The organism is bacterium, from assembly GCA_030693425.1.
GTDB lineage: Bacteria > Patescibacteriota > Minisyncoccia > Minisyncoccales > GWA2-46-15 > GWA2-46-15.
The window spans coordinates 336,302-451,644 of record JAUYAM010000002.1 but is presented as its reverse complement, the minus strand read 5'-3'; the positions used below and the strand labels follow the sequence as shown (position 1 = coordinate 451,644).

Sequence of the window (115,343 nt, the reverse complement as noted above, 5' to 3'; positions counted from 1 at the left end):
GAGACATTATTCTCAAGGATTTAGAGAAAATCAGGGATTTAGCTTCTAAGAACTCGGGCGCCCTTCCAAAAACAGGAGGGAAAATCACGCCTTTTGATCCGCTGGAAGATTATTTAAATTGCGTCACCAAAAAGATCAAACTGGCTCGGCCTTTGAAAATCATGGTTGACTCGGGCAACGGCGCCATGGGCTATTTGCCGCAAAAGGCGTTTGAGAAATTGGGCTGCCGGGTCAAAACTCTTTACGGGGAGTTCGACGGTTCTTTCCCGCATCATTTGCCAGATCCTTACGAAAGGAAGAACCGTTTGGCCGCCGAAAGAGAGGTTTTGAGAAACAAGTTTGACCTGGGTTTTGTCTATGACGGCGACGGCGACCGGGTGGCAGCCATTGATAACCGGGGCAGGTCTGTTGCCGGCGACTTCTGTTTTTCAATGCTCGCCCGGCAGGCTTTGGCAAAACACAAAGGACCGATTGTCCATGACATGAGAGTTTCCAAAGCCTTCCTCGACGAAATGAAAAAAAGAAAGGTCAAGACCTACTTTTCTGTTTCCCACCACACCGCCGTTATAAAAAAGATAGTCAAGACTAAAGCTGTTTTCGGGGGAGAGGTGACTTTGCATTTTCTTTTCCCTAAAGACTATTATCTTTGTGACGAAGCCCTTTTCGCTTCATTAAAAATGGCCGAGATCGCTTCCGAGCAGAAAGACTTTGCCGCATATATCGACAGCCTGCCGAGATATTGCGCCAGCCCGGAGGTTTTTATTCCCTGCGCCGACGACAAAAAGTTTGAAATCATAAAAAACCTCCAGAGATTTCTGCGCCAGAACAAATACAAATTTGTTGATATTGACGGCGCCAGGATCCAGTTTCTCAATGGTTGGGCTTTGGCTCGGGCCGCCAACACCACTCCTTTCATCAAATGCCGTTTCGAAGGCAAAACCGAGAAAGACCTTAAAAACATTGAGTTAAAGTCCTTGGAGATTTTTAAAGCAGCAGGCGTCCCCGTTGCCGAGGAAACTCGCAAAGACCTCGGCCTGGAATAAAAAATAGATGGTTTCCAGAACTATTCGATAAACCTACGATAAACCTACGATCGTAGCTTTATCGATATATCAAGAAATAACGGACTAGATAACTTTGAAGATTTTTCTGAGATGAAGATCGTTATCAATTAATTCCAAAACGCCGTATCTGACGTATTTCCGCAGATTAAAAAATTCAATTAGGAATTCAATTTCGTCATGGCATTCAAACGGAAAAACCAAGACACTTTTCTGAAGCTCGTAAAAACCGAGATTTTTTAGTTTTTCCCGCAAAGCGTCTCGCCCCCTTCTTAGTTTTTCGGGAATATCAAAAACAACTATCCGCCATTTTTCATCCCAGACGCCAGGGTTGATTTTCATTTTGTCAAAATTGTAACCAAGTGCTTTTAATTTGCCCTTCTCTGTCAATTTCAAAATCAAAGTTCCATCGGAGTTTTCTTGTATATCGACTAATTTTGACTGATAAAGCTTTCTTATTTCTTGATTCAGTGTTTTCTCCTCGATGTTTTTCCACTCTTTAGAAAAGTGTTTTATGATTTTCAAGTGTCTTCTTGGAGAATAGGTGAGACCGATAGCTAGTCCGGAGAATGCCAAGAGAAGAATTTTTTGCTTTGTGGGCGACAAATTTTTTGACATATTGTTTAAATCTACGATCGTAGGTTTATCGATAAAGCTACGATCGTGAGTTTATTGAATGTTATTTAATTTAAATAATAAGCTAGGCGCAAAAGACTAAACAAGACCGGTTTTTTCCCTGACTTCTTTCATAGTTGACTGGGCAATGTTTTTTGCTTTCTTGGCTCCCTGGTCGAGGATTTCTTTGACGTAGACTTTTCTGGAGAGGAGTTCTTTTCTTTTTCTCCGAAGAGGCTCTAATTTCTCAATCAAGAGATCCGCCAGTTTTTCCTTGAACTTGGCATACCCCTGGCCCTTGAATCTTTTCTCCAGGTCTTTGATCGGCTTTTCCGAGAACAAGCTGTAGATCGTCAGGAGATTGGAAACGCCGGGTTTTTTGGCCAGGTCGTACTTTATTTCCTTGCCGAGATCGGTGACCGCAGCCATAATTTTCTTTTTGATTGTTTCCGGCTCATCAAAGAGGTAAAGGCATGACGAAGGGACTGACTTTGACATCTTCTTTTTTGGGTCAGTTAAGGACATAATTCTCGCTCCAGCTCCCGGCAGTTTCAGCTTTGGCTCGGGAAAGGTCTGGCCGAATCTTTGGTTGAATTTTCTGGCGATAGTCCTCGCCAGTTCCACGTGCTGACTCTGGTCGTGGCCAACCGGCACCATTTCTGTTTTATAAATTAAAATATCAGCCGCCATCAGAATGGGATAATTCAAGAGTCCGGCATTGATATTGTCTTTGAATTGCCGGGCCTTTTCTTTGTACTGGGTCATGCGCAGCAAGTCGCCGGCCGGAGTGACGCAATTCAAAACCCAGCTTAATTCCGTGTGTTCCGGAACTTGTGATTGGACAAAGAGAATTGATTTTTCCGGATCAATACCCGAAGCGATATAGGCGACGGCCGCGTCTAAAACATTATTGGGCATTTCTTCGGTTTTATACGGCGCCGCCATCGCGTGAAGGTCAACAATGCTGAAAACGCATTCATTCTTAGCCTGAAGCTCGACGAATTGCCTTATCGCGCCCAGATAATTTCCGATGTGGATGGCGCCGGTCGGCTGGATCCCTGAAAAGATTCTCATATCAATGGTTTGTTTATTAATTATACTAAAATCAATGGTTTTTTCAACTATTATTCGATACGGTCAACTTTTACCGGTGATAATTTCGGCCGGAACTTACCCTGGGAGCTTTTGCCCAGATTACCTAACATTCTTTCAAAATCTCGGAACTTTAGACTGATGAGCATTTTTTCCTCCGGCCAAACGGATTTACTCTGGAATTTTCCTTGATAATCGCGGTCATAGTAATCGATAAAATTGAGATGGGTTTTGCCGTTTGCTAGCGGCGCAAACAGAGAGATGCAGCTCGGCTGGTTTGGTAGGATTTCCAGCGGGTTGTATTGGTCAAAATTCAAAAGACCGAGAATGCGACTGGCTTGGCCGGGATTAATCAAAAGAACGACGATTGCCGGCTTATCCCTTGTCTGGAGCGGTTTGATGACAATAACCCCTTTTTTCAGGAAGAATGGCGGTTGCGGAATGGCTGCGAGAAACTTTTTACAGATATTTTTGTTTTTAAACACCCGTTCTTTTTTAACATATACTTTTGCGATCTCTTCGGTTTTTATTCCCGCCATCCCGAAAAAATAGTCTGCTCCCGGGCAGAGTTGAGGATGATTCTTTAAACCAAAGAAAGTTGTTTTTCTGTTCAAAAAGGCTCGGGCTAAAGCCGTGCAGGCTGTATCGCGATAATGTTTGGTTTTAGCGGGCGCCGTTTTTTGCACAAACACGCCCAAGATCTCGCTTCCGATTTTCAGCGCTTTCTTAAATTGCATAATTGTTGTTTTCATGTCTTTCTGAATTTAATTTTTAATCGGGACCAGGAAATAAGGCAGGAGCAAGCGGTGGTTTCTTGCTCCTGCTTTTTCATCTTTTCTTGAGCAGGCCGCAGCCGGAATTGCCCTGGAGCGGGCAGTTATCACATTGGGCGATCGCTGACCCTGGACCAGACATCGGCGGATACTCACGGGGTGTCATTCTGTATGGGTCACGGCGAATCTCAGCGGGAATGTGCCAGCAGCTTGGGCAAGAGGCGCGAGGGCAACCAAAGGTCAGAGTCGCTTCTCCCCGGCAGCCGCCGCGGCAGACCGAATAATACTGACAACTGCGACAAGGGCCGACAATCCATTCGTCTTGGTTCTTGAAAACCTCCATTCCCTGATTGGCCAAGATTTCGGCTAGTGATTGTTGTCGCAGGTCGCCATGCCTGACCGTCTGGGCGCAGCACGAGTATACTCCCGAATAATCGTCATTACCGAAATTTTTGACGTGTAATCCCGTGATGGTCATTGTGCATTTGGTGCCGTAGGCCGGCGGCGTGAGGATTTTGTCGGTCAGTTCTGGTGCGTGCTTTTCGTCCCATTTCTGGAGTTGCTGGAAAAGAGAGGCGACTTTTTCCGGCGAGGCGGAAAGGTCATTTGGCCGACCGTCGTTGCCGCGGCGATTCAGCTCAATGAAAGGGATATAGTCGTTTTGGCGGCACCACTGGTGAAACCGGAGCAGGTAAGGGAGAAAAGGTTTGATAACCACGGCTTCAGCAACAATGGTGATTCCCTTTGAGCGCAAAGTATCCAGGTTTTTGTAAGCGGCTCGGAGTTTTTCGGTGTAACCCGATATGCCTACATGCCGGTCCATTCCTTGTTCTGGTAGCGGCACCAAACCGTGCAGAACAATTGTGGTATTAGGCAGGGCTATTTGTTCGCAGTAATGCTTATCTGCCAGGCGCCAACCGTTGGTGCAAACAATGGGCGTTAGCCCTTGCTCGAGAACCCAATTGACGAACTTTGGCAGAGACGGATGGAGCGTGGGCTCGCCACCGATGAGAACGATTTCGGCAAAGCCGGCCTCTTTAGCTTCGCCGATCATTCTTTCGACGAATTCGTTGGGCATCAATCCCATCCTTTTCGGGTGCGGTCGGCGGTAGCAATTACCGCATTGTAAATTGCAGCCGGCCGCAATTTCCAGAGCAAAGCTTTGAAATTTACCTTGGCCATGTTCTCGGAAAGGATTGCCGCCGTAAAAACCTTTACTGTTCATTTTTGACTCCTTTTCTAATGTGCTTTTTGTCTGTGAAAGACAGCGACCACCTCGTTGTCTTTTTTCAAACAAAAAACCGTCTTGGCAAGACCAAGGCGGTTTGAAAACCAGTATATTACTTAATCAAAACTTGGCCTTGCCGAAAAGGGTAGGGCCCAAGACCAATTGTTTGTTATTCGTATTATTAAATACTTCATATTTGTTTAAACCTTCCTTTTTTTATCTCGTTTGATCCCCGAGTGATAGTGCCTACGCCTACTTTTAATTTTTCGGCAATCTGGTATTGGGGGATACGGCGTTTGAGCATTTTGACAATCTGTAATCGAGTAGGAATTTCTTGCAGCTCTTTGGGCGTCAAAATGCCCATCAAGAAATCTTTTGTGTCTTTTCGCGTTTTGAGGCGAAGTAGGCATTCTATTAATTCATCGACATAAGTCCAGTTCATAATCCTGTTTTATCGTTATATTACTAGACACTAGTATACTAGTATGATATAGCAAAGACAATAGGCTGTCAAGTGTTCGACGAAAAACAACGAGAAAAATTGGAGTTAAACTTCAATCACGACTGGCAAAATCATCGGCCTTCTCTGGGTCTGCTGGTACAAAAAGTCGCCAACTTTGTTCTTGATTTCTTCTTTGACGTAGGTCCAGTTGACCGCTCCTCCGGATCCGGCCGTCCTGTTGATAATGCCGATAACCTTTTTCCTGGTGTCTCTTAAAAGCTCTTTTGATTCTCTTAGGTAGACAAAGCCTCTGGAGATGATGTCGGGAGAGCCTTGGACCTGGCCGGTTTTCCTGTCGATGGTGGCGATGATGACAAACATGCCGTCTTTGGCCAGAACCTGCCGGTCCCTCAAAACCACTTCGCCGACGTCTCCTATCCCCAGGCCGTCGACCATGATGTAGTCAGAAGGCACTTCTTTTTTCTCGAGCCAGATTTCCCGCGAAGTCAGGCCGATCACTTTGCCGGTTTCGGCCATCAAGGAATTCTTTTCTGCAATACCCATTTCTCTGGCCAGTTCCAAGTGGGAAACCAGCATTGAGACTTGGCCGTGAATCGGCAAAAAGAATCTTGGGTTCATAATTCTGATCATTTCTTTGAGCTCTTCCTGCTGGGCATGGCCGCCGGCGTGGATGTCCATCATGCCGTAGTGGAAAACTTTAGCTCCCTGGCGGAAGAATTCGTCCTTGAGGTTCTGGACCTGGCGTTCGTTGCCTGGCACTGTTGAAGAAGAAAAAATAACTCCGTCTCCTTTCTTGATTCTCAGGGACTTATGCTCTTTATTAGCAATCCTCATTAAGACCGCCGATCCTTCTCCCTGGCTGCCGGTGCAAAGAATGGTGATTTTGTCGTCAGGGTAACTGTCAACGTCTTTGGCTTTTATAACGGTGCCCTTTTTCGTCTTGATGTATCCCAGGGCTTTGGCGATCTCTAAATTGGTCCTCATTGAGTAACCCTCGATAATGACTTTTCTTCCGTATTTTTCTGAAATAGTGATCAGCTGCTGGAGCCGGTTGATCAAAGAGGCAAAGGTGGCGGCAATAATTCTGCCCTTGGCCATTTTGAAGATTTCTTCTAGGTTTTTGAAGATCTCTTTTTCCGAAAGTGAATGGCCCGGTTCTTCAGCGCCGGTAGAGTCTGAAAGCAGAAGGAGAATCCTCCTTGAGCCGATTTCCCTGAGCCTTTTGAAGCTGGTCGGCTTGGCGTAGATGGGGTCGGAATCGAACTTGAAGTCAGAGGTGTAAAAGAGATTGCCGACGGGGGTTGAGATAAAAATCGCCAGGCTGTCAGGAATGTTATGATTCATCATCACGAATTCAATCTTAAAGGGGCCCAAAACAATTCTTGAGCCGTCTCTGACTTCGGTAATGTCCAGCTTTTGGCTGTCAGGAAACTCTCCCTGCCTTTTGATGATAATGCCTTTGGTCAATGGACTGGCAAAGAGCGGCAGGCGGGGGTTGATGACCCTGACCAGATAGGGGACGGCGCCGATGTGATCGTAGTGGCCGTGGGTAAAGACCGCGCCGACAACGTTCTTGGTTTTGTCTTTGAGGTACTCGATATTGGGAATGATGTAGTCGACCCCGGGCATGGTTTCTTCGGGGAACCTCAATCCCATATCAATGATTAAGATCTTTTCTCCGTATTCCAGGAGCATCATATTTCTGCCGACTTCGCCCAATCCCCCTAAAGGAATGAGGCGCAGAGCTTGCTCTCTAGAGGCGGGCGATGTCTGGCGCGTGTAATAATGTTTTTCCATAACGTTAAACTGTCTTAATTAAAACTTATTATAACGAAAACAATAGATTAGAGTTAGTAAAGTGGGCGAGAAGGAAGCCCCAAATCTCTACCTTCGGCAGAGCTACGGGGCAGGCCTCTAGATTTTTTGTGCCCAGGGCGGGATTCGAACCCGCATGCTTTTTAGGCACTAGCTCCTGAAGCTAGCGTGTCTTCCGGTTTCACCACCTGGGCGAACTACGCACTTGCCCCGTAGTCACGAATGTCCTTCGGGGTCTGCTAAGTTTCGCCATGCCCGCGTTTAACAGTTTAGAAAATCAAGGTTTTTGGGAAATGATTTCAAAGGCTTTTTCTCTTTTAGCTTGGGAACTCTTTTGTAGTTTTTGTTCTTTTTCCAGCCGGAGAGAGTGCAATAGTAGCAAAAGCCCTTGAGCCTTTTGATATTATGGTAGTCGCTTTCGGAAACGTCTTCAATCCAGGTGCCGATTTTCAAAATCTTTCCCGAGGTATTAATAGTGGTATGGGAATAACCCCTGGGCGAGATTATGGCCTGGCCCTTTTTGGCCCTGATAAAATAGGCGTCTTTGACCTTATTTCCTTGATCGTTTTGGAGAAGAAAGATTGCTTGCCCCTGCAGAACTTCGATCAGTTCTACGTATTCTTTGGGATGCTCGTGGCCTTTGGTTTTCGGATATTCCTTCCCCAAGAGCTTTGGGAAAATAACGGTTTGGTCGTATCTCAAACCGTCTTTTCTGTATTTCATTCCTCGGCTGACCTGATAGACTTTGAAATCTTTGGCCGATTTGGCCCAGTCTTTGTCAAAAAGAATATCTTTAAGATCTTTGACCAGGCGGATTTCCCTTGATTTTGTCTTCATTTCCATGCCCTTTTTATCTTTATATGCCAATTTTCAACGTCGACAAACCTTTTTGAGGGATCGGCGATTATGCCTGCTTTGATTCCGTTGATTTTTGGCAAAGCTATGTAAAGAAAATCCGGCTGGTAAAGGAAGACGGCGGGCGCGTCTTTGAGCAGGATTTCCTGGAATTCTTCCAGTTTTTGTTTTCTCAAATCTTCGTCAAAAGTCTGGCGGGCCTGCTCGAGAAGTTTGTCAGCGCCCTGGTTTTTGTAAAGGGCAAGGTTCAAACCGGGGTCTTTTTCCTGGGAAGAATGCCAAAAAGGGAAAAGGTCAAGAGTCAGCCCGAGGACCTCGCCGAACAAAAGGCTGTTATAATTCCTTGATTTCAAGAATTCGGAACTCAGCTGGGAAAAACTGAAGCTTTTTATATCCAGGCTGATTCCGGCTTTGGCCCATTGGTTTTTAAGAATTTCCGCAGCTTTCAGAAGAGTCGGGTCGTCAACGGTCAGCAAAGAGAATTTCAGCTGGAGAGTTTCCTGGCTCGGGCCGAAACACCAGTCATTCAGCTTTTTCCGCGTCACCAAGCCGACTTCACCGTTGCCGTTTTCAAGATTGGAAGGGGCAAGAACCTCCTGACGGTATTTTTCCTGGAACTTGATGACAGCCTGCTTGGTTTTGTCGCCAAAGACGCCGGTAACTTCTCCTTCAGGGTAAACTTCAGAGTCCCGGGCCAGGCATTTTTGGAGCTCTTTGACTTCGACGCCCTGAGATCCCTTGGAAAGGTTGCTTTTGAACTGGAAAGAGGGTTTTCTGTCGACTGTTTTCTGGCGGATCTGGGTTTGAGGATCCAATTTGAAACCGGTTTTGTCCAGGATGTCGTTGGCTTTCTTGAGGCTGAACTTGAAAATGGTCTTCGGTTCGGCAAAATTGAAAAGAGCTGGCAGAAGGGGCGAATCGGTAATCCGGCCGTTGCCGAACAAAACTTCATTGATTATCTCTCTTTTGTTGGTGGCGTAATTCAGGGCCGTCCTGATGTTTTTGTCTGCGAGGGGCGGGAAGCTCTTCTGATTAAAGAAAACAGCAAAGTATCTCGGCAGGCTGAAAGCATGGCTTAAAAACCCTTTTTTCTCCAGAAGGTCCTTGTCTTTCAGAGAAGGAAGGATGAAAGCCTGGATTTCTTTGCTTTTGGCCGCTTTCGCCAAGTCTTTTTCCTCCTCAAAGAAAACAAAAATAATCTCTTTAATATTCGGGATTTTGCCGTAATATTTGGGATTGACGTCTAGAGCTAATGATTTGATCCGGCCGGTTTCGCTCTTTTCCTGGAGAATTTCGGCGACCCGGTATGGCCCGGAACCGACTGGTTTTAGATTGAAGATCGCCAAAGGGAAGTTATCCGGAGAAATCCCTTCCCAGACCTTTTTCGGCATGATTTTTAGAGTCAGGGTTTCCAGGAAAGCAGGGTAGCTGTTTTTCAGCTTGAAGCGGATTCTTAAGTCGGAAATCCTTTCCACTTCAATGCCCAGCCAGTTCGCCCTCAAAGGGCTTTTGTAGTCAGGGTTTTGGATGGTTTTGATGGTGAAAATGACGTCGTCTGCGGTCAGAGAGGAGCCGTCCTGGAAAACTAAATCTTTTTTCAAAGTCAGATCCCAGATTTTATCGTTCTCCCTTATTTCATAAGTTTCAACCAAGTCGGGAACTATTTCTCCTTGGGAAGAATATTTCATCAGTCCGGCAAAAACCAGTTCTGTCAGGTCGCGATCAACGTCATTGACTGCCGCCAGGATCGGGTTGATGAACCTCGGCTGGCCTAAGACCCCTTCGGAAAAAGTGCCGCCGAAAGCGGGCTTGATTTCGGTGCCCTTAAAGTAAAAATCAAGAGACAAGAAAACTAGAGAGGCTGCAAACAAAACCAAAAAAGCCAGAAAATATTTTTTTTCCTCTTTGCTCAAGACTTCAAAAAACTTTTGGCATTGCCTCCTAGAAGGAAGATTTTCGAGAAACCTTTTTAATCTCCCTTTCGCAGAGGAAAGTAGGAGAGACATTAAACGACAAGATTTAGCAAGGCGAGCAGGATGAAAATGACGCCGAGAACAATAGTGAACCAAAATATGCTTTTTGAAGCTCCCCGCAATTTTCCAACAGTGGCAAAGCTCTGGCCGAAAGCAGATCCCAAAGCTTCCCCTCTTGGCTGAAGCAGGATCAGGATAATCAAAAGCAGGGCGACGACAATCTGCGCCGCCGGCAGATAAGGTTTAAGTTGGGAAATTAATCCGAGGATGTTTGAGAGATCCATGAGATTTTATTTGTCCGGCACTGGGTAGTAGAAACTCGAAAAAATCTTTGATCCCGTCCCGCTTCCAGCGGGACGGGTCGCGCGGCGAAATCGCAGCGACCATTCGAGTTTTCACTCCCCGGGCAGCCACTTTTGCAAGACGTAGTTCACCAGCCAGACAATGGCTGTTGTCCAAAAAAGAGGAATCAGGCCGGTAATGACCAGTTCGGTGAAGGCGATGTCAACCAGCCAGACCAGAACCATATTGATTATCAGGCTAAAAAGGCCGAGGGTCAATATTTTCAGGGGCAGGGCGATAGCATTCAGTAAAGGCTTTAAAAAGAAATTGACCGCGCCCAGGACGGCGCCAATAATCAAAAGAGTTTTCCAGTCGCCTGAAACCTGAACTCCGTTAATATATCTGTCGGCTAACCAGATGCCGGCAGTGGATCCGGCTACTCTCAAAATTAGGTTCCACATTGCTTAATAATAGCAAGAAAATAGTCGGCGGTCAATGTTAAATACTCAAGAATTTCTTTCGCCTCAATTTCAAGTGGTAGTTTCGGGCAAAGCGGTGGGCTTCGTCTCTTAACTGCAAGACCAGATTGAAAATCGGCCTGGGTAGGCTTTTGAGCAGAAGGACTGATTTCCGGCCCTCAATAAAGAGTTCGTTTTTCCTCTTGGCTAATGCAATTATTCTAATGTCTTTGGCATTCAGGATTTCTGATTTAGAAGCTATCGCCGCGTTGAGCTGGGGTTTTCCGCCGTCGATTAAGATTAAATCTGGATAAGGCCACTCGGGATGATTCAGCCTTCTTTTCAAGACCTCTTTGATCATGGCAACGTCGTTTGGCCCTCCGGAAATCTTTATCTTAAATCTTCGGTAAAAACTTTTGTCTGGTTTTCCGTCGGCAAAGCTGACCATCGAACCGGTTGCTTCCTGGCCCTGGATATTGGAGATATCGTAGGCTTCGATCTTGGAGATAGGTTTTTTAGATTTTAAGATTTTCTGAAGGATCTTTGAGGCGTCTGGTTGTGGAGCGGCGAGGGTTTTACTATGAGCAAAGATCGTTTCCAAGGCCATAATTTGATCCCTGATCCTGGCCGCTTTTTCAAAGTTTTGGATTTCGGCCGCCTCAACCATCCCTTTTTTTAAGTCCTTAAGGATCTTGGCTCCTTTTCCCTTAAGGACTGCGGCCAGGTTTCTGATATTCTTGCGGTATTCTCTGACATCAGGATTCGGCCCCGGGCAGAGCCCGATAAGGCAGCCTTGGCAAGGCTTTGAAGCGTGTTTTCCGGAGACATAATAGGGAAAAACCCGGCGCAAAAGTCGTAGGGCGATTTTGAGAGATTTACCGTCTATAAATGGTCCAATAAGTTTTAAGTTTTGAGCTGTGGCTTTGCGCTTTGCGTTTTGAGTTTTGAGCTTGCTGGCGGTCGCGTCTGGCTGGTGCGTTATAAAAATTCTTGGCAGTTCTTCTTTGGCAAAGCCGACATAAAGATAGTTTTTGCCGTCGCGCCACATGACGTTGTATTTCGGCAAATATCTTTTGATCAAATTTGCCTCCAAAATCAAAGCTTCGATTTCCGAGCCAGTTTGAAAGTAGCCGACCTTTTCTGTCAGATCGGCCAAGAGCTTGTCTTTGAGATTGGCTTTGCGGAAGTGGTCGCGGACTCTTCTTTTGAGGTTGACGGCCTTGCCGATGTATAAAATTTCGTTCTCGCTTGAGCGGAATTGATAAACGCCAGAGCTTTTTGGCAAGGTTTTTATTCTCGCGGGTTTAAGGAAAAGAAATCTTGTCATTTTAAACCCATTTCAGCTTTAGGTTTTACCTTTTCCCAGGATGTTTTTAACCCGCGCCTTATAGGCAATTGACAATCGCTTTTTGAATCGGGCTTTGGTCGCCTCTACCGGAGCTGTAAACTCTCCAGTAAAGCGTTTGGCCGCAGCGATATTGGTCCCAGCGCGCTTGGGGGCTATCGTGAGTAAGAGGGGATTTTTCGCCCCAGGTAAAGTCTAGGTAGGTGCCCCAGGACATATCCGGCAGTATTGACATATCAATTCGGTATAGGCTTGATGTTTCCGAGAAACTGAAATTGAAAGATGCTTTATCAGAAGAAAGGTCGGCAGAAAGATTGGAAAACACCGGGCTTTCTACTACCTCAAAACCTATGCCGAAGACGTTATTATTTTCATTGGGTTCCTTTAATTGATTTGAGGGATCCAGCTTAACCTCTATTTGTTTCATGCCGGGAGTCGGGAATTTAAAAACATATGCCGCCAAACATCCTTCTCCCGGTTGTAAGACGGTTGAATTGGTGCAGGTATTAGATTGATGGATGCTGCTGAATCCGTCCGCCTGTTTAGTATACATGTACACTGCCGGCGAAGCTGTGGCTTCACCCTGATTTATCATCTTGAAAGTGATAAGGATTTCTTGATTCACCAAGCGGCGGTCGGGCGTAACGGTCAGACCGGCTGGCGCCGCGAGATCGGGAAACTTAACCGCTTGTTTGCAAACGCCGTCCTGGCAACCAAAAGGGCATTGATAACCGGAGGAGGCTAATTTCCCATCCGCGTTGCAATACCCTTCGTTTAGTTGGTTTGACGTCGCGCTGTCAAAGCAATGATCGTAGTATATGCTGTAGTTTAACGTTTCATCGCGCCGGGAACTGGCTTTGTTGGGATCCTCGCCAAAAATCCAACCAGTTTGGACTGAACTAGCATATAGACCGGTAGCTTTTGCTCTTGTGTAATAGTTTTCTCCGCCGTCTGAATCAGTACAGGCGATAGAAGAAACAATGCTAAAGGGGGCGTTGCTGTCGTCAACCATATCAAATCCGGTCTGGGGATCTTGGACGTCTAGATTGACCCTTATAAAGTAGTTATCGCTGGGAGGGATTGATGAAGGGATAATCCATGTTTCCATGCCGTCGTTCGGCTGGCCCAAGTTTCCGATCTGCGCCACGTAATTGTAGTCCAGGTCGCCAGGAATTTTATTGCTTCTGTAAAGGAAAATATTAACAACGCTGTTACGGTAATTAATATTTTGCCACTTGATTGTCATCGGCGATCCGATGTTGAATTCCTCCCCGCCATTGGGGGAAAGGACGGTGATGGAAGGCTTGGCTATTGCCGCAGTAATGCTGAAATAATTGTCGCTCAAATCAGAATAGCACGCCCCAGCAGATTTACAGCCCTCAACTTTAATTTTGTAGGAACCGGCTGTGAAATTAGACGGGATCGCCCAATAATATAATCCTAAATTACCCGCGATATTATAAGCAATGTGGAATTCTTGCCCTGCAGAACTTACGGCAGAAATTAAAATATTATCAGAAGGTGTTAGGCCCGACGATTCCCAAATGATTGAATAGGTATTTCCCACTCTCCACTGTTCCCCTCCGTTGGGAGAAAGAACGGTGATGGAAGGAGTGGGAGAAGAAACAATGCTGAACGGCGCGTCGCTGAAGTCTATCAGAGACGGCGCTGGGCCAGTCATCCAAATAAGATACTTGCCGTCAGGAACATCAGAAGGAATTGTCCAATCATAACTCCCGGCCGACATCGGCATAGAAGTGACAATAACTTTTACTATTTGATCTGGACTTTCAGCTTTTCGAAGCTGAATCTGGGCCCAGGCGCCTGAAGCAAAACCGCTTGATGACCATTTAATGGTGTAAGACACCCCTTTTATAAAAGTTTCCCCGCCGTTTGGTGAGATAACAGTAACGAAAGGCTGAACATTACTTCCCACAGTTACATTGAACGTGTGATTAGCGCTTCCGCCTCGGCAGTCATTTACTGTTGCCTTCACCGTGTATGTTCCCGCGTTTGCCCAGGCATGAGACGCTTTGAAAGTCCAGCCTTGTTTGTTTTGCGGATTGGGCAACACGCATACTTCTGCTATTCCGGTTCCGTCTCCCCACGAGACTGACCAGGAAAGATTGTCGCCATCAGCATCGGTCGCGCTCCAACTGAACGAGACGGATTGGCCGACTTTGATATCTGAGGGTATGGCAGGGATTCCGCTGATAACAGGGGGATTATTTGCACCCGTGCTTACAATCTTGAAGTAGCTATTGCTTGAGTCGCAGATTGTAGAATTGATTTGACAAACCTGAATGGTGTATGAGCCGTCGGGAGCAGTATTGTTTGTGTCCAAAACCTTGCCCACCGGCCAGCTATATAAAGAACCGGATACGCTCTTTGCAATCGTATACGACGGCGCAACCACATTCATGGGGCAAATAGTCTCGGTGCACGGCGGATAGTAGGTGAATAACTTAATGTCATAGTATTTTGGCGCGGGAGACACGCAAGACGCTCCAGCTCCAGTTGCGCATAACGAAATTGGCGTGTTGTCCTGCCACTTGATCGCCTGTGTCGTTCCTTTTATCCATTTCTCTCCGCCGTTGGGGGAGAGAACGGTAATACTTGCTTCATTTCCGATAATAGTCATCACGCTTCCAACAGCGCTGCCACTTTTTTGAACAGCGGAGTTGGAGCTTAGGCCGGTGGCAGACAAAGCTTCGCTATTTATCACTAGCTTAAAAGCGGTGGTAGTGCTGTTTAAAGATGCTTCGGCTTTGACCGTCAGTATTTTTGACGCATTCTTAGAAATAACCCAATTGAGATTAGTAACCGCAACATATCCAGACGAGTTTGGCGAATACCAAGGAAGGCCGATTTGGACTGCGCCGTCGTAAAGTTTGAACTTGACGACATCCCCGACCGGCACTGGGCGACTCTCTGACGCCAGAAACGGATAAATATCAAAACCATTGATTCTTATATCCTCAACGTTGCTGGCAGTGAATTTTGCTTTTAACAAAGTGGTGCTGACTCCTTTTATAATCTTCTGCGCAGGCGGCGTATCAGGAGAAGTAGAAAGGTAGAGAGAACCTGTAGCTGTTGAAACAATGCTGAAATAATTATCGCTCAAATCAGAATAGCATTCTCCAGTGGGCTTACAGGCATCAAGTTTAATTTTGTAGGAACCGGCTGCAAAATTAGACGGAATCGCCCAATAATATAACCCTAAGTTGCCTGGGATATTGTAGGCAATGTGGCCTTCCCACCCCGTAGAACTTACGGCAGAGATTAAAATTTTATCAGAGGGTGTTAGACCTGACGATTCCCAAACGATTGAGTAGGTTTTGCCTATCACCCAATTCTCCCCGCCGTTGGGAGAGAGAATGGTAATAGAAGGACCGGCGGTAGCAACTACAGAATGATATAGCCTATTAGACATACTTCCCGCGACGGTCACCCAGGAAATCCAGGTGCCGGTTTGAGTGTTGTTTGGGATAACTTCCGTGATAGTTTGCTTGAAGTTGCCGTTGGCGTCAGTAGAAAATCGTGAACCACCGCAACCTTCTCCAACCGAACAGCCCGGCGGCCAGTCAAATAAACCATTATATTCCATTGTCCCGTCTGGTCTTTGAAGGTAAAAGAGTATCTGCGAATTCGGCTTCCCATTAGAGATTTTCCCGACAAAAGTGTATTTTGTGCCGCGCGTCAATGTCTTACTCCAATCTCCCATCTCATTAAATACCTCCACTTGATATAAAGGTCTCGTTGTTGGCGGGAGAATACAGCCATAAAGCTTGTTCAGTTTTTCTCTGGTTGCCTTGCCGACAAAGCCAGTGCCGTATTTCAACCCCAAAGGCGTCAATATTTCTGAAGAGTATTTTACCTGAAAGCCAACCACAGCTGAAGCGGTGTATTCGCCAAATACGTTATTGGCAAATTCGTCTTCATTGATGTCGAACCCTTGTTTTTCCAGAGCAACATGAAGAGCATCAACTTCCGTACCGCCAGCATCACCATATTTTAAATTAGTATTAAAATCGTGGCACCAAACCGCAGTTGTGCCTGGCAATTGCTGTAATTGCTGCTGCAAAGCAACAATTTGGGCTTGAAGTTGTGCTATTTGATCTAAAATCTCTTGGCTTGTAATTGCCCGTGCCAAAGAGGGGCTTACAGCTAAACTAAAAACCCCCGAGATTATTAGGATAAAAACGATTTTTGAGATTCGTTTTGCCATATTTTAAGCTTAATTTATTATGCTCTTCTGCCCTCAATATACCCCCCCGGCCAATAATGTCAATTACGGGTATTAAGGAGAAGGTTTTGGCTATTGAGAAATATTATTGTAATCGGCGATATATTTCCACCAGTTGTTGAGCTTGCCCGAGCTGGTTCCGGAGGCGCGGGGCAGGTGGCTTAGCCACCACTTGTGGTAACTGCGAGAATCGCAGTTCCAAGCCGAGCAATTAATGTTTTGCCTTGCGCCAATCAAGTTGGGGTAATTATACCAGTCGCCGCAGTAAGAATCGACATAACCGGCATTGCTCCAATCGTAATCCGATTGGCTATTCGGGGCGTAATGGACGTTGCCGCAGCGAGCCTGGCCCGGCGTAGTTTTATCGTAATGAGTATAAATATTCCAGGCGTGGTCAGACAGGGTGTTATTCCACGAGCCGTAGACGTGCCACATTGTTGATTCTGTTCGGTGGCCGAGGTCCTCGAGCATTTCCGACACTCCTCTTTCGTAATTAAAGCCCATAATCGGCAGGAGCTTATTGCAGGTAGTGCCGGTCAGGGGCGGGGAGTTGTACCAAAAAGCTCCTGGTCCGGCTAATCTAGACTCGTAGTATCCGAACCACGGTCCGCCGAAAAGCCAGAGTTCGTCAATAAGGCCGCTGTTCAGTTTTTCACAGATGTTATAAGTACTGAGAATTAAATTGTAGTCAACTTCCCAAGGAGTATGGCAAGTAGAGTTGTTGTTCAGGCACTGAAGATAAGACTCGTCGGTATACTGATAGCCGTCTTTGAGGCGGAAAATGGCATCTGCTTCCAGCCTTTCGGAAATCTGGTAGTTGGCAAGATTGGCAGAAGCTTGTTTGACGTCCTGGATATACTGTTGGCTTAATTGGTCAGGGTCGTTCCAACCCTTAAAAACAGTCAGCTTTTTATTCCCCTCAGATTCAATGACGGGGTTAAAAATCAAAAGATAGACTTTTGGGCTGACCGGGGTGGGTTGGGGTAGAACATTGATAGTGACCGAGTCCGACGCCTGACCGGCAGTAGAAGAGCAGGTGAGGGTGTATGTTTTTGAGTTGGTTAGGGCGCCGGTGTTTTCTGACCCTTGAATTGCTTTAGTTCCCGACCAGCCGCCCGAGGCAGTGCAGCTGGTAACACCGGTTGAAGCCCAGGAAAGATTGGCGCTAGCGTTGTAGGAAATGGTGATCGGGCCGTCAGAACTGTTTGCCTTCAGATCAATGGCGGGAGCGGGCAGGGTGCTGAAAGTCTGCTTTTGGCCGTAGGCAGTGCCGCCGGCAGTAGTGCGGATTGCCGCCCTAAAATGGTAGGTGGTGCCGGGAATCAGGTTAGCAATTGTTTCAGAAAAAGAGGCCGGACTCGTTATCTCTTTCCAGACGGTGGCATTGCCGTAAGCGATCGTTGGCCCCCATTCGAACCAGATCCAAGCCGGGCTAGTTCCCCCAAAAGAAACAATGTTCCCGTTTAACTGAGCCTGGCTGATCTGGACGCTGCTTGCTTCGTTGGTCGTTGCCTGGGGAGCGGAAATAGCGGTGGTGACGGTTAAAGAAAAAACGGCACTTCTCGTTAAGTTATTGGCGGTTCCAATAATAGAAATAGGATAAGCGCCGGCTGGCGTTGAAGAAGAGGTGGAAATCGATAAAACCGAGGAACAATTCAAGTAGCAGCTGATTGAAGAGAAAGAAGAGGTGACATTGTTCGGCAAACCGGTGACGGAAAAAGAAACCGGATAGCTGTGGCCGGTGTTGGAAACCGCATAAACATTGGTTGTTGTCTGTGTTCCCTGGCTGGCAGAGTATGAGGGCGGACTGACAGATAAATCAAAGTTAAAGACAGTTGGCGAGGGCGACGGCGACAATGACGGGCTGGGAGAAGGCGACGCTGACGGCGATGGCGAAACCGAAGGGCTGGGAGAAGGCGAGGGAGATGGGCTAGGCGAAGGAGTCAAAGGGTTTTTTGCCGTTGAAACTAAAAGCGAATTTAGCTTTGCCTGGGTGGCTTTGTCGACTATGCCCGATCCTTTTGCCTGGCCGGTGAGGTTCAGGATTTCTGAAGCGTATTTTTCCTGAAAAGCCTTGACCGCTGTTTCGGTCCAGTAGCCGAAATAGCCGGTGGTCTGACATTTCTGGCAGAAAAAACCTTCTTTTTTAAGGATTGTCTGGAGGTGCTTGACTTCATCGCTGTAGTCTTGGGATTTCAAATCTTTGCTAAAAGCAAAGCCGGCCGGCACGTTCTCGTAAGAAGGGATTTTTCCCTGAAGCTGGATGAGCTGGACCTGGAGCCTGGCAATCTGGGCTTTTAAGTCAATTATCTGCTCCAAAAGCCTTTTGATATTTTCCGGATATTCAGCTTGAGCCCAAGGCAGGCCGCCGGCAAAAACAAGAGAGATTAAGGCTGCCAAGAGGATGATTTTAAGCGGTTTTTTCATATTCTTATATTATAGCGAATAGGATTCGATATATCGAGCATACTGCTTGCTATAGCGCAATTTCCGGCTGGAAAAACTCATTAATCTTTATCTTAGTTGGGGAGACTTTTTTAATCTTTTTGTCCTGGATAGTGACTTCGAGAATTTCTCCTTCAAGAGTTTCTTCAGAAAAACCCTGGTCAAAGACAAAATTCCCTAAACTGTAAAAGATATAACGGCCATTGTATGTTTCCGAGCTTTGGATGACGTGAGGGTGGGAGCCGACAACCAGGTCTGCTCCGGCGTCAATGACTGTTTTTGCCAGATCCTTTTGATGCTGGCTGGGCTCTTTGGCATATTCTTCTCCCCAGTGGAAAGAGACAATGACCAGGTCTGCCAATTCTTTTGCCAGCTTGATATCTTGTTTTATCCTTTCGAGATTTTCTTTTGAGATTGAGGCGATACCAAAGCTCTCACCTTTGGCTTTCCAAGAAGACGGGCTTTCGTCTGCGTAGGCAAAAAAGGCAAATTTGGTTTTATCGACTGTTTTGATTGTCGGGGAAAAAGCCTGGCTTTCGGTTCCAGCCCCGAGCGGAGAAATCCCGACGTCAATCAGTCGGTTCAGGCTGTCTTGAAGAGCCTCTTTACCGTAGTCAAAACTGTGGTTGTTGGCCAGAGACAAAATGTCAAAGCCGGACAGCTTTAACCCTTCAATGGCTCCAGGCTCTGCCCGGAAAGAATAAATAGAGCCTTGTTTTTCGCCTTTGTCTGAAATTTGGCTTTCAAGGTTGGCAATAGCCAGATCGGCTTGCCTGGTTCTTTCTGAAATTTTCAGAAAAGGGAAAGAAAAATCGTTTTCTCCGTATTTTCCGACCATGTATTCCACGCCTCGGTCGAGCATGATGTCACCGGCGAATAAAAGGATAATCGGTTTTTCCGGCTCCGGCGCGGGAGTTGTTGATGCCCGGAAATCAAAAACAGCCGGTTTTAAAACAAAAAACATTCCAATTAAAATCAGGGTTAAGCAAACAAGAAAAGCGAAGATTTTGGCAAAAGTTAGCCGAGTCATTTCTTAATCAATTATATCACTTAAGGTAAGCGCCGCCGAGTGTTTGTGCGAAGCCGGGCTTCGCACAAGATCAATTTCGCATCATTTTCAACTCTGTTTATCATTTGAGTTACTTGACCGGAGTTGCCTAGAGTTGCTTAACCGGGTTAAGCAACTATTAAGCAACTACTGTTGGTTTACTTGGAGTTGCTTAGCCGGGTTAAGCAACTACCAGGTAACAGCTCGGATCGCCAAAGTGTATCATATGTCATGAACCAGTACATAATATTGAAAAGCTTTTAAAATTAAGGTATAATGCGCCTATTGCCTTGCCCCGTAGGAAATCATAGGGGTTTTCGTGGTCAACAGAATGAGCGGGATATTTTCTCTTCAAAAACCCTTTCTTCATTTCTAAGCCTGGTTATCTGGAATCGTCAGGCAATCAATCTGAGTACGGAAAATATCCCATTTCCTACGGGGCTTGACTTAAACTCATCAATAAATGCCGGAAAACTTCATTAAAATTCGCGGGGCGAGGGTGCATAACTTGCAGAATATTGACGTTGATATTCCCAAGAATAAATTGGTGGTCATTACCGGACTTTCCGGCTCCGGAAAAAGCTCTCTGGCTTTCGACACTCTTTACGCCGAGGGGCAAAGAAGGTATTTAGAATCTCTGTCTGCCTATGCCAGACAGTTTTTGGGTGTTTTGCAAAAGCCCGACGTTGACAAGATTGAAGGGATTTCCCCGGCTATTGCTATTGACCAGAGAAAAGCAAGCCATAACCCGAGATCTACTGTCGGCACCATCACCGAGATATATGATTATTTGAGGCTTTTATTCGCCAGAGCCGGAGAGCCTCATTGCCCAAAGTGCGGCAAAAAAGTAGGCAGGCAGACGATTGACCAGATAGCTTTACAAGTTTACCGGCTGCCTAAAAGAACAGAGATCATGATTTTGGGGCCGGTCATCAGGAGCAAAAAAGGCGAGCACTCAGGCGTTTTGGAAGAAATTAAAAGAGCCGGTTTTGTCAGGGTCAGGATTGACGGCATTGTTTACAGGATCGAAGAAGCTTTGGGAAAAGCCCTTGACGGGAAAAGAAAGCATGACATTGAAGTTGTTGTTGACAGATTGGTGATTGACAAAAGTTTAGACAAATCCAGGCTGGTGGATTCTTTGGAAACGGCCTTAAAGCTCGGAAAAGGGGTAGCGATTGTTAGCGTAAAGCGCAAACCGCAAAGTGCAAAATCCGAAAATGAGGACCTGATTTTCAGCGAGCACTTTGCCTGCGAGGAATGCGGAGTATCGTTGCCTGAAATCGAGCCTCGTCTTTTCTCCTTCAATTCTCCTTACGGCGCCTGTCCGGCTTGCCAGGGTTTGGGGGAAAGGCTTGAGGTAGATCCGAAACTGGTCATTCCTAATCCAAATCTGACTCTGGGAGAAGGGGCGATTTTTCCCTGGGCCCACGCTTCACATAAAACCGGCAGGCAGGGGTTTTTCTGGCGGCGGCTTCAAAATCTCTCGGAAAAGCACAAAGTTCCTTTAGATATACCCGTGAAAGAACTCTCAAAAGAGGCAGTCAAGAGCATTCTTTACGGAGACAAGAACATGGAAGGAGTTATTCCTTGGCTGGAGAGAAGGTATCATCAGACCGATTCAGACTACGCTCGAGCTGAAATCGGACAGTATATGGCGGAAAGGCTTTGCGAAGAATGTCAGGAAAAAAGACTGAAACCAGAAGCTCTGGCTGTCACGGTTTCGGGCCTTTCAATTGACAAGGCCGTGGACATGAGCATTGCCGACTGCCGGAAGCTTTTTGAAAACCTTCTTTTAAAGAAATCGTTGACTTTGCGGCAGAAAAAAGTTTCCCAGCCGATTTTAAAAGAAATCTTGAACAGACTCCAGTTTCTCATTGACGTTGGCCTTGATTATCTGTCTTTGTCCAGAAAGGCTTCTACCCTGGCCGGGGGAGAAGAGCAGAGGATAAGATTGGCAACCCAGCTGGGCAGCCAGCTGACAGGCGTTCTCTACATTCTTGACGAGCCTTCGGTTGGCTTGCACGTCAGAGACCAGCAAAGACTTATCCGGGCCCTGAAAAAATTAAGGGATTTAGGAAACACTATCATAATAGTAGAGCACAGCAAACAAGCAATTGAGGCAGCAGATTGGATAATTGATATTGGCCCTGGAGCCGGCAAGCACGGCGGTAAGGTTGTTTTTTCGGGCACGCCAAAACAGCTTTTAAAAAGCAAAACCTTAACCGGGGACTATTTGGCTGGCAGGAAAACAGTTGAGATTTCAAAATGTTTAACCTCAGGGGTTAAACAAGTTAAACAAGAACAAAAAAATTTGGTGATAAAAGGTGCAAAAGAGCACAACCTGAAAAGCATTGATGTGAAAATTCCTTTAGGGAGATTTGTTTGCATTACTGGCGTTTCTGGTTCTGGGAAAAGCTCTTTGATGAACGATATTTTAGCTAAAGCTTTGATGAAAAAGTTTTACCGAGCCAAGGAAGAACCGGGGAAGCACCAGATAATTTTGGGATTGGAGCATCTCGATAAAGTGGTTCTGGTTGACCAGTCGCCGATAGGCCGGACTCCCAGATCCAATCCGGCAACCTATAGCGGAGCCTTTTCCCATATCAGGGATCTTTTTTCCAAAACTAGAGAAGCCAGAATAAAGGGTTATCGGCCGGGCAGGTTCAGCTTTAACGTCAAAGGGGGGAGGTGCGAGGCTTGCGAAGGCCAAGGCGAGATCAAAATCGAGATGTACTTTTTGCCGGACGTTTATCAGGAATGCCAGGAATGTAAGGGTAAAAGGTTTAATCAGGAAACCCTGGCGGTAGAATATATTCCTGCCGGCGAGGCTCGCGGCAAGAACATCGCTCAAGTCTTGGAAATGACAATCGAGGAAGCCCTAGGCTTTTTCAAGAACATTCCGGCATTGGTTCAGAAGCTGAAGACCCTGAATAATGTCGGTTTGGGCTATATTGAATTGGGCCAGCCGGCAGTTTCTCTTTCTGGCGGAGAGGCCCAGCGGGTAAAATTAGCAGCTGAACTTTCCAAAAAAGCTACCGGCAAGAGCCTATATATTTTAGATGAACCAACTACCGGTCTCCACCCCGATGACATCAAAAAACTCTTATATGTTTTAAAAGAATTGGTTAATCGAGGCAATACCGTGATTTGTATAGAACATGAATTAGACGTAGTGAAAAATGCAGATTATGTGATAGATTTAGGACCAGAAGGAGGAGACGAGGGAGGATATATAGTAGCCGAAGGAACGCCCTTAGAGATTATCAAAAGCAAAAGGAGCTATACCGGAGAGTATTTAAAAAACGTTCTTGGAAAATGAAACCGACCCTGCGCTAAGAACGCAGGGTATTCGGCGGGATATAATAAAACTCGCCTCTGGCCGTTGACCTTACTGGTCTTTGGCCGAGGCAAGTTTTCGACGTTGTGTTCTGTCTAATGAGCAATTGCGATTATCACCTTGGTCGTTTCGACCTTGGTGACGCCTTCAATTCTGCGGAGGGCCTCGTGAAACTCTGGGCGCAGGACCGGCCATCGGCCGTCCTCCGTGATGAAGAATGTTTTCTGGTGCGTTTCATCGGCTACCAGTACTAGCCCGAGGGATCGCACGGCTTCATCGAGGCCAGCAATGTACTTTACGTTTTTTATTTTGATCACGGTAGCTTGTCTCATTTTTACCATCCTTTCTGGTGGTTTGGGTTTAACCAATTTAAAGCATTCATTCCTATTTTTGTCAACCCCTTGACACGTTCTTTTTCCTTCCATAGAATCTATAATGATGAAATTAGCAATCAAAACCATTAACTGCTAATCACTTATTCACTTAACCACTTAATTACTATGACTATCAAGCCATTGTCAGACCGCGTTTTAATCGAACCTCTTCCTTATGAGGAGAAAACCAAGGCCGGGATCATTTTGCCCGAGTCTGCCGAAAAAGAAAGGCCGGAACAAGGCAAAATTATTGCCGTCGGCCCGGGCCGGACTGTCGCTTCAGGCAAGGTCATTCCCCTTCACGTCAAAGTCGGCGACAAGGTTTTGTTCACCAAATACGGCCCCAATGAATTTAAGATTGAAGGGAAGGAATATCTCATCGCCAAAGAGGAGGACATACTGGCGATAATAGAATAAAATCGCGAAATTTCTAATTAACCTAATTATTCTAATTTCTAAACTATGTCTAAGCAAATTTTTTATCAGGAAACCGCGCGCAAAAAACTCAAAGCCGGCGTGGACAAACTTGCCGACGCCGTCAAAATCACTTTGGGCCCCAAAGGCAGAAACGTGGTTTTGGATAAAGGTTTTGGCGTTCCAACCATTACCAACGACGGGGTGACCGTTGCCAAAGAAGTTGAGCTTGAAGATAGGACAGAAAACTTAGGGGCCGAGATAGTCAAGGAAGTGGCGGAAAAAACCAATGATATTGCCGGCGACGGTACCACCACCGCTGTTGTTTTGGCTCAAGCAATTATTGCCGCCGGTTTGAAAAACGTCGCTGCCGGCGCAGACCCCATGGCTTTAAAGCGGGGCATTGAAAAAGCTAAAGACAAAGTCATTGAGTCCTTAAAACAAATGGCAAAACCGATTTCCGGCAAAAACGAGATCGCCCAGGTGGCGACGATTTCTGCCGCAGACGAAGAAATCGGAAACCTAATTGCTCAAGTAATTGACGAAGTCGGCAAAGACGGCGTCGTCACGGTTGAGGAATCGCAAAAGTTGGGTTTGGAAAAAGAAGTAGTCAAAGGCCTGCAGTTTGACAAGGGCTATGTTTCCGCTTACATGGTTACCAACTTAGAGCGCATGAAAGCGGAACTGGAAGACCCTTATATTTTAGTGACCGAAAAGAAAATCTCGTCTTTGCAGGAAATCCTGCCGGTGATGGAAAAAGTCGCCCAGACCGGCAAAAAAGATCTGGTCATTATTGCCGAAGAGATTGAAGGTGACGCTTTGGCCACCATGGTGGTTAATAAATTAAGGGGCACTTTCAATTGTTTGGCGGTTAAAGCTCCGGGTTTTGGCGACAGAAGAAAGGAACAGCTTTTGGATATTGCCGCGGTAGTCGGCGGCCAGATGATTTCCGAGGAACTGGGATTGAAGCTGGAAAATATTGATTTGAAAATGTTAGGCAGCGCCCGTAAGGTTGTGGCTGACAAGGAAAATACGACTATTATCGAAGGCAAGGGCAAAAAAGAAGAAATTGACTCGAGAATCCAGCAGATTAGGAATGAATTAAAAACCACTACTTCCGACTTTGACAAAGAAAAACTACAAGAGCGTTTGGCAAAGCTGGCCGGCGGGGTGGCCGTAATCAAGGTTGGGGCGGCGACCGAGGTCGAGCAAAAATCCAAGCAGCACAAGACCGAAGACGCTTTAAATGCCACCAGGGCGGCTATTGAAGAGGGTGTTGTACCCGGAGGCGGCGTGGCTTTGCTTAGATGCTTGCCGGCTTTGGCAGAAATAAAACTTAGCGGCGACGAAAAGACGGGGGCAGATATCTTAAAGCGGGCCTTAGAAGAACCGATCCGCCAGATTGTCCAGAACGCGGGCTTAGACGGCGCGGTCGTTTGCGAAGAAGTGAAAAAGAGACAAGACGGTTTTGGCTTTGACGCCGCGGCCATGGAATACAAGGACTTGATAGAAGCTGGCATTATTGATCCGACCAAAGTGGTCAGGACCGCTTTGGAAAACGCGGTCTCTGCCGCGAGCATGTTGCTCACGACCGAGGCGGTAATTGCCGAAAAACCCGAAGATAAAAAACAGCACGGAATGTCGGGTGGAATGGGCGGCATGGGCATGGGAGAAGACTACTAATGACCGACCAATAACCGATAACCAATAACCTATAACTGATAACCGGAAGACGGAGGAGACCGGGTCTCCTCCGTCTTCATTTTCAGCGACTTTCAGTTGCCAAGCCGGTTTTTTCTGGTAAGATGAAAGAGAAAAGTCGACTCTTTAGCATTAACAACTTAAACTTTTAAATATGTTTCCTTTACAAATCGCTTTGTTAGTTTTAGCCGTTCTGGTAATCTGGCTGGTTTTCGCCTACAACAAATTGGTCGTTTTGAGGCAGAGAGTCAAAGAAGCCTGGTCTGACATCGAAGTCCAGCTAAAAAGAAGGTATGACCTGATTCCCAATTTAGTGGAAACGGTCAAAGGATACGCCGCCCACGAATCCGGAGTCTTTGAAAAAGTCACCCAGGCCAGGACCGCAGCCATGGGAGCCAAGACCATGAAAGAGCACGCTGAAGCCGAAAACATGCTTTCCCAGACCTTAAAATCTTTGTTTGCCGTGGCAGAAAACTATCCGCAATTAAGAGCGGTTGAAAGTTTTACCAAGCTTCAGAGCGAATTAACCGACACCGAAGACAAAATCCAGGCTTCGAGGAGGTTTTACAACGCCAATATTCGGGACATGAGTATTGCCGTCCAGACATTCCCGAGTAATTTGGTCGCTGGAGCTTTCGGTTTCAAGGCTCCCGAGTTCTTTGAAACCGCTTCTGAGGCCGAAAAACAGCCAGTCAGCGTCAAGTTTTAAAGTCGTATGACTACTTATACTTTTGCCGGCGCGAATGTCCGCAAAACCTGGATTCTGCTGGGATCGTTTTTGGTTCTAATAATCGCTCTGGGCTGGTTTTTCAGCTATTATTACGGCAATCAAAGCATCTTGTATTTTGCGGTGGGGTTTAGTGTTTTGCAGAGTATTTTGAGCTACTGGTATTCTGACAAAATTATTCTGGCCATAACTCGGGCAAAGCCAGTCAGCCATCAGGAAAACCCGGAGCTGTACCATATACTGGAAAACCTGACTATTGCTTCCGGCCTACCTCTTCCCAAGTTTTATCTGCTTGAAGAAAGCCAGCCCAATGCTTTTGCCACGGGCAGAGATCCTAAACACGCGGCAATAGTGGTTACTAGGGGACTTTTGGAAAAGTTGGATAAACCGGAATTAGAGGGCGTCCTAGCGCACGAGTTGTCGCATATTGGCAACCGCGATTCTTTGGTGATGACCGTGACCGTGATTTTGGTCGGCATTATTTCTATGCTGGCAAATATGTTTTTCAGAATAGGTCGTTTTGGCGGCGGGAAGAGGGATAACAACAACCGTGCTGGCGGCATCTTGGCGCTAATTGGTTTTGTCGCCGTCATTCTCGCTCCGATTGCCGCCGCCTTGATTCAGTTGGCGATTTCCAGAAAAAGGGAGTTTTTGGCCGACGCCTCCGGAGTTTTGCTCACCCGTTATCCCGAAGGTCTTGCCAGCGCTTTGGAAAAGATCAGCCGGGATCAGTCGCCTTTGCGGGTTGCCAGCGACTCAACCGCCCATCTTTTTATTGCCAGTCCGTTTCGCGGCAAACAGACAACAAGCTGGCTGGTGAAATTGTTTTCTACGCACCCGCCAATCGAGGAAAGAATCAGAGCCTTGAGTCAGATGAGCGTTTAAATATGAAACAACCTTTAATCCGAACAATTTATCTTTATCTTTTTGCCCTAATCGGTTTGGTATTAATAACCATAGGCGCGGTAAAGCTGACAAACCTTGCCTTAAAAGCTTTTATTTTTACCAAGGCAGACCAGGAATTAAACTATAATCTCAAGCCGCCGGTGATTTCTTTCTTACCTGATGGCAAGACAATGACAGAAGAAAATTTGGTTTCGACAATTGAAAAATGCCAGGATAAATGCGATCTGACTTTGGAGCAAAAACAAGAGATTGCCGATTGGCTGAAAGACTATAAAAACTGGCAGGAGCAAGAAAGCAAATTTGATTATTTAGCCCAGCAAAGGCAAAGAGAGATTTCTCAGTCTTTGGCGATGATCTTGGTTGGCCTGCCGCTTTACCTGTACCATTGGTTGATTATAAAAAAGGAAACAAAAGAAGAAGTTTAAATCTAGGAAGGGTGCCAGAGCGGTCAAATGGAATGGTTTGGAGAACCATGCTCCTCACGGGGTCCGTGGGTTCGAATCCCACCCCTTCCGCATTGACAACTTTTTATCGGCATGACCCGAGTGATCGCGAGTGGTCAGCGACCCGAGTGGTTCGAATTTTGTTCGGGACAGACAGCGCATAGACGAGTTTTTATTTTGGCTTGACAGTCGGCATAGATTGATTTATCTTTAAAATAGGTAAACCAAAATGTCGAAAAATTTAAAATTTAACTCTTTAATTAAATATGATTAGGAAAAAACTTTTTATCACATTATTCTCACTGGTAATAATAATCAGCTTGGTTCTTACTGTTAACATAATGGCGTTTTCTGATTTTTCAACCGGCAAAGCGAATAACGATAACCAAGCTAAGTATGCTCCAGATAGAGTGATTGTTAAATTTAAGGCAGACAAAGAACCTTTCAGAGTGATTGCGGTACCTGAAGGAAAGGTTATGGAGAAAGTTAAAGAATATCAAACAAGACCCGATGTGGTCTATGTTGAACCAGATTATTACGTTTATCCTTTAGGTTCAAATGACACTGCTTATACTAATCAGTGGGCATTAAATAATATTGCTCAAACGATTTATAAGGGTTCAGGAAATCCAGATTCACCAATTAATTCAAGTAAATTAATAGGAGCTGGTACTAATGATGCTGATGTTGATTGGGATGAAGCTTGGAGTGAATTTTCTAACTATAATTGGGCTACTACAGTTATTGCCATTGTTGATTCAGGCATTGATGAAACTCACCTAGATTTAAAAAGTAAAATCTGGATAAATGAACTTGAAATTGCCGGCAATAAAAAAGATGACGATGGGAATGGTTTTATTGATGATACTTGGGGTTGGAATTTTGCTAAAAGAAATAATAAGCCTCACGACGGATACGGCCATGGCACTCATGTTTCAGGAATTGCCGCTGCCGTTACTAATAATGGCAAAGGGATAGCTGGAGTTGCTTTTCCCGATAATATCAAAATTATGGTGGTTAAAGTTTTAAGCGATTCGGGAATAGGTTTTACCTCCGATGAAGCCAAGGGAATTAGATATGCGGTAGATAACGGGGCTAAAGTAATCAATTTAAGTTTAGGTAGCGGTGATTCTCAGACTATAAGAGATGCAGTCAATTATGCTTGGGGGAAAGGAGTACTGATAGTCGCCGCCGCTGGAAATAACAATGGCGGCGCAGTGATCTATCCTGCTGCCTATGAAAACGTCATCGCAGTTTCGGCTACTAATTATAAGGATGATATCGCCAGCTTTAGCAGCGTAGGTCCTCAAGTAGATGTGGCGGCTCCTGGAGAGAATATTTTTTCTACCTTCCCCAGCTATAAATTCTATATTGGAACCGTAAATGGTCGTGCTCGCCATTATGATGTTGGTTCAGGCACTTCGATGGCTGCTCCTCAAGTTGCTGGTTTGGCTGGATTGCTTTTCGCTCAAGATGCTACTCGCGATAAAAATGCGGTAAGAAATATTATTGAAGCCACGGCCAGTGATTTAGGAACTCTGGGCCAAGATAACTACTTTGGTTACGGCCGAATTAATGTTTATAACGCCCTCCTTTATCCAACTCCCTAACTAACCGTTACCAGGTTCGCAGACAACATTTTTTTATCGGCGCGGTCTGATTAGCCGTGAGCGAGTGGCGACCCGACTGCTTTGATAAAAGATTAAAACAGAAAGAGCGATTTATATCGCTCTTTCTGTTTTCCTTATTCCTCAATCAGGGTAATTTTTTTATCCTTGTAATTCAACCTACTCCGTAAATTCGCCAGTAATTCGCGTTTGTCTGATACGCTGCCTTCTTTTAGCAGGTGCTATAATTTTAAAGTCGCCAGAAAGGCGCTTTTTTGATAAAATGAATATATGAACAAAAGCGAATTAGAAAAAATTGTGTGTTATTTAGTTGAACAGGGTTTGTCTGCTATTAAGAACAATACCGATGAAAAGGAAGCGGTTATTGATTACGTCGCAATCTTTTCCAAAGACGAAAACGAGTACAAGGATTTGGAGCTTGCCGCTGAGAGCATAGGCGAGGAAGTGGATAAAGAGACTATTAGGACAGGCAGAACATTTCTATTGAAGGAACCGATAAAAACGCCAGCGGGAATTTTATCGCTGATAAAAATCAGGAAACCAGACGCAACGAGGCCGCAAAGGGGCGCCCCGGATTTTAAAATCAAGGATTACCAGCAGTTTAAAGAAAAATACTTGCGGAGTAGCGGTAATTTTACGTTAATACTTAAAAAGGATTACGAAATGATCGAAATCAAAGGCGTGGATGCGCTGGTATATATTCCCGATAGAACGCTGGGCGAGAGAATGGAAGGAATAAAAACTTTCTGAGAGCTGTCTTCAGAAAAGTTTAAAATCGATCTAGATGAGATTTTTTCATGAACTTTTTTCGTTATAAAAACACTTCTAGGGGGCAATTTGTATGCGAGATTGATTTGTCGCAGATATACCAAAAAGATGACTTGAAGAAATTCTGGAATCGTTATAACGAGTTTTTTAAGGCAGATCGCTTTTTGGGAAAAGTTATAGAAAGGAAACAAGACAAACTGGTTTATTTGCACAAATCGTGGATTCCAAAATTATCTGACCATAAACCCAAAATCTTATTTTTATTCGGCAATCCCGCTCCTCATAGCGTATTGGCCGATATATATTTTGCTTTCGAGGGAAATGGCAGAGAACATCGGTTCTGGAAAGTCATGAGGGAACTTGGAATTATTAATATATCTCCACGGGGAGGCGATGATAATGATTTATTCAAATCTAATTTTTTCAATCTAAAATACGACTCTCTTTTTGTTGTGGGGATGGAAGTATTTTTTACGTTTCCTAGTCCTGCCAGCGATCCAAAATGGTCAGGGGTCATGGGGCTGCGGCGTTTGTTCGGCAAAAAAGCATTTGACCAATTAGCCAGCGCAGAGAGACAACGGGTGCGAAAAGTCATAGAACGATTTATCAAACAAAAAGGAAGTATTATCGCGTTCCAGAAAGATGCGTACAACGGGCTATTGGAGAAGGACAATAGGCCATATAATTTAAAAAGGGCCTTGCAAGGAAAATTATTCGCTAATTATACGAACACAATACTTTTAGTAGGCGTACCGCCTACTCGTTGGATGCATACCTTAAAATTCAAAAAGGTTTTGAAGAAGGTAATGGCTTTATTGATTGAGGGCTAAACCATATATGTGAGGTTTAGCACGGCGCAACTTGTTTCGAGATGATGAGACATTACCAAAAATCCTGTTTCTGTGTCTCATTTGTCTCATTTTTGCTTAAAATAGTCCCGACCGAGATAAAAATGTGGGAGGTCCGACCTCCCACAATTGAAAATTTACAGAGGTCTGACCTCTGTAAAAACCTCTGTAAAAAACCTTTATGGAAAAAATAATAAGACCCCATAAGCCAAAAGAAGATAAGTATATCTTTACCGAAGGAGTTAATTATTTTGAAACGGCTAAAACTTCAATTTGGGGAACTGGCGATAAAGATACCATGGAACTCTTGGGGAAGATTGAAATTCATGGCAAATGGTTAAATCTCGCCGCTGGCGATGGTCGCTATAATTTGAATCTATTAAAAAAAGCCGATTTTGTTGTCGTTACCGATATTGATGAAAGTGCCCTTAGTAAATTGTGGCACAATACTCCAAAGGAATATAGGAAAAAATTAAATACGAAAGCTTTCGATATGACCAAGAAATTTCCATTCGAAGACGGTCTATTTGATGGCATTTTTTGCACGGGTACCTTACATCTTTTTCCAAAAGAAGTTTTACGACAAATAATTTTTGAAATTGATAGGATTCTTAAACCAAACGGAAGAGTAATAATTGATTTTGCAACAGACATAAAAAGAACTTCTCTAAATGGAAAATTAATTATATTTGGCAAAGAACCCCTTTATACTTTAAATGATGCAAAAAGGGTTCTAAAAAACCTTTTTCGAAATTATCAAGCACAAATGTATGAATCAGAAGTTATAGAGGATTTTGAAGCAGCAAATCCTCCATATACATTAAATTGTAAATTTGTTATTTTAATAGCAGATAAAGAATAAAGAATTTGCCGCCCCATCCTTTGTAAAAACTACGGAGGGCAAAGCAAACCCCGCACCAGAATGAATTCGGTACGGGGCAGGGAAAGACTTGCCTGTCCGCCGAAACTTTAGTGAAGGTGGAAAATCGTCCCCCGAAGTAGAAGTACAGGGTAAAGATTTTTTCGAACGCACACCACACTTTGATCGCTATTCTATAATATGGTATGATTTAATGGCGTGAAAACTGCATTGACCTCAAAAACTCTACGGTATGCATTGATAGTTATTCTGATCGTAACATTTTTTTCCATTGGTAATAAAATACTGCAACAGCACACAATCAGACAGTTCAATACTGGCATAAATTCCAAGATTTATCTTATAGATGGATGGCTGGATATCGCTAAACAGTCAGTTATCAAGAGCGCATTAACACAACCAACAATAGATGAGAATAGGTTTGTCGTATCCGAACGAATATTTTCCAGAGATGGTCAGCATCAGGCTATAGTGACTGCAGACAGAAAAGTCTTGGGCTATAAGGGTGTATTGCCAGATCCGAAACTCATTGTAAGCGACTCGCAAGGCAACATCAGTAAGACATTTCTTTTAAGGTATGAAGATACTCAAAAAAATGTTCCCGGCTATGTCATAAGTTTTTCTAAAAATGGAGAACAGATTGCACTTTTATCCCAACAAAACATAGAGGTTATTAACACGCACGATGACACTACAACTCACGTAGATCTCGCATCCAACATTCAGGAAATTTGTAAAATCGGTGGTCGTCCTAAGAGCGAGTGTGATGATTTTTCTTTCTATCATTGGAAACACAGAAGTGTTTTAGATTGGCTTGATGAAAACAATGTGCTTATTAGAATTTACGGATTTTTGTATAAGTTGAATGTTTCTTCAAAAGAAATTCTTCGATTGCAAGGATTAGACTATGTAGATAGATTCCAGGTGCTTAATAGCGAAACAATTGCGTATATCTATATTCCAAATTGGAATACTCAATCAGGACGGGATGTGATTCGAATTTATAACATAAACAAAAAGGAAATAATACAAACATATCCGAAGAAACAAAAATTTGGTATCGATGCGCTTGCAGCATCTCCAGATGGTAAATATCTCTTATTAGGAGATACGAGTTGTCTGCCATGGGATATAGATTGTGGAGGTCCGTACCGAATTACGGTTGAATTGCTTGATATGGCTACGGGAAACAGGGCAAGAATCTTAAGTAACTATAATTATAAACAAAATAGTCCTGTAGATATATATTGGATCACCGATTAATACACACAGTTCTCAACGTAAAATAGGTTATAACACTGTAAATAGTTCTCCGCCACGTAAGAACGTCGATTTTGCTTTGCAAAATCTTACGTTCAACGTGGCTGGAACGTAAAATTGCGTAGCAATTTGTACGTTTCATAGTCAGCATTTTTTATCGAGAGGCCGAGACTCATCAAATATTTAATCTATTCTCCATGGTCAACCCCTCACCCGAAGGTTAAAAGTTAAAAGGGGACGTTAAAAGGGGACGTTTCTCTTTTGGCGTTAAAAGGGGACGTTTCTCTTTTGAATAAGAAGTTAGTCATTTTAGTTAATCCATGTTAGAATTAAACAATGCCAAGGCTACCTCGTTTTCTTTTATTTCAATCTTGCTATCATATAATAACAAGAGGAAACAATAAAAATGTAATCTTTAGAGAAAAAGAAGATTATTTGTATTTTCTAAACTTGATTAAAAAATATAAAAAAGAACATCCTTTTGATCTTTATCATTATTGTTTAATGCCAAATCACGTCCATCTTCTAATCCAAACCAATAAATCTACAGATTTTTCTGTTTTAATGAAAAAACTAAATCTTTCCTATTATCATTATTTTAGGAAAAAGTATGGCTGGACAGGACACTTTTGGCAAAACAGATTTAAAAACAAGCCAGTAGGAAAAGATGAATATTTTATTCAATGTGGAAAATATATTGAATTAAATCCAGTAAGAGCCAATATCACAAAAAAACCTCAAGAATATCCTTATTCAAGCTATGGTTATTATGCCCAAGGAAAAGAAAACGAACTTTTAACAGATGATTCCTTTTATCAAGGATTAGGAAAAGACAAGAAAGAAAGGCAGATAAACTATCAAAAACTAACTATCTCTCAGATAATTAAAAAAACATATAGTGAGGAGATATGGGGAAGCAATAGTCAAAAATATATGGAGAAAAGAAAGATAGAAAGGAAATTAAGCCAACACATTAAAAATGACTAAAACTCTGTTTAAAAGTGAAACGTCCCCCGTCCACAAAAGGGTTCTAAAAAACCTTTTTCGAAATTATCAAGCACAAATGTATGAATCAGAAGTTATAGAGGATTTTGAAGCAGCAAATCCTCCATATACATTAAATTGTAAATTTGTTATTTTAATAGCAGATAAAAGATAGGAAATTTGCCGCCAAACCGAGCAAAGCTCGGAGTTCCGCTAAAAGCGGAACGAAAAACTTGAAATCGTTCTTTCCGCTTCCGCTTCCCGCCTACGCACTGCTTCGGTCGGGCAGGCAAGGCGAGGCGGGTCCCGCACAAATCCCTTCGGGATTATGCGGGGTAAACTCCAGGGGGCTAGGGGGAATTTTTACCCCGCACTTCGAGCGAAGCGAGATAGTTGCGGGGCCGCCCGCCGACCTGCCCGCCGAAGTTGCCTCCTTCGCCGACCCGCGCTCCGCCGAAGGCTCTGGCGAGGCGAGAGTGGCTACGAAGGCCGAGTCAACGCAGGCGGGGCCCAGCCAGTTCGGTTCGGATATTTTCAAATACACACCGCCCCAAAATATGTATGTATAAAGTTATATTATTTGATCTCTGGAATACGATTGCTTTTCTTGAAGACATAGAGAACGTTGGAAAACGTTTAGAAGAAAAGCTCGGATCAGAACGATTCAAAAAACTAAAAGAACTTTTTGTCCGGTGGCATACCGAAGATTCCTCTTTGGATAAATTTCTCGTACGTGTAGATAAGGAAATATTTACAACAGAAGAAGAGCTAACATCTATCAAGGACTGGCTTATCAACTCTAGCTCTAAACTGTATCCAGAGACAAAAGATGTCTTAGGCTACTTAAAAGAAAAAGGCAAAAAATTAGTCTTGATAACCAATTCCCCACCAATAACAAGAGAGCAGGTGAGAAGGTTGGATTTAAGACATTATTTCGATAGAGAAATTTTCTCCTTCGAAGCAGGGTTTATGAAGCCCGACCCTAAAATTTTTCAACTGGCAGTACGCGGCATGCAAGTAAAGCCAAGCAAAGTGCTTATGATTGGAGATTCTTTAGACCAAGACATTATGGGAGCCAAGGGAGTAGGTTTTGAAGCAATATTAATTGATAGAGAAAACAAATATAATTACACACCAAAAATTATTTCTTTACTTGAGTTAAAAAGCGTATGTTAAACTCTCGGGGTTAATATTAATTTCAAACCATTCAGGACGTTGTTTGAACATAGCCCTTAATTCGTATATACTCTTATCAACATCCTTGAAATTTGAGTCATTTTTTCGGTTCAAAGTACCGGAGATTATCCCCGCAGTCAGCATTTTTTATCGAGAGACCGACTTACCTCAAAATTATCAAAGCTCTCGGCGTTTCAATTGAAGAATTGTTAGAATAATATTAATAAATTAATCGAACTAAAATTATGAAAAATATAACCACAAATCTTAAGAACCCCCTTGTTGTTGTTGGAACATCAATACTAACAACGGTTTTAACTTTTTTCTTGTTCGACTTGTTATACTTCCTGACGACTTCAATCCGACAATATTACGGGATATGGATAACAGAGATTCAAGGCTTTATTTTGCTCGCAATTATTTGGTTCCCAATCGCCTTTTGGGTGGGTTTTTTAGCTTCGAAATTTATTACTCAAGAATATAAGTTTAAATTTAGAATATTTAGTCTTATCTTATCCGCACTTTTCATTGTGGGCATAATTTTCTACTCATATGCTACAGTCATGTGGTATTCCTTTCCATCTGGAGGAAGTTTTGTCGAAGAAACAAAAGTGCTGACACCCAACGGTGTCCAATCAATCGAAAATCTAAAAGTTGGTGATAAGATAATAGGCTATGACTATAAAGATGATAAGTACGTCATATCCACGGTGCAAAAATACCGAGCAAGAATGACAAGTGATTATTATTTGATTAACGATGTATTGGGCGTTACCTCCGAACATCCTATCGCCGTAAGAAATATAGACGGATCTTTAACTTGGAAACGAGTTAGAGAATTAAACTTAGGCGAGAAAATGGTTGGATATGGCGAGAATGATGTTAAAATATATAATTTAGAAAAGACAAATATATCGATTCCTTTAAGCGTTTATAATCTCCAAACATCGTTTCCACATAATTATTTTGTGGTTGTCGGAAATACTTTGATTCTTGTGCACAATAAAATTTGAGTTTTTCCACCCGAAGGAAGGTAAAAGGGGTCAGGTACCTTTTTTATAACGCCCGGTATTAAACAAAAAGAAAGTCCTTTTTGGACAATATGATATACTGAAGATAGTTATCAAATAATTCCAATTCCATAAACTCAAAATCATTACCATTATCGGCCGCGATTATGGCCGCAGTTGTTTTGCTGGCGATAGGAGGCGGATTTTTCTATGTCAGGCGCCAAGTTTCTCTTATCTGCGACTCAATGGATAAGCAAATATCCTCTTTGATTGACCCCGGGATTTCAGCCAACATTGCCATAAACCAAACCATGCCCATTAAGCTGGATATGTTTTTGAAAGACATCATTGATTTGAATGAAATTCTGCCCCAGACAGTCAAAATAGACCAGTATGTCCCCATAAATAAAACTTTCCACATTGAAAAAGAATTTGAGGTAAATACCAGAGTTCCCGTAAAAGGGGATCAAAAAGTTACTGTAAACATAAATGTTCCTTTTTACGGCATTTATCCGATTGAAGTTCCTTTTTCCTTGGATATGGATATCCCCGTATCTGTAAAAGTGCCGGTCAGCTTGGATATTCCTATCAACGACAATTTTAAGGTAGATATGGAAATTCCCTTAAAAGACATGCTCAATATAGACCCGGACAAAAAAATACGCATTGACAAAGACATTCCTGTTGACTTAAGCGTGCCGGTGAATTTTTCTGCCAAAGGTCTGGGGTTGGAGCAAAAACTTGGAGATATCCAACGCATCGTTAATTTGGTCAGGAAGATATTTTTAATCCCTCAAAAATAAATTTCTGCTTCGGGATATTAGTTGCTTAACTAAAAAGGCGAAAAACCCTTTAAAATACGCCATTGGGGCAGGCTTTGAGTCGAGCCAGCCCAAAGAAATATCATTAAAAAATTAAAGACATAAAATATAATTAAAAATAAAAAGTTGTTTTACGGTCTTTTGGCAGTCGGCATATTAGCCGTTGTCAGCATCTGGTCGCTGATTTATTCAAATCTGTCGAAGGACCATAAAAGCTCGCAGTGCGTCATAGAAAACTGCCATGGATTAGAGATAAGTTGCGGTCCGAAAGCCCCGGAATTTTGCACCTTTGAATATGCTCCTGGCGATATTTGTCGCCAATACGCCAGCTGCCGGGTTGTGGCCGGAGAATGCCAGCTGGTTGAGACCGCCGAATTCAGCAGCTGCAAATCCTGCTTCGAAAATTGCTGGAAGGATTTTAGCGAAGATCCCATAGAGCTTTTTGCCTGCGAAAGCGAGTGCGAAGAATAAAGTGACTACAAACGCTTTTTTCATGAAGCCGTTATTAATAACCTTGGCGATATTGGTTATTGTCGTCATTGGTTTGGTGATCAGAAACTATTTGCCGGTTCTGCCCGCAACCAGTGACTTTCCCTCTTCCTCTCCGGCAGGCCCTAAACCAGAGTTTAGCGGCATCTTCGCTGTTAAAGAGACCGACGTCTTTGACGATAAAACTTATAGCAATCCTTTTATTTCCGGTTTGAGCTTTAGGGTTGGATGGAAAGAGATTGAGCTGATTGATAATAGCTTTAATTGGGAAAAGCTTGATACGGTTTTTGAGAAAGCGGCTGCTAATGGAAAATCGGTCCGTTTCATCCTTATTCCCGGGTTCGAAACCCCTGAATGGGCTTTACGAGGAACAGAAAATGACAAATTCTATAGGAAGTACGGTCAAGGCGCTGGCAAATATGAAAAATTGCCCATGCCTTGGGACAAGACTTATCTTGACCGCTGGTTCAGCTTCCTGGCGGAGGTGAGCCGGCGTTACGGCGAAAAGCAAGAATTCGTTGCCATCGCCGTTGCCGGCCCGACTTCGGTTTCAGCTGAAATGTCCCTTCCCAACGCCGAGGAAGATCTTCAAAAGTGGCTGCTTCATGGCTATCGGCCTTCAAAATACATCAGCGCCTGGGAACAGGTTTTTAGCCAATACGCAGAAATATTCCCAAACCAGCATTTTTCCTTAGCCCTTTATCCGGGCTTGCCGATCAATGAAAAGGGCGAGATTGATAACCAGGAGCGTTCAAAGACCCGTGAACAAGTCATTAATTTAGGCCTTAACTATCCCCGCCAGTTTTCTCTACAGACCAGCGGCTTAAACGCCGGCAAAGATGATGACGGTGCCGGCTACGACATAGTCAGGAGCCATAGCGGCCAGATCGTTACCGGCTTTCAGATGTCAACGTCGGCCACTAGGAATCCTGAGAAGATGGGAAACCCGGATTCTCCAGCCAGGGCCTTGAAACTATCAATAGACAAGGGGTTGAAACCGAACGAAAAAGGGAAAGTTATCAAGTATCTTGAGATTTATGAGCCGGACGTTCTTAATCCCGATATCCAGTCCGTTCTGGAATACGGATTAAAAATGATGTCTAGGTGAGTTATGCTCTCGGGGCGGAAATCAAGGAAAAGTTAATTAAAGAACTGATTTAGCAAAGCTATAGAAAAAAGGATTCGGATTTTTTCAAATACGCACCGCAGCCAACATTTTTTATGGTTCGGCGAGCCCCTCGGCCATGAGCTCGGGGCCGAATGGTTCACCATCTCTTCGAGCCTGAGCCGAAGACCTGAATTTATTGAAGGATCGAGAGATGAAAAAGTTTCTAAAGTCGCCAGAAAGGCGCCTGCCTACCCTGCCTGCCGGCAGGCAGGCGGTAGGCAGGCTTTTTTGGTTTTTTCTTGTATTTTTTGTACTATTGGTTAAGATAAACTAAGGGCAGAAAACTGCGTTTTCGCTCCGTAAATACAAATTAACCTTTTAAAAACATGACAAACCTCAAAAAGTCTATTGCTTTTGCCTCCCTGGTTTTCCTCTTGCTTTCCGGTTTTGTTCCGTCGGCTTCCGGGTTTATCAGAGACGGCAAAGAATTTTTTGCCTTGAGTCAAGACGAGGCTGCTTCTTCTGGCGTTAGTCAAGAAGAAGTATCGCGGATCTTTTTAAAAGGCCCTGACGGCCAAAAAACATTACTGGGTTATGGCCAGCCAGACATGGTTTTGGGCGACGAGTTGTTTTTGTCCAAAGACCTGTCGGAAAAATATGAAATACAAGTAGAGGAATTTAAGGGTTACATCATTGAGTTTAAGGAAAAGCCCTTGGCAGCCGTCAAGGCAGAGCGGGAAGAGGCCGTAGGGCTGAAAACTTTTTCCCTTGAAGAGTCTTTGGACAGAGCTGTCACTGAAAAAGAAAAGGAGTCCTTGCAAAAGCAGATAAACGATATCATCGGATCGGAAGACAAAAACACCAGAGCTTTGCTTTCTGTCCAGTCAGCCCTCATTAAAAAAGAGCAGATTCAGGCAGAGTCCGTGATTAAGTTCTTGGCGCCCAAAGCCAGCGTCAAGAACAAATTTGCTGTTGCCATCAACGGCGTGAGCGTTGACCAGCTTTCAGGCGAAGAGGTAAAAAAAATAGAAAACAAGGGTTATAAGGTTTCCCCCAACTACAAAGTCAAAGCTTTTTTATATGATTCCGTGCCCTTGATCAAAGCTGACAAGGTTTGGAAACTTAAAGACCAACAAGGGCGTTCAATCACTGGCCAAGGGGTAACAATCGGCATCATTGACACCGGCGTTGACTATGCCAACAGGGAATTGGGGGGCTGCTTGGGGGCAAGATGCAAGGTTCTTGGCGGCTATGACTTTGTCAATAATGACGCAGATCCCATGGACGACATGGGGCACGGCACTCACGTGGCTGCCATTGCCGCTGGCAAAGGCGCCTTAAAAGGAGTGGCGCCTGACGCCAATCTTTACGCTTACAAAGTTCTTGACGAGTTTGGCTCGGGCTATTTTGACTGGGTTATTGCGGGCATAGAAATGGCAATGGACCCGAATCAAGACGGAAATTTGTCAGACCATTTAGACGTCATTAATCTTAGCTTGGGCGCTTCCGAAGGAAATCCTGATGATCCTCTTTCCCGGGCAGTGGACAATGCAGTAGGCGCCGGAGTAGTAGCAGCCGTGGCAGCGGGCAATAGCGGCGGTTTTGCGACTATTGGTTCTCCTGGCACAGCCAAGCAAGCCATTACTGTCGGCGCCGCAGACAAGCAAGACGGCACCTCTTATTTTAGTTCTCAAGGGCCGGTATTTTGGGAAAATAAATCTATTATGAAGCCAGATATTGTCGCGCCCGGAGTTGATATCTGCGCTGCCCAGTGGGACGACTGGTTGCCAGAAGCAGAGTGCCTGGATTCTAAACATATTGCCATCAGCGGCACTTCAATGGCCACTCCGCACGTTGCCGGCGCCGCGGCTCTGATAAAACAGAAACATCCTACCTGGAAACCTTTGTATATAAAATATGCCTTGAGAAATACTGCTTTAGATATTTTGTTGCATCCCGTCGAACAAGGACTGGGCAGAATCGACGTTCTAAAGGCGGTTCAATCTAAATATCCGCCGATTGTCAAACTGAATCCTATTTCCACCAAAAAGAGGGGCACGATTAACATCAGCGGCCTTGCCAAGGGTGGAAACCTTCAAAATTACACTATTTCCTACGCTCCTCTTGTCCCTTACGATCCGTCAAAATTCATTGTTTTGGCAACCGCGCCGATTCCCCCTAATTTCAAGATATCCTATGTGCTTAATCTTAACTTAATTCCCGACGGAAAATATATTTTAAAACTGGCGGCCAAAGACAAATCTGGCCAAAGTTTCCTTGATTACGGCTATTTTGAGGTTAATAAGTGGGATATTCTCTTTCCTCTCAGTTCCGATGTGATAAGGAGCGGGGATTCAATTAAGCTTAAGGCACAAGTGTATCTCAGCGAAGCCTATTCTTTATCCTGGAGCTATTTAAAGCCGGGTGCTTCCGTCTGGACTCGGATTGCGGGCCAAGTTTGGAATACCACGAGTTTGCCGACCGGCGGATATTCCCTCAAGGCTGTTTTGAGTTATAGCGGCGGTGCCGAAGAGGAAGTGTTACGAGTTTACTTAGATAAAATGTTGAAAAAAGGCTGGCCTAAAAGAGTGAACTGGGAGGAAGTGCCAGAAGAACAGTGCGGGGGTAATTGTTATTACTGGGGAGGTTTTTTGGAACCGGCGGTCAGCGACATTAACGGCGACGGTTTCCAGGAAATAGTAGTTCTAAAAAACGGAAATCCGCCCAAGATATATGTCTATAAGTACGACGGAGCTCTTCTTTGGTCATTCGGATTCAGCGTTGTGGGCGCTAGTGGGGGCTTTACAGCGGAGAACCCTCTTATAGGAGATATTAATAACGACGGCGCGAAGGAAATTGTTATTCTTGTGAATAATGGAGAATATGATTCTCCTTGGCTTTATATTCTTGGATCTAATGGTCAACCATTGCAGCAACCCATATCCTTGGCAATGTCCAGAGTCAGCAGATTTTATATGCTAACAGCTGATTTAAATGGCGATGGCCTGCAAGAAATAGTTATTAAGCCCGATGAAGGGCGCGGGAGAAAAATGACAGTACTTGATTACAATGGAAAGATTATCGCTCAGTGGCTTTTGCCGGATAAGAATTATTATGACTATGTCGGCGGACCGGGTCCGGCAGTGGGGAATTTTGACGATGACCCGGATTTGGAAATAGTAGTAGCTGATCCTAAAAATAGTCTCAACAATAGCGAGATCAGGATATTTAACCGAGACGGCACCTTGCTGTCGGGCTGGCCCGTTACTATCCACGGCCTCATAATAAACTCTGGCCCGTCAGTCAGCGATTTAAACGGGGACGGCTTAAGCGAGATAGTGATTGCTTCGGCGCGGGGTTATTATGATGAATCTCCGGATTCTGGCGGAGTCTATGTCTTTGACAAAACCGGGAACCTTTTGCCTGGCTGGCCGCAAATGAAGGGATTTAATTTCATTGGTTCGCCTTCTCTTGGAGACCTTGACGGCGACAACGACTTGGAAATCGGCATCAGCCGTTACGAGCACGGGGAAAGTAAATATATGACATATCTTTTTCATCACGACGGTAAGCTTTTTTCCGGTTCGCCCCAGGCAACTTCTTTTGGCAATTGGCGTTCGACAATCATGGGTGACGTCAGCGGGAACGGAAAATCGGATATTTTGGCTACAGCCGGAGAATGGTTTTCTGGTGGCGGGGGAGGTTTATACGCCTGGCGCGATACGGATTTTCAATTGATGAGAGGCACTCCTTTAGGGATTGAGGAATGGGCCGAGGCGTCAGCGACCATTGCCGACGTTGACAAAGATAAGAAAGTGGAGTTGATTGCCAGTTCCGACTGGGATTTTGACACCGTAAAAAATGACATAAAGATAAGAGGTTCTTTGTATGTTTGGGATTTGTCTGCTGCGTACAATCCCGACACGATGTTCTGGCCCACTATACATCACGACGAACAAAGAACCGGCTTTCTGCCGCCTCCACTTCCGTTACCGGTAGCCCCTCCGCCAGCTAGTGGCGAGAGCGAATTTAAGGCGATAAAGAGTTTGACGTCAAATGTCTCCACCTTCGCTTTAAGACTTGTCGAAAAAATCCGAGAATGGAAAGAATATCTATCTGAGAATCGGTTCTAGACCGAGTCAGCCCGCCATGAACCACGTAGGGTTCATGGCTGCCGTGTACCCCACGTGGTACATGGCGCCATCAGCGTTTTTTATAGCGGGCGGAACACCCGACATATCAAGTATTCTACTCGCTATGAGTCGCTTTCGGCGCCTCGAAACGTGAGAGACCGAGATGTATTGATTTTAAAAAGTCGCCAGAAAGGCGCCTGCCTACCGGTAGGCAGGCTTTTTTGATAAAGTGAATAAATATGAAAGAGAACAAGCTTGCTATTCAAATCAAAAAACCGATTCAAGAAGCATTCGCCTTTCCGCTTAATCCAGCCAATACTCCGCTCTGGATAGACTCTTTTGTTAAGGAGGAAACTAATGAGTGGCCGGTTAAAGTGGGGACTATTTACAGAAATCAAAACAGAAGCGGTAAATGGTCAGAATGTGTTATGACTGGTTTTAAGGAAAACGAAATGTTTGAATTGACATCAAGAGATGGAAACTATCACGCAAGGTATACGTATAAGACAATAGATGATGCAATAACAGAGCTTGAATACTATGAATGGGTTGATAAGGGGGAAATTGAAGAACCATTTGAAATCGCAATCTTGGAGAAGCTAAAGTCGGTTTTAGAAGGTTAAGATATTATAAAATTAAACATGGACTATAAATTCACTCAGCGAGTGCAAAATGTGCCCAATGCCGGTATCGGCGCAATGATGCGATATGCGGCAAAATATCCGGATGTTATTTCTCTCGGCCAGGGGACGCCGCTTTTTCCGACACCCCAGTTTATTTATGATTATCTTCACGTGAGATCAAAGTCTGATCCGACAATCGGCCAATACTCTTTGCCTAAGATTGAAAACGAATTGAAAACACTGATAATTAAAAAGGTTGAGAGAAAACATGGTTTTGCGCCAAAACTGGAAGAAACTTATCTCACCGTGGGCGGAATCGGAGGACTGTTTTCAGCCATCATGGCTTTTTTGGAAAAAGACGATGAAGTTATTTACTTTGATCCGAGTTATCCTCTTCATCTTTCGCAGATTCGTTTGGCCCAAGCCAAACCGGTCTTTGTTTCCTACGACGAGAATAATAATTGGTCCATCGATTTAGGAAGACTGGAAAAAGCGATCACCCCAAAGACAAGAATGGTCATTCTGACCAATCCAAATAACCCGACCGGAACGGTTTTGAGTGAGGCAGAAATTAGGAGGTTGTCAGACATTATTTTGAAGAACAATTTAATCCTTGTTCTCGACGAGGCCTACGACTTTTTAACTTATGGCAAAGAATTATTCAGCCCGCTGCAGATTCCGGAATTGAGAAACAACCTCATTGTCTGCAAGAGCTTTTCCAAAGAGTTTGCCATGACCGGCTGGAGAATCGGCTATGTTTATGCCAACGCCGAGATTATCTCAAAGATCAACGACGTCCATACCTATTTCAGCATTAGTCCATCAACGCCTTCCATCGTCGCCTCCATCGCCGCTCTATCTGATCCTCGTGGCGAAGAAGCAATCAGTTATTTCAAAACGAAGTTTACCGAATCAAGACAGGCAATTTGTGAGAGATTAGAAAGATTGCCCAAACTGTTTGCATTTTCCTGGCCCGATGGAGCATATTATGCTTTCCCAAGAATAGTCGGTTTTGATATGCCAGCTCTTGATTTTGCCAAGAGGCTGGTTGATGAAGCCAAGGTGATTACAATTCCCGGAGATAGCATGGGGCCGGCCGGCAAAAACCATTTGCGGATGTCCTTTGCCGCAGATGCCAAGTTAATTCACGAGGCTTTTGATAGGATAGATAAGTTTGCTCAAAAGCACAGTCTTGTGTGATAATGAGACACTACCAAAACCCCGCTTCCGTGTCTCATTTGTCTCATTTTGCGCTAAAATCAAGAAAAACAGATTAATTTCTTCATGGGCAGAAATAAAATAATTGCAACCATCGCTGTAACGATAATTGCGGCGGCATCCGGTGTCGCCTTTTTCGTCTATCAAAGGCAGTTTGCGGCGCCGCAAAAAACAACGGAGAAAGAAAGAATCGTTATTAATCTAACCACCGCCGAAGCAGATCTTACCCCGAAACTTAAAAGCCAGGGCTATATCAGAAGCGAGTGGGCATTTAATTACGTACTAAGAAAAAAGGAGTGGCAAGGAAAAATAGAGCCGGGCGGATACATAGTTTCCAAAGCCATGAACGCTTGGCAGTTGGCAGAGGTATTGATCAACCATCCGTATCAGAAATGGGTAGCGATACCCGAAGGATTAAGAGCGGCGGAAATCGCAGAAAAATTGCAGGAGAAGCTTAACTGGAGCAATACGGCAAAAGCCGAATTTCTTTTGAATATTCGCGAGGGCTACAGTTTTCCGGATACTTATCTTCTGGATTTGGATTTTACAGGCGGGGATGTCGCAAAGAGAATGGAAAGCCAATTCAATGAAAAGACTGCCGATCTCTTTAAAAAAGCTGCAGAAAAAGATATAAGAAACGACACTTTGATAGTTTTAGCTTCGTTAGTGCAGAGAGAAGCCGCCAACGATGAGGAGATGCCGATTATCGCCGGAGTAATCTGGAACAGGTGGCTAAAAGACATGCCATTCCAAATAGACGCAACCGTGCAATATGCGTTAGGAGATCCGGAAAATTGGTGGCCGGCCATAAAACCGGAGGATTATAAGTTTGATTCGCCGTATAATACCTATATCCACAAGGGACGGCCGCCCTCGCCCATCTGCAACCCGGGATTGGCGGCAATTAATGCGGTGATCAACTCGGAAGATAGCGAATATCTCTATTATTTGCACGATAGCGAGGGACAAATTCATCTTGCCAAAACTTACGAAGAGCACCTGCAAAACATCGAAGAATACTTAAAATGAGACACGCTAAAATACCTTTTTCCGTGACTCATTTCTCGAATAAACGCCCCGATTTATCCTTCCGAAGCCTTGGCGGAGGAGGACCGAGACACCTCAAACGAGACACTGGCCAAGGCCCAAAAACCTCTTAAAATACGCTATAATAACAATTGACGACAGTCGTCAACGACAGACATTGGGGCAGGTTCTAGACCGAGTCAGCCCGCAGTCAACATTTTTTATGAGCCACTTCCGTGTCTTGAAATGCAAGAAACCGAGAGGCCTCGGTTGTTCTATATTAATATTACTATTGACAGATTTAATATTTTAGTGTCTATTATAAATAGTATTTGCTGGTGAGGAAACCTCTTAAATTTTAAAGCCAGCAAGAACGGAAGGAGGATCGTCATGGCAACAATTGTCACAGGCGGTCAGTATTATGGATTAGATGGCCAACTGTTGGAGATTAAGCGTCAGCTCCGGCAACCGAATGGTTATCCATTCGACCCGGAGGAGCTTAAGCTCCATCTACAAAAGGCTATCGAGGGTTGTTTCGGTGGCACTCCTGCTTTCTCTCGCGATCTGGCCAAGAGTGGATGGGATGTCATCGAGAATGCACAATTGCCTTGGCCTATTGCCATCGCCAACTTGGAACTCGTCTCTTTTCTGGGAAAGAACGAGAAGTATATCTCCAGCGAGGAGGTACGCAGGCGTGCCAAAGAGCTTGGCGCTAATCTCGGCCAGCGTCATGCCGAGTATCTGTTGGAACATCACAATGAGATTCCGGCAGAATGGCAGAAGTTCTGTCTCATCTTTGCCGGAACGGTTTGGCGCCACCCAGATGACAACCTCTACGTGCCTTACCTCTGTTGGCGCGGCGGGATGTGTGATCTGAACTTCTTCTTGCTTGGGTGCGACTGGGATTCCCGTGGCCGGCTGGTGCGTCAGCGCAAGTAGTTTGACCCTCTCGATCGTAGGCCTCTTAGGAATTTCGGTTCCCGAGAGGCCTCTTTATTTTTAAATATGGTATTGTAAAAATTGGATGATAGATGGTATGTATGTATGTTGTGCGAGGCTTAGCCTAGCACAAACGCCTATGATTGAAAGTCGCCGGAAAAACGAGTTTTTGATAGAATAATCTATATGAACTTAAAATCACTGTCATTATTATCCGTTATTATTGGCATAGTGGTTCTATTGGTAATAGGAGGCGGATTTTTCTATGTCAGGCGCCAGGTTTCTTTTATTTGCGACTCAATAGACAAACAAATATCTTCTTTAATTGACCCCGGAATTTCAGCAAACATTGCTATTAACCAAATCATACCCATTAAACTGGATATGTTTTTAAAAGACATTATTGATTTGAATGAAATTCTGCCCCAGACGGTTAAAATAGATCAGTATGTTCCTATAAACAAAACCTTTCATATTGAAAAAGAATTTGAGGTAAATACCAAAGTTCCCGTAAAAGGGGACCAAAAAGTTACTGTAAACATAAATGTTCCTTTTTACGGCATTTATCCGATTGAAGTTCCTTTTTCCTTGGATATGGATATCCCCGTATCTGTAAAAGTGCCGGTCAGCTTGGATATTCCCATTGATGATAATTTCAAGATAGATATGGAAATTCCTTTAAAAGACATGCTGAATATAGACCCGAACAAGAAAATACACATTGACAAAGATATTCCCGTTGACTTAAACCTGCCTGTGAACTTTTCTGCGAAAGGTCTGGAGTTGGAGCAAAAACTTGAAGATATCCACCAAATTGTTAATTTAATCAGGAAAGTATTCTTGATTCCCCAGAAAGATATTTCTGCCCCGAGGGAGAACGTTTCTATGAAAACAGTTTTCAGAGAGATTGAAATAACTTGAGGGAAGTGCGTTCAAAAGCCGCCAGAGCAGCGGTTTTGAAGTTGTCGTTTCGCTAATTTTATGTTAAAATATAAATATGACTAAGGTATTTTCAGAACAAAATAAACCTTTACCCGATTTTCGCCGCTTTTTTTGGTGGATTCAGGACCCCGGCGTCATTGACCTCGAGGAATACAAAAAAGAGATTATTTTGCAGGTTGTTAATTACGGCGGCTGGCGCCATTGGCAATGGTTAGTTAGGCATTATGGCAAGGAGACGGTTAAAGAAATTGTCCAAGAGATTCCCGAAAGCGCTTTTATGCCGCGGGTTTTAAAATTGATAAAATTGCTTTTGAAAATTAATAAGTTAAGATATGCATCTCGAAGCGATTACATCAGAGCAAAAAAGAATCTTTGAGAGATTAAAGAACTTTCCTGAATATTGTCTTGCCGGTGGCACTGCTTTGGCTTTGCAAATTGGCCATCGCCTTTCAATAGATTTTGATTTTTTTTCCGATAAGAAAATACCGCCAGGATTACTTCAAGAAGTAGAGAAAGCGTTTAAAGATTATAAAAGGGAAATTATAGTTAACAACCCGGAGCAGTTGACGGCGGTTCTTAACGGTATTCACTTAACTTTTGTCAAATATTCCTTTCCTATCATTTTCAAACTGAAAGAGCATAACGGCGTAAAATTGTTTTCTGTGCAAGAGATCGCTGCTATCAAAGCATACGTTTTAGGAAGAAGAGCAACGAAGAAAGACTATGTTGACCTCTATTTTATCCTAAAGGGAAAACATTTAACATTGCCGAAGTTAATTGATATCTGTCAAAAAAAGTATGGAAGAGAATTCGAGCCAAGATTGTTTTTGGAACAGCTGGTTTATTTGAAAGATATCAAAGACACGGAGATTATCTTTTTGGGAGAGAAAATCGGCAAGGCGAAAATGGAAGAGTTTTTCAAAAAAGCGATCGGTCAAATAAAACTGTAAAAACCAGCGTTTTTAGTTATCAAGATCGCCAGAAAGGCGATTTTTTTGATCTGTTGTTTTTGCCTCAGTCTTTTGTTCTGCTATAATCAAACAATGGTTCATAAACTTTCCGCAAAACAAATCAGCTTAATCGTTATTATTCTTTCAACTCTTTTTTTGGGCGCAGCTGGCCAGGCTTTGGCTACAGATACCGAAGATTTCGAGAAACAACTCGCGCTTTTAAAGAAACAGATTGTTGATGCTCAAGTTAAGATTGCCAGGCAGAATGGCAGAAGCGGGATTCCGCCTGATTTTGTTTTTACCGGCGGTTTAAAAATCGGCGACTACGGCCAAGAAATTGTTAATCTGCAGCTTATTTTAAAAGAGGAAGGGTTTTTCTGCAAAAAATGCTTTGTCACTGGCTATTTTGGCCAAGGCACCCGGCAGGGAGTGGCAGCCTTCCAGCAAAAATATGCCGATGAGATTTTGACTCTCCAAGGATTGTCTAAGGGAAGCGGCGTGGTTGATGATTTGACTTTGGCAAAGCTCAATAAGCTTTTGAAAAAGAACGCTGCTTTGCCAGCTGGAGCTTGCGTTTTGCTTTCTCCTTCTGCGCCCTCGCTTTCTCTGCCCGCAGACAATGCTATCAGTCTACCCCTTTCTTTTGATCTCGCCTGGGGTCCGCCTTCTTCCTGGGGCCGGGGATGTCCCGACAACAAAGGATACCGCCTCCAGCTTGACGACAACAGTGATTTTTCCAGCCCCTTGATTAATGTATTGTTGCCATTAAACCAGCTTTCTTATGAAGTTTCGCCCGGCCTGCTCTCGGGAGACATGATTTATCATTGGCGATTAAGGGCTGAAAACGGCTCTCTGGCTGGCGATTATGCCTTACGGAGGTTTGGCGTTTCCTTTTCTCCGGCCCTGAACCTGAGAGTGAACGACTCAAGGGGCCCGATTACGGTGAACTACAATAATTCTGTCACTCTTTCCTGGAATACTGCCGACTCAACAAGCTGTCTTGCTTCGGGAGATTGGAGCGGCGACAAAGGGGTTTCGGGATCTGAAATAATTAAAAATCTGACCAGCTCAAAGAAATTCAAGCTGACTTGCGCCGGCCTGGGCGGTTCAGACGAAGCCATGGTTGAAGTCGAGGTTTTGCCCTTGCCGACGCTTTTTCTAGATTTGAAAGCCGCTTTGGACGGCCAGGCTTGGCAAGAGGGATTGGCAGGGCAGATTCCTTTAAACGGAGCAGATGTCAGCCTGGTTGTTTCCGGGAATACCGTTGGCCCGATCACTTACAAGCTCGATTGCGCTTCAGACGGCATTTGGGACAAGGTTTTTCCCAAAGCGTCCGAGGATTCAATAATAATTTCTGATATTTGCGATTATTCTGTCTTGGGCACGTATTTACTTTGGGCGAGGGCGGAAAGGGGCGGTTTGGCCGCCGAGAAATCTTTGACAGTTTCTGCTTTTGCCGTTCCGGTTCTTGATTGGCAAGTCCTTTCTATTGATAGAAATCCTAAAACGTCCCTCAAGGCGGGTGACAGCGTTGTTTATGCTGCTAAGGTTGTTAATCGGGGTCCGGCTTCTATCCAAGAGTTTAAATATTACTGGCTGGCAGATTACATATCTCAAGTTTCCGGAAGATTACCGGGCTTAAAAGCCGGCGAAACAGCCACTGTTTTTTACCGAACGACTTTTCCAGCCGCGCCAAAAAAGATCGAGTTTCTTTTAGATCCCAACAACGAGATCCTTGAGGCGTCTAAATCTAACAATTCCTTGACCATTGGGTCTGGCGATTAAAATCTTTAGCAGTCACAGGCTAATATGTTTCAATACCTAGTTTTTGTCGGCGCTGCCGCCACTTTGTTTGGTGCTTTGGCCTATATAAAAGGAACTTTGGCCGGCCGGACAAAGCCGAATAGAATCACTTGGCTGATGTGGGCCGTCGCTCCTTTGATTGCTTTTGCCGCCGGTCTTTCTGACGGCGTTGGTTGGGCCATTTTGCCGGTTTTCACAGCCGGTTTTTTTCCTTTAATAATATTTCTAGTTTCTTTTGTTAACCCAAACGCTTATTGGAAACTTCAAATATTTGATTATATCTGCGGCCTTTTCTCAATTTTGGCTTTAGTTTTATGGGCTATTACCAAAAATCCAAATATCGCCATTGTTTTTGCTATTGTCAGCGATGCTTTCGCCGGGATGCCGACTTTAATTAAAGCCTGGCAACGTCCGGAAACAGAGTCAGGCCTTATTTATTTGACAAGCGCCTTCAGCGCTTTGACCGGCTTGATAGCGGTAAAAAATTGGATGTTTTCGGAATACGCTTTTAATATCTATCTTTTTTTAATTGGTGTTTTACTCACGGGCGCTGTATATCATAAAAGAATAATTCGTAAAACTTATGGCGGTTAAGCTTATTTATTTCGTTCATGGAACGACGACGGACAATGAAAAGGGTATTTCTTCGGGTTGGTATGATGTTGAGCTTTCCGAATTGGGAGTTCGGCAATCGATTGATTTGAAAGATAAAATTAAAGATAGGCGTTTTGATGTTGTCTTTTGTTCTGATCTGAAAAGAGCGGTTGAGTCGGCAAGATTGACTTTTGAGGGGACGGCGCCGATTGTTCAAGACAAAAGGTTGCGAGAGTGCAATTATGGCGATTATAATGCTAAACCGTCAACGATTGTCGAACCGATGCAGGAGAAATGCATTGTTGAAAAGTTTCCCGCAGGCGAAAGTTATGAAGACGTTAAAAGCCGGCTGGCTGATTTTCTCAATTTTCTGAAAGAAAATTATGACGGTAAGACCATTGCCATTGTCGCCCACAAAGCCCCGCAGCTCGCCTTAGATGTTTTGTTAAAAAATAAGACTTGGGAGCAGGCGTTTACCGAGGATTGGAGAAAAAGAAAGGCGCGGCAACCCGGCTGGGAGTATAACTTAGAATAAAATGATTTTAGTCACCACTTATATTAATCCCGATTTGGACGGATTTTCTGCGGCGATTGCCTATGCCGAATTTTTGAATAAAACCGGAAAACCCGCTACAGCGGGCTTTTTCGGCGAGTATCAGACAGAAGTGAAATTCGCTGCCCAAAAATTCGGAATTAATTTGCCTTCGTCTTTGGAGAATTATGGCGATTTTGAGCAAATTGTTTTGGTTGACGTCAGTGATTTGAAACGGTTGGATAAAAACATCGATCCGCAGAAAGTGATTGAGGTAATTGATCATCGCCAAGTTAATGATTTTACCACTTTTCCCAACGCCAAGTTTTTGGTGGAGACAATCGGCGCTTCGGCGACGTTGGTCGCGGAAAAAATCGCCAAAAGCGGCGTTGAGATTTCCAGCGAGGCGGCCAAATTACTCTCTGCGGCAATCGTTTATCACACTATTAATTTTCAGGCGCCCGACGCTATCCAGCGAGACAAAGACATTTTTGAATGGCTGAAAGGGAAATGCGATTTTCCAAAAAGTTTTCTCCAAGAGGTATTTTTGGCGAAGTCGGATTTGGTCGGAGAAAAACTGGGGCGGGCGATTGAAAACGATTTGAAGCAATTTGAGTTTGCCGGCAGAAAAGTCGTTATCGCCCAGTTAGAGATTGTTAACGGGGAGGTTTTGGTGCGAGATCGTGAACAAGAAATTATTGATAAGCTCGCAGAGCTTAAAAATAAATTGAAAACAGATTTTATTTTCCTTGTAATTATTGATTTGGAAAAATTAATTGATATTTTTGTCTGCGGGGAAGCGAAAACCCGAGATTTACTGAAAGCAGTTTCCGGCGTAGAGTTTAAGAATAACGTTGCCATAACTGAAAAATTGATTTTCAGGAAGGTTTTAGCCCTATATTTAAAAGAGCATTTTGAAAGGAAATAGGATGAAAACTAACAGATTTTTATACATTACTTCTTTGGCCGCGGCCGCCCTTGTTTTGAGATTTGTCTTTGTCGGATTTTTTGCTTACGACAACTTTTTCGTGAAGCTGGCCGCCGTCATAATAATCTTGGGAGCGGGCAGCGCTTTTGTTTTGAGGGGCACGGCCAAAGTCATTGAAGAGACAACCGAGGTGCTTTCGGAAAAAACCAAGCTGGCAGGCGGGCTCTTACAGTCGTTCGGCACCGCTTTCCCGGACATGGTCTTGGGCGTGATCGCCGCTTTGGTGAGTCTGCGCCTCAAGAACACTGATTATGCCCGGGCGGTCAATTTTGCCATCATTGCCGCGGCTACCACTTTTGGATCTAATATTTATAACATCGGGCACGCGGCCTGGTGCATTTTCAGGCAGAATCTGGCCAACGCCCAAAATAATGCGGTTTTAATGTTTCCTTTTTCCAAAAAAGGCGGAAGCGTCTTGCCCATAAATCAACACCATTTAAAGCCGAGTCTAGCCGAGTTTGACGTTGCCATAGATGTTTCCAACGCCCTGACTCTTTTGACCGCGGTCGTGGCCATGAGCATGGTTTTATTCGGCCAGATTAAAAATCCGCCCCCTGGTTTTGCCGGCGACCTTTACCAGCTGATAAAGCCGGTCGGCTTTGCGGTTTTCGCTCTGGCCGTGTTTGTGCTTTATCGTTTCCGCAAAAACAAGAGGCGGACAGATTCTAAAAGTGAGGAGGAGGAAAATTATTACCGGCACAGGTCAGCTTTCACGCTTTGGTCTAGTTTATTGGCAGCGGGAGCGACTATACTATTTGTGGCCGAGAGTATGGTCAGAGCGATTGAGGTTTTTTGTGAAATAACCGGCATTCCTTTTGTCATCGCCGGAGTTTTAGCCGGCGTCATCGGTTGCTTGGGCGAAATGATTGTCATCCATAATTTTTCCGTTAATCCTAAGGGCCGTTTGGGAGACGCGGTCGTGGGCGTGGCCATGGATAATATTGTCACTATCTTAGGCGCTTCTTTGGTGGCGATTATGGGCGGGATTTTTCTGGGAGGCAACGCTTTGATCTTGATTTTCGTCGTTATTCTGACTCTGAACACGGTTTTGATCTGGCAGATTTCCCGGCTCAAGAATTATTTCCTTGCCGCAACTTAAAGTGAAAAGCCTTTCTACAGTCAAAGTCGTAAATCTATTGAAGTTTCTTCGCGTCCATAGGGCGCTTAACTTTGTCCATGTTTTGATTGGCATGCTGGTGGTCAAAGGCGCAGATTTTGGCCTTCCCGACACCCTGCTTTTTCTAAAAGCCTGGCTGATTTTCTTTTTCCTTCTTTATTGCGGCTTGTACGGCTTTAACAATTATTTCGATGCAGAGGAGGACAAGAAAAATGGTTTAAAAAACGACCGGGTTTTTGCCCGCGGTCTGATCGGGGAAAAGACAGCCATGGCAGCGATTGTCCTTCTCATTACCGCCTCTTTTCTGGCGACTTGGCTGTTTTTGAGGCAGGCTCTGTGGTTTTGGTTTTTCTTTCTGATCGCCAACGTCCTACACACCCTGGTTCTCAAAAGAATAAATTTGTTTCTAGCCTATTTTGTCACCAGCATAACCCATCCGGCCAAATTCGCCTTGGGCCTTTTTCTCGCCGGCGGCAGGATTCTTGATTTCTGGCCGATTCTTTTGATGATTTGGATGGGATTGTTTTCCTGCCTGACTCTCAAGGTTGACCACGAAGAACCAGATTACAAAAAAAGCGGCCTTGGCCGCTGGCTGCGCTTAATCGGTCTTTCCGTCTGGCTGGCTTGCGGAATTCTCCTTTTATCAAGCAAAACCACTCTTTCTTTGGCCGCCGCCTACTATTTTTTGCATTACGGAGCGATCGTGGCCGGCTACTATCTGTTTTCAAAAGACGTCATTTCTTTTCCGAGAATAGGATAGGCAGGTCCGGCAGGGAAGCAAGGGTTCTTATGGTCGGGACCTTTGCCGGTTGTGTGTTAAAACGGTCTATCAGGAACGATTGGATTCCAAGACCAGAAAGCTTCTTGATCAGTTTTGGCTTGTTGTCGACAAAAATCACGTTTTCCAGGCCGCAGGAATCAACGATCTTTTTTACGAGCCTGAATTTCCGCCTCGAGAGGTAAAGGAGTTCGGGTTCAAAAAAGTTTATCAGGCCGGACAGCTTTAGTTTTATCATCTGTTTTTTGGGATTAGCTTCAGACCAAGCGCCGAGCTTTGCCGTATTTTTGAGAGCCTGCAGGGCCGGCAGAGCATCGGGGAAAAGAGCTTTTTGGTAATAGGCGGGGTCGAGAAAGGAACCTGTCAGCTGCGAGGCGTCGATCTTTTCCGGCGTGGTGGTGATAAAATGCCGCGCAGCTTTCAAATCCTTTTTCAGCGCCCGAAGAGAAAAACTAAAAAGATCTTTTTTAAGCTTTGCAAAAACCATTCTTTCGAACTTGCGGCAGTCAAAAAGGGTAAAATCGATGTCGAAAAATACGTATTTCATGTTCGGTTGAATAGATCATTTTAGCAAAAATCCGCAAAACTTTCTATGAGAAAAAATATGACAAAGTTGAAAATCCGGAGTATTATAAACTATGCAAATTAACTCATAAAAGATGGTCAAACGCGACGAAATAATAAAATTCATTTATCAAATCATTGGCAAGGGCCTGCTGGAAAAAGCGGCCAAGATTGACGAAGTCGCCAACGGCGTCCAGATTCTGGGCAAAGAGCAAGTCAACAGAGTTGCCTTGGGCGCCAGCTTGAACGAAGAGTTCTTAAAAGAAGCGGTGAAACGCGGCGCAGATTTTTGCATTTTTCATCATGGTTTTGACCCGAGAGTCTTCAAGTCGCGCTTTTCGCTTTCGGCGCAGAAAAGGCTGCGGCTTATTTTCAAAAACGACTTAACCATTGCCAGCTTTCATTTTTGTTTGGATGCTCATCCGCAAATCGGCAATAACGCCACGATCATCAAAAGATTGGGGGCGAAAATTATCGGTCAGTTCTGGGGAGAGGGTTGGGGTTTCGTCGCCAAATTTGCCAGACCGCAATCTTCGGCCGCGCTTAAAAACAAATGCGCTAAAATTTTTAATCACGAGATTTCCGCGTTTCTGGCTAATTCTAAACCGATCAAAACTATTGCCGTTGTTTCCGGCGGCGCTAAACCGAATGTTGAGAATGTGGCGGCAATGGAGGAGCAAGGAGTGGAGCTTTTTATCAGTGGAGAAACACACGAAGATTCTCCTCATAAAATGAAAGAATCAGGCATTAATTATTTTGTCTGCGGCCACTACAACACCGAGGTTTTCGGAATCCAGGAGCTTGGCAGAAGGATTAAAGCGAGATTCAAAGATCGCCTGAAGGTCGAGTTTATTGATATTCCTAACCCGATTTAGTGTTAAAATCTTTAATTTATGGAAGGAGTAGAAATAATCAAACTAAAGCTGGTTAAAAAAGACGCCAGGGGATCGACTTTTCAGTTTGATAACCGCAATTCTTCCAAGTTACTTTTGGCCAAAAGGAAAAAAGGAAGCGTAAGCGGTAGGCATTTTCATACGGGTAAGAGCCGGATGAAAAATCCTGAAACGATGGTAATTATAGACGGTAAATTTCAGATTGTCTTAAAGAATGTGAAAACCGGAGAACAATTCAGGAAAACCTGTGCCAGTCCAGTCATGTTTAAGATAGACCCATATATTTACCATGAGGTGCGGGCCTTAACAGATATTTTGTTGATTGACATGAACGCCATTAACGATGATAAGGGAGATACTGTTAGAGGTTTCCCAGCAAGAAATTAATATTGACTTATGCTCTCATTGACGACAGTCGTCAATGGACTACAAGAAATTGGTTATATTAGAAAATGGTCACTAATTTCAAATTTCTATTTTCTATTAACTATTTTCCATTTTCTTACTAGTTGCTTAACCAGGTTAAGCACACGTCCTATGCCTGACTTTTTTAAAGCGCTAAGTGTATCATATGTCATGAACCAGTACATGGGGTTGACAGAGTACTGTATATACATTAATGTGGAAGTATGGCAAACGTTAATTCTATTTCCGCAAGGAGAACGCAAATTTATTTGCCCGAAGAGATGTATTCGGCCTTAAAAAAAACTGCCAAGCAAAGAGGTTTATCTATGGCAGCGGTCATCAGAGGCGCTTTAAGAGCGAAGGTTTTTTCAATGAGCGAGAGGGAAAGCCAGAAGCACGATTGGGACGATTTGATGGGATTAGCGGGGATAATCAAGAGAGGCCCGCGGGATATGTCAGAAAATATAAGCAAATATATTAGCCGTCTCTACAAAAAATAACAAGATGGAAGCTGTTTTAGATACAAGCGGCTGGTATGCTTTTGTTTTGAAGCGAGATAAATTTCACGAGTTGGCGGTGAAGTTTTTGAATAGCCGGCCTTATTTAGTTTTACCCTATCCAGTTCTTGAAGAATTGATTGCTTTATTGCACCACAGAGAGGGGAAGCAGCTGACAATAAAGATTATTGATAAACTAAGGAATTCTCAGGCTGTCAAAATCGTTCATTTTGATGAAGAAAAAGAAAAACAGATATGGGAACACTACAAAAACATAGGGAGGCAAATTGACTATGTTGATGCGGCTGTTATTTTCCTTGCTCAAAAACTAGATTTACCGGTTTTCGGTTTCGATAAACACTTTAAAAATCTGCGCTTAAAACTCATTCCCTAATCTGGTTTAATCATGAAAAAGAATTACGCCGTCATTGACATTGGTACGCTCAAGGTAAAGTTTCTGATTGCCTCGGTTTCGGCCGTCGGGGATTTCAGGCAGGTTTATTTCTCCAACGAGCTGACTTGTTTTGGCGTGGGATTAGATGAGCATCAGGGCATGGTTCAGGAAAAATATATTGAAGCAACAATCCAGGAATTGCTTCACTGCAAGCAGTTGCTAAAGGATTATCAGGTGGATGGATTGAGGGTCGTCTCCACTCACGCGATGCGCCGGGCAAAAAATAAAGAAGAGATTATCGCCAGGATTTTAAAAGAAACCGGATTTGAAGTTGAGAACATTTCTCAAGACGAAGAAGCGAAATTGTTTTTCAAGGGCGTTATCAGCGGGTTTGAGACAGATAAAGATTATGCCATTGTTGACATGGGCGGCGGCTCGGTCCAGATTCTGGTCGGCAACAGGAAAGAACTGAAAAAAGCACATTTGATCCAAACCGGAGCCCAATTCCTCCACGACAATTTCACCACTAATCCTCACGAGGAAACCAGCCTTACCACGAAAGCTGATCTTGAAAGAATGCGCTGCTATATAGTTGAGCAGCTTTTGCCTCTCAGGGGCATTGGCGACCTGCCGCTTATTTACGGCTCTTCCAATATCATTGATTTAATGAAGGCGATGGGCATTCCGATGGAGGAAAACCCGGAATCAAAAACCCATCCTTATCTGACTTATTCCAAATACTTGGGAGAGTTTATAAGAAAAATTACCCCCTTGAACTACAGGGAAAGAGGAGAGAGGTTTCCTTTTCAGAAAGGTTATGTCTGGGGCATTGATAAGGCTTTCCTCAATATCATCACCATGGCCGAGTATTTTCCCAGCTCCTATATTATTCCCAGCAACGCTAACATCGCCTGGGGCCTGATTTATAATCTTGCCTCGGAGTCTTAAATATCCATAGGAATTATGATTGAAGTTGAGATAAGGGCCAAAGTCCAAGATTTTGAACCCGTAAAAAGACAGCTTAAAAGCCTGGAGGCAGAGCTTTTAAAAACGGAAAAACAGGTCGATCACATTTTCGGCAGAGCCAAAGACTTAGACGAAGAACATAAAATCATCGAGGGTCATTTTGTTGCCCGCATCAGAGAAAGAAACGACAAGATTTCGGTTGAATTCAAAGAGATCAGACGGACAGGGGCTGGCCTAGAATTCAGCTCTCCGCTTTCGAGTCTGGAGGCCGGCTTAAACTTCCTGGGAAAACTTGATTTTAAAAAAGCCTTTGTCGTTTCCAAGCTAAGGGAGATTTATAGGTATCAAGATTTTGAGATTTGCCTTGATGATGTTGACGGGCTTGGGCTTTTTCTTGAGATTGAGCATTCAGACAGGGAAGATAACGATAAAACAGAGGCTTTAAAAGAATGTCAGAGCTTGCTGAATTCGATTGCCCCAGGGGCCCTTATTGAGCCTAAAAAGTACGGCGACCTGATGCAAGAGGTGATAAATAAAGAGAATTCATGAAGAGAGAATTTTCCGCTGGCGGCATCGTATATAAAAAGATAGGAAGTGAAAGCGACGAGCTTTCATCCCGAGGCCGAGCCGAGGGAGAGGTTTTATGGCTGATTCGCCGGCCGACAGGCAGCCGCGGCTACCGAGGCAACCTTGGCTGGTCTTTTCCGAAAGGCTGGCCCGAACAGGGCGAAAGTCCAGAGGAAACGGCTCTCAGGGAAACCGCCGAGGAGGGCGGGGTCAGGGCAAAGATCGTCAAGCCGCTGCCCGAAGTCAAATTCTTTTTCAAAGATTACGAAACCGGCCAGACGATTGAGAAAACGGTCAGCTATTTTCTGATGGAGTGGCTTGAAGACCTGGCCGAGGGTTTTTGCTGGGAAACCAAGGAAGCCAGGTGGGTTGGCTTCAGAGAGGCGCAAAAACTCCTGGCTTACGAGAACGATAAAGAATTATTAAAACAAGCGGCGGAAAAAATTATCTCATAAAGATATTATGGAAACGCAGAATATTGAGCTTCATCGGGTAGTCGTCACCGCGATTATTCATAAAGACGGCAAGTTTTTGATTACTAAGCGTTCGCCCGAGAAAAAAGTTTGGCCTAACCGCTGGACCGTGCCCGGGGGAGGATTGGAAGCAGATGATTATATTCATACTCCGCCCACGACTTCTAACGGCATCTGGTATCGCGCCTTAGAAAACACTTTGCGCCGCGAAGTTAAGGAAGAAGTCGGCGTGGAAATGGGGAAGATTGATTACTTGCTTGATTTGGTGTTTATCCGGCCCGACAAGGTTCCGGTTCTAACTTTAAGTTTTTACTCGCCTTGGAAGTCCGGAGAAGTGGCGCTTAACAGCGAAAATGCGGATTACGCCTGGGTGGCTTATAAAAAAATAAAGGATTATGATTTAATTGAAGGCATTCCCGACGAGATCAAATTAGTTGACGAAATTTTAAAGAATAACAATTAAGGCACTATGGAAACTCTAATTGTCAAAATTAAAAAACCGGCAGAAATTAACTTTATCCTCGCCCAGTCGCATTTTATAAAGACGGTTGAGGATGTTCACGAGGCTTTGGCAGAGGCGGTGCCCGGCGCCAAGTTCGGATTGGCCTTTTGCGAGTCGTCGGGCGACCGGAAAATCCGTTTTTCCGGCACCGACCAGGAAATGATTGATTTGGCGGTGGAAAACGCCAAAAACCTGGGAGCCGGCCATTCACTTTTGATTTTTCTTAAAAATGTCTATCCGGTGAACGTTCTCAACCGTTTGAAGCAGGTTTCGGAAATTTGCCGCATTTTTTGCGCCACGGCTAATTCTGTTGAAGTAATAGTGGCTAGAACCGAGCAGGGAAATGGGATTTTGGGAGTAATAGACGGTGGATCCCCTTTGGGCGTGGAAAACGACGAAGAAAAAGAAAACCGCAAATCCTTATTAAGAAAATTTGGTTATAAGTTGTAAAAAATGATTTCTTCTCCTATTGATGATATTAAATCGCGGCTGGACGTGGTTGAGGTGATTTCCAGCTACATCAAGCTGCAAAAAACAGGAGCGAACTGGCGGGCGGTCTGCCCTTTTCATAGCGAGAAAACGCCGTCGTTTTTCGTTTCTCCGGCCCGTCAAATCTGGCATTGTTTTGGATGCGGTTCTGGCACCACTATCTTTGATTTTGTAATGAAAATAGAGGGTATAGAATTCGGCGACGCTTTGCGTCTGCTTGCCCAAAAAGCGGGCGTAGAATTAAAGCCATTTCATCCCGAGTCAAAAGAATTGGCCACGGCAAGAGTCCGGCTTTACGAGATTCTGGAACTGGCCTGCCAGTTTTTTGAAAAACAATTAGAAGGCAAGACCATTGGCGCTGAAGCGAGAAAATATCTTTTGGGCCGGAGCATTTCCGAAGAGTCAATTAAGAAATGGCGTTTGGGCTACAGCCCTGATGTCTGGCAGGGTTTGATTGATTTTTTGGCCAGCCGCGGTTACGGACAACCAGAGATAGAAAACGCGGGTTTGGCGATCAAAAAAGATGCAGGCGGTTTTTACGACCGTTTTCGCGGCCGGATTATGTTCCCCATTTTTGACATTAATTCCCAGGTGATCGGCTTTGGCGGCCGGGTTTTTGCCAAGAAAGACGAAAAGGAGATTGCCAAGTACATCAACACTCCGGCCACTCTGCTTTATGATAAGAGCCGCACTCTTTACGGCTTAGACAAGGGCAAAGTCGAGGTTCGCAAGAAAGACTTTTGCATCTTGGTCGAGGGCTACACCGACGCCATTCTTTCCCATCAGACAGGAATTATCAATGTCGTGGCCTCTTCGGGCACGGCCCTGACCCCTTGGCAGTTAAAGATCTTGAGGAGATATACTGAAAATCTTCACATCTCTTTTGATATGGACATCGCCGGCGACTCGGCCACCAAAAGGGGCATTGACCTGGCTTTGTCGCAAGGCTTCAATATTAAGGTCATTGTTCTGCCGGAAGGCAAAGATCCGGCCGAGTTGATCGCTAAAATCCCTCAGGCCTGGGAAAAGGCGATTCAAGAAGCCAAATCAATTCTTGAGTTCTATTTTGACAGCACTTTAGCCAAGTTCGACAAGAGCAAGGTCGAGGGCAAAAAAGAGATTTCCCGGATTATCCTGCCGGTGATCAAGAAAATCCCCAATAAGATTGAGCAGACTTTCTGGCTGCAGAGGCTGGCAAAAGAGATTAATGCCAGAGAAGAGGATTTGGCCGAGGAAATGGCCAAGGTAAGGCTCGAAGAAGACGTCCTGGGATTGGAGCCGGAAGAAATCATCAACCTGCCCCAGAGGACAAGGAGAGACTTGCTCGAAGAGAGGCTGATCACCCTTTTTATGAAGAGCCGGAAGAGCTGCGACAAGCTTTCGGTTGAGGACCTTGAGTTTTTGACGGAAGACTGCCGGAGGATCGTCTCTGTTTTCCAAGAAGCAGAGGATAATGAAGCGGCCATGAAAAAGCTCGACCAAAAAGATTCGGATAAGGCGAATTATCTTTTTTTGAAGACGGAGATGCTTGAGGAGATTTCCGAAAAGGACCAGGGCATTGATTTTAAGGATTGTTTGCGGGAGATTAAGAGCATGGAAATCAAATCAAAGCTGGAAAAGCTTTCCCAAGAGCTGAAGGCGGCCGAAAGCGAAAAAGACGCCAAAAAAATCAGCTCTTTGGTCAAGGAATTCCATCAAATAACAAAAAAGCTTTCAGAGATTTAAACCCCAAAACATGAGAAAGAAACATCGCCGGGCCATTATGGCCAAGAAAAAGCCAAAACGTTTTGAAAAAGCTAGGAAAGGGCCCAAAAAGCGCTTGTCCAAGGTAAAAAGGCGGAAGGCCAAAATAATAAAAGCGGTCGGGCTCGGCCGGCCGGCCAAGGTTTTTATCAAAGAGAAAGTCTCCGAGCTTCTGAACAAAGGCAAGGAAAGGGGCTTTGTCACTTATGACGAGATCCTCCATTACTTTCCCCGGGTGGAAATGGACGTTAAGGGGCTGGAAGCTTTTTATCAGGCTCTTCAGGACCAGGGCCTGGATTTGAAAGAATCCCAGGAGTTTCTGGATCTGGGAAAAGTCAAAGACAAAACAAAAAGGGTTTTTGAGGCCAAGCCCGATCCGATCCAGCTTTACCTGAAAGAGATCGGCAGAGTTTCTTTCTTGACTCCCGACGAGGAAAAGGAACTGGCCAAAAGGATCGAAAAAGGGGACGAGGAAGCAAAAAAAAGGCTGGCCCAGGCTAATTTAAGGCTGGTAGTTTCCATCGCCAAAAAGTACATCGGCCGGTCTCCGAATCTGACTTTTCTCGATCTAATTCAGGAAGGCAATCTCGGGTTATTCCGAGCAGTTGAGAAGTTTGACTGGAGAAAGGGCTATAAGTTCTCGACCTATGCCACCTGGTGGATCAGGCAGGCAATCACCCGGGCCTTGGCCGACCAGGCCAGAACCATCAGGATTCCGGTTCACATGGTCGAAACTATTTCCAAGTACGCCAAGGCGAAAAAGAGGCTTCTTCAAGACTTGGGCAGGGAGCCGATCGCAGAAGAGATTTCTGCCGAGATGGGCATTCCTTTGGGAAAAGTCTATCATTTGATGAAGATTTCTCAGGACACGATTTCCCTGGAGACTCCGGTCGGCGAGGATGATGAAGACAGCATTTTGGCGGAGTTCATCGAGGATCAAAAGGAAATCCCGCCCAACATTATGGCGGCCAGAACCTTATTAAGGGAAAGGCTGGAAAGCATTTTAGTTGATCTGACTCCGAGAGAGCAAAAGATCCTGGCGATGAGGTTTGGCCTAAAAGACGGGGTCAATCACACGCTTGAAGAGATCGGCAAGGAATTTGGAGTCACCAGAGAGAGGATCCGCCAGATTGAAGCCAAATCCTTAGAAAGAATCCGGGAGCACCGCAATTTAAAAAGGCTCAAAGGCTACTGATTTATAAGTATTTAGTATTTGGTATCTGGTATTTAGTATTGAGCAGGGCTTTTCAAAACCGCTGATTTGGATTACTGTATAAAAGAGATGGAAAGTTCTTTTGAGAATTAACAACATTCCGCAGTAGCTCAACGGTAGAGCGACTCCCTGTTAAGGAGTGGGTTGTAGGTTCGAATCCTACCTGCGGAGCCAACGTGCACGAACAGAGGCGAGAGCTTCTGTTTTTGCTTTATTTAAGGGCATTTTGTTCAGTTCTAACCCTATGTATTCCTTTTCCAACGCAGGATAATCATTATTAGTAGGTACGAACCACTCATTTGCTTCAATAAGGAGCTTTCCGCCGTTCATTATCGGCGTTTTTCCTAATGCCAATAAGATTTCTTTCTTCAGTTCTAACCCTTCTTTTCCTTTGGCTGTTATGAATGCTTTACGGGCGTAAGTAGCAAAGTTAAAAGTTTTTTCAGTAAGCTCCAACCATTTATCGGCCCGTGTCTCTGTTTCTCGCAAGTTTTCTTTAAGCTGGGAGATTCTACTTTGAAGTGTGTTTTTTTCTTTAATAAAAGTTTCGTCGTCAATAAGCTGGCGGTATCTCATTTTGGTAAGCTCATCCAGCTCCTTTTGTGTTTCCGTTAAGGTTTTGTGTTGCATTTCATAAATCTTTGATCTGTCTTCAATCTCGGTGTCATTTTTTTTGTTCAAACCTTCTAGCGCCCATTGTAAAAATTCCGGCAAAATAGTGTATTTTTCTATTTCTTTCTCAATAGATAACTCCAAATCATCAACCGAAATACTTTTTCTTTGATCGCACTTAATTTTTGTTGTTTTCCTTGTGCAATGATAATAGGTGTATTCTTTTATTTCACCAGTTTCTTTTATGAACTTTTTCTTTGTCTCGGCTGTATAAAGACAACCGCACACGCCACAACGAATTGAACCGGTAAAAGCAAACTCGTGATGTTTGGGTCTTGGTTTGCCCTTTCTGCCAAGAAGCATTTGTACTCGGTCATATTCTTCAAGTGTGATCATTTTATCGTGCTTGCCTTCATATTGAACCCCAGCATTTTCTATAATTCCGATATAAAATAAGCTCGTAAAGATTTTATAAATCCCACTTCGTGAAAGTGGACAGTCGCCGATCCGTTTGAACTTCCTTGTCCTAAAACCCCAATCATTGTTGGCAATATCCAAAATTTTGGGAGCAGTGTAGTTGCCGGTAAGCATTAAGTCCCACATTTTGCGGACAAGATTGAAACGCTCCGGATCTTTGATGATAATTTTATTTTCCTTGTCGTTGAGATAGCCGAGCGGCGCTATTCCTGTTTGCCACCCACTTTCCAATTTTCTCAACATTCCTCGTTTGGTGTTTTTGCTTAAATCCAAGACAAACTGATTTGCTGATCCGCTTTCTACGCTAAAAAGTAAAACGTTATCGTCGGGAAGATATTGTCTATCTATCGTTTGAAGCGATTTTAATGTGCCTTGTTGTAACAGCCATTGAAGTTTTCCGCTATCAATAGGGTTGCGAGAAAGGCGATTTATCTGCCAGCATAAAATACCTTCGGCTTCGCCGTTCTCAATCCTTTGTATCATTTCATCAAAAATTGGACGATTGTTTGGTTTTTTTGCCGACTTCGCCTCAATGTAAATTTTCTTAATATTTAAACCCAAATCTTGAGCTAATCTTTTTAGCCGGTCTGTCTGATCATCAATGGACTGCACCTGTCGATCTTCGCTCTCTGATGACTTTCTGGCGTAAAGAAAGTATTTAATTTTGTTGGTTTCTTGTTTCATAAAAACTTAAAGGGACGGCTACCGTTGCCTAATTACACTTTCCCGAAGGATTGCTTCATTAGAATAGCCGCCCCTTAAAGGCAACGAAGCAATAAAAAACTTCGGGTTTCATTGTAATATAGGCAACACCCTTATTATAAACCAAATCTAATAGTCAAGCAATTTTCCTTCAACCATTCCTTTATATCTTCTTTTTCTATATTCTAGATTCAAACATTTTCGACACCCGACATTCTTGGTTAATGGATGAACGTGCAAAACCCCCGATCGTTTACCGCACAAAGGACACTTAAACCAGAATCTAATGCCGTTATAACAAGTTTTAGAAGTAGTTAATTCTGTTTCTATTCCTGATATTTCTAATTCCGAAATCAAAATTAGCTCCTTCAATTTATTACGATAGACTTTCAAAAAATCTTCTATTCGTATTCTCCGGCATTCTTCAACCAAGTATTTTTTTCCTAAATCATTTGGGTTCAACGTTTTCATTTTGGTTTATATCCTGATTATTAGTCAGATTGACTTGCTGATTTTGAGACACGAATGCTGTTTTGGCTTTAATGTTTACCTCAATAAGCGGGGTCTTCATCTGATTAAGGACTGTTAAGGCTGTAATAAATTGTCTGCTGGCTCGGTCAATTTGCTTACTTATCATGGCGACATACCTAGTTTTGATGTCATTGATCGGCAGGCCAGGACCGCCTATATCATTATTTAACCTCCGTGAGTTATCAAGAATTCTGATGTAAGCATTGGTAATAATTCCAGCCAGTGCTTTTTCGGCGTACGTATTGCAATTGTAATCCTTTATTAAGTTGGTGCTGAATTCTTTCGCCAAACCCCGATATTCATGATTAAATGACTCCATAAGAACTACGTGAGTATCATTCTCTAGCGCTCTCATTATCTCCAAGGCCTTTGTACTTAATACTTCTCTTGCTTCTTTTTGCTCTTTTTCATTTCCGTGAAGGAACTTTGGTAAAGTATCACTACCTAACTCTTGAAGCATATAATGCAAATCTCCTTCCGCGTGGGCCATACTCAAGATCATGTTCTTAGCCTCTTCAGGCGTGTACTTATTTTGTATTGAGTTTTTCTTGCCAACTTCTAATTGTTTTTGTGATATTTCGGACATGATCTTTAGGGCTTGGTTTATAAACAACTCTACTACATCTTCTACATTATCGTTATTTTCCCGTTTAAATACGGAGTGTAGGTTTTGAGTGTAAGAGTTTTCTGGTGTAAGAAATCCTACACTGCCAATCTCTTACACTATATTTTCTACACCCTCCACTTCCTCTCTATTTGAGTTATTTTTCTCGCTTGGTGTAAGAAGTGTAGGTTCTGCTGCAAAATAGCGCTTGTAGATATTTTCAACCCTTTTTTTCTCGAAAAGATAATGAACCCCTTCTTTTGTTCTTGGTCTCTTCTCCGAAAAGAGATTAAAATTCTTGAGAGCCCATCCTACTTTTACGGCTCTTCGTATTGGGAGTTCACCAAATTGGAAAACATCCGGGTCCATATTCTCACCAATTTTTTTTGGAGAAAGTATTGTTTCTGTATCCCCATCTTGAAATCGACTTAGAATCCCTTTTATTACTTCTCTTTCAAACTCTGATGGTTCGTATTCAGAAAATTGATACTGCGAAAGAAAACGTCTCCTTGCCTCTTTTACCTCTTCTTCTCCTGCCTCAAGGCACTTCAGCATTGTCTCTAGGGGAAGCCATAACTCCAGCGTTCTACCAAACACCTCTGGATTAAGTTTGTATTGTGTCTTTAAAACTGAACATGTAGAGGAAGCTAATAGATGGTTTTCAATAAGGAACTTATAGATCCCGCCTCGTATCTCTTTCCAATTCTCATCTTCATTATCCGGGTCGGGAAAATTCTGAGCACTTCTTATAAGAGGAATAGTTAGAAATCTGTCTCGTAAATCTTCTGGGAGTTCCCGGATAGCCGCAAGGGCTTTCGGGCCATATGTTTCAAACTCCAACACCTCACGCTTATTTTTGTCGGGACTCATTATTCTTCTTTTGCCTCCCTTGCGCTTATATGAATCGGCAAGAATATCAAGAAGGTCCTCGTTTTTCTCCCGCCATAAAGAGTCTGCCTGGTCAATCAGATAGGTCCCCCGAAGCGAATCAACTGTATCACCAAGAGCGGGTAAACTTGGGCGTGCCTTTATCGCATTAAAGCAAAGTTGCTCCAGGAGGTTGAGAAATTGCGTCTTACCAGATCCTTTAGGTCCCTTGGGGAGAAGAAAGGGGTAGGCAGGGAATATGGGGAAGAAATAAGTACCGATAATCCAAGCGATAACAAGAGAGTAATCAATTTCTTTTTCAAGCTCAACGTATTTCTTTACTAGAATCTTAGTTTTTTCAAATAATTCCTTTGGCGTTGGTGTAATCCCTGTTTTTCCGCTTGAATAATCTTTTACAAATTCGTTCAACGCCTTCAATCCCCACCTTTCCTCAACTCTCATAAGTGTTTTGCCTTTTATTTCAAAGAAATATCGCTTGCCATCAATCTCGCACGAGTCTTCCCGCTCTACTCTAATGGTATCGTGTTTGACTACGAAAAATATATTTTCGTCTTTCCCTGTTTTGTTTTTGTAACGAAAACCAAGGATCAGAATACCATCTTTAATATCAAATGAGGGGTGGAGCATTTCCCCATCAAATCCCTCTACTGTATTTACATTTTGATTTTTCATATTAGTGCCTCCGGTCTCTGATTAGGGCCCTCGGCGGGAGGCACTATAGCACTTTCGCCAAGAACCCAAATCAGAAACAAAATTATTTTTTTAACGAATGATCTTTCTCCTTAAAAAGTCAGGCTAAGTAGTTGGAGGTAATTACACTTACACATCTTGTTTATAGGGGTTAAATGCCCTCTTAACTCATCTGGTGCGATTCTGACGCAAGGTTCTGGCTGACATACCACGTCATATCCTTTTCTTCCTCCGCAAGCTCAATTCCTTTCCTCCGACCCATAAGGAAAAGAGAAATTCTAACAGACGCTTTTTTCTCTGCCGGATTCATCTTCCCGAACCATTCTTCTACTGCTTGGATGATCCGATCTTGTCGCTGACTTGGCTTTCTTGGAAGTCTTCTCATGTAGGTTTTGTTAATTTTATAATTTGCCGGTTTTTTGGCGGTGTTTCCGTAATTGCTGGTATTCCGCCTCGGTCATTGGTTTGTAAATCAGTTCCACCAGACGAAGTAATTTTGTTCCGTTCTCAAGCGCTTCTTCACGGCTAATCACACGATTAAATCGTTTTTTAACAAGCTCTTGATATTTGGTTATCATTTCGTCTGAAGGCATGCTTATGTGTGATAAATTCTTGTTTTAATTTCCCTCAAAAAACCGAAAAAACTCAAAGGTTCAACCTTGAGCTGGTGCGTAAAATACAACTGTAATATCTCGTCCAATTGTTCGTTCCTACGAACGAGAAAAATTGCTCTCGGTTCGTTTCTATTTATTGCCTCTATTTGATAACCATAACAACAAAGTGCCGAGCACAATGCTATATCTGATGATTTGAAGTAATCTTTCTCTTGTAATATTTCTGTCATAGTAATTTGTTGTTAAGTTAATTTGTTGTCACGACCTTGCTGCTCTGGCAAAATAAAAAAGCCAAAGCGTATTCTGCTTTGACTTTAGATTATCAAATGGGGCTTATCCAACCGTCACATAAAACGTCACTCGATAAATCGTCAAGGTTGAGAGAGTTTGCTCCTGTATCTTCTCATGCGTAGTAATTTATTATGATGAACGCAACAACCTTCTGCGTCTTTTCGATCAGCTACAAAATATTTGTGGCAGTATTCACACTTTTTGGCCAGAGTAAAGTTGCTGACTAAATACTCAAAGAGGATAGAAATAGGTGGTTTATAGTTCAAGTATAAATCCTTGGCCCGTTCTTCTTCACTAGTTATTACGGGCAGCTTATTACTAAAATAATCTTTTATGATATTTTCTTGGAACATTCTCACGGGCCAATATCCATTGAGTTTCTTTTTTGTTTTCGAATAAGGTATGGTCCTATCCTGTTTTATCAAATTCTTTAGAAGCATGAATTTTCCCCAAATAGAACTAAATCCTAAAAAATAATTGTTTACTATTCCCTCATCGGGATCATCACCAAAGTCTCCATTGACGTCGTGTGGGATAAAATCAACGCCGTATTTTTGAACAAACCATATAATCCTGTTTATTTGTATCGGTGGAATATTTTCTTTGCCACTTAAGCGATTGCTTGTCCCATCCTTATTGAGTAAGTCTAGGTTGGTAAAATCAAAAAAGAGTACGGGAAGATTAAAATAGTTTCTTTTCTTGGTTAAAGTATAAACATAAAGATTTTTGTTGTGACGAGTTAATGGATATTTAACCCCTGCTTCTTTATCGTCTCCTAATAAAAAATCATATTTATGGAGAATTCGAGAATCGTTTTTGATCTCCACTATATTTTTATATGTAAAATAAGGGAACTTAATCTTGCTTATAGTGCCATCATTATCATAAAGCCAGTCCATAACCGCCTTCCTGTGTTTTTCTACTGTCCAATCGTCTACCCTAAATAATTTATAGTGAGTTGCTCGGAAAATAGTCAGAATATGTTTATTTACCCTAGGAAAATCCGGGGGAATATTTGAATTGTAGTAATTGATAAAATCTGTAATTTTCATTGTAATTTCCTTCTTTTTACCACTTTTTAAGTCATTTTTCAACCCTTATTTCAGCCTTGCCCTTTCCTTAAAATAGGACTAATCTGAAATCGACAACTGAATATATCGCCTAAACCCATATTCAACTATAGGCATGGCGTAAAACCTTTCACAGTATTAAGCTCCTAGTCAGAGCACTGTGAAAGGTCGTATACTGAAAGGTGTACGGGTCTCGCAAGAGATCGCTGGCTAGGAGCTTTATGTTTCCTGCCAACGAAAAATGAAGGGTTGACAATCTTGTGAAAATGATGTATTACTAAAAATCAAGGTTTACCTATTTTGTCGTAGATTATCAGCGATTATTACTATGAAAAAATTTAAAAAGCTTAGTTCGTTTCTTTCGGTCTGTTTAACTATTTTTGTTATTCTAGGCAACTTTAATTTGCCCGTTTTAGCTGTTGAAAAGAATGATGTTAACTTTGAGCGGGTCAGGACCGAAACTCCACTTGATAGTGGCGGAACGGCTTTTAATAAAATAAGCTTTTCACCCAAAGAGGTTAAAAGTTTATCTTCGGACTTGTCGATAACCAAAAAAGAAAAGATTGGGTTAGAAAAGTCTCAACAAGCAGAAGGAAAGAAAAAAGATTATGTAGAAGGTGAGATTTTAGTAAAGTATAAAAATAATAAGATTAATTTGAATACTTCTTTTGGTAGGGCCGCAGCTTTGAATTTTATTCGTTCTAAATCGTTGGAGAAAAAAGAAGATTTAAGAAAGATAAATGTCTCAGTTTTAAGAATTAAGGATGCTAAAACAGTTGAGCAGAAAATAGCCGAGTTAAAAAACGATCCTAACGTTGAGTATGCTCAACCGAATTTTCAATATTATCCTGCAGATATTAACACGAACGATACAAGCAGGGTCATTCTATGGGGATTAGATAATACAGGCCAGACAGTAGGTGGGACATATCCTGTTCATACTGGATTAGCTGACGCTGATATTGATGCGCCCGAGGCTTGGACAATAAATGAAGGCATAAATGCTTCTGTTATAGTGGCTGTGATTGATAGCGGTATTGCTTATAATCATCCTGATTTGGCTGCGAATATGTGGGATGGGACAAGCTGTAAAGATGAAAATGGCATTACTATAGCAGGAGGTTGTAACCACGGTTATGACTATGAAGATGGCGACAATACGCCGTTGCCCACTACCTCGTCTCACGGCACTCATATCGCTGGAACGATAGCTGCGGCCAAAAATAACAGCAAAGGCATTATCGGAGTAGCTCCAAATACAAAGATAATGGCATTAAAATCTTCTCTTACTACTACTGATAACGTAAAAAGTATAAATTTCGCCAGACAAAACGGAGCCAAGATTATAAATGCGAGTTGGTTGTGTTATGGTTCTGACCAAGGCGGAACTCACGCCGTGTGTGGAGGAAGTGGTGATTATAGAGATTCGGCTATGATGAGTGCAATCGAATCTTTCCCTGGGTTATTTATTACAGCTGCTGGAAACGGTGATGGAGATACTGATGATGGTGGAGACAACCATGACAATGGTCAAACTTTGCATTCTTATCCGTGTGACCATATGGCTAATAACATTATTTGCGTTGCCGCTACGGATCAAAACGATGCCTTGACTACATTTTCAGATTATGGTGCAACTTCTGTTGATGTTGGTGCTCCGGGGACGAATATTTATAGTACTGTTCCCCAAGAAACAACCGTCTTATTTGAAAACTTTGAAGGAGTAACGCCACCCGCCGTGCCAGCCTATCTTTTGCCTACTGGAGATTGGGGAACATATCCGTTAGATAGCGGTACTGTTTGGGGCAAAGTATTATATGGTGATGTAAAGAACATACCCTATGCACGGACAGCTAATTCTACCATTACCTCGCCAGCATATAATTTAAGTGCGGGTGGGGCGAATATAGATTTTTGGACCAGATGCGATACAGAATATAGTATAACCAGTTGGACTGACTATATGGCGTTGGAATTTAGTAATGATGGTGGAAGCACTTTTACTGAGATGTTAAAGTGGAACGAGCCTTCGATAGATTCGAATACGAACCCTTCTGGCAGTGCAGCATATCATTTTGAAAACTTGAGTATTCCAAGTCAATATTCAACTAGCAATTTTAAATTTAGATTCAGATGGGTAGCAAATGGGAACGCGGATACTGGCAACGGAGATGGTTGTTCGGTTGATGACATAAGAATTACCAAATATAGCGATGGTTCAGATGAGCAGTACGGTTATCTGAATGGTACTTCCATGGCTGCGCCACATGTTGCAGGTCTCGCGGCGTTGATAGGAGGATATAACCCTGGTCTCACATCATCACAAGTAAAAAATACAATTTTAACAACGGGCGACAGTTTAACGTCTTTATCTGGTAAAACCGTAACAGGTAAAAGAATCAATGCGCAAAAAGCCCTCCAAGCCGCTAACCCCGCCAAAGCAATCACTGCTTTTAGTTTCGCCACCCCAGCAACCACGGGTGTCATTAACGAAGCTGATCATACAATCGCAATCACCGTTCCATTCGGAACCAATGTCACTGCCCTTGTCCCAATAATCACAATTACAGGAGCTTCAGTAAGTCCGATTTCCGGCGCAGCTCAAGATTTCACGAGTCCAGTAACTTATACCGTTACTGCTGCTGATTCTTCTACCCAAGCTTATGTTGTGACTGTTACCGTTGCCGCTAATACCGTCTCTGGCAATATAACCGAAGATACGACTTGGACACTGGCCAATAGTCCTTATATTGTTACGGGCACCGTTCAAGTTTTAGAAGGGGCCACACTAACTATTGAGCCTGGGGTTACTGTAAAATTTAACACAAATACTGGTTTAAATATTGGCGGTGAATTAATTGCTTCAGGAACTATCGATAATATTATTATTTTTACTTCCAATTTATCAACACCAAAAGCGGGAGATTGGATTGGAATAAAGTTTTTTAACACCGCAACTGATGCCATTTTTGACGCAGACAACAACTATGTTGAAGGAAGTATTTTTAGATATTGCAATATAAATTATTCTGGGTATTCTGGTTCTTCACCCTGGGCTATCTATTCTGATAGCACATCTTTATTTATAGATAATAATATTATTGAAGATAACTATTATAAGGCTGTGTATATACTTGGTGCTCGTAGTAAGATAACAAATAATATAATAAAGAATAACTATTTAGCTTTTCCTGGGGATTGCGGTAATGGCATAGTAGAAATATATTCAAGTCAGAATATTGTAAAAGACAATACTATTACCAATAACGGAATAAATGGTTTTATAATATCTAATTCAAATAATAATATAGTGCAGAACAACTCATTTACGTATAATGCTTGCGGGATCAAATTATATGGAGCAAACAACATAATAAAAAACAATATTATGTCTCATAATAGTTTTGCAGGTATTGATTATTATGGAGGATCCGGTTCCGGCAATATTATTGAAGAAAACGATATAATAAATAATAATAATGTTGGGATATATATATATAAATATAATAGTTATGGTCTGGTTGACATATCGAACAATAATATCTATGGAAACACGAATTATAATTTAAGGATGGATGATAGTTCTGCCAATATTGATGCAATTAATAATTATTGGGGTATAACGGATAATGTATCAATATCAAATAAAATATATGATTATTATGATGATATTTCTTTGGGCAAAGTTATTTACGAACCATTTGCAACTGCTGAACTTGATTTTGACGATCAGACAGCACCAACATTGGCCGAAGTCACGTCTGTCTCAACTCCGACCAATGACAATACTCCTGATTATACGTTCAGTTCAGATGAAGCAGGGACTATTACTTATGATGGTTCCTGTTCCAGTTCAATTATCACAGCTATAGCAGGCAACAACACAATCAGTTTTAATGAATTAGATGATGATCTATATAGTGACTGCACAATAACCGTTACTGATACAGCTAGTAATGAAAGCGTACCATTAAATGTTTCAGCTTTTACAATTGACACAACCCCGCCAGAGATCAACCTAGACGGCGATGAAACAATAAACCTTACTGTGGGTGATTCTTACGATGAACTGGGGGCGACAGCCATTGATGACATTGAAGGCGACTTAACAAATTCTATTATTATTGGAGGTAACACCGTAGACACCAGCACTCCAGGAACTTACATCATAACTTACAATGTTTCAGATGCTGCTGGCAATCCGGCAGAAGAAATAACCAGAACAGTTAATGTAATCGCTAATCCCGACATTGCTGCCGTAGCCGCTGATAAAGCAGCATTAGTAGATGATTCCATCAAAGGAGCAAATCCTGATTTATCAAGTATTACAGTAGCCCTTACGAACCCGTTGCCATCACTTGGAGCTAGTGGGTCAACAATCTCTTGGTTATCAAGCAATCCAACCGTTGTTTCAAACGATGGACAAACAATCAGCAGGCCGGCTTTTGCAAGCGGAAATGCAGTCGTAACTCTAACAGCCGCTCTAGCCAAAGGCGTCGTATCTGATACAAAATCATTTTCATTAACAGTATTAAAATTGCCAGCAAGTACAGTAGCGACAATAAACTCTGCAACTTATACAGTAAGCTTAGGCGGAACAGCCACTGAAACTATTACCAATGTATCGTTTGGAACGACCAAAGCTACTTTCTTAGCTACTCTAATCAAAGGCGAGATTCATCAAACGTGGATTGATGCGGGCATAGCCGATACGGTAGTAACCGGCAACACATTAGTGGTCACGGCCCAAGACGGAACAACGGTAATCACTTATACAGTGACTGTAAATGCGGATATTCCCCAAGCACCGTATCAAGTTATCAATTTAGAGCCGGGATGGAATATCGTCTCAACCCCAAGGGTTTTGTCGAGTCATGAATTCTCTGTTGCTGAGACTTCAGACAACCTTGGTATTTATTTATTAAACCCCAATTCCGTTTCTGGCTGGCAGACAATGCAGGAAGCCGGTCAAAGCGAATTCCAACCCCTCTTTGCTTATTTTATTAATAATAAAACCAATCAAGTCCAGATCCTGAAACTGAAATATGATTTTAATCTATCGCCAGGACAAAGATTATTTCAAAGGATTCTCAATGGCGGGTGGAACGCCATTGGCGTAGCTTCTCCTGATTACGCTTTACAAAAAGGCGCTGCAAATATTGATACTAATAATATTAGTAAAATTTTTAGTTCTGTTGTTGATTCAGTCTCGCAAGTAATTGATTTTACTGCCGATCAATCAAGCCTGGATTCTGTAAAGATTGGAGATACCTGGAGCGTAAAAGTAGCTTCGGAAGCTGATAATTTAAATGATTTTAGAGAACTAAAGGGTTACGGCGTTTTTGTTACAGAAACAACCGATGATTATCACGGTTCACAAAACATAAACGATGGTTTTAAATTCTCAACCAGTGGCACTAATCCTAGTACGATAAATGCGGGTCCCGAGAACCAAACATTATTTAATTTTCAAGTCGATTCTCTATACGATGTCAATACCAACTCATTAACATTTTTGCATGACGGAACGGGAGATAAAAACAACATTAGCAACTTTAGATTATACGATACGGACAGCAATGCTTTATTAGGATCAGCGGCTTCCATCAACGAGAACAATAAAATCATTTTTTCGAACTTGATAACAAACCTTTCCTCAGGAGCCAAAAGAATAAAATTAGTGGCTGATGTCAATTCCACGGCCGTTGGAGGAAGAACTCATAAATTTACATTAGAAAATGCAACCCTAAACCACGATATCATTATAACTGGCTTACCAATTAGCAATACATTAACTGTTAATGCCATTACTGCAGCCGGAACTTTAAATATTGCTTTGGACTCTGCTACTAACCCGGCAGTCCAGAGTTATGTCTTGGGGACAACCAGCCGTTTGATTGCAGCTTTCAAATTCTCTACTGGTTCAACAGAAGGCGTAAGAGTGACTGAATTGACTCTTACCCAGGCAAGCACTAACGGAACCGCGACTGATATTTCCAATATCAACTTATACGATGGTTCAACCCTGATTGCTTCAGGATCTATGGTTGGTTCAACCGTAAAATTCGGTTCAAACACCATTGGCTGGGATTCAAGCGGTGGCTTGTTTGATATGGCGGCTTCTACCAACAAAGTGATTTCAGCCAAAGCTGACATTCCGTCAGGGGCAACCGCTGGAGCCAGCCGAATTGGCTTGAAAGTCAATGCCGCAGCTGATCTGAAAGCAGATGGCCTTACTTCTCAGTATGATTTACCGTCTGGTTCAGTGACTCTCGGCAGCCCGACGCCAACTGGCAACGGTCACACTATCGTAGGTTATGGAACTTTAGCAGTTTCTTTGGCGTCAACCACGCCGGCAGCTCAAACCTATATTAAAGGCGCGATCGCTAAAGTGTTCACGAAAATCAACTTTACTGCTGGCACGGGCGAAGATATTTTGATCTCCGCCGTGACCGTCAAGTCTTACGCCGCTTCGGGCACGAGCACAGCCACGGCTTCGGGCGACGTTACCAATGTCAAGCTGTTAAAGGAAGACGGCACTCAATTCGGTTCAACTGTCGCTGCTCCCAGCACAACCGAGTCGTTCTCGGGCAGCTTAACCGTGTCGGCCGGCAATACCGCCACCTTAACCGTGGTGGCCGATATTCCGACGACAACGGCTCTGGGCACTAACGGTGTCCACTTTGACGTAGCGGCAGCGACTGTGACTACGGACATCACTTCTACCGGCGTTTATTCCACAGCTGATATTACCGAAACCGGTTCGGCTCTCGGCAATCTGATGGTCGTGGGTACGGGCAGTTTGACTGTTTCCATCGCTTCCAGCCCGGCTGATCAGACGGCCATTCTTAACGCTACTGGCGTAACCTATGCTGGTTTCGTTTTGACGGCCGGCTCGGCCGAAGATATCCGGGTTAGCTCGATCAAGCTGACGAGAACGTCTTCGGGCACGGGTGCGGACGCGGATCTGTCCAACCTCGCCCTTTATTATGACTCGGCAGGCACCAGACTGACCGCTTACAAGTCCTTGAGTTCAGCCACGGTTACTTTCTCGGCTTCGGACTTCCTGAACTCCCTGGGCATTGACATTGCCAAGGGTCAACAGGTGGTCATTTACGCGAAAGCGGATGTGCCTTCCACCGCTACCAGCGGGCATATTAATGCCTTAGGTATCGACGTGGCCGGCAGTGTGACCGTGACTGGATTGACTTCAAATACCAACCCGACCGCGACTCTTAGCCCAACGACTGGCGTTAACTACGCTGTTACTGGTGCTGGAGAATACGAGGTGACTCTGACGACAGCCGGATCATTGACTTTAACAACCAATCCTGACACTCCGATCATTGCCACTCAGGCAGTCGGAGCCGAAGGACAGGGCAAGACTGCGGTAAACTTCACTAAACTCTTGTTTACGGCTGTTTACGAAGCAGTTGATATAAAGTCAATCATAGTTATTAGGTCAGGCGGTGCAGACGGAGACTTTTCCGCTGTCAAGATTTACGACGGGACAACCCAGGTCGATTCAACCGGATACCTTTCCGGCGGCACAGTCACATTCAATTTCCTTCCAGGAGCTTATGTGAGAGTGCCTAAGAACGCGACCAAGGTTTTGACTCTTGTTGGAAACTTGGCAGGCATTGGATCTACTAGCGGCGCTTCAAGCGGAGACGCTCCAAAGCTCTGCGTTGATTCAGACGGAACCACGAACTACTACATCACGGCTGAAGGAGCCGAGTCCAAGGGCTCTATCAGCGTTGCCGGCGGAACAGACCTTTGCGGCAGCGAGCAGATCTTTAGACAATCAGTTCCTACTTTAGCTGCTTCTTCTCTGCCTTCAACTCTGTTGAGTTCTGGCACAAAGACGCTCTACAAGTGGACTGTTTCTGCTGACGCAATCGGCAATATCGGCTGGAAAGCAATGATGTTCCACTTCTCTGGTTCCATTCACACTGACGCTACTACTGTTAGGACTATCGGTACGGATGACACAACCACGCCAGTTTACGATGGCATATACATGATTGTTGCTGGTGCTGCCACCAATCCTGACACCAAACTGATTGATGAATCTTCAATGAAGGTTTACAATTCAGCGACCAACACTCAAGTTGCCGGAGCCTGGCACTTCAGGACCGATACTGATGCCAATGGCGGAACTTACGCTGTTTTTGTCGCTACCAACGAAGAAGTGATAGCCTACGGAACAACCAACACCTATGAATTAAGAGGTGATCTGGCTTACGGCGGCTACACTGGTGACGCGGTTCTAGTAAGAGTGCCTGATTTGGCTTCATCGGTGGCAACTACCACCTATCTTCTAGCCTTCGGTACTGCCAACGCTGCGGACAGCGGCACTACAGGTACAACCGTTACCAAGTCATTTGCCTGGTCTGACAGATCAGCTGCCAGCCACGCGGTGACAACTTCTGACTGGTCAGACGACTACAAAGTTCCGAGCTTCCCGCTCTCAACTTTGACGCTCAGTAAGTAGCTCTCTAATCCATTGGGATTTATAGATATGAAATTAAAACTAATAAAATTATCAATTCTTGCATTAGGATTTTGGTTGTTACCAACCTTATCTTTGGCTGAGACCAGTTTTCCATCTTTTCCGATGGCTTTTTGGGGTGATGTCACTTTAAATAATCTTCCCTTGCCCGCCGGAACTGAAATTAGGGCTTATTGCGGTAACAATCTAATTGGAGAGATAACTATGATAGAGAGTGGGACATATGGTTACAATGAAGCCACAAAAAATAAATTATTAGTATCAAATTGTGACGGCGATATTCTTTTTAAATACTTGCTTTCGGGGGCTAGCGAGGCCTTGGCTGGTAGTCCGGAAATTAAATACGCTAATTTCGTATCAGGGGCTATCGTTCAAAAAGATTTGAGTTTTATTACCGTTCAGCCTGACGTTACACCTCCGGTCATTACTCTTCAGGGAATGAGCGTCATGGATATATACGTAGGATCAATATATGTTGATGCCGGAGCAACTGCTTTGGACAATGTTAACGGAAATATTACCTCGAATATCGTTATTCTAAATCCAGTCAACTCAACAACTATTGGAGCCTACGCAATTACTTACAATGTTTCAGATGCAGCGGGAAATCATGCTGTTCAGGTTGCCAGAACAGTTAATGTACTGCCTGTTTCCAGTTCTGCGCAATTACTCGGCGAGAATATAATTGTTAGCACAAACGCCCCAGAGATTTTAGTAGGCGACAATAATACCTCTAGTTCTGTTATTACAATTCCCGAAAGCGTGACCAACGCAACGATTAACGTAAACGCGCTTACAACGAGTACCGCGACTAGCGTAACGGCGATTATTCAAAGTGCAATTATCATTAACGCCTCTACAACTATCGGACCCGTGAAGGTAGAAATTCCGGCTGGCATCCAAGTAGTGGCTGGTACTTCAACTTGGAATGGAATCATTAACGTCCCGCAGGTTAAACCAAATTCTATGGTTACAGTTACGCCGGATAGTGGGAATACTGCCACCGTCTCCTCGGTTATAGAAATTGGATACGGCGATACTAAATTAACTTTCAATAAAGCCGTGCGGCTTGTTTTTTCCGGTCAGGCGAGCAAGGAAATTGGTTATTCAAGGGGCGGCGTTTTCACAAAAATAAATACAGTTTGCTCTGCGAATACGCAAGCCGCAGGCGATGCTCTGCCCGCCGAGGGAGACTGTAAAATTAGTATTAGTTCTGACTTGATCGTTTGGACCAAGCATTTCACAAGCTTCGTAACTTATACGCAGGCCGTGGTTCCATCTGGCGGCGGCGGTGGCGGTGGTGGCGGTGGTGGCGGTGGTGGAGGAGGAGGCGACTATACTGCTCCGACAATTAGTAATATAAGCGCAGCAAAAGGCGCAAATGAGGCAAGGATTACATGGACTACAAATGAACCCTCTATTTCTTGGATAGTTTACGGTATATCCACAAGCTACGGTTTAGAGGCAAAGACGACAACTTACAATACCTCTCACTCCCTAGTTTTGAGTAATCTTTCTCCCGATACTGTTTATCACTATTCAGTTAAATCAAAAGACAGTACTGGAAACATAGGTTCCTATACTGATAAAAGCTTTACTACGGCAAAAGAAGGTGGCATAAGCGGTATTGGCGATATGAACAATGATGGTAAAGTAAACAAATACGATTTCTCTTTAATGATGGCTAATTGGGGTAAAACAGGAACAAACATTTCTGATTTGAATAATAATGGTAAAGTCGATAAATATGATTTCGCTTTATTAATGTTAAATTGGAGCATATAAAAACATGAAAAACACTAAAACAAAATTTATATTATCAGCAATTATCTTTTTATCGATTGCTGGTTTTGTCGGAATAGTAGTTGCCGCGAGTTCTTCTCTATATGTCTCCCCAGCAAGTTTAACCAAAACCGCCGGGGATACTTTTAGCGTGTCCGTAGGAGTTGATGCTTCGGGAAGTAAGGTTTGCGCAGTTGAGGGTACATTAGTTTTTAACAATCTAACTTGCCAAAGCATAACTGTGGCAAGCGATGTCACCCCACAATCTTTGCCTACTTGTTCAAATCCTTACTTCTTACTTGGCGTGCCAAGTTGTACAACGGCAAACAAGGTATTGTTTACAGTGTCAGCCAGGGCAGGAAATGCCGGTACAGCCTCTATTAGCTTTACGGGCGTTGATATCATAGGTGAGGGTGTATCAGTCGGCTCAGTTTCAACAAGCGGAAACTACACGATTAATGCTGTTTCAACACCAATGCTTACTTCAACACCAACACCAACGCCCACGTCCACACCTGCATCTGTATTAACCCTAAAACCAACGCCAACGCCCACATCCATATCAACTCCGACACCAGAAATAACAACTTCAGAAACAGAACAACAACCGACGGAAATTCCCGCCGAGGTTCCTGCCGTTGAGAGTCCGAATCTTTTCCTCGCCGCTGTCAGTAGTTTTATAACACTTGGGACAGGAAATAATATTATTGGCATAATTGTTATACTTGCAATCGGTTTGATTATTTATTTGGCTTATTCCTATTTTGCGAAAAAGAAAAAATAGGGCGAAACAGTCTACATTTAAAAATTAACAATACACAATATGAAAAAATACATTATCGGAGGTTTATTTTCGTTAGCGATTTTATTAGGAGGACTCTCCTTTTTTGCAAGTACCGCAGAAGCGGCTCGTGTAAGAGGTTACTATAAGCCTAGCACGGGAACTTATGTTCAGCCTTATTACCGCTCAAGTCCCAACAGCACCAGATGGGATAATTACTCAACACAAGGCAATTACAACCCTTATACGGGAAAAAGAGGGTCTACAAGTCCATATAAAAGCTACAGAGGATGGTAATATACCTCTCTTAAGAGTGTTACTCCAACAAAGAACTCCCAATGCGGGAGTTTTTGTTTCTAAACAATAGTGAGTAGCGGGGTAGGGTAAATTAGGCTAAGATAAATTTATGAGAGAAAAAACTAAGAAAATCTTGATTCTTACGATAATTATCGGGGGGTTGCTTGTTCTCTACACTCCTACTCTTGCTCATCCGGGGAATACAGCCTCGGACGGTTGTCATTATTGTAGAACTAATTGTGATTATTGGGGGGTTGCTTGGAATCAAAGACATTGTCATGGTGGAAGCGATGATTCTATTGATAATTCTGGTATAAATTCAAATAAAGGTAATGATTACATCGATAGCCCTAATAAAGACTCAAGTAGTAATTTTAACTGGTGGATAGTAATTGGGATAGGATTTGTATGTTACATTATTTATAAAAAATAACCTTAATTCACATGACAAAGAAAACTAAAATAATTTTGGGGTGTGGAATATTTGCTGTGATTGTGATATTTGTCGGATACCTAATTTCCAGAAACTCAAAACCTTCTTATAACACCGAATACGGTGATTATGATTGTTCGGATTTCTCTACGCAGGAGGAAGCCCAGGCGTTTTTCATTAAGAACGGGGGGCCGAATAAGGATTATCATAACCTAGATAAGAATAAGGATGGTGTTGCGTGCGAGTCTCTGCCTTAAAACTTAAATCTAAATAAGTTTATGAAAGAAAAAATTAAAGCTATATTACTAATCCTGACACTCGTTGCGTTGTGGTGCACTCTTCCACAAAAAAACACCGTAATGGCTTATGGTGAATGCTCTGAATATGGATACATGGTCTATTATGAATCTTACACAAACACCTGCAAATGTATGAGTGGGTATGTATTCGGTAAAGATATTTTTGGGAATACATCGTGCGTATCAGCGGACCAATTATGTAGAGACAAATATGGAGTTATGTCTCGCTATGATAACCTCTATGGCGGATGTGAATGCTACATCGGATATGTATTAGGAGAAGATATTATCGGTAGAACTCAGTGCATTTCTGAAGATGAATGGTGCAGGAATAAATATGGCTTTAACTCCCGCTATAATAGTTTGACTGATAAGTGTGAGTGTTCGAGTGGCTATGAATTTTCTCTAAAATTTGGAGGAGGATTAGAGTGTAAATCTTGCTTTTCCAAATATGGACTTCATTCTTCGTATGATTATCTTTCAAAACAATGTGAGTGTAACGATGGTTATACTCTAGACGAGTCCAATCAATGCGTAGAGAAACAGAATAATGTATATTTTCTAGTAGAGAAACTAGATCTCAATAATCGAAAAGCTATTGTTAAAAGTGATTACGACTATAGAGAATACCTTATCAAATACGGATATGGATGCTACGATTTTTCCTTCGGACGATATGTAAACAACAAGATAGTTATCAATCTTGGAACAGATTTTGATCTAGATAGTTGGGACAAAATTGTCCTTCAAGACGATAGCGAAACATGTGATGTCATCAGCGTAAGCCGCACATTCGGTTCTAATAATATCTGTGATTATGGATATGTTTTAGACAATAATAGATGCGTAGAAGAGCCGCAAGAAACTATTGTATATACTATTCCAGAGAAATCCGTAACCTGTCCTCTCAATTCTTCCAAAGTTAATGGCGAATGCTTTTGTAATAATGGATACACAGCGAACAATGGTTTTTGTATAACATATACCCAAAGTTGCCAAGCAAAGTATGGTGCAAACTCATACGGCGACAAAAACTCTTGCACTTGCACTAGTGGGTATTCTATTTACAATAATCAGTGTATTTCAAGCACGGAATATTGCAGGTTAAGTTATGGAGATTATGCTCTTGTTAGAATGATAAATGGTATTTCTCATTGTGACTGCGATAGTGGATACGCTTGGAATTCAAATATAACAGCATGTATAAAAATAGAAGTGAAGCCGACAATGCCTCCAGTAGCCGCAAGTCCGTTGCCAGTCGTACAGAAAACAGATGTTTTGCAAAAAGAAGTACCACAAACTAATAATCCTACAGTAGGACAAGAAAAATTGGTCGTAGAAAGTGAACCAGCTGAAGAGGATATATCGACGCTTGCTAATTCTGTTATAGAAACCGCTCCTGAGAAAGTAGCTGAAACAACCAAGGAAAAACCCGAGCAGAGATTTTTTACCCGAATATTTGAGTCAATAAAAAGTTTCTTTTCGAGAATTTTTAAGAGGTAATCTTATGAAAGAAAAAGTCGGCAAAGTTATATTCATAATAATATTTTGGACTATTCTTTTTGGTCTTTTAGGCGGCCTTGATTTGATAAAAGACATGTTTTCTATCGGATTCCTTTGGGTTTTTATAATTGTAAGGCAGGGATTAATATTATTGCTTATAGTAGTTCCGCTCTATTTAATATTTAATATCTTAAAAAGTAAAAATGAAGCCCATGAAAGAAAAAATTAAGAAAATAATTACACTAATAGATAAACACAAATTAATTCTTGCAATAATTTTGGTTGGAGTAGGATTATTCTATTGGTACGATTTGAGGCCGATAGAAATAAGAAAAGAGTGTTTAAGAGTTATGGGAGAAAACCCAAACTTTGCATCTAAGAATCAGGCTGGAAAATATAGGGCTTGTTTAATAGAAAAAGGATTGGAGTGGTAATATTGATATAAATTAAAAATAAATAATTTGAATATGGATATAGAAACTCAAGATAACAAAAAGGGACTGATAATTTTAATAATCGTCATCGCAACAATCTGGATTTGGAATAATCATAAAACAATAACACGACTCGAGAATGATAATTATTATTTAGAAGGGGAATTAGACGATTGCCAAATAACTCTTCAAGAAGCTAACGATAATTCAGAATGGCAATTATACGATTACCAAATGGCTCTTCAAGAAGCCAATAATAATATAGAAGAAGTAAATTCGTATATTGAAGATGCTCAGGAATATGCGTGGAGTTCTTACGATGAAATGGGATGGGCCCTTGATAACCTAATGACTGTTGAAACGGTCTATGAACCATAATTTGTCAAAATCCCAATTTTCCTATAAGAGAGCTAAATAATAGTATTCTAGAAAACAGACTAGGGGATACCCCTCTATACACATAAACAGGTTCTAACGTCGTCCTGTAAGCAAAGACATCGGAGAGATATAGCAGGGTAGGGTAACAATCAATAAACTAGATCTGCCCTTGTGACCGCAGATCTGGTATGTAAATATACTCATTTTGTCGCTGGATAATAGTTCTAACGTTGTCTACGATGCGGAGCCAATGAAAATCGCCAAAAAGACGCCTGCCTACCGGTAGGCAGGGTTTTTTGGCAGGGGATTACTATCTACTGAAGCATTACGGCAGGTTGTCTTGACAAATGGTAGGATTGTTATAAAAATTAAATGTCTAAGAACATTCTATAGTTCTTGAGGAGGTAGGTCATGTTAAAATGTTTTTGGCTCGAGAGATGGGGAGGTGTTGATTTCCGCGGATTAAGACTTGGCTTTTGGCGAGCAATCACTCTCTGCTATTATGCCAGAAATAATGCCGAGGAAAAGGCAGAAAAATCAGAAATCCTCGGCAGTTTCGGCATCGCCCCAGAGAAAGTGGATGGAATCCACTTTAAATGGGGTGGCGGACAGCTGACGGTCAAACAAGCCATGACTGCGTGAAATCGAAGGAGCGATCGTGAAGACCGCTCCTTTCTATTTGCGTGACTGAATAAAGAAATTGCCAAAGAGGCGGTTTTTTGGTTGTTGAATAGGAGAAATACGGTATGTTGACGTTTACCTTATAATGCGGTATTAAACAGTCACCGAAAGGCTTTGCTCTTTTCGTAATCCTAGGTATACCTCAATGATCCCGGTGGCAGGAGAGAGGAGACACCGCCGGCAGACCTTTACATCGTGAGTCAGACATTGAGGGAGAATGGAGTAATTTGTGCCCTAGGGTACGTCCAGGGATACGTCTCGATTCGAACGAGATTTATCAAGGACCAACATAAAACCTATGCTTGCCTCTCCCCAGCAAAGGGGATAGTTGGGTAAGGATCTTGTTGCAACGACAAGATCCTTGCTATTTATAAAGACGGACAAGGTTTTAGCGTTGTCCAACCAGGGGAGCCAAAAAGTTCAAGGTTTTAGGTTTTTGTTTGACAATTTTTAAAGTTTGTGTAATATATAAATGTTGTTAAATGTTTTCTAGCCCTTTACTAAAGGAGAAATCTCATGGACATTCCAAAAGACAAGACCTATCCGGTTGACTCTGTACAATGTGATGGATGTGGAGGAAATGGATGCCAGGCATGTAATGATAGAGGATGGTTAACCCCCAAAGACCATCCCAACGGAAGAAGATGCATGAATCCAGCCTGCAATAAACCGCTTCATCCAACGCATGTCGCAGTTTACTGTTCCGATAAATGCGCTTTAGATGACGCATAAGGAACAAAGGCCCCTCCTCTTAATGTAGTTAAAGCTGCAAAGAGAGAGGGGGTTCTTTTTTTTATTCCCAAACAATAGTGAGTAGCATAGTGGGGTAAACTAAGCCAAAGCTAATAATTGCCTTACTTGACTAACAACAAGCTCGGGAGAAGGAAACGCTTTCTCCTAATTAAATGTTCGAAAGCTGTCTCGCTAAGCGAGCTGACAAAATCGCCTTTTATCCGCCAGTTGGCGGAGAGGTGGTTTTTTGATAGAATAAAGCCATTAATTAAGCAATAATAAATGTCTAAAAAAATCACCTTTGCCTTAATTATAACAGCCGTCATCATCGGAATAGGCTTTTGGTTTTATCAAACCCAAAAAGAACAAACTTGCGTGCTTTCGGGAGGAAGCATTAAGACATCATTGTGTTGCAATTCAACTAGCGATTTTCCGAATTCATGTTTAATCGGCGCCTGTGGTTGTTCGCCAACCAACAGTCATCAGGTAAAAAGCTGTGATTGCGGTGAAGATAAGTGTTTTAACGGGAATATTTGTATTCCGTTGCAAAACAGGTTCTAACCCCAGTAGTATCCCGCTTTCAGCGGGAACTACGGGGTTAAGCGTTGTCCAACCAGGGGAGTCAAGTTAGCGATTTTGTTTTCATTATCGTATAATACATAAATAATAATTCATAGTTAAAAATCATGTCTATTAAAAAATCATTTACAGAAGTTGTTTTGTTGTTTTATAGGGTTGTAAAAGCGCTTTTTATAACGATCCCATTACTGCTAGTCGCAGTTTTTATTTTCTCAGAGGGGCCTGAAAATGCCCTTGATATATTCCTGAAAAATGATGCTTATATCGTTTATGCGGTGATAGGATTGGTTGTGTACTCTATTCTTCTCAGCCGCATAAATCGCAGGATTTATATAATCCGGAATTCGTTGGACAGCATGGGAAACTCTTCATATACTTTCGAGGCCAATATTGTGAGCACATTGGGGAACCAGGCTGCAGGTTCCAATGCCCAGGACTTCTTTCCCGTTGCCTTTCCCACCGAAGAAGTCAATATCCGGGTCTATAGGGACGCCGAAGAATCCCTTGCCGATTATAAGACCTTTGATTTTGACTACACCAGCAAGACGAACCCGCTTCTGGAAAAAGAACTATTCTTGCAGCTGGAAAAAGTCTTGCAGACGCATAGGCTGATGCGCGCCACCAAGGATCCGCAAACCATCATCAGCATGGATTTCTTTATCGGTAAAAAGGAACAGTATACGCCGCCGACCACGGTTACCAGCACGGAAACAAAGTATGTCTGGACCACCGGCATGATCGGCTGGAATGTAGGCGGGTTCACTTCAGCGGTGCCGGTCATAAGCTCGCAGACGACGCCCGGCTACACCACAGTCAGTTATTACAGCAATATCAGGCTCAACTTTCTAAACCACGCCAAGTTAGTGAAAGGCGAAAAACTGGAAATCCCGCCATTGATCTGGGTTGGCGAAGCGGATCACGAAGGGCTTAATCCGGATATCCGCGGAATCGCACCGGTTATATTTGACGAGCTGATGGGCCAGTTTTCGGACCGAGCCGCCAAATCTTCCAAATGCTATGCGCGCCGCGTTCGTTACGGCGGGCTGGGGCTTGGGTTTAATCCTTCGGACTGGCGCGTCATCCGTTACGTAGAACCGTTTTCGGTGGCAGCAGAACAAGGCATAAAGTCCGGGGATGCCCTGATGAAAATCAATGGCAAGATTGCCAGCAACTGGCCCATTGTCAGCTATGGGCGCTCAGGCAATCAGTCGCTCTATCGTTCCAGGGATCCCTATTTCCAGTATGTCTTGTCTAACCATGGCGACTCGGATGTGGAACTGGTAATTCGATCTAAAACAGGAAAACTCTTCAGTAAAAGCGTTACCCTCCGAATGAAACCTCGCAACGAGGATCGTTACCTGTCCTGGAAGCCCAAAACAAAATGAAGTATTCGTCGAAGCATAAAGCCACATTTAAACACATTAATAAAATACTCACATGGCAAAAAGAGAAACGGGAATCGGAAAGCATAAAAAATCGCATTCTCACAAAACTAAAAAGCGCCTAGCGATAAAGCGGCTTATGCTTGAAGCTAGGGCAAACAAAAGAAAGCATAAATAACTAATATATAAACATATGGGAGATTTTAAAAGAGGCGGTGAGAAACGTTTCGGTGGCCATGGGGGCGGATTCGGCAGGCGAGGCGGATTTGGCGGGGGCAGAGATCGCGGCCCGGTTACCATACATCAAGCGATTTGCGACCAATGCGGAAAGCCATGCGAGGTGCCTTTCAGGCCGACTAGCGGCAAGCCAGTGTATTGCAATGCTTGTTTTGGAGGCAAAAAAGAAACCGGCAATAGGGGCGGGGATAGATTTCCGCAAAAGAGTTATGACAGCTACAAGGCTCCTCTCAAACCAGATTTTGGAGGTGACATTAGTAAAGGAAATAATGATGGGTTGAAAAAACAATTGGAAATATTGAATGTAAATATGGACCGGCTTATTAAAGCAATAGAAGCCATGGTTCCAGCCGTTAAAGCTAAAAAATCGGTTAAAAAGGTTTCCAAAAAGTAGGGAAGTTTCTTGGCCGGGCGGCCTGCCCCGTATACGCGCCACCATGACGCGAAGCTGTAAGCTTCGGGAATGGAAAGCGTTGTGCGGGGCCTGCCCCGTATACGCGCCACCACGACGCGAACCCGTAGGATTCGGGAGTGGAAAGCGTTATACGGGGTTTTTGCTATTGATTGAATATCTTGAGGAAAATATTCGCGACTGATCCAAGTAGGGAGTTCGGGCCGAATAAGCCGGCCGGAGGATTTTCGTTTGACGGAGGCGGATTTTCCGGAGGCGGAGGGTTTTCTATCGGTAGCTGCTGATTGGGAGGCATTGGAGAGTTAGGTTCTTCGGGTCGGGTCGGCCCTTCTGATTGCGGCCCGAAGTTTTGGCACTCTTGAGGATTATTCTCGCAAAAAGCCTGGCATTCGGTAGGGCTTTGGCAGCCCTGAGGCCCGGCCGGGCCATTAGGGCCGTCCGGGCCGGTTTGTCCTGGCGGCATCTGTCCCTGGCCTTCCTCTCCGGCCGGCGACCTCATCTTTTCAAAACAGGCGCGCATCTGGTCGTTGGTTTCTCTCGGCGGTAGCGCCTGGCCGCTCTTTATCTTTTCCACCATGTCGCTGCCCAGAACCGAGTTCAGGCAATCGAGCACGGCCGGCGGCGCCTGGTTCAGCGACTCCTGGAGCTTCTGCTTGCTTTCTTCCATTTGTCTTAGGTCTTCTTCCGGTATCATTCCGTTTTCTTTGGCAAAATTGAAACATGCTTCTTGATTATCAGGATTATTGCAGAACGCCTCGCATTCCTCCTTATTTTTGCAGCCGCCCGGGCCCTTGCCTTTTGTTTTGCGGGCCATTGCCGCGTCTTCTGAAGTCATAAAGCCAGCCGCTTCAGCAAAATTTATACATTCTTCAAAATGCTCTTCCTGGCCGCAATAAACATCGCATTCTTCTTTGCCTCGGCAATTAGGCGGCTTGATTCCTTTTTTGAGCGCCTGGAGCATTTTTTGGGAGTCGGCTTTTTCCTGCTCGGTCATAAAACCAGCTTCCATGGCAAAAGTCATGCAGACCTCCATATTGTCGGGCTCGCCGCAATATTTATCGCAGGCCTCTTTGCCTCGGCAGGGAGGCGGTTTTACGCCTTTTTTAATGGCGGCCAGCATTTTTTGAACGTTATTAAGCTCTTCGCCCTGGATAAAACCGGCTTCTATGCCGAAAGTAATGCATTCTTCCATATGTTCCGGTTGGTCGCAGTAAATATCGCATCGTTTTTTATTGCCGCAAGGAGGCGGATTGAAACCTCTTCTAATCGCGGCTTGGACTTTTCTCGCTTCTTCTAATTCTTCCGGCGGTATTAAGTTGTTTTCTTCAGCAAAAGAAATACATTCATCAATATGGTTCGTATTACTGCAATATTCTTCGCATTCTTCTTTTCCCTTGCATCCGCCCGGACCATTTTCATCAATTTTCAGAAAATTTTTAGCCGCATTGATTTCTCCTTCAGACATTAAATTGTTCTCTTGGGCAAAGTCCAAGCAGGCCTCCGCATTTCCCGGTTTGTCACAGTAAAAACGACAGTCAGTTTCATTTTTACAACCACCCAGTTCATTGACCGGATACTGGACGTTTATCGTTTTGGTTGTTTCTTCGGCAAATGTCCGGCCGGTTAAAACGGTTGAGCCGATTATTAAAAAACCTAGGATAATAAAACTGGCGAGATGTTTCGTTTTCATATTTTTATTCAAAGGGATTGATTTTAATATTTTTAAAAGGATTGAATTTATCGGCCGGGTTGATATCCGGTTTGTTTTCTAAAGGATTGACGCCCATCTCGGGCAAAACGCCTTTGAGCGCAGTCTCAATTATTTTGTTCGCCGTCTCGCCGGCTTTATTTATGGCGTTTTTGCCAGAGATGATTTTCCATTTATTCCAGATAAAATAACCGCCAACGCCGAACGCTATCAGTAAAACAATAGCGCCTAATAAAAAGAAAGTTTTTTTGTTCATATTTTTGAAGTTGTATATTCCTTTTATAATCATATACCAGTATGTCTATTAATTATATACCAGGAGCAGAGAAAAAACTATGTTAAAAACTGTAGCCATAGAACACATTGAAAACAAAGGAGGTCCGACCTCCCACGTTTTCTGATTTTATCGTCAAGGAGGAGCCTGCCCCGTACGCAACTCTGTCGCTGTGCGGGGTTTTGAGTTAATTTTGGGGTAAAATTGACGGGAAATTTATTTTAACATAGAGTGAAATAACGGAATGAGAATAAAAGACTTGCCAAAAATCGCCAAAGAAGCGCCTGCCTACCGGTAGGCAGGGTTTTTTGATAGAGTAAAGAATATGGAAATAGAATTAGAAAGAACCTTTTTGGCAAAGAGACTGCCGGAGGGTTTCGAAAAATCGAATTCAACAGAAATTATCGATATTTATATTCCCGCGTCTGCAGAACACCCTGTTTTGAGAATCAGGAAAAGAGGGGATAGTTTCGAGATGACCAAAAAGATGCCTTTGGCCGGCACTGATTCCTCGGAGCAGCACGAACAAACAATTTTCCTGTCAGAAACAGAGTATCAGGAACTCTCAAGGATTAAAGGGAAAAGATTCAGGAAAATCCGGCATTACTATAACTTCGAAAACCGAACCGCGGAAATTGATGTTTACAAAGACGATTTGGAGGGTCTGGTCGCGGTTGATTTTGAGTTTGACTCAAGCGAAAAGAAGAATAGTTTCCAAATGCCCGACTTTTGCCTGGCAGACGTTACCCAGGAAAAAGCTTTTGCCGGCGGCATATTGGCGGGCAAAGCGTACTCTGACATTGAACCGTTCCTGGCAAAGTACGGCTATCACAAAATTGTTTATCCTTAGTGAATATAGCTTTCCCTTGGATAAAAACAGCCGGATAATCGCCAAAGAGGCGCCTGCCTACCGGTAGGCAGGGTTTTTTGGTAGAATAAAAATGGAGAAAGAGAAAGAATCAAGATTGACAGCATTTCCACGGGCGCCCACGGCTTAGTTGACAAAAGCCTTAATATCTGTTATATTACTTAAGTTAGCGTAGCCAGTCATTTTTATAATAAGAGGTAATTTAATAAAAACATGACGAAAAAACTGAAATACGTATTTTTGTTTTTAGGTCTTTTACTCACAATCATCTTAATAACGGTGGGCATGAAATACTGGCCGGGAGCCCAGGAAGAGTCCAAGAAAGTCTCTTTAAGGCTAAAGTGGATTAACCAGGCTCAGTTCTCAGGTTTTTATATGGCAAATAAGCTTGGTTTCTATGCGGAAAATGGTTTGGACGTAGGGATTTATCCTGGGGGCCCTGATATTTCTCCGGTTCAGATGGTTGTCACCGGAGTGAATGATTTCGGCATTACGGGCGCAGATCAGATTCTGTTGGCTAGAGAAAAAGGAGTGCCGATAGTCGCCTTGGCGGTAATATACAAGCAATCTCCCGTGGCCATAGATAGGATCTCTAAAGGACAAAAACATTATTGCTCCCAAAGATCTTGAGGGGAAGAAAGTAGGAGTTGTCTACGGCCGAGACGAGGAAATTATTTATCGGGCCTTATTGGCGAAAGAGAATATTGATACTAAAAAAATCGAGGAGGTTCCGGTCATTGCCGGGATTTCCCAACTTACGACAGGACAGTTTGACGCCCAGGTACTTTATGAAATTAACGAGCCGATTCTGCTGGAGCAAGAAGGATTTGAGGTTAATTTGATAAAGCCCAGAGATTACGGAATTAATTTCTATGCCGATACCTTGTTCACGACGGAAAAAATGATCAAGGAGCGTCCAGAAGCAGTTAGAGCTTTTGTTCAGGCGACCATCAAAGGATGGGAAAGCGCTTTAGCCAATCCCACTGAAGCCATAGACGAGGTGATGCTGATGAATAATACCCTTGATAGGGAACACCAGACGAAATTCTTTGAGCTCAGCGTTCCTTTAATCAACGCCGGAGGGAAAATCGGCTATTCGGACAAAAATGTCTGGGAATCCATTCAGGAAATGTTATTGAACCAGGAAATAATGAAAAACCGAGTGGAGATAGACAAGGTTTTTACTAATGATTTTCTTGATTAGGCAATGGACTTTATTGAAGTTAAGTCTGTAACCAAAGAATACGCCAAAGGATTTTACGCCTTACAAGATTTGAATTTTTCTGTTGACGAAGGCGATTTTGTTTCTGTTGTCGGCCCGTTTGGCTGCGGCAAGACGACTCTTCTGAATCTTCTCGGAGGAGTAACGGAAGATTATTCCGGGACAATTAAGATAAAAGGAAAAGCCCCGAAAGAAGTGAAAAAGAACAGGAAAATAGGATATGTCTTCCAAAAGCCAACTCTTTTGCCCTGGCGGAATGTCATCCAAAATATTACCTTGCCTCAGGAAATTGCCGGAATTAAGGACGAGCAAAGAGCTTATCATTTATTGGAGAAAGTAAAGCTTGGTGGTCTTTCTCTAAAAATGCCTTACGAGTTATCCGGGGGCATGCAACAGCTGGTTTCTATTGTCAGAGCGCTGATTCTGGACCCGGATATTCTTTTGCTCGATGAACCATTTTCTTGTATTGACGAGATCAATCGCGCCAAAATGCACGATTATTTGCTGGAGATCCACGGTCAGACGAATAAGACTACCATAATGGTCACTCATTCGCTCGCCGAAGCAGTCTATCTGGCTGAAAAGGTGATAGTTTTAACCCCGAGGCCGTCTAAGGTCAAAAAAATATTTAGTATTGATTTCGAAAACAGGAATGAAGCGATTACCCTTTCTGAAAAATTCATCAATTACATTAAGATCATTAAACAGGAACTGATCAATGAATAAGGTTTTTCCGAAAATAATAAGTGTCGTCGTCTTTTTTCTGAGCTGGCATTTACTGGTGCAGTTTTTCAGCTTTCCCGCCTATATTTTGCCTTCGCCCCTTGAAGTTTTTAACGTTTTGATCGGAAACATCGAGATTATTTCTTTTAACGCGGTTATTACGTTTCTGGAATCCTTTACTGGTTTTTTATTAGCCAATCTGATCAGCATTCTGATTGCGCTTCTGATCGCTTTTCACAATAAATTGGAAGACGTTGTCATGCCGATAGCCATTGTTATCAAGACGATGCCGATTATTGCCATTGTCCCGCTTTTAATAATTTGGTTCGGACCGGGCGTCTTTTCTAAAATAGTGACGGCGATGCTGATCTGCTTTTTTCCGGCTCTGGTCAATGTTCTTCGGGGGATTAAGTGCTTGGATCGGGATTTGCTGGCGCTTTTTAGGGTTTATGCCGCTGACAGGAAACAGCTGACAAAGATGCTGATTCTGCCGGCGATAATGCCTTATCTATTTGCCGCTTTCAAGGTTTCAAGTTCTTTGTCGGTAATCGGGGCATTGGTCGGTGAATTCATCAGTTCCAATAAGGGCTTGGGTTTTCTGATAATCTCGAGTTATTATAATATGAATACCGCTTTAGTTCTTGCGGCCGTTGCCATTTCCAGCATAATGGGTCTTAGTTTTTACTACGCGATCAATTTTTTTGAAAAAAGGATGGTTTTGAAGTCAGAATTGATGGTATGAATAACTAACTAAAGCAAAGGAGGCTGATATGTTAGTCGTTGTCGTCGGCCGGTCAGGTGCCGGCAAAAGTACATTTGTCCAGGTGATGGGACTTTCCCCTGAGTGCCACTGTGTGCTCAGCAAACCTATGGTAGAGGAGGTGGGAAGGCGCGGGTTGAAAGTGACCCACGACAATATCCATGCCCTGGCAAAAGAATGGTATGGGAGAAACCGCATGTGGCAGGTAGAATACGTTCTGGCTGAACCGGAGAAAAGCCCTAAGCAATTTCTTGTTCTTGATGGGCTTCGCTACTGGTTCGAGCTGGAATACTTGCGAAAGCTTTTTCCCGACCTTCTTGTCGTCAAAGTCACCTCGACGCCTGACGATCGCTTCGAGCGGTTAAAGGTGAGAGGAAAGATTCCGTTAGGTACCAAGGAGGAATTCGAAAGGTTGGAGAATGACGAGTCGGTTGACATGGGTCTAGAACAAATCTTGGCCGCGGCAGACATCTCAGTGGAAAACATTGGCACACTGTCGCAGCTCCAGGAAAAGGCCCGGCGTTTCTCGTTTCTTCTCTGGCCGTTCATGACAGATTAGGCCTTGTCGGGGGAGAGACCTCTACCCCTCCCCCCGACCATATTTTAATATTAGAAAACCGAGAATATTAAATAACTTTGTATAAGAATGAGTCAGGAAGCAAAAGTAAAAACCGAGGACTTGCTATTGAAAACTCCTGATGTAGTGAATTACAGCACCAAGAATTATATTGAAGTCCAGCCGGGCGTAATGACGCCCTTGGTTGTAAATATTAAAAGCACGACAAAAGATTTTAAAGTCAGACGTTATTTAGCTGAACAATTAGCTTCTTTAGTAAGTCCTGAATCAGTCTGTATTTGTGGCATTGAAAGCGGGGCAAACTATTATGCTGCCGTTGTAGCCGATATTTTAAGAAAACCGCTGATTTTCTTCCGTAAAGAGTCAAAAGAATACGGTCTCGGCCATCGATTCGTCGGCAGTTTGCCGGATGCCAAGGGCAGTCTTGTCACGGTTATTGATGACGTTATCGGCGAAGGCAAAATCAGCACGGCCAATGTCGAGGAGTTGCAGGCAGCCGGCTATAACGCAGAAGTTTGCGCGATTTTCAGCTACCTGCCCCAGATGAAAGAGTTTATGACTAAACTGAGGATTGTTTATCTTTCTGATCTTGACGGGCTGTGCCAGGCCGGTTTGGAAAAAGGCATTTTCAACCATAAAGATGTAGAATTAATAAAACGGGAGTGCGCTTACTCCAGTAAATAAAAAATATGCCAGAAGAACAGAAATATTCAGTAGTCGTCAACGCCATTATTGTTAACAGGGAGAACAAGGTTCTCCTTGTTCAGCGTGGCTGGCAGGAAAAGCACGGTGCCGGCACCTGGTCGGTTCCTGGCGGTAAATTAGAGTTTACCGGCGTTGTCCACAACGCCTTGCAGGAGACTGCAAAAAAAGAGGCTTTAGAGGAAGCCGGGATTGAGATTGAGAATGAGATGGAGCTGATCGCCAACAATACCTTTGAGCATAATGAAGACAAATTACAGGTGATCGCCATGGTTTTTCTATGCCATTACAAATCAGGGGAGCCGAAAGTCACGGAAGAAACAGCTGACGTCAAATGGATAGGGCCGGAAGAAATTGACAGTTTTGATTTTCATAACATCAACGTTAAAAATTACGTTCTTAAAGCTTTTGAAAGACTAAACAGAAAATAATGGGAACAATAAAAACCGGTTCTCCTTGCCGGTTTTTATATTATGAGACTTCTAAGATTTTGACCCGGACTAGACCGCTAGACGTTCGCACCTTGTGCTCGCCCCGCGGTTTGTTCCAGATCGCTCCTCCGATCAGGGACTGGGACGAAAGGACAAGTACGTTGCCTATGGCGCCTCCGTCTTCTCTTTCGACGATAACGTAATCTCCTCTTTCTCCGTCGATAGAGAGATTAACCAGCGAACCGTCGCTAATAACCATAGACGATTCGTGGCCCTGCACAGAAGCGAGAACCCTGAGGCACCTTGCCAGATGCCGTTGGCTATCCTCAATAGCCCTTTCGACGTCGAGGTGGGTCTGGTCGTGCCAGCTGGTTCTCGGGCCTTCGCCATCCCTTTTATCATTGGCCAGTTCTTGAAGTCTTTGTTTGGTTTGTCCTATCTCTCTAGAGATAGTTTGAACAATCGTTTTTCTGTTCATTAGCGCCTCCTCCGCAATTCAGAAATTGTTTTGTTTCTTATCAGTATTAGCAGAATTTATTGTTTTTGTCTACCGAAATTAGTCCGGTCTTTTTCAGTCGTTTTTAGCCGGCAATGGCGGCTTGCCCCGCGGCGTCACGTTAAATGTGACTGCTCTGGGGTTTTGAGTTCATTTTCAACCGTTTTTCCCTCTTTGGCCGGCGTCTTTCAGAAGTTTTTCTAGCCGGGTTTTTCTTTGCCCGCGAAATGCCGTATAATGAAGCCAGTGTCTTAATCCTTTCACGGAAAGGAGGTGAAATATGGTTAAGATATCCAACCCCTACGGTTGGAAGGGAGCTGAGAAGGTTCTGGCTCACTTTGAGCCAGAACTACGCAAAAATCTTGGATCAAGCGTTATTGTCTGGCCCGTTACCACAGGATTAGCAATAGTGAGAAAAAGGACGCGGTTTAACCACGGCTATCTCATAAAGCTTATTGCTGGTCCTGAGAAAATAGAGGTTAGGGTCGTAAAATTAAAACAATACGATCTCAACCCGGAATTTACTGAACAAACCATAGAAATTGTTCAGCGAACAATAACAAAGCTTCTTTCCAACCACCACTAAAAGCTCGGCATAGCGTCATCAGTTCGTTGCCGCCGAGCTTTTCTTTTTAACAACACGGTACATAAGGCCTCGCCTTGCCTGAATTTCTGGGCGGTTGCTTGGCCGGGCCAAGCAACTAGTTACAGCCCACTTAAAGATTTTCCTCCTTCGCCCTGAGTTTATCGAAGGGCTTCGGCGGGACAAGGAAAATCGTCCCATTTGGCAAGCCAAAAGAATCGCCAATCCTTCGATGTGGCTCAGGCCTTCGGCTCTGAGGCTCAGGTTCGAAGAGACAAGAGAGCAGTTTTTTGATAGAATAAAAATACAATGAAAAAAACAAAGATAGCTCAACTAGCTCCGCTTTGGATTCCAGTACCACCGAAAACTTACGGCGGCATTGAGTTAGTATTATCTTTGCTTACTGAAGAATTAGTAGCGAGAGATTACGATATCACTCTTTTTGCTTCCGGCGATTCAAAAACATCGGCAAAATTAATTCCTTTAACAGAAAAAGGGATTTGGCTGCAAAAAGGATTGCGTAGTCCCCATGCTTATATTAGTCTGGCTCTTAAAAAAATCTCTAGCCAAATGCATCATTTTGATTTGATTCATAATCATTTTGATTTTTTTATGTTCCCTTTATCGCTGATTAATAATAAAACCAATAAAACTCCGATTTTAACTACGTTGCACCGACCATTAGATCCAGTCACCATCGAAGTTTTTAAATACTACAATAGCCAGATGAAATTTTGCGCTATTTCCCAAGACCAGCGTCAAAGCGCTGAAGAAAACAATATTCCAATAATTGATGTGGTTTATAACGGAATCAACCCAGCTGATTACACCTTTAATGAATCGCCGGAAGACTATTTTATCTATCTGGGCCGCTTGAATAAAGAAAAAGGCATTCTTCAAGCGCTGCAAATGGCCAAAGAAGCAGGGATTAAGCTAATAGTGGCTGGCAATATTGTTGGTGGCGAAGAATGGAATTATTTTTTACACGAAGTCCAACCGCATTTAAATGATGAAAATATTAAATTTGTCGGTCAAGTTGGTTTTGACGAAAAAGTCAAATTACTCAGCAAGGCAAAAGGGTTACTTTACCCAATTAACCGCCGGGAGCCTTTTGGACTTGTTATGATTGAAGCCATGGCCTGCGGCACGCCGGTGATTGCTTACCGCCGCGGCTCAGTGCCAGAAATAATTAAGGATAAGAAAACCGGTTTTATTGTCGGAACGAAAGAAGAAATGGTCAAAGCTATCAAAAAAATTGATACTATCAAGCGAAAAGATTGCCGCGCCCATGTTGAACAAAATTTCACCCTAAAGCAAATGGTTGATAAATATGAGGAAATTTACAAAAAACTGATTTAATTCATTTGTATGAAAAAATTGCGCATAGCCCAAATTGCTCCTCTTTGGATAACCATCCCGCCATTAAAATACGGGGGAATTGAAAGAATCGTTGCCATGCTTTGCGATGGTTTAGTAGATAAAGGGCATGAGGTAACGCTTTTTGCCTCACCCGGCTCAACGGCTAAAGGAAAACTAATCTCGGTTTTTGAAAAGCCTCTTCTTGACGCTAACATCGCCTGGTCAAATCCAATCTGGAACCTGCGCAATCTTTCTTTGGCTATAGAAATGGCTAATGCGGGCAAATTTGATATTATTCATTCTCATCTTGATCTTTGGGCGCTGTTTTTCCATAATCTGACAAAAACGCCGGTAATCCATACGATGCACAATCCCCTTTACAGAACCAACGCTGACGCAAACAAAGATGATCGTTTGCGCCTTTTTAGGGAAGAGGCAAAAAGAACAAATATCGTTTTTATCAGCCAGTCGGCCAAAGATCAGGCGATGCTGGAATTTCCGAAAAATCGGTCAAGAATTATTTATAATGGAATAGACTTATCGCATTTTAAATTCAATAAAAAAGGCGGTGATCATTTTGTCTGGATTGCTCGGATGAATAAACATAAAGGAGTGGAAAACGCCATTGCCGCGGCAGAAAAATTGGGCGTCAGATTACTTTTAGCCGGCAGAATTGACCCAACCCAAGTAGAATATTTTGATACGTATATCAAGCCGCACCTCAATGAAAAAATTAAATATGTCGGCGAGCTTACCGAGCAGCAGCTTTCTGATTTTTATGGTCCGGCCAAAGCCTGTCTGTATCCGATAGAATGGGAAGAGCCTTTTGGTTTAGTGGTGGCAGAATCAATGGCCTGCGGCACGCCGGTGATTGCTTACCGCCGCGGTTCGATGCCTGAGTTGATTGAAGATGGCAAAACCGGATTCGTTATCGACAGCAATATAGGTTTGTTGGTTGAAGCGATGAAGAAAGTTAATCAGATTAATCGGGCTTTAGCCAGAAAACGAGTCGAAGAAAGATTCAGCAAAGAAAGGATGGTTGATGATTACGAAAAAGCTTATTATGAATTATTATCATGAAAAAACTTAGAATTGCCACAATGGTTACCGGGCATTTCACTACTCCTCCGCCAAAAGGAATAGTTTACGCTCCTATGGACATTGCAGTGGAAGTAAGCGAGGGCTTGGTTAAAAAAGGACACGAAGTCGATTTTTACGGTCCCGAAGGAACAAAGGTTAAAGTAACCAATGTCGTTTCGGCTGGGCTGAAAGCGCTAAACCAGCCGGAAGGTGAAGCAATTACTAAGGGGCAAAATGTCGGTAACGCAGAAGTCAATAAGATTTTCAATCTTTGGGACCAATTTTTAATCGCTAAAATGTTTGAAGAGGCAGAAAAAGGTAAATATGATTTGCTTCATATTCACCCAGCCGATAGAGCCTTACCCTTAGCTCTGTCTCATCCAGAAACCCCGGTTTTTTATACACTTCATGACCCAATTTATTCTTGGAAGGCGGAGGTATTTTCTATGTTTGCCAGCCCAAATCAGCATTATATTTCTATCAGCGACGCCCAGCGCAAACCCGCCCCTAATTTAAATTATGCGGCTACCATTTATAACGGTATTGATTTGGACGCCTTTCCATTTTCCGAAAGCCATGACGATTATTTACTTTTTGCCGGTCGCCTTCAGCCGGAAAAGGGTCTGGCCGAGGCTGTCCAAATTGCAGGAATGGCCGGCGAAAAATTATTGATCATTGGCCCGCCGGTGACCGGAGAATACTGGGACAAAAAAATCGCTCCTTATCTCGGAGATAAAATTCAATATCTTGGTTTTATGCCGCGGCAAGAACTTTTTAAATATTATCAGCGAGCTAAAGCCACTCTTGTGCCGATCCAGTGGGAAGAACCGTTTGGCTTGATCTTGGCCGAATCTATGGCTTGCGGCACGCCCGTGATTGCCTTTGAAAGGGGATCTGTTCCCGAAATCGTCGTGGAAGGAAAAACAGGATTCATAATAAAAGATAATAATTTGGAAGCCATGGCCGGCGCAGTAAAAAAAATTGATAAAATCAAAAGGTTAGATTGCAGGAGGCACATTGAGAAAAATTTCAGCATTCAGCGCATGATAGACTATTACGAAGAAGTTTTTTTAAGAATCATTTCTTGAAATAGAGAGTAGCACGGTAGGGTAAAGTTTGATAAATTAAGTTTGCATCCGTAAATCTGGTATATAGATATACTCACTTTGCCCCTGGATGAAAGTTCGAAAATCGTCCCATCCGGGGAGCACCGATTTTTGCCCGAGAGTTTTTTCTCGGGCTTGCTTTCTAGTAAAAAAGGCGTATGATAAAAATAGAGACTCTGAGAGTTTTGGCCTACAAATAGTTGCCAGATTGGCATTAAGGAAAAGACTCAATAATGCTATTTGCGACTCACCGTTATTAGGAGTTGCTTTTTATCTACGAAACATGATTCCAAGATTCAAAAAGGCTCCAAAAGCTATAAACCAACACTTAAATAAAGAGCAGTTCTTAGAGGAGCACAACAGATTGTCTCCCGAAAACTTGAAAGCGACTATTCCTTTACTTTCTCGTTTTAGAGTAGAAAAAGCTTCGCTTTTTAAGAGCAATGATTGGCCTATAGACAAACTCAGGAGGCCATTTATTTTGTGGCTCACTTCTTCATCTTGGGGTAAAAAGAAAGCATAAATCTAGCTGAACAGATTATGAAAAACAAAAAGAGTAAAAATTATTGCAAGAGCAGAACAAGACGCAGGCGATTTTTAAAAAAACATCGGTAAATACGTTTTTATCATAAAATCGCCAATTAGGCGGTTTTTTGGTAGGATAAAGCCGACGAAAACTAAGGAGATAAAAATTAAGGTTTATGGCTGTTTTAATCAATTTTAAAATTTGCGACAATTCTAAAGATTGCAGCGGAATCGCAGTTTGTCCAATAAAAGCTTTTTATTGGGACAGGAAGAGAAGAACAATTGCGGTGGATAATAAGAAATGCAAAAGCTGCGGTCTCTGTGAAGAATCCTGTCCGGTTGGCGCCATTAGAGTAGCAAGAACGGCCGTAGATTATAAAAGAATAAAAAGCGAAATTGCCAGAGATCCGCGCCGGGTTTCGGATTTATTCATTGATCGGTACGGCAGCGAGCCGAAAAGCCCTGCTTTTATCATTCCGGCGGAAAAGTTTAAGATTCAAATTCTTGAATCGGTGCAGCCGGCGGTAGTTGAATTTTTCAATCACGATTCAATCAAATGCCTTTTACATTCAGTGCCGGTAAACGAGTTATTCAAAAACGTCAAAATCAAGTACCGGAAAATAGAGGTTCAGGAAAACGACGGATTATTGAGGCGATACAAAATCAAAAAATTGCCATCTTTGATATTTTTCAAAGACGGAGGAGTAGTCGGAAAAGTTGAAGGATATTACGGGATCGGAGACAAAAAAGAACTTCTAGAGAAAGTAAACAGGATTATTTCTAAAATCAAAAAATAAATCAGGATGTTCTTTGCCCGCAATCGCCAAAGAGGCGATTTTTTTTGATCTTGCGCTAAGCCCGATTTAGCACAACTTATAATATCTAAAGGAGCTTAGCTCCTTTAGAGTTAGTTTCTCCTTGGCTTAGCCAAGGAGAAAATTAGGGAGACACAGTTTTATTGTTCAGGGAGTTTGTGCGAAGCTTAGCTTCGCACAAGATCATTAGTTTTGATTGAAAACCCTCGGTTGAAAACAAAGGAGGTCCGACCTCCCACGTTTTCTGATTTTATCGTCAAGGAGGGGCGTGCCCCGTATATGCGCCACCACGACGCGAACCTGTAAGATTCGGGAGTGGAAAGCCTTGTACGGGGCCTGCCCCGTATATGCGCCACCATGACGCGAACCCGTAGGATTCGGGAGTGGAAAGCATTGTGTGGGGCCAGCCCCGTAGACAACTCTGTTGTTCTACGGGGTTTTGAGTTTACGGGGTTGACTTCAACTTCTGCATGATTTAAACTAAAGGTGACATTACGTGTAACCTTTAGGCGTATCTCTATAAAATCATGGAAAAAGCTGATATTTTGAGCATTTTAAGGTCGAACAACACCGTTTTCTCTTTTAAAGAGATACTTTTGTCGTCAGGCGAAACCAACCCTGCCTTATTGAGAAGGCGGATCAGTTATTACATTAAAAAAGGAGAGTTATATCCGGTTAGAAGGGGCATGTATGCTAAGGATAAGAATTACGAAAAACTGGAATTAGCGACAAAGATATTTAGTCCTTCGTATATCAGTTTTGAGACCGTTTTAGGTGGAGCGGGAGTGACTTTCCAGTTTTACGGCCAGATCTTCGTCGCTTCTTATCTGACAAGAGAAATAACGGCTGACGGTCAAGCTTATGCCTATAAAAAGATTAAGGATAAGATTTTAACCGATCCGGCCGGAATCGAAAAAAGAGACAACTATTCCATCGCTTTGCCGGAGCGCGCTTTTTTGGATGTCATCTATCTCTGCAAGGATTACCATTTTGATAATCTTTCCCCTTTAAATTGGAACAAGGTTTATGAAATCCTGCCAATCTATGGCGGCAATAAAAGAATGGAGAAAAAAGTCAAGCAATATTACCAATTGGCTCAAGACAAAATCAATTAAACCTATGTCGCTCAATATCGTCACACACAAAAATATTCTGATCAAGATACTGAAAGATATTTACACGGATCATGCGATCGGGCCGATTTTGGGCTTTAAAGGCGGTACGGCAGCCTATTTGTTCTACGGACTCGACCGTTTTTCCGTTGATTTGGATTTTGATTTGCTTGAAGAAAGCAAAGAAGATTTTGTTTTTGAAGAAGCGCGAAAGATCCTGGAGAAATACGGGGTCGTCAAAGAAGCCGGGAAAAAGCGCTTCAATCTGTCTTTCGTGCTTGCCTACAGCGATAAGACTCCGGCTGCCCAAAATATCAAAGTGGATATTAATCGCCGGGGATTCGGCTCAAAATATAAAGTGGAATCGTATCTGGGCATCTCCATGAAAGTCATGACGCAGGAGGATATGTTTGCCCATAAGCTTTGCGCTATGTACGAACGAATCACCAAAACCAACCGCGATATTTATGATGTCTGGTATTTCCTGGAAAAAAACTGGCCGGTTAATAAAGAAATCGTTGAAACGCGGACTGGAATGCCGTTTAAGAACTTTTTACAGAAGTGCATAGATCTTTTAGAAAAAACGGACAAGAGAAGTATTCTTGCCGGCATGGGTGAGCTTTTGAACGAAAAACAAAAAGACTGGGCCCGGGCCAAGCTCCGCACCGAGGCCATCTTCCAGCTGAAATTGAAGCTGGAGAGCGAAAACTGATTTCCAAAGATCTGCTTGATCCCGTAAAACAAGGCATTTAACCTCAAGGAAGAGAAATTGATCCAATTGACATTATTTTTCAGCCGGTTATATCGAAATACATGATTCATTTTTGGTACAATATGGTAAAAAAACTGAATCGGTTGGAAGTCGAAGGAAAATTTAGAAATAGTTCTGAAATTGCTTCAAAATTCCAATACTAACTTCAAAACCGAGCTGAAAAAACTCCTGCCGGCCAGCCATCAGATGATTCTAAAAGATTTCAAAAAAAACCTCACTCAAGAAATCAAAAAATATTTATAAAGAATTTATGAGAATAAAAGACCTGCCTAAAATTGAAAGGCCGAGAGAAAAGCCTGTGGGTGCTGGTCATAGAAAGCGACTGAGGGGTAGATTTTTACAGTCAGGACTCCATGGATTTCTTGATTATGAAATAGTGGAATTACTTTTGACCTTGGGTACTCCGCGGAAAGATTGCAAGCAAATGGCAAAAGAAGCAATTAAAATATTTAAAGGATTGCGCGGCGTACTTGATGCTTCGTTTGATGAACTACAGCAAATTAAAGGTATTGGTCCATCTAACACATTCGGTATAAAACTTTTTCAGGCGGTATCTGAACGCTTTGCTAAAGAACATATACCAGAAAAAGTTACGCTTAATTCATCAAAGGCCGTAGCTGATTTTTTACAAAAATCTATCGGTCGGGAAAAGAAAGAGCACTTTGTTATGTTGTCTCTCGATGCACATAATTATTTGATAAAAATCAGTAATATCTCGGTGGGCTCGCTTAATGCAAGTATTGTTCACCCCCGAGAAGTTTTTAAAGAAGCGATTCAATCCTCTGCTGCACAAATAATAATTGCCCATAACCATCCGTCAGGAAATTTAGAGGCTTCGCCAGAAGATATTGCATTGACAAGACGTCTAGAAGAGGCAGCTAAAATTTTTGGCATTGAACTTCTCGATCACATTATTGTTACTAGAGACAAATTTTATAGTCTAAAAGAACAAAATTTAATATAAATTTATGTCTGATATAAAAAAACTTACAGAAAAAATTATAAAATTTCGCAACGAGCGAGATTGGAAACAATTTCATAATCCAAAAGATGTCGCGCTTTCGCTTGTTCTTGAAGCTGGCGAGGTCGTGGAGCATTTTCAATGGAAAAATAAAGAGGAGATTGATAAGTATATTGGAACAAATAAAGCCGATATTGGTGAAGAATTGGCAGATGTTTTATATTGGGTTTTATTGATGAGCCATGATCTTAAAATTGATATTCTCGATGCGCTTGATAAAAAAATCAAAAAAAACGAAGAGAAATATCCGCTCAAAAAAGCAAAAGGGAAATATACTAAATACAACAGGCTTTAATTATGATTCTTTATGAAGAAACAATTGAGCGATTTAACGAAGATGTAATGCAGAATTGCATTGCGGATCGTGCGGCTGAAAAGTACCGAACATATTACAACCGAAATCCCGGTGAACCCGAGTATCGATCTTGGGCAATTTCGCTTGCAATCCTAAATAATAGCTTCCATTACGCTGGCCTTAAAGACAACCATATAATTGTCGAATATGAACTTCCTTATTCGTCGCGAAGAATTGATGTTTTACTTTTTGGGCATGACATAGATGGACAAGAAAATATTGTGATAGTGGAACTCAAACAATGGTCAAATCAACATGTGCAAGACGCCGAAACTGACGGTAATGTAATTGTTAATTATGGACAATTTAAGAAGGAACAACCACACCCCGCCCTACAAGTACAAGGATATTACTTCGGACTAAAGGATTTTCTTAAGATTTTTGAAGAAAACAACCCGCCAGAGTTAAGTGCATCTGCATATCTGCATAATTATTCAAAGAAAATAAATGCTATTCTTTTTTCTCCAGAATTTTCCAGAATAATTAAAATCTTTCCGCTATTTGCAAAGGAAGACGCCGTTGAATTAGGAAGATATTTAAAAAAACGACTTCAAGGTGGCAGGGGACAAATAATTTATGAGCGATTTGCAAGAAGTCCAATAGAGCCGTCTAAGAAATTACTTGATCATACATCAGAGATGATAAATAAGAGGCAAATTTTTAATTTAATCGATGAGCAAATTGCTGCTTATAATGCGATAATGCACAAAGTTAAGCAGCTTGCGAAAACAAAACAAAAATCAGTAGTAATAGTAAAAGGTGGGCCCGGTACCGGTAAGTCAGTTATTGCGCTCGAGGTAATGGGAGAACTTCTAAGAAAAGGTATAAAAGTTATGCATGCTACTGGTTCGTCCGCATTTACCAATACTCTCAAAAAAATAGTTGGGGGAGAGAGGGGAAAAAACCTTTTTAAATTTTTCTTTAATTTTACAAAAGAACCAGATAATTCTATCGACATATTGATTTGCGACGAAGCTCATCGTGTTCGCAAGGATAGTAACGACTATGGAGTGCCATTTAAATTTAAGTCAAAAAACCCGCAGATAGATGATTTGATAAGACCGGCGAAATTAAGCATTTTCTTTATAGATGAGTATCAAATTGTACGGCCGAGTGAAGTTGGCAGCATTGCGATGATCAAGGAAACTGCTAGGCGTTTTGGTATAGATAATAAAAATATAGCTGAGTTCGAATTAAAAACTCAATTTAGATGTTCCGGCTCTGACGCTTATCTGCAATGGCTAGATAATATTTTAGAAATTCAAGATACGGAAATTACAGAATTTGATACAAGAATGGAATTCCGCATTTTCAATAACCCATCAGATATGATGGCTGAAATTAGAAAACGAAATAAAGAAAAACCAAACTCGGCTCGTATAGCGGCTGGATTTTGTTGGCCTTGGAGCAGCCCCAATTTAGATGGTTCGTTGGTAAACGATGTAAAAATCGGGAGTTTTGAAATGCCCTGGGAGAAAAAAGACCAGTTTTGGAAGTGGGCCACAGATAATTCGGGTATGGAACAAGTCGGTACTGTGTATACGGCACAAGGTTTTGAATTCGATTATATCGCCGTAATTTTCGGCAAAGATTTAGTTTTCGATCCAGTTGCAAATAAGTGGCGGGCGGTTCCAGAGAATTCTTATGATACGCAAGTGAAACGCAATAATCCAAACCTTACGAATCACTTAAAAAACGTTTATCGCGTACTTTTTTCCAGAGCCCATAAAGGCGTGTACGTTTATTTTATGGATAAAGATACAGAGAAGTATTTTAGGAGTCATTTACCAGAAATTAAACAAGCAATCCAAAGTTCGCGAATACGAAAAACAAATTGACCAAATGGTTTATAAACTCTACAGCCTCACCCCGGAGGAAATAAAAATTGTTGAAGAACAAAAATGAAGATCAAGAAATTCACAATACAGAACTTTAAATGCCTAGGTCCAGACCCAATTGACTTTGATTTTTCGGACGATATTTTAGTATTAATAGGGGAGAATAACGTTGGAAAGTCTTCTGTCCTTAAAGCTCTAGATATTTATTTTTCTGGCACAAAGACGATGCCGGTAGAATACTTCTTTAATAAACAAAATGATCAAACCCATGCTGTCGTGATTACAGTTGTGTTTAATAATCTTACTAATAGAGATAAAGTCCATCTGGCAATATCGCCATATATTTCACAAGAGGACAAAGAAGATGTGTGGATTTTAAGAAAGTCTTATTACTATTTGGAAGATGGTAGTGCTCAATGTGATTATATCGCGATCGTGAATGGCGAAGAAAAAAGAAATCCAACCGGCCGGCCTCAAAACTGCGACGATCTTTTTACTGATGAAAAAATGCAGAAAATTTATATTGAGGCTATAAAAAGTATATCTGATGTGACAGAAGGCAACACGAAAGCCGTTTTCGGCCAGTTGTTTAATCTAATTTTGCGTAACGATCTTGAAAAAACACCACAATTCAAAGAGTTGTTAGGTGCGTTCCAAAAATATGCAGCACTTTTTAAGGGGGGAACACAGCTTCCTAAAATCAAGGAAATAGAAGGGAAAATTACAGAGAGGTTATCGCGAATTATCCCTGCTAAAAGTTTGATAGATGCCGAGGTGCCTAAAGTCGAAAAAATTCTGCCGACTCCGAATATTCTTGCAAACGATGGAAGAGAAATTACTACAAGTCCAGAAGAACAGGGTCACGGTTTTCAAAGAGCACTTATCTTTGCACTCTTGGAACTCCTTGCCGAAACCAAAAGCCCCGCTTCTAAAGAAATCGGTCCTCGTAATCTCCTGATGATCGAGGAGCCAGAGATATATATGCATCCACAAATGATTAGGAAAATTACTAATACTTTATACGAAATTGCTGAAGAAGGAAAAGCGCAAGTAATTTTAACAACACATTCTCCCTTTTTAATTCGTATAGTAGACAAAAAGAAAGCCCTCATTCGTTTTGTGCGGACATCAGAAAATCACTTGAAAACTTTTCAGCAGAGCGAAGAAATATTCACTGGCGGAAATAGAGAAGAAGCAAAAGAAAGATTGCAGATGATTATACGCTTTGATCCTGCAGTGAACGAATTATTTTTCGCAAGAAGAGTTGTCTTATTAGAAGGAGATAGTGAATTTGTCACCCTTAAAGAGGGCGGAGAGTTTATGAATGTTTTAAGTGAAGAGACTAATCTTCATAAAAAAGAAGATACAACTCTTATAAATTGTCGCGGTAGGGATTTTATTCCCTTGTTTCAAAAAGTTCTTAATCACTTTCAGATAGATTATGTTGTTATTCATGATACAGAAGGTCAGGATTTGAATTCAGGAGCCAATGGAAAAATTTTAGAATTATTGAATAACCAAGAAACTAGAAGAAAGACATTTTCGCCAAATATCGAAACATACCTTGGTATTCAAATCTCTAGTCGTGATAATAAACCACTGAAGGTCGCTGAAAAAATAAAAGAACTAAATCGGAATAGACAACTCGAAAACAAAATCGGCGATTATATTAAATTTGCTTATAATATTTGAACTCAAAGAGAAAATTAGGAAGCTGACGAAAATAAAAATATGAAAAATATTAAAATTCAAAGAATAATTTCCATCGCAAAAGACGTTTATAAGAATCTTGGTTCTGGTTTTTCAGAAGATGTTTATGATAAAGCGATGCAGGTTGGGCTGCGCCTTGCAAAAATAAAATATGAGAGCCAAAAGGTGGTAGAACTTAAATATAGAGAGTATTATGTGGGCGAAGGATATCCGGATATAATTGTTCATTTTGGCCAGGAAAAAATAATCTTGGAGTTGAAGGCAGTCGGCGGCAGTTTGGGTTTGTCGGAAGAACAACAGATTAAGAATTACATGAAGATTTTAAAGATCAGAAACGGTCTTTTGATCAATTTTCAACAACCGAAAAAAGAAGGCAAAACACAATTAGAAATTCGTGAGATTACACTTTAATCAAAATTTAGGACGAAATAAAGGAAAGTTTTATGAAGAACATAAATCACGCACAATTTAAAAAAATGATTTCTGAGGTTCCCTCAACAACATTGGAAGATATTAGTATTTTATTGCCAGACGAGTATTTTGAATGTAAATTATCTAAAATAACCAGTAAAGAAAGGTTAAAAACAATGTTTTTGGGTTTGAATCGTAGTTTGCCTAATCTATATCGTTTAGAGTTGGATAATATGAGGCATCCTATTTTGGCCTTGATAGGAAATTTTAAAAGCAAAAACATTAGAGAAAAATTAAAGGGAAGCTATCTATCTGATTTTATAAAGCATTCAATCCTCAGGAAGTTTTTAGAAAGAGATAAATATACTAACTCAGGAGAGGTATATGCGGTTGTTAGGGCAAATCCCGAAATCTTAGAAAAGTGCGGGGAGGCTTTACTCAAAGAGATAGCTGTTTTCCAGATAAAAACAGTTTTTTGTTTTGGAGGTACAACATATTATTTTATTAAAAAATTCTTTAAAGATTACTATTCGGTTAAATTAAATGAAATAAATTCAAAAAGATTTTCTGTAAAAATAGATAATCGAATGATTAATTTTGTACAACTGACTCATTACAGCGGGAGAGCTTACGGGGCAAAAGAAAAAATTGAAAATGAGCTTAGGGATTATTACAAAGATAAATCATTAACGTTTTATGTTTAAAATTTAAATCTTCATTTTGCGTGACTGATAAAAGACGAGATAAATAGTCCGTATTGAATCATTTAGAAATAATCTAAAAGGAGAAAAGGGGTCAGGTACCTTTTATTATCCGTCCCGAGTTTGTCGAGGGACTTCGGAAGTGCGTGGCGGAAATGAGTCGTCCTCCGGGCGCCTCGGAGAACGCAAAACAAAAAGAGGGAATTAATTGAGAAACCCCAGTAGCAGTCCCGCTAAAAGCGGGACGCTACGGGGCAGGTAAAATTATGGAGAAAGAAGAAAATAATTACGCGTTTATAGACGGCAATAACTTATACCGCGGAGTAAATAATTCTGGCTGGAAGATTGATTTTTCCAGATTCAGAAAGTGGCTAAAGGACAAATATGGAGTAGATAGAGCTTATTATTTTATTGGTTTAATCCCTAAGGAAAAAGACATGTATGAGGCGCTGCAAAAGGCCGGATTTACTCTGATTTTTAAAGAAGTGGTTTATGACGGAGAAGGCAAACCAAAGGGTAATTGCGATGCCGATTTAGTTTTACGGGCAGCTAGGGATGTTTATGAAAATTCTTGCGAAAAACTAGTGTTAGTTACCAGCGACGGAGATTACGCCGGTTTGGTAAAATTTTTGCAAGAAAAAAATAAACTGAGAATCATACTTTCCCCAAGTATTCAAAAAAGATGTTCAATATTATTAAAAAGAACCAACGCGCCAATCACTTATCTGAATGACGTCAAAAATAAAATTTCTTTGAATAATAAAGAAAAAGCCCCCATTAAGGACGAGCCTTAACAGGGTCTTTTTCGTAGTGATATTATAATATTATCAAATACAGAATGCTTGTCAAGTAAAAATGGGGGTCAAATCTATTCTAAGCAAAAAGTCGATTCTGTAAGTATTCCAAGGAGCTTTTCTAAGGAGCTTAGCTCCTTTTGACTCGTAGAATTATATATAACATAAAAATGATAAGCGAATTTAGTGTTTCAAGCCAGGAAAGATATCAGTTGATTGATATTACTGATGAGGTTGAGAAAGTGGTAAAAGAAAGCGGTATTAAAGACGGGTTAGTTTTGGTGTTCGTGCCGCATTCAACAGCCGGTATTTTATTAACCGAAAACGAAGAGGGTTTAAAGCAAGATTGGTTAGTTTTTCTTAAAAAGTTAGTTTCCGGTTCAGGTTTTCAGCATGATAAAATCGACGATAATGCCGATTCTCATATTCTTTCCGGTCTTGTGGGCCAAGAAAAGATACTTCCTCTTAGAGGCGGTCAGATAATTCGGGGAACTTGGCAGCAAATATTTTTATTAGAATTAGACGGGCCGAGAGACAGGAAAATAATTGTTACAATTGTAAAAGATTAAGAGGGAAAAGGAGGGAAAGGGGTCAGGTACCTTTTTTAATCATTGGCTGGAAAGGTGACTGTCATCGAACAAAAATATGGGCGGAGCCCTTCGACTCGGCTCAGGGTAAACTAGGCTCAAAAGATCGCCAATCCGCCTTTTGGTAAAGATGGGTTTTTGCTAGAATAAGGTTGACAATAGAATACAAAGTAGAGTCAATGTCACTTTTCACATTGACAAGAGTAAAAGGTCGTTAAGTAAAACAAAATAAGAACCTTGCCTTCGGCAAGAACCTTGTTTCTCACTTCGCTCGAAATAATAACAGTACTTAATATGACCAAGAGAATAATTGTTTTGGCAATAGTAATCATATTTGCGCTTGGAGGTTTCGGGTTTTTCATCTATAACCAGTTCTTTTCAGAGAGAGGCAGGGCGCCCGAGCTGGGAAGAATCAATGAGATAAAAAAGAGAGGCGAGATTATTATCGGCACCGACGCCACTTATCCGCCCATGGAAAGCGTGGACGAACAGGGAAACTTCTTCGGCATGGATATAGATATAGCCAAGGAGATTGCTTCAGATCTTGGCGTTGAAGCAAAATTCAAGAATATTATTTGGGAAGAAATTTTTGATGCTGTTAAGAACAAGGAAGTGGACATGATCATATCTGCCATCACCATTACCAGGGAAAGAGCTGAGACTCTGGGCTTTTCTGACCCCTATTTTAATGCCGGTCAGGTGATTGTAAGCACGACAGACAAGAAAAGGATCATTAATGAGCCAGAAGACCTAAAGGAATATAGGGTAGGGGTTCAGGTCGGAACCACCAGCGAAGAAGAGGCGCGGAAATATGCCGCTAATCCGTCTTTGGTGAACACTTATGAGAATTATGATTTAGCCAAAGAAGATTTGCTTAAAGGCAAGATCGACGCGATTATTATCGATTATCCGGCAGCGGTTGGAATGACAGCCAAGGAAAAAGACTTGCAAATAGTGGGGGATATTTTTACCCAGGAGTTTTACGGAATTGCCATTCAAAAAGATCAGCCAGGGTTGCTTTCGCAGATTAATAAAACCATAAGGCGGCTTAAGCGGGAGGGAGAGCTCAAGAAGATAGAAGAAAAGTGGTTGAGCCAGTAAAAAGGACTATTGTTTTTGGAAAAGACAAATCTTTCATTTTAAATGAAATTTAAACCTAATCTTCAATTAAAACTACTCATTGTCGTTACCCTGGTTATTGCTTTGACCCTTTCGGTTTTTTATTATTTGAGCGTCAATAACCAGAGGAAGATTTTCTATGATTCTTTTCGCGATTCAGCCATCAGTTTGGCTCAAGCGCTTGATGCCAGCATTGGCAGCAAAAACGAATTAAACGATGTTGCCAAGCTGCAATCCAATATTTACAAGATGATATGGCTAAGCTCTAATATTGTCGGAATCAGCATTAGCTTGCCCGTTGAAACTGGTTTAAAAATTATAGCTTCTAATGATACTAGCCTGATTGGAAAAATGGCTATTCCAGAAAGTATTGCTTCCTATCAAGACGGGACGATTTCCACTAAGGTTGTGACCGAATTAGATGGCACCAATGTGCTGAGAGTCATTACTCCTGTTCATATTGGCGGCCAAAGAGTCGGCATTTACAGTATAAAACTATCTTTGGACTCCTTAGAAAAAATTATTGCCAAAACGCAAAGAGAGTTTTTATTGATTACCTTGATATCCATCCTGGCCATCATCGGCACCCTTTCCTTTTCAATAAAAATTACAGTAATAGATCCAATCAAACAATTGCTTAGCGGAATGGAGAAAATTGGAAGCGACGGATTAGACTATCGGGTTAAAACCAAGAGACAAGATGAAATCGGAGATCTGTTTTTTAGCTTTAATGTCATGGCTGAAAAATTAAAAGACAGGACAGAAGCTTTAAAAGAAGAAAGAGAGGGGCTGGCAGAAAAAGTCACACAAAAAACGAAAGAGCTTCAAGAAAAAGTCAATGACTTAGAGAGATTTAACAAACTTACAATCGGCCGAGAATTAAAAATGATAGAACTGAAAAAAGAAATCAATAAATTGAAGGAAACATCGAAAAATGACAAATAAGATTTTGGAAAGGTGGAAAGGTGACTGTCACCATCGAGGATAGGAACAAAATTAAGCTCAAATTTTGGATTTGGTGTGAATTTGTAAATTCTATCCGGATAGAACAAAAATAGTGTCAACTCTGGTTTTCAGCGCCATTTTTCCTAGTGTCCATGCCTGTTTATCTTAAATTTCTACTCATTTTTTTTCTTTTTCCTACAGTTTTGTTTTGGCTAAAATTTTTTCCTTTTTTGAGAAAATATAAAAAAACTTTTCTTTTAACTGTCTTTTTTGCTTTTATTTTTGGGGTTCCCTGGGATATGCTTTCGGTGAAAACAGGCCTGTGGTGGTATGATGCGGCACCAACGCTTGGAGTTTGGTTTGGTCCGTCAGGCAGCGGATTACCCTTAGAGGAATATCTTTTTATTCTGATTTTTCCAATGTTTGTGGCGACCATCACGTTGATTATCCGAGAACGTCTAAAACTAAAATAGGCTATGTTTGGAAAAAATACTTATCTTTTTTATACTTTATTTTTTGCTCTTCCTTTAATTTGTCTTCTATGGGGCTACTATTTTCCAATTCTGAAGAGAAAGGTCAAAACGGTTTTTCTCACTACTCTTATCTTAACTACTTATGGGTATTTTCTTTGGCCTCTAGGGCTTTTGTGGCAAACCTGGGCTTATTCTCCCGAAAAAATTTTAGACATCAAAATTGGCTTAACCCATCTTGAGGACATCCTTTGGTGGCTTTTAGTTTCTTTCCTCCTCTCTTCTTTCACCATAATATTTTCCCAGAAAGAAGAAGATGGCCAGCTCTTTTAACTCCTTAACATCACTTCTCATGAAGACTTTCTTTGTCGTAATTAAACTATAATTCCAAGTATATTGTCAATTCAAAATGTACATGGTATCTTGACTATAAGAGAGGAGGCGCCTATGAAAAAAGGGCTGCCTGAGTGGCTCAAATGGCTATTACTGCCGATCACCGGCCCCAGCATCATCATTTGGTTATGCTTGCTGGCCCTGGCTTGCCTTATCTGCGTTATAGTAGGCAAACGAAATTGGGCAGGCGCAATAATTGACTGGAGTTTCCTGAGCTGGGAAACGGCATAACAGCCATCAAGAATTGGCGTACCGGAACATCGGGCGCCTTTTCTGTTTACGTTTCATGTTAATGTTAAAATGGTGTCAACTCTGGTTTTTGACACCATTTTTAGTTAGGATAATCTAATATGTCGCGCCCATCAAGAATAACCATTCCGAATATACCATTCACATACTTAATAACTTCTTTAAACTCGGTAGGCAGGATTAAGAAGATTCAGAAATCATGAGAAATCAGGGCTGAGACTATTTATTCAATACTTGAATTTTCCGCCGCCAGCGTAAAATATAAAATATGAGGGAAAATCAAAAAGACAAATTGCTTTTAGCGATAAAAGAGGAAGTCATCAACTGCCGAGGATGCCAACTTTACAAAACTCGCAATTTTCCGGTCATCGGTCAGGGAAACCATGGCGCCAAAATTATGTTCATCGGTGAAGCGCCGGGGGCGAATGAGGACAAAACCGGAGTGCCATTTTGCGGAGAGGCGGGCCAAGTTTTAAACTTGCTCTTATCTTCCGCCGGCCTCAAAAGAGAAGATGTCTATATCGCCAACATTTTAAAATGCAGACCGCCGGCCAATCGGGAACCGGCTTTAGAAGAAGTTAAAGCCTGCGCTTCCTATCTTTTGAGGCAGATCTCGATCATAGAACCCAAGGTTATTGCTAGTCTGGGCAACCACTCAACCCATTTTATTTTAGAGCACTTTGGCGTGCTCGAAAGCGGTCTTGGCATCAGCAAGCTGAGAGGCAAAAAATTTGCAGTTCAAGATCCGCTGACCCAGAAACATTACACCATCATTCCCTTATATCACCCGGCGGTGGCGGTTTATAATCGTCATCTGCTAGATGACCTCAAAAACGATTTTAAAGTCATTGAAGAACAGCTGAAAGACGAATGAGTTTCTGAAGGGAAAGAGTAGATTCGATACACTCACTACAAGAGCGTTTGCAGTTGCTTGGCCAAGCTAAACAACCAAAAGCCAGGCAGCAACCGTTGCCTTTTACTTAAAACAAGGCTATTTTGAATATAGGTAGGGCCCATGAAGCAGTTTTTCGAGAAAAACAAGACATTTTTGTTAATAGTTTTATCCGCCTTTGTCATTGGCGAGTTTTTGTTAAAGTAAATCAATGGTTAATCTTGTCTATAAAAAGGCGGATGTTTCCGCAAAAAGAAATGATTTTTTGAGCCGTACTGGATTGATGATTTTTGCTGAGATTTTTCAATACCTCGGTTATTTAGTAATGGTGCCGGTAATTATTTTTTATGCTTTTTTAATTAGCGTTGTACTGATTTTATTTCAAGAGCTGGTTTTCGGCGGAACATTAACCCCACTCTTTAGCATTATTAATGTGTTTTTCAGGGTTCCCAATTCTTTTGAAATTGATAAAAGGACTGTTTTGATAATATACGGCTGGTTATCGCTCACCCTTTACATGTTGGGAAGTTTTATAAACCGCATTTTAAGAGTTAAATTTAATTTTACATTTAAAAAGAAAATAGAGATTATTTTAGCTATTAACATTTTTTTAGCCCTCCCGAGCTTTTTTATATCTTTTGTACTAGGCGGTCTTTGGGATAACATTGCCTTAAACTTATTGGCAGCATTTCTTATTTGTTTTGTGGGAACTATTTATATTCTTTTCGCCGTTGCGGTGAGCGCAGTTATTAAGAGAATAGCAGATTTTCTCTATAGCAAACCAGAGGTTTGATATATCAGTTTACTAACTGCTATAGCAAGTCGAAGGCTTGATATGTCAAAACTCTGTTTTTGCGCGGGGTTTTTTGGTAAGATATATCATTAATCTTAATCTTTGAAGA

At 42.6% G+C, this 115,343-nt stretch carries 114 protein-coding genes and 3 tRNA genes (1 of these 117 cut by a window edge); 90 read left to right on the top strand and 27 right to left on the bottom strand.

Annotated features, from left to right (window positions below; all coding sequences use genetic code 11):
* On the top strand, positions 1-1,043 hold the 3' portion of the coding sequence (locus Q8N16_02845) for a phosphomannomutase/phosphoglucomutase (GenBank protein MDP3093678.1). Its footprint begins 367 nt before the window's first position; the window shows 1,043 of its 1,410 coding nt (coding positions 368-1,410); its start codon lies off the left edge, out of view; the stop codon is at positions 1,041-1,043.
* Between the two features lie 84 nt (positions 1,044-1,127).
* Here the strand turns inward: Q8N16_02845 and Q8N16_02840 are convergent, their stop codons facing one another.
* The 15 genes from Q8N16_02840 to Q8N16_02770 all read right to left on the bottom strand — a co-directional run bounded on the left by Q8N16_02840 (position 1,128) and on the right by Q8N16_02770 (position 19,681).
* Positions 1,128-1,679: a hypothetical protein gene (locus Q8N16_02840; protein ID MDP3093677.1), complete on the bottom strand. Its 552-nt coding sequence runs from the start codon at positions 1,677-1,679 to the stop codon at positions 1,128-1,130.
* 96 nt (positions 1,680-1,775) lie between these two features.
* Positions 1,776-2,750, bottom strand: a complete 975-nt coding sequence (trpS, locus tag Q8N16_02835; protein ID MDP3093676.1) for a tryptophan--tRNA ligase — start codon at positions 2,748-2,750, stop codon at positions 1,776-1,778.
* Positions 2,751-2,800: 50 nt separating this feature from the next.
* On the bottom strand, positions 2,801-3,520 hold the full coding sequence (locus Q8N16_02830) for a DUF169 domain-containing protein (GenBank protein MDP3093675.1): 720 nt from the start codon (positions 3,518-3,520) through the stop codon (positions 2,801-2,803).
* Between the two features lie 76 nt (positions 3,521-3,596).
* Positions 3,597-4,766, bottom strand: a complete 1,170-nt coding sequence (locus Q8N16_02825) for a radical SAM protein (GenBank protein MDP3093674.1) — start codon at positions 4,764-4,766, stop codon at positions 3,597-3,599.
* A gap of 193 nt (positions 4,767-4,959) precedes the next feature.
* Complete coding sequence (locus tag Q8N16_02820; GenBank protein ID MDP3093673.1) at positions 4,960-5,211, bottom strand: Trp family transcriptional regulator; 252 nt, start codon at positions 5,209-5,211, stop codon at positions 4,960-4,962.
* 105 nt (positions 5,212-5,316) lie between these two features.
* Entirely contained in the window at positions 5,317-7,029 is a 1,713-nt protein-coding gene (locus Q8N16_02815) for a ribonuclease J (protein MDP3093672.1), read from the bottom strand.
* Positions 7,030-7,158: 129 nt separating this feature from the next.
* Positions 7,159-7,241: transfer RNA gene (locus Q8N16_02810), tRNA-Leu, on the bottom strand.
* Between the two features lie 67 nt (positions 7,242-7,308).
* Complete coding sequence (locus tag Q8N16_02805; GenBank protein MDP3093671.1) at positions 7,309-7,884, bottom strand: glucose-6-phosphate isomerase family protein; 576 nt, start codon at positions 7,882-7,884, stop codon at positions 7,309-7,311.
* Positions 7,881-9,908, bottom strand: coding sequence for an ABC transporter substrate-binding protein (locus Q8N16_02800; GenBank protein ID MDP3093670.1), 2,028 nt, complete (start codon positions 9,906-9,908; stop codon positions 7,881-7,883). The genes Q8N16_02805 and Q8N16_02800 overlap by 4 nt, the downstream gene beginning before the upstream one ends.
* Complete coding sequence (gene secG, locus Q8N16_02795) at positions 9,908-10,159, bottom strand: preprotein translocase subunit SecG (GenBank protein ID MDP3093669.1); 252 nt, start codon at positions 10,157-10,159, stop codon at positions 9,908-9,910. Before secG ends, Q8N16_02800 begins: the two co-directional genes overlap by 1 nt.
* A gap of 111 nt (positions 10,160-10,270) precedes the next feature.
* A complete protein-coding gene (locus Q8N16_02790) occupies positions 10,271-10,618 on the bottom strand; it encodes a phage holin family protein (GenBank protein ID MDP3093668.1) in 348 nt (115 codons plus the stop codon).
* 37 nt (positions 10,619-10,655) lie between these two features.
* Complete coding sequence (locus tag Q8N16_02785; protein MDP3093667.1) at positions 10,656-11,942, bottom strand: GIY-YIG nuclease family protein; 1,287 nt, start codon at positions 11,940-11,942, stop codon at positions 10,656-10,658.
* Positions 11,943-12,000: 58 nt separating this feature from the next.
* Positions 12,001-16,188: a Ser-Thr-rich GPI-anchored membrane family protein gene (locus tag Q8N16_02780; protein ID MDP3093666.1), complete on the bottom strand. Its 4,188-nt coding sequence runs from the start codon at positions 16,186-16,188 to the stop codon at positions 12,001-12,003.
* Positions 16,189-16,278: 90 nt separating this feature from the next.
* The gene (locus tag Q8N16_02775) at positions 16,279-18,633 is read right to left on the bottom strand and encodes a peptidoglycan-binding protein (protein MDP3093665.1); all 2,355 of its coding nucleotides are present in this window, start codon (positions 18,631-18,633) and stop codon (positions 16,279-16,281) included.
* Positions 18,634-18,682: 49 nt separating this feature from the next.
* The gene (locus tag Q8N16_02770) at positions 18,683-19,681 is read right to left on the bottom strand and encodes a CapA family protein (protein ID MDP3093664.1); all 999 of its coding nucleotides are present in this window, start codon (positions 19,679-19,681) and stop codon (positions 18,683-18,685) included.
* Positions 19,682-20,162: 481 nt separating this feature from the next.
* Between Q8N16_02770 and uvrA the strand changes: the two genes are divergently transcribed.
* Entirely contained in the window at positions 20,163-23,018 is a 2,856-nt protein-coding gene (gene uvrA / locus Q8N16_02765; GenBank protein MDP3093663.1) for an excinuclease ABC subunit UvrA, read from the top strand.
* Positions 23,019-23,131: 113 nt separating this feature from the next.
* Here uvrA and Q8N16_02760 read toward each other — a convergent pair whose 3' ends face one another.
* Positions 23,132-23,461 (bottom strand): hypothetical protein, encoded by a 330-nt coding sequence (locus Q8N16_02760; GenBank protein MDP3093662.1) that lies wholly within the window; start codon positions 23,459-23,461, stop codon positions 23,132-23,134.
* Positions 23,462-23,536: 75 nt separating this feature from the next.
* Between Q8N16_02760 and Q8N16_02755 the strand changes: the two genes are divergently transcribed.
* From Q8N16_02755 to Q8N16_02685, 15 genes are all read left to right on the top strand, one after another.
* The gene (locus Q8N16_02755; GenBank protein MDP3093661.1) at positions 23,537-23,827 is read left to right on the top strand and encodes a co-chaperone GroES; all 291 of its coding nucleotides are present in this window, start codon (positions 23,537-23,539) and stop codon (positions 23,825-23,827) included.
* 45 nt (positions 23,828-23,872) lie between these two features.
* Entirely contained in the window at positions 23,873-25,507 is a 1,635-nt protein-coding gene (gene groL / locus Q8N16_02750; protein MDP3093660.1) for a chaperonin GroEL, read from the top strand.
* A gap of 172 nt (positions 25,508-25,679) precedes the next feature.
* Complete coding sequence (locus Q8N16_02745) at positions 25,680-26,234, top strand: LemA family protein (GenBank protein MDP3093659.1); 555 nt, start codon at positions 25,680-25,682, stop codon at positions 26,232-26,234.
* 6 nt (positions 26,235-26,240) lie between these two features.
* Entirely contained in the window at positions 26,241-27,137 is an 897-nt protein-coding gene (locus Q8N16_02740; protein ID MDP3093658.1) for a M48 family metallopeptidase, read from the top strand.
* Positions 27,138-27,139: 2 nt separating this feature from the next.
* Positions 27,140-27,583, top strand: coding sequence for a hypothetical protein (locus Q8N16_02735; protein ID MDP3093657.1), 444 nt, complete (start codon positions 27,140-27,142; stop codon positions 27,581-27,583).
* Positions 27,584-27,588: 5 nt separating this feature from the next.
* Positions 27,589-27,673: transfer RNA gene (locus Q8N16_02730), tRNA-Ser, on the top strand.
* 194 nt (positions 27,674-27,867) lie between these two features.
* Positions 27,868-29,211, top strand: coding sequence for a S8 family serine peptidase (locus Q8N16_02725; protein ID MDP3093656.1), 1,344 nt, complete (start codon positions 27,868-27,870; stop codon positions 29,209-29,211).
* 288 nt (positions 29,212-29,499) lie between these two features.
* Entirely contained in the window at positions 29,500-29,979 is a 480-nt protein-coding gene (locus Q8N16_02720; GenBank protein ID MDP3093655.1) for a hypothetical protein, read from the top strand.
* Positions 29,980-30,026: 47 nt separating this feature from the next.
* Positions 30,027-30,827 (top strand): hypothetical protein, encoded by an 801-nt coding sequence (locus tag Q8N16_02715; GenBank protein ID MDP3093654.1) that lies wholly within the window; start codon positions 30,027-30,029, stop codon positions 30,825-30,827.
* 199 nt (positions 30,828-31,026) lie between these two features.
* Positions 31,027-31,707: a class I SAM-dependent methyltransferase gene (locus Q8N16_02710; GenBank protein ID MDP3093653.1), complete on the top strand. Its 681-nt coding sequence runs from the start codon at positions 31,027-31,029 to the stop codon at positions 31,705-31,707.
* Positions 31,708-31,962: 255 nt separating this feature from the next.
* On the top strand, positions 31,963-32,988 hold the full coding sequence (locus tag Q8N16_02705; protein ID MDP3093652.1) for a hypothetical protein: 1,026 nt from the start codon (positions 31,963-31,965) through the stop codon (positions 32,986-32,988).
* 333 nt (positions 32,989-33,321) lie between these two features.
* On the top strand, positions 33,322-33,972 hold the full coding sequence (locus tag Q8N16_02700; GenBank protein MDP3093651.1) for a transposase: 651 nt from the start codon (positions 33,322-33,324) through the stop codon (positions 33,970-33,972).
* Between the two features lie 558 nt (positions 33,973-34,530).
* Entirely contained in the window at positions 34,531-35,145 is a 615-nt protein-coding gene (locus Q8N16_02695; protein MDP3093650.1) for an HAD family hydrolase, read from the top strand.
* Between the two features lie 245 nt (positions 35,146-35,390).
* A complete protein-coding gene (locus Q8N16_02690) occupies positions 35,391-36,158 on the top strand; it encodes a polymorphic toxin-type HINT domain-containing protein (GenBank protein MDP3093649.1) in 768 nt (255 codons plus the stop codon).
* A 164-nt stretch (positions 36,159-36,322) separates the two neighbouring features.
* Positions 36,323-36,958 (top strand): hypothetical protein, encoded by a 636-nt coding sequence (locus Q8N16_02685; GenBank protein MDP3093648.1) that lies wholly within the window; start codon positions 36,323-36,325, stop codon positions 36,956-36,958.
* A gap of 264 nt (positions 36,959-37,222) precedes the next feature.
* On the opposite strand, the gene Q8N16_02680 is transcribed toward Q8N16_02685, so the two are convergent.
* Complete coding sequence (locus Q8N16_02680) at positions 37,223-37,471, bottom strand: hypothetical protein (protein MDP3093647.1); 249 nt, start codon at positions 37,469-37,471, stop codon at positions 37,223-37,225.
* On the opposite strand from Q8N16_02680, the gene Q8N16_02675 reads away from it, so the two are divergent.
* From Q8N16_02675 to Q8N16_02600, 16 genes are all read left to right on the top strand, one after another.
* Entirely contained in the window at positions 37,470-38,573 is a 1,104-nt protein-coding gene (locus tag Q8N16_02675) for a beta-galactosidase (protein ID MDP3093646.1), read from the top strand. The two genes, Q8N16_02680 and Q8N16_02675, sit on opposite strands and share 2 nt — an antisense overlap.
* A 211-nt stretch (positions 38,574-38,784) precedes the next feature.
* Positions 38,785-38,907, top strand: coding sequence for a hypothetical protein (locus Q8N16_02670; protein MDP3093645.1), 123 nt, complete (start codon positions 38,785-38,787; stop codon positions 38,905-38,907).
* Between the two features lie 52 nt (positions 38,908-38,959).
* Positions 38,960-42,706: a S8 family serine peptidase gene (locus Q8N16_02665; protein ID MDP3093644.1), complete on the top strand. Its 3,747-nt coding sequence runs from the start codon at positions 38,960-38,962 to the stop codon at positions 42,704-42,706.
* Positions 42,707-42,945: 239 nt separating this feature from the next.
* A complete protein-coding gene (locus Q8N16_02660; protein ID MDP3093643.1) occupies positions 42,946-43,329 on the top strand; it encodes a hypothetical protein in 384 nt (127 codons plus the stop codon).
* 18 nt (positions 43,330-43,347) lie between these two features.
* Entirely contained in the window at positions 43,348-44,529 is a 1,182-nt protein-coding gene (locus Q8N16_02655) for a pyridoxal phosphate-dependent aminotransferase (GenBank protein MDP3093642.1), read from the top strand.
* A gap of 84 nt (positions 44,530-44,613) precedes the next feature.
* A complete protein-coding gene (mltG, locus tag Q8N16_02650; protein ID MDP3093641.1) occupies positions 44,614-45,576 on the top strand; it encodes an endolytic transglycosylase MltG in 963 nt (320 codons plus the stop codon).
* A gap of 387 nt (positions 45,577-45,963) precedes the next feature.
* Positions 45,964-46,512 carry a hypothetical protein gene (locus Q8N16_02645; protein MDP3093640.1) on the top strand — a complete coding sequence of 183 codons (549 nt, stop codon included), beginning with the start codon at positions 45,964-45,966 and terminating at the stop codon, positions 46,510-46,512.
* Between the two features lie 186 nt (positions 46,513-46,698).
* Complete coding sequence (locus Q8N16_02640) at positions 46,699-47,433, top strand: hypothetical protein (GenBank protein ID MDP3093639.1); 735 nt, start codon at positions 46,699-46,701, stop codon at positions 47,431-47,433.
* Between the two features lie 76 nt (positions 47,434-47,509).
* Positions 47,510-47,830, top strand: a complete 321-nt coding sequence (locus tag Q8N16_02635; GenBank protein ID MDP3093638.1) for a hypothetical protein — start codon at positions 47,510-47,512, stop codon at positions 47,828-47,830.
* Positions 47,787-48,404 carry a nucleotidyl transferase AbiEii/AbiGii toxin family protein gene (locus tag Q8N16_02630; protein MDP3093637.1) on the top strand — a complete coding sequence of 206 codons (618 nt, stop codon included), beginning with the start codon at positions 47,787-47,789 and terminating at the stop codon, positions 48,402-48,404. The genes Q8N16_02635 and Q8N16_02630 overlap by 44 nt, the downstream gene beginning before the upstream one ends.
* Positions 48,405-48,497: 93 nt before the next feature.
* The gene (locus Q8N16_02625; GenBank protein MDP3093636.1) at positions 48,498-50,189 is read left to right on the top strand and encodes a CARDB domain-containing protein; all 1,692 of its coding nucleotides are present in this window, start codon (positions 48,498-48,500) and stop codon (positions 50,187-50,189) included.
* Between the two features lie 24 nt (positions 50,190-50,213).
* Positions 50,214-50,801, top strand: a complete 588-nt coding sequence (locus tag Q8N16_02620) for a hypothetical protein (protein ID MDP3093635.1) — start codon at positions 50,214-50,216, stop codon at positions 50,799-50,801.
* Positions 50,791-51,336, top strand: coding sequence for a histidine phosphatase family protein (locus Q8N16_02615; protein ID MDP3093634.1), 546 nt, complete (start codon positions 50,791-50,793; stop codon positions 51,334-51,336). Before Q8N16_02620 ends, Q8N16_02615 begins: the two co-directional genes overlap by 11 nt.
* Position 51,337: 1 nt before the next feature.
* On the top strand, positions 51,338-52,261 hold the full coding sequence (locus Q8N16_02610) for a DHH family phosphoesterase (GenBank protein ID MDP3093633.1): 924 nt from the start codon (positions 51,338-51,340) through the stop codon (positions 52,259-52,261).
* 1 nt (position 52,262) lies between these two features.
* Entirely contained in the window at positions 52,263-53,420 is a 1,158-nt protein-coding gene (locus tag Q8N16_02605) for a hypothetical protein (protein MDP3093632.1), read from the top strand.
* On the top strand, positions 53,407-54,198 hold the full coding sequence (locus Q8N16_02600; protein ID MDP3093631.1) for a UbiA family prenyltransferase: 792 nt from the start codon (positions 53,407-53,409) through the stop codon (positions 54,196-54,198). Before Q8N16_02605 ends, Q8N16_02600 begins: the two co-directional genes overlap by 14 nt.
* Here the strand turns inward: Q8N16_02600 and Q8N16_02595 are convergent.
* On the bottom strand, positions 54,173-54,763 hold the full coding sequence (locus Q8N16_02595) for a hypothetical protein (protein ID MDP3093630.1): 591 nt from the start codon (positions 54,761-54,763) through the stop codon (positions 54,173-54,175). The two genes, Q8N16_02600 and Q8N16_02595, sit on opposite strands and share 26 nt — an antisense overlap.
* A gap of 112 nt (positions 54,764-54,875) precedes the next feature.
* Between Q8N16_02595 and Q8N16_02590 the strand changes: the two genes are divergently transcribed.
* From Q8N16_02590 to Q8N16_02535, 12 genes are all read left to right on the top strand, one after another.
* On the top strand, positions 54,876-55,655 hold the full coding sequence (locus tag Q8N16_02590) for a Nif3-like dinuclear metal center hexameric protein (protein MDP3093629.1): 780 nt from the start codon (positions 54,876-54,878) through the stop codon (positions 55,653-55,655).
* 18 nt (positions 55,656-55,673) lie between these two features.
* Positions 55,674-56,060 carry a hypothetical protein gene (locus tag Q8N16_02585; protein ID MDP3093628.1) on the top strand — a complete coding sequence of 129 codons (387 nt, stop codon included), beginning with the start codon at positions 55,674-55,676 and terminating at the stop codon, positions 56,058-56,060.
* 242 nt (positions 56,061-56,302) lie between these two features.
* The gene (locus tag Q8N16_02580; protein ID MDP3093627.1) at positions 56,303-56,578 is read left to right on the top strand and encodes a CopG family transcriptional regulator; all 276 of its coding nucleotides are present in this window, start codon (positions 56,303-56,305) and stop codon (positions 56,576-56,578) included.
* A gap of 4 nt (positions 56,579-56,582) precedes the next feature.
* The gene (locus Q8N16_02575; protein ID MDP3093626.1) at positions 56,583-56,969 is read left to right on the top strand and encodes a PIN domain-containing protein; all 387 of its coding nucleotides are present in this window, start codon (positions 56,583-56,585) and stop codon (positions 56,967-56,969) included.
* A 12-nt stretch (positions 56,970-56,981) separates the two neighbouring features.
* Entirely contained in the window at positions 56,982-57,917 is a 936-nt protein-coding gene (locus Q8N16_02570) for a hypothetical protein (GenBank protein ID MDP3093625.1), read from the top strand.
* A gap of 15 nt (positions 57,918-57,932) precedes the next feature.
* Positions 57,933-58,484, top strand: a complete 552-nt coding sequence (gene cyaB / locus Q8N16_02565; protein MDP3093624.1) for a class IV adenylate cyclase — start codon at positions 57,933-57,935, stop codon at positions 58,482-58,484.
* Positions 58,481-58,957, top strand: a complete 477-nt coding sequence (locus tag Q8N16_02560) for an NUDIX domain-containing protein (GenBank protein ID MDP3093623.1) — start codon at positions 58,481-58,483, stop codon at positions 58,955-58,957. The genes cyaB and Q8N16_02560 overlap by 4 nt, the downstream gene beginning before the upstream one ends.
* Positions 58,958-58,964: 7 nt before the next feature.
* Positions 58,965-59,438: an NUDIX domain-containing protein gene (locus Q8N16_02555; GenBank protein MDP3093622.1), complete on the top strand. Its 474-nt coding sequence runs from the start codon at positions 58,965-58,967 to the stop codon at positions 59,436-59,438.
* A 6-nt stretch (positions 59,439-59,444) separates the two neighbouring features.
* On the top strand, positions 59,445-59,927 hold the full coding sequence (locus tag Q8N16_02550; protein MDP3093621.1) for an adenosine-specific kinase: 483 nt from the start codon (positions 59,445-59,447) through the stop codon (positions 59,925-59,927).
* 3 nt (positions 59,928-59,930) lie between these two features.
* Positions 59,931-61,691: a DNA primase gene (gene dnaG, locus Q8N16_02545; GenBank protein ID MDP3093620.1), complete on the top strand. Its 1,761-nt coding sequence runs from the start codon at positions 59,931-59,933 to the stop codon at positions 61,689-61,691.
* A 10-nt stretch (positions 61,692-61,701) separates the two neighbouring features.
* Positions 61,702-62,904 carry a sigma-70 family RNA polymerase sigma factor gene (locus Q8N16_02540; protein MDP3093619.1) on the top strand — a complete coding sequence of 401 codons (1,203 nt, stop codon included), beginning with the start codon at positions 61,702-61,704 and terminating at the stop codon, positions 62,902-62,904.
* A 117-nt stretch (positions 62,905-63,021) separates the two neighbouring features.
* Positions 63,022-63,096: transfer RNA gene (locus Q8N16_02535), tRNA-Asn, on the top strand.
* Here Q8N16_02535 and Q8N16_02530 read toward each other — a convergent pair.
* From Q8N16_02530 to Q8N16_02505, 6 genes are all read right to left on the bottom strand, one after another.
* A complete protein-coding gene (locus tag Q8N16_02530) occupies positions 63,082-64,695 on the bottom strand; it encodes a recombinase family protein (protein ID MDP3093618.1) in 1,614 nt (537 codons plus the stop codon). The two genes, Q8N16_02535 and Q8N16_02530, sit on opposite strands and share 15 nt — an antisense overlap.
* Before the next feature lie 466 nt (positions 64,696-65,161).
* Complete coding sequence (locus Q8N16_02525; GenBank protein MDP3093617.1) at positions 65,162-65,830, bottom strand: hypothetical protein; 669 nt, start codon at positions 65,828-65,830, stop codon at positions 65,162-65,164.
* A gap of 132 nt (positions 65,831-65,962) precedes the next feature.
* A complete protein-coding gene (locus Q8N16_02520; protein MDP3093616.1) occupies positions 65,963-67,408 on the bottom strand; it encodes a hypothetical protein in 1,446 nt (481 codons plus the stop codon).
* Positions 67,409-67,589: 181 nt separating this feature from the next.
* Positions 67,590-67,811, bottom strand: coding sequence for a hypothetical protein (locus Q8N16_02515; protein ID MDP3093615.1), 222 nt, complete (start codon positions 67,809-67,811; stop codon positions 67,590-67,592).
* Positions 67,812-67,827: 16 nt separating this feature from the next.
* Positions 67,828-68,019 (bottom strand): hypothetical protein, encoded by a 192-nt coding sequence (locus Q8N16_02510; GenBank protein MDP3093614.1) that lies wholly within the window; start codon positions 68,017-68,019, stop codon positions 67,828-67,830.
* A 392-nt stretch (positions 68,020-68,411) separates the two neighbouring features.
* Positions 68,412-69,383 (bottom strand): hypothetical protein, encoded by a 972-nt coding sequence (locus tag Q8N16_02505; GenBank protein MDP3093613.1) that lies wholly within the window; start codon positions 69,381-69,383, stop codon positions 68,412-68,414.
* A 346-nt stretch (positions 69,384-69,729) separates the two neighbouring features.
* Between Q8N16_02505 and Q8N16_02500 the strand changes: the two genes are divergently transcribed.
* From Q8N16_02500 to Q8N16_02435, 14 genes are all read left to right on the top strand, one after another.
* Positions 69,730-77,895, top strand: coding sequence for a S8 family serine peptidase (locus Q8N16_02500; GenBank protein ID MDP3093612.1), 8,166 nt, complete (start codon positions 69,730-69,732; stop codon positions 77,893-77,895).
* 27 nt (positions 77,896-77,922) lie between these two features.
* Positions 77,923-79,698 carry a DUF5011 domain-containing protein gene (locus Q8N16_02495; GenBank protein ID MDP3093611.1) on the top strand — a complete coding sequence of 592 codons (1,776 nt, stop codon included), beginning with the start codon at positions 77,923-77,925 and terminating at the stop codon, positions 79,696-79,698.
* 4 nt (positions 79,699-79,702) lie between these two features.
* On the top strand, positions 79,703-80,479 hold the full coding sequence (locus Q8N16_02490) for a hypothetical protein (protein ID MDP3093610.1): 777 nt from the start codon (positions 79,703-79,705) through the stop codon (positions 80,477-80,479).
* 39 nt (positions 80,480-80,518) lie between these two features.
* On the top strand, positions 80,519-80,773 hold the full coding sequence (locus Q8N16_02485) for a hypothetical protein (protein MDP3093609.1): 255 nt from the start codon (positions 80,519-80,521) through the stop codon (positions 80,771-80,773).
* 109 nt (positions 80,774-80,882) lie between these two features.
* Positions 80,883-81,206, top strand: coding sequence for a hypothetical protein (locus tag Q8N16_02480; protein ID MDP3093608.1), 324 nt, complete (start codon positions 80,883-80,885; stop codon positions 81,204-81,206).
* 11 nt (positions 81,207-81,217) lie between these two features.
* On the top strand, positions 81,218-81,463 hold the full coding sequence (locus tag Q8N16_02475; protein ID MDP3093607.1) for an excalibur calcium-binding domain-containing protein: 246 nt from the start codon (positions 81,218-81,220) through the stop codon (positions 81,461-81,463).
* A 21-nt stretch (positions 81,464-81,484) separates the two neighbouring features.
* Positions 81,485-83,008: a hypothetical protein gene (locus tag Q8N16_02470; protein MDP3093606.1), complete on the top strand. Its 1,524-nt coding sequence runs from the start codon at positions 81,485-81,487 to the stop codon at positions 83,006-83,008.
* A gap of 4 nt (positions 83,009-83,012) precedes the next feature.
* Positions 83,013-83,237 (top strand): hypothetical protein, encoded by a 225-nt coding sequence (locus Q8N16_02465; GenBank protein MDP3093605.1) that lies wholly within the window; start codon positions 83,013-83,015, stop codon positions 83,235-83,237.
* Complete coding sequence (locus Q8N16_02460; protein MDP3093604.1) at positions 83,221-83,442, top strand: hypothetical protein; 222 nt, start codon at positions 83,221-83,223, stop codon at positions 83,440-83,442. Before Q8N16_02465 ends, Q8N16_02460 begins: the two co-directional genes overlap by 17 nt.
* A gap of 33 nt (positions 83,443-83,475) precedes the next feature.
* Positions 83,476-83,820: a hypothetical protein gene (locus tag Q8N16_02455; GenBank protein ID MDP3093603.1), complete on the top strand. Its 345-nt coding sequence runs from the start codon at positions 83,476-83,478 to the stop codon at positions 83,818-83,820.
* Positions 83,821-84,231: 411 nt separating this feature from the next.
* Positions 84,232-84,462: a hypothetical protein gene (locus Q8N16_02450; GenBank protein ID MDP3093602.1), complete on the top strand. Its 231-nt coding sequence runs from the start codon at positions 84,232-84,234 to the stop codon at positions 84,460-84,462.
* Positions 84,463-86,168: 1,706 nt separating this feature from the next.
* On the top strand, positions 86,169-87,197 hold the full coding sequence (locus tag Q8N16_02445; protein ID MDP3093601.1) for a hypothetical protein: 1,029 nt from the start codon (positions 86,169-86,171) through the stop codon (positions 87,195-87,197).
* Between the two features lie 52 nt (positions 87,198-87,249).
* Entirely contained in the window at positions 87,250-87,372 is a 123-nt protein-coding gene (locus Q8N16_02440; GenBank protein MDP3093600.1) for a hypothetical protein, read from the top strand.
* 15 nt (positions 87,373-87,387) lie between these two features.
* The gene (locus Q8N16_02435) at positions 87,388-87,825 is read left to right on the top strand and encodes a hypothetical protein (protein ID MDP3093599.1); all 438 of its coding nucleotides are present in this window, start codon (positions 87,388-87,390) and stop codon (positions 87,823-87,825) included.
* Positions 87,826-87,988: 163 nt separating this feature from the next.
* Here Q8N16_02435 and Q8N16_02430 read toward each other — a convergent pair whose 3' ends face one another.
* Complete coding sequence (locus tag Q8N16_02430; GenBank protein ID MDP3093598.1) at positions 87,989-89,533, bottom strand: proline-rich domain-containing protein; 1,545 nt, start codon at positions 89,531-89,533, stop codon at positions 87,989-87,991.
* 4 nt (positions 89,534-89,537) lie between these two features.
* The gene (locus Q8N16_02425) at positions 89,538-89,807 is read right to left on the bottom strand and encodes a hypothetical protein (protein ID MDP3093597.1); all 270 of its coding nucleotides are present in this window, start codon (positions 89,805-89,807) and stop codon (positions 89,538-89,540) included.
* Between the two features lie 343 nt (positions 89,808-90,150).
* Here Q8N16_02425 and Q8N16_02420 point away from each other — a divergent pair, with 343 nt between their 5' ends.
* From Q8N16_02420 to Q8N16_02385, 8 genes are all read left to right on the top strand, one after another.
* Entirely contained in the window at positions 90,151-90,675 is a 525-nt protein-coding gene (locus Q8N16_02420) for a hypothetical protein (protein ID MDP3093596.1), read from the top strand.
* 231 nt (positions 90,676-90,906) lie between these two features.
* Entirely contained in the window at positions 90,907-91,323 is a 417-nt protein-coding gene (locus tag Q8N16_02415) for an ABC transporter substrate-binding protein (GenBank protein ID MDP3093595.1), read from the top strand.
* A complete protein-coding gene (locus Q8N16_02410) occupies positions 91,304-91,897 on the top strand; it encodes an ABC transporter substrate-binding protein (GenBank protein MDP3093594.1) in 594 nt (197 codons plus the stop codon). The genes Q8N16_02415 and Q8N16_02410 overlap by 20 nt, the downstream gene beginning before the upstream one ends.
* Positions 91,898-91,900: 3 nt before the next feature.
* Positions 91,901-92,641, top strand: coding sequence for an ABC transporter ATP-binding protein (locus Q8N16_02405; GenBank protein ID MDP3093593.1), 741 nt, complete (start codon positions 91,901-91,903; stop codon positions 92,639-92,641).
* Positions 92,634-93,380: an ABC transporter permease gene (locus Q8N16_02400; protein MDP3093592.1), complete on the top strand. Its 747-nt coding sequence runs from the start codon at positions 92,634-92,636 to the stop codon at positions 93,378-93,380. The genes Q8N16_02405 and Q8N16_02400 overlap by 8 nt, the downstream gene beginning before the upstream one ends.
* Positions 93,381-93,408: 28 nt before the next feature.
* Entirely contained in the window at positions 93,409-93,957 is a 549-nt protein-coding gene (locus Q8N16_02395; protein ID MDP3093591.1) for an AAA family ATPase, read from the top strand.
* An 87-nt stretch (positions 93,958-94,044) separates the two neighbouring features.
* Complete coding sequence (locus tag Q8N16_02390; protein ID MDP3093590.1) at positions 94,045-94,659, top strand: hypothetical protein; 615 nt, start codon at positions 94,045-94,047, stop codon at positions 94,657-94,659.
* Between the two features lie 5 nt (positions 94,660-94,664).
* Positions 94,665-95,108, top strand: a complete 444-nt coding sequence (locus Q8N16_02385) for an NUDIX domain-containing protein (GenBank protein ID MDP3093589.1) — start codon at positions 94,665-94,667, stop codon at positions 95,106-95,108.
* Positions 95,109-95,148: 40 nt separating this feature from the next.
* Here Q8N16_02385 and Q8N16_02380 read toward each other — a convergent pair whose 3' ends face one another.
* The gene (locus tag Q8N16_02380) at positions 95,149-95,586 is read right to left on the bottom strand and encodes a hypothetical protein (GenBank protein MDP3093588.1); all 438 of its coding nucleotides are present in this window, start codon (positions 95,584-95,586) and stop codon (positions 95,149-95,151) included.
* Between the two features lie 298 nt (positions 95,587-95,884).
* Here Q8N16_02380 and Q8N16_02375 point away from each other — a divergent pair, with 298 nt between their 5' ends.
* The 23 genes from Q8N16_02375 to Q8N16_02265 all read left to right on the top strand — a co-directional run bounded on the left by Q8N16_02375 (position 95,885) and on the right by Q8N16_02265 (position 115,234).
* Complete coding sequence (locus tag Q8N16_02375) at positions 95,885-96,190, top strand: hypothetical protein (protein ID MDP3093587.1); 306 nt, start codon at positions 95,885-95,887, stop codon at positions 96,188-96,190.
* 306 nt (positions 96,191-96,496) lie between these two features.
* Positions 96,497-97,546, top strand: a complete 1,050-nt coding sequence (locus Q8N16_02370) for a glycosyltransferase family 4 protein (GenBank protein MDP3093586.1) — start codon at positions 96,497-96,499, stop codon at positions 97,544-97,546.
* A 9-nt stretch (positions 97,547-97,555) separates the two neighbouring features.
* Positions 97,556-98,626 carry a glycosyltransferase family 4 protein gene (locus Q8N16_02365; GenBank protein ID MDP3093585.1) on the top strand — a complete coding sequence of 357 codons (1,071 nt, stop codon included), beginning with the start codon at positions 97,556-97,558 and terminating at the stop codon, positions 98,624-98,626.
* Positions 98,623-99,714, top strand: coding sequence for a glycosyltransferase family 4 protein (locus Q8N16_02360; protein MDP3093584.1), 1,092 nt, complete (start codon positions 98,623-98,625; stop codon positions 99,712-99,714). The genes Q8N16_02365 and Q8N16_02360 overlap by 4 nt, the downstream gene beginning before the upstream one ends.
* Positions 99,715-100,015: 301 nt before the next feature.
* On the top strand, positions 100,016-100,255 hold the full coding sequence (locus Q8N16_02355; GenBank protein MDP3093583.1) for a hypothetical protein: 240 nt from the start codon (positions 100,016-100,018) through the stop codon (positions 100,253-100,255).
* A 178-nt stretch (positions 100,256-100,433) separates the two neighbouring features.
* Positions 100,434-101,054 (top strand): thioredoxin domain-containing protein, encoded by a 621-nt coding sequence (locus tag Q8N16_02350; GenBank protein ID MDP3093582.1) that lies wholly within the window; start codon positions 100,434-100,436, stop codon positions 101,052-101,054.
* Between the two features lie 545 nt (positions 101,055-101,599).
* Positions 101,600-102,187: a type IV toxin-antitoxin system AbiEi family antitoxin domain-containing protein gene (locus tag Q8N16_02345; GenBank protein ID MDP3093581.1), complete on the top strand. Its 588-nt coding sequence runs from the start codon at positions 101,600-101,602 to the stop codon at positions 102,185-102,187.
* A gap of 4 nt (positions 102,188-102,191) precedes the next feature.
* Positions 102,192-102,896, top strand: a complete 705-nt coding sequence (locus Q8N16_02340) for a nucleotidyl transferase AbiEii/AbiGii toxin family protein (GenBank protein ID MDP3093580.1) — start codon at positions 102,192-102,194, stop codon at positions 102,894-102,896.
* A 180-nt stretch (positions 102,897-103,076) separates the two neighbouring features.
* Positions 103,077-103,199 (top strand): hypothetical protein, encoded by a 123-nt coding sequence (locus Q8N16_02335; protein MDP3093579.1) that lies wholly within the window; start codon positions 103,077-103,079, stop codon positions 103,197-103,199.
* Positions 103,200-103,206: 7 nt separating this feature from the next.
* A complete protein-coding gene (gene radC, locus Q8N16_02330; GenBank protein MDP3093578.1) occupies positions 103,207-103,920 on the top strand; it encodes a DNA repair protein RadC in 714 nt (237 codons plus the stop codon).
* A 4-nt stretch (positions 103,921-103,924) separates the two neighbouring features.
* On the top strand, positions 103,925-104,272 hold the full coding sequence (locus Q8N16_02325; GenBank protein MDP3093577.1) for a nucleotide pyrophosphohydrolase: 348 nt from the start codon (positions 103,925-103,927) through the stop codon (positions 104,270-104,272).
* Positions 104,273-104,274: 2 nt separating this feature from the next.
* Positions 104,275-106,170 (top strand): DUF2075 domain-containing protein, encoded by a 1,896-nt coding sequence (locus Q8N16_02320; protein MDP3093576.1) that lies wholly within the window; start codon positions 104,275-104,277, stop codon positions 106,168-106,170.
* Positions 106,171-106,233: 63 nt separating this feature from the next.
* Positions 106,234-107,862, top strand: a complete 1,629-nt coding sequence (locus Q8N16_02315) for an AAA family ATPase (protein MDP3093575.1) — start codon at positions 106,234-106,236, stop codon at positions 107,860-107,862.
* 39 nt (positions 107,863-107,901) lie between these two features.
* Entirely contained in the window at positions 107,902-108,291 is a 390-nt protein-coding gene (locus tag Q8N16_02310; protein MDP3093574.1) for a GxxExxY protein, read from the top strand.
* Between the two features lie 32 nt (positions 108,292-108,323).
* On the top strand, positions 108,324-108,995 hold the full coding sequence (locus Q8N16_02305; GenBank protein MDP3093573.1) for a hypothetical protein: 672 nt from the start codon (positions 108,324-108,326) through the stop codon (positions 108,993-108,995).
* A gap of 263 nt (positions 108,996-109,258) precedes the next feature.
* On the top strand, positions 109,259-109,786 hold the full coding sequence (locus Q8N16_02300) for an NYN domain-containing protein (protein MDP3093572.1): 528 nt from the start codon (positions 109,259-109,261) through the stop codon (positions 109,784-109,786).
* A gap of 170 nt (positions 109,787-109,956) precedes the next feature.
* Positions 109,957-110,355 (top strand): secondary thiamine-phosphate synthase enzyme YjbQ, encoded by a 399-nt coding sequence (locus Q8N16_02295; GenBank protein ID MDP3093571.1) that lies wholly within the window; start codon positions 109,957-109,959, stop codon positions 110,353-110,355.
* Between the two features lie 312 nt (positions 110,356-110,667).
* Positions 110,668-111,474 carry a basic amino acid ABC transporter substrate-binding protein gene (locus Q8N16_02290; GenBank protein MDP3093570.1) on the top strand — a complete coding sequence of 269 codons (807 nt, stop codon included), beginning with the start codon at positions 110,668-110,670 and terminating at the stop codon, positions 111,472-111,474.
* Between the two features lie 42 nt (positions 111,475-111,516).
* Positions 111,517-112,437 carry a HAMP domain-containing protein gene (locus tag Q8N16_02285; GenBank protein MDP3093569.1) on the top strand — a complete coding sequence of 307 codons (921 nt, stop codon included), beginning with the start codon at positions 111,517-111,519 and terminating at the stop codon, positions 112,435-112,437.
* Positions 112,438-112,589: 152 nt separating this feature from the next.
* Positions 112,590-112,910, top strand: a complete 321-nt coding sequence (locus Q8N16_02280) for a lycopene cyclase domain-containing protein (GenBank protein MDP3093568.1) — start codon at positions 112,590-112,592, stop codon at positions 112,908-112,910.
* 3 nt (positions 112,911-112,913) lie between these two features.
* A complete protein-coding gene (locus Q8N16_02275; protein MDP3093567.1) occupies positions 112,914-113,240 on the top strand; it encodes a hypothetical protein in 327 nt (108 codons plus the stop codon).
* 577 nt (positions 113,241-113,817) lie between these two features.
* Positions 113,818-114,423 carry a uracil-DNA glycosylase gene (locus Q8N16_02270; GenBank protein MDP3093566.1) on the top strand — a complete coding sequence of 202 codons (606 nt, stop codon included), beginning with the start codon at positions 113,818-113,820 and terminating at the stop codon, positions 114,421-114,423.
* Between the two features lie 229 nt (positions 114,424-114,652).
* Complete coding sequence (locus Q8N16_02265) at positions 114,653-115,234, top strand: hypothetical protein (GenBank protein ID MDP3093565.1); 582 nt, start codon at positions 114,653-114,655, stop codon at positions 115,232-115,234.
* The last annotated feature ends 109 nt before the right edge of the window (positions 115,235-115,343 follow it).

Bases quoted from the DNA above. Each gene is read 5' to 3' on its own strand.
- Q8N16_02840 (MDP3093677.1), bottom strand. From the start codon at position 1,679: ATGTCAAAAAATTTGTCGCCCACAAAGCAAAAAATTCTTCTCTTGGCA.
- trpS (MDP3093676.1), bottom strand. From the start codon at position 2,750: ATGAGAATCTTTTCAGGGATCCAGCCGACCGGCGCCATCCACATCGGA.
- Q8N16_02830 (MDP3093675.1), bottom strand. From the start codon at position 3,520: ATGAAAACAACAATTATGCAATTTAAGAAAGCGCTGAAAATCGGAAGC.
- Q8N16_02825 (MDP3093674.1), bottom strand. From the start codon at position 4,766: ATGAACAGTAAAGGTTTTTACGGCGGCAATCCTTTCCGAGAACATGGC.
- Q8N16_02820 (MDP3093673.1), bottom strand. From the start codon at position 5,211: ATGAACTGGACTTATGTCGATGAATTAATAGAATGCCTACTTCGCCTC.
- Q8N16_02815 (MDP3093672.1), bottom strand. From the start codon at position 7,029: ATGGAAAAACATTATTACACGCGCCAGACATCGCCCGCCTCTAGAGAG.
- Q8N16_02805 (MDP3093671.1), bottom strand. From the start codon at position 7,884: ATGAAGACAAAATCAAGGGAAATCCGCCTGGTCAAAGATCTTAAAGAT.
- Q8N16_02800 (MDP3093670.1), bottom strand. From the start codon at position 9,908: ATGTCTCTCCTACTTTCCTCTGCGAAAGGGAGATTAAAAAGGTTTCTC.
- secG (MDP3093669.1), bottom strand. From the start codon at position 10,159: ATGGATCTCTCAAACATCCTCGGATTAATTTCCCAACTTAAACCTTAT.
- Q8N16_02790 (MDP3093668.1), bottom strand. From the start codon at position 10,618: ATGTGGAACCTAATTTTGAGAGTAGCCGGATCCACTGCCGGCATCTGG.
- Q8N16_02785 (MDP3093667.1), bottom strand. From the start codon at position 11,942: ATGACAAGATTTCTTTTCCTTAAACCCGCGAGAATAAAAACCTTGCCA.
- Q8N16_02780 (MDP3093666.1), bottom strand. From the start codon at position 16,188: ATGGCAAAACGAATCTCAAAAATCGTTTTTATCCTAATAATCTCGGGG.
- Q8N16_02775 (MDP3093665.1), bottom strand. From the start codon at position 18,633: ATGAAAAAACCGCTTAAAATCATCCTCTTGGCAGCCTTAATCTCTCTT.
- Q8N16_02770 (MDP3093664.1), bottom strand. From the start codon at position 19,681: ATGACTCGGCTAACTTTTGCCAAAATCTTCGCTTTTCTTGTTTGCTTA.
- uvrA (MDP3093663.1), top strand. From the start codon at position 20,163: ATGCCGGAAAACTTCATTAAAATTCGCGGGGCGAGGGTGCATAACTTG.
- Q8N16_02760 (MDP3093662.1), bottom strand. From the start codon at position 23,461: ATGGAAGGAAAAAGAACGTGTCAAGGGGTTGACAAAAATAGGAATGAA.
- Q8N16_02755 (MDP3093661.1), top strand. From the start codon at position 23,537: ATGACTATCAAGCCATTGTCAGACCGCGTTTTAATCGAACCTCTTCCT.
- groL (MDP3093660.1), top strand. From the start codon at position 23,873: ATGTCTAAGCAAATTTTTTATCAGGAAACCGCGCGCAAAAAACTCAAA.
- Q8N16_02745 (MDP3093659.1), top strand. From the start codon at position 25,680: ATGTTTCCTTTACAAATCGCTTTGTTAGTTTTAGCCGTTCTGGTAATC.
- Q8N16_02740 (MDP3093658.1), top strand. From the start codon at position 26,241: ATGACTACTTATACTTTTGCCGGCGCGAATGTCCGCAAAACCTGGATT.
- Q8N16_02735 (MDP3093657.1), top strand. From the start codon at position 27,140: ATGAAACAACCTTTAATCCGAACAATTTATCTTTATCTTTTTGCCCTA.
- Q8N16_02725 (MDP3093656.1), top strand. From the start codon at position 27,868: ATGATTAGGAAAAAACTTTTTATCACATTATTCTCACTGGTAATAATA.
- Q8N16_02720 (MDP3093655.1), top strand. From the start codon at position 29,500: ATGAACAAAAGCGAATTAGAAAAAATTGTGTGTTATTTAGTTGAACAG.
- Q8N16_02715 (MDP3093654.1), top strand. From the start codon at position 30,027: ATGAACTTTTTTCGTTATAAAAACACTTCTAGGGGGCAATTTGTATGC.
- Q8N16_02710 (MDP3093653.1), top strand. From the start codon at position 31,027: ATGGAAAAAATAATAAGACCCCATAAGCCAAAAGAAGATAAGTATATC.
- Q8N16_02700 (MDP3093651.1), top strand. From the start codon at position 33,322: ATGCCAAGGCTACCTCGTTTTCTTTTATTTCAATCTTGCTATCATATA.
- Q8N16_02695 (MDP3093650.1), top strand. From the start codon at position 34,531: ATGTATAAAGTTATATTATTTGATCTCTGGAATACGATTGCTTTTCTT.
- Q8N16_02690 (MDP3093649.1), top strand. From the start codon at position 35,391: ATGAAAAATATAACCACAAATCTTAAGAACCCCCTTGTTGTTGTTGGA.
- Q8N16_02685 (MDP3093648.1), top strand. From the start codon at position 36,323: ATGGCCGCAGTTGTTTTGCTGGCGATAGGAGGCGGATTTTTCTATGTC.
- Q8N16_02675 (MDP3093646.1), top strand. From the start codon at position 37,470: ATGAAGCCGTTATTAATAACCTTGGCGATATTGGTTATTGTCGTCATT.
- Q8N16_02680 (MDP3093647.1), bottom strand. From the start codon at position 37,471: ATGAAAAAAGCGTTTGTAGTCACTTTATTCTTCGCACTCGCTTTCGCA.
- Q8N16_02670 (MDP3093645.1), top strand. From the start codon at position 38,785: ATGAAAAAGTTTCTAAAGTCGCCAGAAAGGCGCCTGCCTACCCTGCCT.
- Q8N16_02665 (MDP3093644.1), top strand. From the start codon at position 38,960: ATGACAAACCTCAAAAAGTCTATTGCTTTTGCCTCCCTGGTTTTCCTC.
- Q8N16_02660 (MDP3093643.1), top strand. From the start codon at position 42,946: ATGAAAGAGAACAAGCTTGCTATTCAAATCAAAAAACCGATTCAAGAA.
- Q8N16_02655 (MDP3093642.1), top strand. From the start codon at position 43,348: ATGGACTATAAATTCACTCAGCGAGTGCAAAATGTGCCCAATGCCGGT.
- mltG (MDP3093641.1), top strand. From the start codon at position 44,614: ATGGGCAGAAATAAAATAATTGCAACCATCGCTGTAACGATAATTGCG.
- Q8N16_02645 (MDP3093640.1), top strand. From the start codon at position 45,964: ATGGCAACAATTGTCACAGGCGGTCAGTATTATGGATTAGATGGCCAA.
- Q8N16_02640 (MDP3093639.1), top strand. From the start codon at position 46,699: ATGAACTTAAAATCACTGTCATTATTATCCGTTATTATTGGCATAGTG.
- Q8N16_02635 (MDP3093638.1), top strand. From the start codon at position 47,510: ATGACTAAGGTATTTTCAGAACAAAATAAACCTTTACCCGATTTTCGC.
- Q8N16_02630 (MDP3093637.1), top strand. From the start codon at position 47,787: ATGCATCTCGAAGCGATTACATCAGAGCAAAAAAGAATCTTTGAGAGA.
- Q8N16_02625 (MDP3093636.1), top strand. From the start codon at position 48,498: ATGGTTCATAAACTTTCCGCAAAACAAATCAGCTTAATCGTTATTATT.
- Q8N16_02620 (MDP3093635.1), top strand. From the start codon at position 50,214: ATGTTTCAATACCTAGTTTTTGTCGGCGCTGCCGCCACTTTGTTTGGT.
- Q8N16_02615 (MDP3093634.1), top strand. From the start codon at position 50,791: ATGGCGGTTAAGCTTATTTATTTCGTTCATGGAACGACGACGGACAAT.
- Q8N16_02610 (MDP3093633.1), top strand. From the start codon at position 51,338: ATGATTTTAGTCACCACTTATATTAATCCCGATTTGGACGGATTTTCT.
- Q8N16_02605 (MDP3093632.1), top strand. From the start codon at position 52,263: ATGAAAACTAACAGATTTTTATACATTACTTCTTTGGCCGCGGCCGCC.
- Q8N16_02595 (MDP3093630.1), bottom strand. From the start codon at position 54,763: ATGAAATACGTATTTTTCGACATCGATTTTACCCTTTTTGACTGCCGC.
- Q8N16_02590 (MDP3093629.1), top strand. From the start codon at position 54,876: ATGGTCAAACGCGACGAAATAATAAAATTCATTTATCAAATCATTGGC.
- Q8N16_02585 (MDP3093628.1), top strand. From the start codon at position 55,674: ATGGAAGGAGTAGAAATAATCAAACTAAAGCTGGTTAAAAAAGACGCC.
- Q8N16_02580 (MDP3093627.1), top strand. From the start codon at position 56,303: ATGGCAAACGTTAATTCTATTTCCGCAAGGAGAACGCAAATTTATTTG.
- Q8N16_02575 (MDP3093626.1), top strand. From the start codon at position 56,583: ATGGAAGCTGTTTTAGATACAAGCGGCTGGTATGCTTTTGTTTTGAAG.
- Q8N16_02570 (MDP3093625.1), top strand. From the start codon at position 56,982: ATGAAAAAGAATTACGCCGTCATTGACATTGGTACGCTCAAGGTAAAG.
- cyaB (MDP3093624.1), top strand. From the start codon at position 57,933: ATGATTGAAGTTGAGATAAGGGCCAAAGTCCAAGATTTTGAACCCGTA.
- Q8N16_02560 (MDP3093623.1), top strand. From the start codon at position 58,481: ATGAAGAGAGAATTTTCCGCTGGCGGCATCGTATATAAAAAGATAGGA.
- Q8N16_02555 (MDP3093622.1), top strand. From the start codon at position 58,965: ATGGAAACGCAGAATATTGAGCTTCATCGGGTAGTCGTCACCGCGATT.
- Q8N16_02550 (MDP3093621.1), top strand. From the start codon at position 59,445: ATGGAAACTCTAATTGTCAAAATTAAAAAACCGGCAGAAATTAACTTT.
- dnaG (MDP3093620.1), top strand. From the start codon at position 59,931: ATGATTTCTTCTCCTATTGATGATATTAAATCGCGGCTGGACGTGGTT.
- Q8N16_02540 (MDP3093619.1), top strand. From the start codon at position 61,702: ATGAGAAAGAAACATCGCCGGGCCATTATGGCCAAGAAAAAGCCAAAA.
- Q8N16_02530 (MDP3093618.1), bottom strand. From the start codon at position 64,695: ATGAAACAAGAAACCAACAAAATTAAATACTTTCTTTACGCCAGAAAG.
- Q8N16_02525 (MDP3093617.1), bottom strand. From the start codon at position 65,830: ATGTCCGAAATATCACAAAAACAATTAGAAGTTGGCAAGAAAAACTCA.
- Q8N16_02520 (MDP3093616.1), bottom strand. From the start codon at position 67,408: ATGAAAAATCAAAATGTAAATACAGTAGAGGGATTTGATGGGGAAATG.
- Q8N16_02515 (MDP3093615.1), bottom strand. From the start codon at position 67,811: ATGAGAAGACTTCCAAGAAAGCCAAGTCAGCGACAAGATCGGATCATC.
- Q8N16_02510 (MDP3093614.1), bottom strand. From the start codon at position 68,019: ATGCCTTCAGACGAAATGATAACCAAATATCAAGAGCTTGTTAAAAAA.
- Q8N16_02505 (MDP3093613.1), bottom strand. From the start codon at position 69,383: ATGAAAATTACAGATTTTATCAATTACTACAATTCAAATATTCCCCCG.
- Q8N16_02500 (MDP3093612.1), top strand. From the start codon at position 69,730: ATGAAAAAATTTAAAAAGCTTAGTTCGTTTCTTTCGGTCTGTTTAACT.
- Q8N16_02495 (MDP3093611.1), top strand. From the start codon at position 77,923: ATGAAATTAAAACTAATAAAATTATCAATTCTTGCATTAGGATTTTGG.
- Q8N16_02490 (MDP3093610.1), top strand. From the start codon at position 79,703: ATGAAAAACACTAAAACAAAATTTATATTATCAGCAATTATCTTTTTA.
- Q8N16_02485 (MDP3093609.1), top strand. From the start codon at position 80,519: ATGAAAAAATACATTATCGGAGGTTTATTTTCGTTAGCGATTTTATTA.
- Q8N16_02480 (MDP3093608.1), top strand. From the start codon at position 80,883: ATGAGAGAAAAAACTAAGAAAATCTTGATTCTTACGATAATTATCGGG.
- Q8N16_02475 (MDP3093607.1), top strand. From the start codon at position 81,218: ATGACAAAGAAAACTAAAATAATTTTGGGGTGTGGAATATTTGCTGTG.
- Q8N16_02470 (MDP3093606.1), top strand. From the start codon at position 81,485: ATGAAAGAAAAAATTAAAGCTATATTACTAATCCTGACACTCGTTGCG.
- Q8N16_02465 (MDP3093605.1), top strand. From the start codon at position 83,013: ATGAAAGAAAAAGTCGGCAAAGTTATATTCATAATAATATTTTGGACT.
- Q8N16_02460 (MDP3093604.1), top strand. From the start codon at position 83,221: ATGAAAGAAAAAATTAAGAAAATAATTACACTAATAGATAAACACAAA.
- Q8N16_02455 (MDP3093603.1), top strand. From the start codon at position 83,476: ATGGATATAGAAACTCAAGATAACAAAAAGGGACTGATAATTTTAATA.
- Q8N16_02450 (MDP3093602.1), top strand. From the start codon at position 84,232: ATGTTAAAATGTTTTTGGCTCGAGAGATGGGGAGGTGTTGATTTCCGC.
- Q8N16_02445 (MDP3093601.1), top strand. From the start codon at position 86,169: ATGGGAAACTCTTCATATACTTTCGAGGCCAATATTGTGAGCACATTG.
- Q8N16_02440 (MDP3093600.1), top strand. From the start codon at position 87,250: ATGGCAAAAAGAGAAACGGGAATCGGAAAGCATAAAAAATCGCATTCT.
- Q8N16_02435 (MDP3093599.1), top strand. From the start codon at position 87,388: ATGGGAGATTTTAAAAGAGGCGGTGAGAAACGTTTCGGTGGCCATGGG.
- Q8N16_02430 (MDP3093598.1), bottom strand. From the start codon at position 89,533: ATGAAAACGAAACATCTCGCCAGTTTTATTATCCTAGGTTTTTTAATA.
- Q8N16_02425 (MDP3093597.1), bottom strand. From the start codon at position 89,807: ATGAACAAAAAAACTTTCTTTTTATTAGGCGCTATTGTTTTACTGATA.
- Q8N16_02420 (MDP3093596.1), top strand. From the start codon at position 90,151: ATGGAAATAGAATTAGAAAGAACCTTTTTGGCAAAGAGACTGCCGGAG.
- Q8N16_02415 (MDP3093595.1), top strand. From the start codon at position 90,907: ATGACGAAAAAACTGAAATACGTATTTTTGTTTTTAGGTCTTTTACTC.
- Q8N16_02405 (MDP3093593.1), top strand. From the start codon at position 91,901: ATGGACTTTATTGAAGTTAAGTCTGTAACCAAAGAATACGCCAAAGGA.
- Q8N16_02400 (MDP3093592.1), top strand. From the start codon at position 92,634: ATGAATAAGGTTTTTCCGAAAATAATAAGTGTCGTCGTCTTTTTTCTG.
- Q8N16_02395 (MDP3093591.1), top strand. From the start codon at position 93,409: ATGTTAGTCGTTGTCGTCGGCCGGTCAGGTGCCGGCAAAAGTACATTT.
- Q8N16_02390 (MDP3093590.1), top strand. From the start codon at position 94,045: ATGAGTCAGGAAGCAAAAGTAAAAACCGAGGACTTGCTATTGAAAACT.
- Q8N16_02385 (MDP3093589.1), top strand. From the start codon at position 94,665: ATGCCAGAAGAACAGAAATATTCAGTAGTCGTCAACGCCATTATTGTT.
- Q8N16_02380 (MDP3093588.1), bottom strand. From the start codon at position 95,586: ATGAACAGAAAAACGATTGTTCAAACTATCTCTAGAGAGATAGGACAA.
- Q8N16_02375 (MDP3093587.1), top strand. From the start codon at position 95,885: ATGGTTAAGATATCCAACCCCTACGGTTGGAAGGGAGCTGAGAAGGTT.
- Q8N16_02370 (MDP3093586.1), top strand. From the start codon at position 96,497: ATGAAAAAAACAAAGATAGCTCAACTAGCTCCGCTTTGGATTCCAGTA.
- Q8N16_02365 (MDP3093585.1), top strand. From the start codon at position 97,556: ATGAAAAAATTGCGCATAGCCCAAATTGCTCCTCTTTGGATAACCATC.
- Q8N16_02360 (MDP3093584.1), top strand. From the start codon at position 98,623: ATGAAAAAACTTAGAATTGCCACAATGGTTACCGGGCATTTCACTACT.
- Q8N16_02355 (MDP3093583.1), top strand. From the start codon at position 100,016: ATGATTCCAAGATTCAAAAAGGCTCCAAAAGCTATAAACCAACACTTA.
- Q8N16_02350 (MDP3093582.1), top strand. From the start codon at position 100,434: ATGGCTGTTTTAATCAATTTTAAAATTTGCGACAATTCTAAAGATTGC.
- Q8N16_02345 (MDP3093581.1), top strand. From the start codon at position 101,600: ATGGAAAAAGCTGATATTTTGAGCATTTTAAGGTCGAACAACACCGTT.
- Q8N16_02340 (MDP3093580.1), top strand. From the start codon at position 102,192: ATGTCGCTCAATATCGTCACACACAAAAATATTCTGATCAAGATACTG.
- radC (MDP3093578.1), top strand. From the start codon at position 103,207: ATGAGAATAAAAGACCTGCCTAAAATTGAAAGGCCGAGAGAAAAGCCT.
- Q8N16_02325 (MDP3093577.1), top strand. From the start codon at position 103,925: ATGTCTGATATAAAAAAACTTACAGAAAAAATTATAAAATTTCGCAAC.
- Q8N16_02320 (MDP3093576.1), top strand. From the start codon at position 104,275: ATGATTCTTTATGAAGAAACAATTGAGCGATTTAACGAAGATGTAATG.
- Q8N16_02315 (MDP3093575.1), top strand. From the start codon at position 106,234: ATGAAGATCAAGAAATTCACAATACAGAACTTTAAATGCCTAGGTCCA.
- Q8N16_02310 (MDP3093574.1), top strand. From the start codon at position 107,902: ATGAAAAATATTAAAATTCAAAGAATAATTTCCATCGCAAAAGACGTT.
- Q8N16_02305 (MDP3093573.1), top strand. From the start codon at position 108,324: ATGAAGAACATAAATCACGCACAATTTAAAAAAATGATTTCTGAGGTT.
- Q8N16_02300 (MDP3093572.1), top strand. From the start codon at position 109,259: ATGGAGAAAGAAGAAAATAATTACGCGTTTATAGACGGCAATAACTTA.
- Q8N16_02295 (MDP3093571.1), top strand. From the start codon at position 109,957: ATGATAAGCGAATTTAGTGTTTCAAGCCAGGAAAGATATCAGTTGATT.
- Q8N16_02290 (MDP3093570.1), top strand. From the start codon at position 110,668: ATGACCAAGAGAATAATTGTTTTGGCAATAGTAATCATATTTGCGCTT.
- Q8N16_02285 (MDP3093569.1), top strand. From the start codon at position 111,517: ATGAAATTTAAACCTAATCTTCAATTAAAACTACTCATTGTCGTTACC.
- Q8N16_02280 (MDP3093568.1), top strand. From the start codon at position 112,590: ATGCCTGTTTATCTTAAATTTCTACTCATTTTTTTTCTTTTTCCTACA.
- Q8N16_02275 (MDP3093567.1), top strand. From the start codon at position 112,914: ATGTTTGGAAAAAATACTTATCTTTTTTATACTTTATTTTTTGCTCTT.
- Q8N16_02270 (MDP3093566.1), top strand. From the start codon at position 113,818: ATGAGGGAAAATCAAAAAGACAAATTGCTTTTAGCGATAAAAGAGGAA.
- Q8N16_02265 (MDP3093565.1), top strand. From the start codon at position 114,653: ATGGTTAATCTTGTCTATAAAAAGGCGGATGTTTCCGCAAAAAGAAAT.